This window comes from Blastococcus sp. HT6-30, from assembly GCF_039729015.1.
Taxonomy (GTDB): Bacteria; Actinomycetota; Actinomycetes; order Mycobacteriales; family Geodermatophilaceae; genus Blastococcus.
On the sequence record NZ_CP155792.1, the window covers coordinates 1,481,781 to 1,597,123 of the forward strand.

A 115,343-nucleotide genomic window follows, 5' to 3' on the forward strand; every position below is an offset into this window, starting at 1 on the left:
CGACGCCAGGCCCGTCCCCGAGGAGCCCACCCCCGTGCCCGTCGTCGTCACCGGCTCCATCGCCACTGACCACCTGATGACCTTCCCCGGTCGCTTCACCGAGCAGTTCGTCGAGGGCCAGATGGAGAACGTCTCGCTCTCCTTCCTCGTCGACGACCTGGTGCAGCACCGCGGTGGCGCCGGGGCGAACATGGCCTACGGGCTGGGCCTGCTGGGCCTGTCACCGGTGCTGGTGGGCGCCGTCGGCAGCGACTTCGCCGACTACGACGCCTGGTTGTCCCGCCACGGGGTCGACACCCGCAGCGTGCGCTGGTCGGAGCTCAAGCACACCGCCCGGTTCGTCTGCACCACCGACGAGGCGAACAACCAGATCGCGTCGTTCTACTCGGGCGCGATGGCCGAGGCCTCGCAGATCGAGCTGGCGCCGGTCGCCGAGCGCATCGGCAGCCTCGACCTCGTCGTCGTCGGGCCCAACGACCCGACCGCGATGGTCCGCCACACGCAGGAGTGCCGGGACCGCGGCTACCCGTTCGCCGCCGACCCGAGCCAGCAGCTGGCCTGGGCCGACGGCGAGATGATCCGCGACCTCGTCAGCGGCGCGGAGCTGCTGTTCACCAACGAGTACGAGTCGGCGCTGCTGCTGCAGAAGACCGGCTGGACGGCCGACGAGGTCCTCGCCCGGGTCGGCACCTGGGTGACCACCCGCGCCGCCGACGGCGTGCTCGTGCGCCGGGCCGGTGAGGAACCGCTGTCGGTCGTCGCCGTGCCGGAGACCAAGCCGGTCGAGCCCACCGGTGGCGGCGACGCGCTGCGTGCCGGGTTCATCGCCGGCCGCATGTGGGGCCTGGGCCTGGAGCGCTCCACCCAGCTCGGGTCGGCCGTGGCCACCGCCGCCGTCGAGGTCATCGGCACGCAGGAGTACGACCTGCCGCGGGACAGCTTCCTCGCCCGCTTCGCCGACGCCTTCGGGGCCGACGCCGCCGACGAGGTCGCCGCCCACCTGCTCCGCTGATCAGCCCCCGCGGAGGCGGTCGCCGATGCCCGGGTCCTCGCTCCAGCTGCGGTAGGGGATCCGGCGGATCTCCTTGACGTCCCCGATCGTCGACCACTCGTTGCCGCCGAGGCGGGCCAGGGGCTGCAGCTCCTCGATCCGCGGCCGGCCGTCCCGGACGACGCTCTCCCACGCCGAGACGTGCACGACCCGGCCGAACACCACGGTGCTGTCGCCCAGCCGCAGCGTCGCGTGCAGCGTGCACTCCAGGGTCACCGGCGACTGGGCCACCCGCATCGTGGCGACCCGGTCGCTGGGCTCCAGGGTGACCCCGGTGTGCTCGGCCTCGCTCTGGTCCGGCGGGAAGTCGGTCGCGGTGGCGTTGACCTGCTCGAACAGCGACTCCGGGGTGAGGCTGACGGTGAACTCACCGCTGTCCTCGACGTTGCGCAGCGAGTCCTTGCGGCCCACCGAGGTGAACTGGATGACCGGCGGGTCGACGCAGGCGACGGTGTAGAAGCTGTGCGGGGCCAGGTTGTGCACCCCGGCGGCCGAGCGGCTGCAGACCCAGGCGATCGGCCGGGGGACGACGACGGAGTTGAGCACCCGGTAGAACGCGCCGACGTCCATCGCGGTGGGGTCGAACGAGGTGCGCGGCCGGAACTGGTCGGGTGAGGTCACCGGTCCATCGTCGCCGATGCGCCCGCGTTCCTCGCGTCCACCGTCCGGCCGCGCCAGCGCAGGCTGCCGCGCCGCCGCCCCAGCACCGAACGCACCATGAGCGCGTCGAGCACCAGGATCGAGACGGGGTGGGCGAGGGCGTCCGGCCAGGCCCGGCTGCCGCTGGACAGCGCGGCGGCGACGCGCCCGGCCACCCCGGCCGCGTACCCGACCAGCCCGGCGCGGGAGCCGCCCAGCGCCGCGAGGGGCGGGACGACGTAGACGGCGGTGAGCGCGGCCGCCGCAGCGAGCCCGCCGGTCGGCGCGCCGCCGACCGACGCCCACAGCGACTTGGCGTAGCCGTCCCGGAGCGCGGGCCAGTCCTCGTACATGCGGCAGGCGGCCAGCCGGGAGCCGTCGACCGGCCCGCCGCGGCCGCCGGACCGCTTCACCGCCCGGAGCAGCGCGATGTCCTCCAGCACCTCGCCGCGGACGGCGGCGTGGCCGCCCGCCCGCAGGTAGGCGCTCCGCCGTACGACGAGGAACTGGCCGTTGGCGGCGGCCAGCGACGGGCGGGGCGAGCGCTCGGCCAGGCGCAGCGGCAGCGTGGTCGTCCAGAGCCACGGCGCCAGCGGCTGCACGAGGCGCTCGGCCACGCCCACCGCCAGCGGGCGGGGCCACGGTGAGACCAGGTCCAGCCCGGAGGCGTCGAGGAGCGCGACGGCGGCGGCGATCGCGTCGGGGAAGAGGCGGACGTCGGCGTCGACGAACACCAGGACGTCGTCGTCGGCGCCGTCCTCGTCCTGCGCTGCTGCCGCCCCGACCGCGCAGGCGTGCGGCTTGCCCAGCCACCCCGGCGGCGGCGCGGGAGCGGAGACCAGCCGGAGCCGGCGGTCGTGCACCGCGCGCACCACGTCGGCGGTGCCGTCGGTGGAGCCGTCGTCGACCACGACGACCCGCAGCCGCTCCAGCCCCCGCTGGTCGAGGAGCGCGGCCAGGCAGCCGCCGACCTGCCCGGCCTCGTCGCGGACCGGCAGCACGACGGTGACCCGGCGGTCCACCGGCGGCGGGTCCGCACGGGGACGGCGCAGCAGCGCGGTGTTGACGACGGCGTGCAGCGCTCCGGCGACCGAGACCCCGGCCAGGAGGCGCAGCAGCCGGCCGCTCACCGCCGCCCCGCGCGCCGGTGCTGCACCGCGAGGACGACGAGGACGCAGGCGCCGAGCCCCGCCCCCCAGGCCGCCGAGCCGGGCAGGCCGAGCCAGCCGGCGTGCGCGAGGGCGCCGCCGAGGGTCATCCAGGCCAGCGCGAACAGGGGGGCGCCCGGACCGGTGCGGGGCCCGCTCGCGGTACGGGCGACGAGCGCGTCCAGCAGGGTCATGAGGACCAGCCCGGCGAGCAGCCAGCCGGCCAGGTTGGTCAGCGGCACGGTGTCGATGCCGGGCAGGCCGGGGGACGGATCGGCCCACGTCCAGTAGCCGGCCTGCACCAGCTGCGGGTCGAGGACGACGTCCCACGCGGCGAAGACCGCCGCCGCCCAGCCGATGCGGGCCGGCCGGCGGCGGGAGGCGCGGACCGGCCGCGCCAGCACGTCGCCGAGCAGCCAGCTCGGCCAGGCCATCATCAGCCAGGCGAGCGGGACGAGGAACGGCACGCCGAGCAGCGTGGGGCCGAGGGTGTCGCTGTAGGTGTAGCTGCCGTAGGGGTAGCCGGTGGCCAGGCCGACCGACTCGAAGCCGATGGCCACGAGCGCGACGAGCACCAGCACCCCCAGCCCGGTGCGCACCCCCCGGCTCAGGCCCGCGTGCACCACCGACAGCGCGGAGCCGAGCAGCACGATGGTCCAGGAGACGACGTCGCGCAGGCCGCCCGAGGTCAGCGGGTAGGCGATGGCCGTGGCGACGAGCGCGCCGGCCAGCGCCAGAGGGACGACGCGGCGCACGGCCGACGCCGGCGCGGAGGCGGTCGCGGCCGTCACACCTCCGCCGCTCCGGCCCGCAGCCGCCGCAGCGCCCGGCCGGCCGCCGCCCGGGCGCGGGGCAGCGCCCGGCGGTCGGCGAGGAGGGTGCGCGCCGCCGTCCGCCCGGAGTTGCCCGAGACGCCGCCGCCGGGGTGGGTGGAGGCGCCGGCCAGGTAGAGGCCGGGCAGGCCCGGCACCCGGTAGCCCGACAGCCCCGGCGCCGGGCGGAAGGCGAACATGCTGGCCAGGCCCATCTCCACGTGCATGACGTTGCCACGGGGGAGGGACAGCTCCCGCTCCAGGGCCAGCGGGGTCTGCACGTACACCTCCCGGACGGAGCCGGCGAACCCGGGGGCGTAGCGGTCGACGGCATCCACCAGGCGCCGGGCCTCGGTGTCGGCCAGCGCGTCCCAGTCGCCGCCGTCGGCGAGCGCATAGGGGTACCACTGCCCCCAGATGGTGACGACGTGCTGCCCCGGCGGGGTCAGGGTGTCGTCGCTCGCGGAGAACGACATGGCCAGCGGCACCGGATCGCGGGGCACCCGGCCGGCACCCCAGTCACCGTGCGCGGCGGCCAGCTGACCGCGGTCGGTGCAGAGCAGCTGGAGGCCCTGCAGGGCGTCGGTGGCCGAGACGCCCGGGTACGACGGCGGGGCGTCGGTCAGCGCGCGCACGACCAGGCCGAAGCCGTTGCCGATCGGCGGCGCGGCCTCGGCGAGCACGGGGGGTGCGGCCTCCCCGGCCAGCTCGCGGGTCACGCCGATGTGGCAGGCGGCCACCACCGAGGGCGCTCGCACGAGCCGGCCGGATCGCGTCTCGACCCCGGCGACCCGGCCGTCCTCCACCAGCAACCGCGCGGCGCCGTCGCCGAGCACCACCCGGCCGCCGTCGGACTCCAGCCGCCGGCGCAGCGCCTGCGTCAGGCCGCCGGAGCCCCCGACCGGGTGGCCGGGCGGGACGTCGTGCAGCAGCGCCACCCAGCCGACCATGGCCGCAGTGCCGGGCTCGGACATCGGCGGGCCCGACTGGGCGCCGAACCAGGCCAGCGCCGCCTTGAGCCGCTCGCTGGTGAACCACCGGTCCAGCAGGGCGTCGCCGGAGCCGAGGAAGTCGACGGCCAGCTCCCCGCCGGGAGTGCGCACCCGGCCCTCGGCGGGCGCGCCGAGCGGCCAGAACGAGCGGACCAGGCCCCCGGGGGAGGGCGCGCGGCCGAAGGCGGCGACCACCGCTCGGCTGCGCGGGGCCCAGACCGCCACGAAGCGCCGGTAGGCCGCGGCGTCCGCCGGGCCGCAGGCAGCCTCGATGGAGGCGCACGTGGCGTCCAGGTCGACGGAGAGGACCAGCGGCCGGCCGTCCGGGCCGGGGTTCCCGGGCGCGGGAGCCGGCGCGAAGCCCCACGGGTCGCAGTCGATGTAGCGCAGCCCGTGCGCGGCCAGGTCCAGCTCCTCGACGATGCCGCTGTGTCGGATGATCACGTGCGCGCTGGAGCCCCGGTCGACCTGCACCCCGGGCCAGCGCTCGACGGTGGACACCGCACCGCCCAGGACGTCGTCGGACTCGACGACCTCCACCCGCAGGCCCTCGCGGGCCAGGTAGCAGGCGGCGACCAGGCCGTTGTGGCCGGAGCCGACGACGACGACGTCCACGGGAGCGGGGGGAGCGGTCACGCCCGGGAGTTCGGCGCGGAGGGGGTCGGCGGATGCAGCGGCAGCCGCGCGCCGAGGATGGCGAAGGGCCGGGAGTCGCCGGGGAAGTGGTAGCCGCGGGCGAGGTCGACGAAGCCGTCGGCGCGGTACAGCCGGAAGGCCTTGGTGTCGGCGTCGGGCGTGGAGAGCAGGGCGACCGGGTGCGGCAGGCCCTCGACCAGCGCGTGCAGCAGCTGCCGGCCCAGCCCCTGGCTCTGCGCGTCGGGGTGGACGTGCAGCTCGCAGACCTCGAAGGCGCCGGGCAGCCACTTTCTGGCCGTCCGGCGGTCCAGCGCCGCGCGCACCTGGTCGTGCCACCACTGCCCGGGGGCGATGAGGTAGCCGTAGCCGAAGCCGACGAGCCGCTCGCCCTCCGGGGTCTGCGCGAAGGCGCCCACGGCACGGAAGCCGGGCCGCTCGGTGTGCTGGATGGCGTAGCCGTACCGCCCGGCGACGACGCCGGAGTCGTAGCCCATCGCCAGGCCGTAGACGGTCAGCACCTCGTGCATGTGCTCCCGCATCCACGGGGGCGGCAGCTCGACGATGCGGGTGGCCGGTCGGGTGCCGGTCACGGGGCGGCCTGCGGGGCGGAATCGGCCGCGACCTCGACCGGGGTGCCCTCGGTGAGGCGGAGGAGCTCGTCGTAGCTGGTGGGGAAGACCGTGTGCGGGTGCCCGGCGGCTGCCCACACCACGTCGAAGCGGGCCAGCTCGACGTCGACGAGCGTGCCGATCGGCTCGGGGTGTCCGATCGGCGCGACGCCGCCGATGGGCTGGCCGGTGTGCCGCCGCACGAACTCCGGGTCGGCCCGGGTGAGCTGCGGGACGCCGAGGAACTCGGCGACCCGTGCCTCGTCGACCCGGTGGGCGCCGCTGGTCAGGATCAGCACGGGAGCACCGCCGACGTCGAACACCAGGCTGTTGGCGATGGCGCCGACCGGGACGCCGAGCCCTGCTGCGGCTGCAGCGGCGGTCCGGGCGGTGTCGGGCAGGTGGCGCACCTCGCCGGTGGCACCGGCCGCGCGGAGCAGCCGCGCGACCTCGGTGACCCGTGGGTGGTCCGGCAAGGGCATGGGTCGATCCTGCCACCGGCCCGAGCCGGGCGCGTGCCCCGCTCGGTCGCGCGGACGGTCGGCGCACGCCGGCCAGCAGCGAGGTCGGCGGTCTCCGGTGCATCCTCGACCGGCGCGCGCCGGCACCGCCTCGTCGAAGACCATGCCGGGCCCCGGCCGACCGCTGGAGCCGTTACCGGGCCGTGGGGCTCGAGCGGACGGAGGTGGCGCCATCCAGCGGTTCGACCAGCAGGAACTGTCGTACCCGCTGCCTACCGTGCAGCCATGGAGGACGACGGGGAGCCCCACGCGCCCGACGACGGTGAGCCGATGCCGTTGCTCCCTGGCGAGGTGGTGTCGCCGGCGGCGGCGGAGCTGGAGCTGGTGTGCGACCTCTGGTCCGCCGACGCGCACATGGCCCGCGAATACGCCCGGCAGGCGGCCGTCATCGCGGAACTGGCGCGCCGGCGCTCGGCCGAGCGGGATGCCGACTACGGCCGCCGCGGCGGGCCGGGTCCGGACTCCCGGGCGATCCGCCCGGCGGCGCTGGCCGACGTCTCCGACGACTTCGTCTCCGAGCTCGCACTCATCCGCAACTGCTCGGAGGCCGAGGCCGGGCGGCTGGCCGCCGAGTCGATCCTGCTCACCACGAAGCTGGCGGCCACGTGGGGGGAGCTGTTCGCCGGGCGGCTCACGCTGCACAAGGCGCGCATCCTGCTCGACCTGCTCGGCGACGCCTCCGGCGCCGTCGCCGCCGAGGTGCAGTCGCGGGTGCTGCCCTGGTGCCGAGCACTGTCCGCCGTCCCGGCTGGGCGACCGGGCCCGCTACCACCTGTACCGGGTCGACGCGGCAGCCAGGGAACGCCGGCGCAAGGAGGCCCAGCGCCGGGCCGACGTGCACGTCGAGCGCACCGCCGACGACCTGGGCCGGCTCGTCGTCGAAGGCCCTCTGCCCGCCGTCCACGCCGCCCGCGACGCGGTCGACCAGTACGCCCGGTGGATGCGCGCCGACGGCGACGACCGGCCGATCGGCCTGCTGCGCGCCACCGCCGCGCTCGACCTGGTGCTGCGGCCGTGGGGCACCAGCCGCCCACCGGTGACCGCTCACCTGGTCGTCCACGCTGCGGCGGCCTCACTGCGGTCTGACGCACCAGCGGGGGCGCCCCCGGCGGAGCTGGACGGCCAGTTGATCTCCGCCGCCCAGTGCCGTGAGCTGCTCGCCTCCCTCGACCTGCTCGGCTCCGCGCCGGCGGGCGGCTCGGTCTGCGTCGCCGTCGATGCCCCGGGTACCGGGGAGACCGTCGCGGTGGCCACCCGGGCCGAGCTCCGCCGCGCTGCCGGCCGGGGCCGCCGCGTCCGCCGACGCAACGCCCCGCGTGACGCCCACTCGTCCGGTGGGCCCGACGGGCCCGGTCACCCCGACGGGCCCGGTCACCCCGACGAGCCCGGTGGGCCCGACGGGCCCGGTCAGCCCGACGGGCCCGGTCGCCCCGACGGGCCCGGTCACCCCGACGAGCCCGGTGGGCCCGACGGGCCCGGTCAGCCCGACGGGCCCGGTCGCCCCGACGGGCCCGGCCTCCGGCCGCCACCTCCGACCTGCGGGTACCGGCCCACCGCTGCGCAGCACCGCCTCGTCACCGTGCGCGACCGGCACTGCCGCATGCCCGGCTGCCGCCGCCGCCCCGGCCGGTGCGACATCGACCACGGGCAGGCGTTCGCCGACGGTGGGCCCACCGCCTGCTGGAATCTGTGCTGTCTATGCCGGCGGCACCACCGGATCAAGACCTTCGCTCGCGGCTGGTGCTTCAGCCTGCATCCCGACGGCCGGCTCGTCGTGCGCACCCCCTCGGGTGTCTCCCGGACCACCCGCCCGCCCGGGTGGTGCCACGACCCCGAGCCCGACCCGCCCTGGCTCGACGACCTCGAGCCGCCCGATCCGCTCCGCACGTGAGACCAGCCGGTCCCCGGCACGTCGCCCGGTAACCGCGGTGGCGCTCCGCCGTCGGGAGCGTCCGGGGAGGTCGTCGGCCCGTTGGTCGGGGCTGGATCGCGGGGGTCCGCAGCTTTGGCGCTGGGTTCGGCGGGGGCAGGCGCACGTCCGCGACACGGCCGCCGCACGGCTTGACGGAGGCAGGCGGCTCCGGTCTACTGGACGTGTTCGAACACACGTTCGAATGGCGCTCGTTTCCGCTCCCCGGCCTTCCCCGCCGGTGGGGTGCTGGGACGGTGTGCGCGCGGGGTGAGACGTGGGGAGTCGGGCATGAGCCGGGTGCTGGGTGAGGTCGTCGGTCGGACCGGCGAAGAGGTGCAGGTCGAACGTGGCCCCTTGGGCCCGGTGCAGTTCTGGCGCGGGCAGTCCCGGTACCTCGTGGGCGAGCTGCTCGACTCCTGGGTCGAGACCGCACCGTGGTGGCTGCGGGACGCCGGCACGGGCGGCGCGTCCGCCGACCTGGTGGCGCCGCGGGAGGTCTGGCGGGTGGAGGCGGTCCGGGCCGGGCGCTCCCGGCTGAGCTTCGCCGGGGTCTACGACCTGTCGTGGGACGCGTCCGGCAACCGCTGGTGGCTCGTGCGGGTGCACGACTGATGGGCGCCGCACGGGCCGTGCCGGCCGAGCAGCTGCCGCTTCCCCCAGCCCTGCCCGCCGCCGCTGCGGCGCTGCTGGGCCAGGCGCACCGGGGGCTGGCCGCGGCCGCCGCGGCCACCGACCAGCGGGAGCGGTACGCCACCGCCCACCTCGCCGCACTCCGCGCCGCCGCCGCGGTGCTGGCCGCCCGCACCCGTCCGGAGGGCGGGCGGCGCCGCCCGCGCAGCGCCTGGGTGCTGCTCGGGCAGGTGGCGCCGGAGCTGGGGGAGTGGGCCACCTTCTTCGCCGCCGGAGCGGGCAAGCGCGCCGCCGCCGAGGCGGGGCTGTCCCGCGCGGTCACCGAGCGGGAGGCCGACGACCTGGTGCGCGACGTCCGCGCCTTCCTCGCCGTGGTCGAGACGGCGCTCGGCAGCACGCGGATGCCGGAGCCGCCTCGCTACCCGAGGCCGCGCGTGGTCGGCGGGTCGGCATCCGGATCCGCGGGCTCCCGGCCCGCCGGGCCCTGGACGTGAGCGACCCCTTCGTCCACCTGCACGTCGCCTCCGGCTACTCCATGCGGTACGGGGCCAACCACCCCGCCGACCTGGTGGCCCGCGCCGCCGAGCACGGGATGCCGGCGCTGGCCCTGACCGATCGGGACGGCCTCTACGGCGCGGTGAAGTTCGCGCTGGCCTGCCGGTCGGCCGGGGTGCGGCCGATCTTCGGCGTGGACCTCGCGGTGGCGCCGTCGCTGGGCACCAGCGTGCCGCCGGCGCTCGCGCACGTGCTGGGGGAGAACCCTGCCGCGGCACGCCCCCCGCGGTCACGGGCCGCGACGGCCGCCCGGCGGGCGCCGGCCCGCGGTGGGGCGAGCGTCGACCCGCGACTGCCCCGGGTCACCTTCCTGGCGCGGGACGGCGCCGGCTGGCGGTCGCTGTGCCGGGTCACCAGCGCCACCCACCTGCGCGGCACCCGTGGCGAGCCGGTGAGCTCGCTGGCGATCGCCGCCGAGCACGCGACCGGGCTGGTCCCGCTGCTCGGTCCCGACTCCCCGGTGGGGCGGGCGCTGCTGGCCGGCCGGGCCGATCTGGCCGCCGACCAGCTGGACGCCTGGCGTGCAGTCTTCGGCCCCGGGCTGGCGCTGGAGCTGGTGCACCACCGCGGGCGGGGCGACCGCTCCCGGGCCCAGGCGATGCTGCGGTTCGCCACCGAGCAGGGCGTGCCGGTGGTGCTCAGCAACGCCGTCCGCTACGTCGACGCCCTGGACGCGCCGACCGCCGACGTGCTCGACGCCGCCCGGCGGCTGGTCCCGCTCGGTGCCCGGCACGTCGACCGCACCACGGCCGAGGGTTACCTGAAGTCGGGCAAGGAGATGGCCGAGGTCGCCGAGGACGTCGTCGGCCCCGACCGGGACGCCGCCCTGCGGCTGCTCGAGCGCACCGCCCGGCTGGCCGAGCAGTGCGCCGTCGACCCGGGCGCCGACCTGGGCATCGGCAGCGTCCGGTACCCCGAGCTCGACGTCGTCACCACGCCGGCCGAGCGGGGCATGGGCCCGGCGCAGGTGCTGCGCGCCCGGTGCGAGGCCGGGCTGGGCCGGCGTGGCATGGCGCCCACGACCCGGGTCCGCCAGCGGCTGGACGAGGAGCTGGCGGTGATCGACCAGCTCGGCTACCCCTCCTACTTCCTCACCGTGGCCGACGTGGTCGACCTCATCAAGAGCTTGAGGGTTCGGGCGGCTGCGCGCGGCTCGGGCGCCGGCAGCCTGGTCACCTACCTGCTGGGCATCTCCGACGTCGACCCGCTGCGCTACGGGCTGCTGATGGAGCGGTTCCTCTCGCCGCTGCGCCACCAGCTGCCCGACATCGACATCGACGTGGAGTCCGCCCGCCGGATGGAGGTCTACGACGCGGTCATCGACCGCTTCGGCGCCGACCGGGTCAGCTGCATCTCGATGATGGACACCTACCGGGTGCGGCACGCCATCCGCGACGTCGGCGCCGCGCTCGGGCTGCCGTCGGCGGAGGTCGACGCCGTCGCCAAGGCGTTCCCGCACATCCGCGCCAACCAGGTGCACGCCGCGCTGCGCGACCTGCCGGAGCTGCGGGCCAGCCGGCTGGGCTCGCGACGATCCGGCGGTAGCGGGGATCTGGACCTGCTGTTCGACCTCGTCGCCCGGCTCGACGGGCTGCCCCGGCACATCGCGCTGCACCCGTGCGGGGTGCTGCTCTCCGACGCCACGCTGCTGGACCGGACCCCGGTGGAGAGCAGCTACCTGGGCTATCCGATGAGCCAGTTCGACAAGGACGACGTCGAGGAGCTGGGGCTGCTCAAGCTCGACCTGCTCGGCATCCGGATGCAGTCGGCCATCGCGCACGCCCTCGACGAGATCGAGCGGGTCGACGAGGAGGCGGTCGACATCGACGCCGTCCCGCGGGACGACCCGACGACCTTCGAGCTGATCCGCAGCACCCGCACGCTCGGGATGTTCCAGATCGAGTCGCCGGGACAGCGGGAGCTGGTCGGCAAGTTCGGGCCGCAGACCTTCGAGGACATCATCATCGACATCTCGCTGTTCCGGCCCGGGCCGGTGAAGAGCGACATGGTCACCCCGTTCCTCATGGCCCGGAACGGCTGGCGGGAGGCGCAGTACCCGCACCCCGACCTGGAGTTCGCGCTCGCGGAGACCGCCGGGGTGGTGGTCTTCCACGAGCAGGTGCTGCAGGTGGTCGCCCGGATGGCCGGCTGCACGCTGGCCGAGGCCGACGAGGTGCGCCGCGCCCTGGGGGAGAAGGACGCCCACCCGGAGGTGCGGGCCTGGTTCGTGCCCCGGGCGCTGGCCGCCGGCTACCCGGTGCAGGTGGCCGAGCAGGTGTGGGAGGTGCTGGCCGCCTTCGGGTCGTTCGGCTTCTGCAAGGCCCACGCCGCAGCGTTCGCGCTGCCCACCTATCAGTCGGCCTGGCTGAAGGCCCATCACCCGGCGGCCTTCCTGGCCGGAGTTCTCACCCACGACCCCGGCATGTACCCGAAGCGGCTGATCCTCGACGACGCCCGCAACTTCGGCATCCGGGTGCTCGGCCTGGACGTCAACGCCTCGACCGGCAGCTACCGCGTCGAACGGCTGGTTACTGCCGACGACGGGGACGACGACTCTGACCGTGAAGTGGAGGATGAGGTCCGGGGTTGGCGGCGTCCGGAGTGGATGCCCGCGGCGATGCCCGACCCGACGCACTACGGCATCCGGCTGTCGCTGGCCGACGTGAAGGGCATCTCCGACGACGAGGTGGCGCGGGTCGTCGCCGGGCAGCCCTATCGGTCACTGACGGATTTCTGGTCGCGCGCGTCGGTGTCCCGGCCGGTGGTCGAGCGGCTGGTGCTGGCCGGCGGGTTCGACTCGCTCTACGGCTTCGGGATGCGCGACCGCGAGGCCGGCCGGCCGACCCGGCGGCGGCGCCAGGTCACCCGGCGGGACCTGCTGCTGCAGATCAGCGAGCTGGACCGGTGGAGCCGCAGCGGCGCCCGGGCCACCTCAGACGGGCAGCTGAGCCTGGACCTGATGGGGCTGGAGGAGGAGTCGGCGGAGTCCGACGGGGCGACCGCCCCCAGCTGGGCCGAGAGCAGCGGGCTGCCCGAGTTCACCGACGCCGAACTGGTGCGGGCGGAGCTCGAGGTGCTCGGACTGGACGCCAGCAGGCACGTCGTCGACTTCTACCGGCCGTTCCTGTCGGCGCTCGGCGCGGTGCCCGCCGGAGAGCTCCTCGGCTGCCGGAGCGGCGCGGAGGTGCTGGTCGCCGGGGTCAAGGTGGCCACCCAGACGCCGCCGATCCGGTCCGGGCGCCGGGTGGTGTTCGTGACCCTCGACGACGGCACCGGCTGCACCGACTCGACCTTCTTCGAGGACGCGCAGGGCCCCTACGCCGCGACGGTCTTCCACTCGTGGCTGCTGGTGATCCGTGGGGTGCTGCGGCGCACCGGCCCGCGGGGGATGTCGCTGCGGGCCACCGGGGCCTGGGAGCTGCCGGCGCTGCACGAGGCCTGGGAAGCCGGCGGGCTCGAGTCCGTCGCCGAGCTGATGACCGCGGGGTGGGTGGGGGACGGCGATGAGTACACCGAGCAGGCGATCGCCGGGGCGGCGGCCTCGCACGGCTCCCGGCCGGTCGTGGTGCGGCCGGTCCTGGTCCACCCGACCGGGTTCCGGATGTCGCCCTACGCCGACATCAAGCCGGCCGGTGACGAGACCAAGGTGGCGGCGCGCCGGGCAGCGGCCGGGCCGCCCCGCAAGCTCTGGCACTCCAGCCCGGGCAGCTCCGGTCACTAGAAGGAACCCGCTGTCCCCACCGCTCGCAGGCTCGCGGCGGGGCCGGCAGCGGGGCCGCCGCTGGCCCCGCTCGCGGGCCCGCGGCGGGAACCCGCAACGGGCCGCCCTCCTCCCTCGGCTCGCCCGGGAGGAGGGCCCCGGTGTCGGTTGTGGTGGCTCACCCGTTGCCGTCGGTGGCGTCCTCGACCTCCTGCTCGAGCTGGTCGACGCCCTCCTCGACGTTCTGCTCGACGCCGTCGTCGACGACGTCATCCCCGCAGGCGGCGGTGGTGAGGGAGGCGGCGGCGATGGCGAACGCTGCCGCGGTCGTGCGGACCAGGCGGGGGCGCACGGAGCGGGTCATGGGAACTCCTCAGTCGTCGACGGTGCTGACATCGAGGCAGTGCCCGGGCCCGGCGGACCGGTAAACGATCATCCGGCGACGGGCAGGGGCGGGCAACCGGCGGAGGTCGGGCGGCGAGCGACCGATGAGTTCCCCGGTCCGGCCCGGTCTACCTCCCGACGCCGGCGCCCGGCCGGCGCGTGCGAAGGAGGACCAACGATGCCCCAGCAGATCCCGTGCCTGTGGTTCGACGGCCAGGCCGAGCAGGCCGCGGCCCACTACACCTCGATCTTCCCGAACTCCTCGATCGGCGAGGTGACCCGCTACGGCCCCGACATGCCCATGCCGGAGGGCACGGCCATGACGGTGAGCTTCACCCTCGACGGGCAGGCGTACGTCGCGCTCAACGGCGGCCCGCAGTTCCCGCACAGCGAGGCCATCTCCTTTCAGATCATGTGCGCCGACCAGGAGGAGGCGGACCACTACTGGACCCGGCTCACCGACGGCGGCGAGGAGAGCATGTGCGGCTGGCTCAAGGACCGGTTCGGCGTCTCCTGGCAGGTCACCCCCACCGAGCTGATGGCCCTGCTGAGCGATCCCGACCCCGGCCGGGTCCGGCGCGCGACCGACGCGATGATGCAACTGCGCCGCATCGATCTCGACGTTCTCCGGCGGGCCGCCGACGGCGTCCCCGCCTGAGAGAGGCCCCGCCCTCTCCGCACGCCCGCTCGGGGCGGCGCCCTGGACGGCGCCGGAGGACCGGCAGGGGTCCCTGCGGAGGCGGCAGCGGCCGCTGCCGACCGCCACTAGGCTCCGGTGGGTGCCGATCGAACCTGCCTCGCCGACCGCGGAGCAGCTGCCCGCCCGGACCGCTGCTGTCTGGGCCGCGCTCGACCCGCTGGTCAGCGCGGGCGGGCACCTGCGGGTGCTGGACGTCGGGGGCGGGAGCGGCATGTTCGCCGTCCCCCTGGCCCGTCTGGGGCACGGCGTCACGGTCGTCGACCCCAGCGCCGACGCCCTGGCCACCCTGCACCGCCGCGCCGAGACGGCGGGCGTGGCCGAGCGGGTACGCGGCGTGCAGGGCGACGGCGACCTGCTGCACGAGGTCCTCGCCGCCGACGAGGGCGGGTACGACCTCGCTCTGTGCCACTCCGTCCTCGAGGTCGTCGACGACCCGGCGGTCACCCTCCGGGAGATCTCCGGTGCCCTCTGCCCGGGCGGCCGGGTGAGCCTCGCCGTCGCCAACCGTGCCGGTGCCGTGCTCGCCCGCGCGGTGGCCGGCCACCCCGTCGAGGCGCTCGCGCTGCTCGGCGACGAGCGGGTCCCCGGGCGGCCGGTCCGGCGGAGGTTCGCCCCCGAGGACCTCCTCGCGCTCGTCGACGGGGCGGGCCTGACCCCGGGCAGCTGGCGCGGCGTCTCCGTCGTCGCCGACCTGCTCGAGGCCGCCTCCGGCGCCGACCCGGCCGCCGTCCGGAACCTGGAGCTGGCGCTCGCCGAGGCCTCGCCCTACCGCGAGGTGGCCGCCGGCCTCCACCTGCTGGCCACCCGCGCGTGAGCGCGGCGGTCGACGACGGCGGGCTCCCGCCCGACCTCCACCGGCCGGCCTACGGCGTCGCCACCCTGGCCGACGTGCTGCCCAGCGTCGCGGCGACCCTGGGTGCGCCGGTCGCGCGGGGGGACCTGCCTGCCGATCCGCTCGGCCTGGCCGCGGCGCTGCACGGCGCGCGCCGCGTGGCGGTCCTGCTCGTCGACGGCCTGGGCGCCGACCTGGTCCGCGCCCACGCCGGGCTCGCTCCTACCCTCGCCGCGCTGACCAGTCCGGCCGGGGACCTGCAGGCGCCCTGCCCCAGTACCACCCCGGTCAGCCTCACCACGATCGGTACGGGCCTGCCCCCGGGTAGCCACGGCGTCCTGGGCTTCGTCACCGAGGTGCCGGGGGAGGGGCGCACCCTCAACCACACCCAGTGGGCCGACGACCCCGACCCCGCCGACTGGCAGGCGCGGCCCACCGTCTTCGAGCGCGTCGCCGCCGACGGCGTCGCGGTCACCGCCGTCGGCCCGTGGGCCTACGCGGGCTCGGGTCTCACCGCGGCAGCCTACCGGGGTGCGGACTACACCGGGGCGGTGGGACCCGGCGACCTCACCGCGCTCATGCGGTCGGCCCTGGACGCCGGCCCGCGGGCCCTGGTCTACGGCTACATGGCCGAGCTGGACCTCACCGGCCACGTCCGCGGTGTCGACTCACCCAGCTGGCGGGGCCAGCTCACCCTGGTCGACCGCGTCGTCGAGCAGCTCGTCGACGGGCTGCCGGACGACGCCGCCCTGCTGGTCACCGCCGACCACGGCATGCTCGACGTCTCCGCGCACACCCGCCTGGACCTGGACGACGAGCCCGATCTCGCCGACGGCGTACGGCTGCTCGCCGGCGAGCCGCGCGCCCGCTACGTGCACACCGAGCCCGGGGCCGAGGCCGACGTCCTGGATCGCTGGCGCGGCGTCCTGGGCGACCGCGCCTGGGTCGTGGGGCGCGAGGAGGCCGTCGCCAGCGGCATCTTCGGCCCGGTGGACGATGCGCTCGCCGCCCGCATCGGCGACGTCGTGGCGCTGGCGCGGGGGAGCTGGGTGCTGGTCAGCTCCCGCCTGGAACCCGGCCCGAGCCGGCTGGCCGCCTACCACGGCTCGCTCACCGCGACGGAGCTCGCGATCCCGCTCCTCGCCGCCCGGGGCCGCGCCCTCGGCTGAGCGCCCGGTCAGCTGTCGGCCGGGACCGCCGGCCGGGTCGTGAGCGATAGGTGGTGCCACGTCCGCACCCGGTCGGGCGCCGGAGCCTGGCAGGTGAGGTGCACGGCCTCCGGAGACGGGCGGCTCTCCACCGTGACGACCACCGATGCCACCGGACCGGCGAGGGTGACCTCCCAGCGCTCCGCCGCCGGATCGGCCGACTTCCGCGGGGTGACGCCGAGGGGTGCGAGGTCGTCGACGCCGAGGAGGCCGAGCTCCTCGCGGGCGTAGTGCTGGGCCGCTTGCACCGGCGCCGCGAGCCCCGCCCGCCCGCGCAGCCACGGCAGCGCGACCTGGCCGCGGTCGTGCGCGGCGACGACCAGCCCGCCGTCGCCGGGGACCTGCCCGTAGTAGAAGCCGTGCGGCAGCACGAGCACGTTGGCGGCGAAGCGGTCACCGCCGAGGTGGCTGCACTCCCAGACGTCGGCCGGCCCGGGCGCGGGCAGCGCGCGGGCCAGGGGCCGGCCGCGCAGCGCGCAGCAGGCGTCGTGCCCGCCGTGGGTGCACACCAGGTACGTCCGCCCCTGCGCCGGCTCGCCGACCGATCCGTCCCAGGGCGCGGTGAGCAGGTCGGCGTCGGTCGAGCGCACCGACCACCAGAGGCCTTCCCGGCCGAGCCGGCTGTCGGCGTAGGCCCAGCGACGGCCGGAGTCGGACAGTCGGTCACCGGGGCGGCGGACCAGCAGCACCCGCACCCCCTCCCGCTGCGCGCGCTCGGCCAGCAGCGGGGCCACGCGGGCGTCGAACCGCGACTGGACCAGCGCCTGCCGCCCCCACGGGCCCGGCTGCTCGATCAGCAGCCAGCGCGAGACCGGGGACGCCGTCGCGACGCCCGAGTCGGCGCGCTCCAGCGCCTGCACCGAGCAGCGGCTCCCGTCGAGCCGGCCCAGGGGGCGGGCGGGGACGCCGCTGCGGCAGAAGTCGTCGCCACCGGCGGAGCCGGCTCCGGTCACTCCCGCCACGGCGTCACCGGCCGGACCCGGTCGCGTCCTCGCGCGCGGCCGCAGGCCCGGTGGCCGGCAGCGCGGCGTCGGGCACGGTGGCGATCGACTCGGTCACCAGCCGGCGCGCCAGTGTGAGGCGGTCCGCCGGGTCCAGCCCGGGCAGATCGCCGACCTTGAGCTCACCGACGGCCAGGAGCTCGGCGAGGGCCGGGCGCACGTCGGAGGGGAAGGTGTGCGTGCGGCGCCCGGCGATCAGCGCCACCCGCCCGTCGTCGGCGTCGCGCAGGGTGCAGCGCAGCCGGCTGCGCAGCCGCACCGCCGTCTCCGCCGTCACGGCTGCCGCCGCGGTGGCCTGCGCGAGGGGGGCCACGGGCTCCGGCTGCACCTGCGCCCACGTGCGGGCCCGGAGGCGGTCGGCCACCTCGGCCGGCTCGACCCGGCCCAGCCACGCGCGCAGACCCTCGACGACGGTCGCGACGTCGTCGGTGAGGACGTCGGGGTCGGAGAGGTCGATGCCCAGGGGCAGTGATCCCCGCAGCGTGCGGTCCTCGGCCGCCAGCGTGCGCACCAGGTCCAGCACCTGCTCCGCGGCGGCCCAGCGGGTCACCGAGTGGATGCCGACGGTCAGGTGCGCGCTGATCTCGCCGAGCGCCTTCGCCGAGTGCAGGTAGCCGCGGGGCAGGTAGAGGGCGTCACCGGGGCGCAGCACCGCGTCGATGACCGGCTCGCGCCCGGCCGCCGCGGCGACCTGGTCGGCGCGGTCGGTCCAGACCTGGGTGCGCAGCGGGTCGGGGAGCACCGGCTCGTGGATGGTCCAGTGCTTCTCACCGGCGACCTGCAGCACGAACACGTCGTGGACGTCGTAGTGCGGGCTGAAGCCCTGCGAGGAGGGCGGGGTCACGTAGGCGTTCACCTGCGTGGGGTGGCCGAGGTCGGCGGCCAGCTGGTCGGCGAACTCGATCAGCGGCGGCCACAGCCGGTGCAGGCCCTGCAGGACGACGGTGCTCCCGTCGGCGAACAGCCGCAGCACCGCGTCGGAGGAGACCTGGTCGGCGATCTCCGCGCCCGCCCCTCCGGAGGTGGTGAACCGCTTCGCGTCGACGACGGCGCCGTCCTTGGCGATCCGCAGGAACGGCGTGCGCAGGCCGCGCCGGGAGAGCAGCTCGTCGACGGCGGGGAGGTCGAGCAGGTCGGTGAAGGAGTTCCCGGTGTCCTCGGCCCGCGTGAGCAGCGGGCGCCGCGCCCAGTACTGCTCGGCGAAGAGCTCGGGCGCCATGTCCGTGCACCGCCGCAGGGCCGGGCGGAGCTGCTCCGTCCGGCCCCGCGGGGTCGGGTTCTCGGTCAGGCCGAACCGTCCGCGCCACCGTCGGCGCCGCCGTCCGCGCCGCCGTCCGCGCCGCCGTCGGCGCCGCCGTCGGCGCCGCCGTCCGCGCCGCCGTCGGCGCCACCGTCGGCACCGCTGTCCGCACCACCGTCGGCACCGCCGTCGGCACCGCCGTCCGCACCACCGTCGGCGCCACCGTCGTGCGTACCCGGGGTGCCGGATGCACCGCCGTCGGCCGGGCCCTCCGTGCTGGTCATGTCCTCGTCGTCGAGCGCCACTGGCTCCTCCGATCCCATCGACCGGGCCACCGGACGGCGACCCTGCGGAGGCTGCTGTACCTCGTGCGCTCATGCTCCACACATGCGCCGTGACCTCGGTGTTCGTGCCGGAGGGGGCGCGGCGGGACCGCCGTCGGGACGAGCGGCGCACATCTCGATCGCGTTACGGCTCGCCGCCCCGGGTGGTCGGCCCGGCAGACCGGGCATCCCTGTCCCGAACGACAGCCACGACGAACGAGAAGGAGAGGGTCATGACCGAAGGTCGTGCACGAATCGATTCCGGCATCGGGGCGGACGTCCGCCGCGGGGAGGCCACGACGCCCGTGGGGACGACGGAGGGCGCCACGCGGGTGGCGGCGGCCCCACGGGTCGACCACGACGACGAGCACCTCGGGCGGCCCACGCAGATCTCCCTGGCGCCGCCGCGGCGGGACCGCGTCCGGTGGGGCCCGGTGTGGGCCGGGTTGATCGTCGCGGTGCCCACCTTCCTGCTCCTGCAGCTGGCCACGCTGGCGCTGGGCTGGTGGGACGTCGGCTCGGGGGCCGGGAACGACGCCGACCTGATCAGCGGGATCAACGGGTTGATCGCGCTGTTCCTCGGTGGTCTCACCGCCGGGGCGAGCGCGCTGTGGCGCGGGTTCAGCGAGGGGCTCCTGCACGGCATCCTCGTGTGGGCGCTGGCCGTCGTGACGATCGTGCTGCTCACCCTGTTCGGCGGCGGCGCGCTCCTCGGCTCGCTCGCCGGCGTGGTCACCGACGTGGCCGGCATCCAGCAGGCCGACATCCCTGACATCCAGGCAGGCCAGGCCGCCGATGCGGCCCGCTCCGCCGCCAGCTGGGCGGTGCTCGGACTGGGGCTGTCGATCGCCGCGGCGGCGCTCGGTGGCGTGCTCGGTGCCAAGATGTGGCCCGGCAAGCACGACCGCGAGGACGAGCGGGTCGCCGCCCGCTGATCGCACGCTCCGGGGCAGGCCGCTCGGCCGGCCCCGCCCCGGGCCGCTAACATCCCCGTGGATCGAACGCATGTTCGATCCACGGGGGTCGGTGCGGGAGGTGGGCGTGGGGGAGAGCGTGCGTGCAGCCGGCTGCACCGTGCTGCACGTCGACATGGACGCGTTCTTCGCCAGCGTCGAGGTGCGCCGGCACCCGGAGCTGGCCGGCACGCCGGTCATCGTCGGCGGGGTCGGCAACCGGGGCGTGGTCACCTCGGCCACCTACGAGGCCCGGCGCTACGGCGTGCACGCGGCCATGCCCACCGCACGGGCGCTGCGGCTGTGCCCGACGGCGACGGTCCTGCCGGGGGACATGGCGCTGTACTCCGAGGTGTCCCGGGCGGTCATGGCACTGTTCCGGTCGATCACCCCGCTGGTCGAGCCGCTGGGCCTGGACGAGGCCTTCCTCGACGTCGCAGGCGCCGGCCGCCGGCTGGGCGACGCCGCGCAGATCGGCGAGTACATCCGCGCCCGCGTCGTCGACGAGCAGGGCATCACCTGCTCGGTCGGCGTCGCCGGCACCAAGTTCGTGGCGAAGCTGGCCTCCACCCGGGCCAAGCCCGACGGGATGCTGGTCGTCCGCCCCCCGGAGGTCATGGGTTTCCTGCACCCGCTGCCGGTGAGCGCGCTCTGGGGCGTGGGGCCGAAGACGGAGGAGACGCTCCTGCGGCTGGGGCTGCGCACGGTCGGTGACCTGGCGCACGTCCCGGCGCAAACCCTGCAGCGAGCCCTCGGCGCGGCGGCGGGCACCCACCTGCACGAGCTGGCCTGGGGGCGCGACCCCCGGCGGGTCGTGCCCGACGAGCCCGAGCGCTCCACCGGCGCGGAGGAGACCTTCGCCACCGACGTGGACGACCCCGTGGTCGTCCACCGGGAACTCCTGCGCCTGGCGGAGCGGACGGCGGGACGGCTGCGCTCGACCGGCAGCCTGGCCCGCACGGTGAGCATCAAGGTGCGCTTCGCCGATTTCGCGACGATCACCCGCAGCCGCACCCTCGGGGCGCCCACCGACGTGGGGCAGGAGCTCTACGACACCGCCCGTGCTCTCTACGACGCCCTAGGGCTGGATCGGGCCCGGATCCGGCTCGTCGGTGTGCGGGCCGAACGGCTCGTCGAGGCCGGGTCGGCGCCCCGTCAGCTGGAGCTCGGGGCGCGCGAGCACGGCCGGCGGGAGGCCGAGCTGGCCGCCGACCGCGCCGCCCGCCGCTTCGGTGCCGGTGCGGTCCGCCCGGCGACGCTGCTGCGCCGTGCCGGCTCCCCCGGACCGGCCGGGCGCTGACCAGGCGGTTCGCGCCGGAGCGGCCACCCGGAGGAGTGATCGGCCGACCCGCCCGGCGGGTCGCGGTGGCGTCGCCTTTCGCGCCTTGCAATCGGCTCGTATCCTCGGAGACACCCGTCGGCGGGAGCCTCCGACGGAACTGGCTCCGCCCATTTGGAGGTCGACGTGCCGCTCTCCGAGCACGAGCAGCGTCTGCTGGAGCAGATCGAGCGCGCCCTCGTCGATGACGATCCCAAGTTCGCTTCCTCGGTCCGCACCGGCGATCGCCGTCTGAAGGCCCGCCGCAAGCTACAGCTCGGCGCACTGCTGGTCCTGGTCGGCCTCGCCGTCCTGGTCGGCGGAGCGGTCGCCGAGTCCGTGCCGCTCGGCGTGCTGGGATTCCTGGTGGCCTTCGGGGGTGCCGCCCTCGGCGTGCTGCACTACCGCGCGGCCACCGGCGCCGTCGAGGTCACCGACGCCCCCGCCGGACCGCGCGGTTCGACGGCCGCCGGCCGTGGCGGTGGCCGCACCCGCCGGCAGCCGATGAAGAGCCGCCTGGAGGAGCGCTTCCGCCGCCGCTACGACCAGTAGCCCCTTACACCGCCCGCCCGGCCGTCGTCCTCCCCGGACGACGGCCGGTGGCGTTCCGCCACCGCTGCGGGAGTGCGGCCCGGACGTCGTCCACCAGCGAGGCCGGCCACAGCAGCGCCCGCAGCCGCACCGGCAGGGGCCGGGCGCCGGCCAGCCCCCGGCGGGCCGTCCGCAGCGCCGCCCGCAGCTCGGGGCCGGGCCGCCCGTTCCCCGGCCGCCCGTAGGTGGCCGCCTCCTCCGCCCGGGCCAGCTCGTGCACCGCGGCCACGGACGCGGCCACCGACGGCCCACCCGGCCCGCGGATCACGGCCGTCGCCAGCGCGTCGGCCACCCGGCGCGGGGTCCAGGACGGGTGGAGGTGCACGCCCAGGTCCACGGCGCCGGCGGTCAGCTCGTCCCAGAGGCCGTCGGCTCCCTCCCCGGCCAGCCGGCGCCGGCGCTGCAGGGCGCGCACCCCGGCCGGCGTCGCCAGCAGCAGCGCGCCGACGGCCACCAGCCCGGCGGTGAGCAGCAGCGGCTGCAGCGACGTCCCGGCCTGCTGCCGGGCGCCGGCCTGCGGAACCCCCTCGGGAACGCGGTCCGCGCGGGGCGCCACCGGCGCCGGGGCCGCGGTCGGGGCAGGCGCGGCCGGGGCCGCGTCCTCCCGATCCTCCTCCGAGGCGCGCGGCGCCCACGGGAGGGCCACCTGCCGGGCGGCTCCCAGCGGGGTCGGGTCGAACGGCACCCAGCCGTAGCCCTGGAAGAAGACCTCCACCCAGGCGTGCGCGTCATCGCTGGTGATCAGCCGGGTGCCGCCCCGCTGGGCGTCGCCGGGGGTGTAGCCCAGCGCCACCCGCGCGGGCATCCCCGCCTGGCGGACCAGCACGGCCATGGCACCGGCGTACTGCTCGCAGTAGCCGCGCTTGAGGCGGAGGAAGTCCACCAGGTCGTCGCCGCTGGTCCCGGGGGCCGTGGAGAGGCTGTAGGTGAACCCGTTGGACCGGTCGCTCAGGTAGGCCTGGATGCGCCGCACCCGCTCGTAGCCCGTGGTCGCGCCGTCGGTCAGCAGGGTGGTCAGCTCCCCGATGGCGGGGTCGAGCTCGGGGAGCGCGGTGAAGCGCTCCTGCAGCACCGACCCCGGGGGCAGCGGCTCGGCGCCCGACAGCATCTCCGCCGTCGGCCGGGGCTCGGTGGCGCTCACCCGGTAGGAGAGCCCCGCGCTGGTCGCGTCGCGGCCGAACACCGTTCCGGTCGATGCGTCGAACCGCCACGCCTCGGCGTCGTCGTCCACGCGCACCGCCTGCGGCACGGAGGGGACGGGCAGGAACCGGTCGTCGTGCTCCAGCACCTCGACCGAGGCGGTCACCGGCCGGACCGGCTGCCGGTCCGGCAGCGGAGCGAGCTCCTGGTCGTCGGCCACGGAGATCTCGCCGTCGAGGTTGCTCAGCGACCAACCGCCGGCCGGGTCGTACTCGTCGAGGGCCACGGCCCGCAGATAGCCCGGGTCCTCGACGGAGGCCTCCACGCGGAGCAGATCGATCGGCTCGGGCAGGGTCAGCTGACCCCGGAGCTCCGCCGCCGGGTCGAGCGAGGTCCCGGTGGCCGAGCCGGTGCCGCCGCCGAGCCCGGTGGCGAACGAGCCCTCCGGGAGGGTGGGCACCACGGTGCCGAGGCCGACGCCCGCCGCCACGGCGACCACGCCGATGCGCACGGCGGTGCCGGTGCCGCCGGTGACGGGCTCACCGGCGGAACCGTCGAGCTCGCGGCGCTGGTCGGCCCAGAGCAGGAGGGTGAAGCCGGCGGCGGGTCCGGCCAGCGCCACCAGGCCGACCCCGCCGGTCACCGTGCCCACCGGCACGCAGAAGAGGACCAGCAGCCCCACCCCGGCCAGGGTCGCCTGCCGCCCGGCGGTCGCGACCAGGTCGACGAGGACGGCGACCAGCCCGACGAACAGGGTGGTGAGCGCGAGCAGGCCGGTGAGCGGCAGGGCGGGCGTCGCCTGCTCGCGGATCTCGGCCCCGCCGTTCCCGAAGACCTCCACGAGCCGGCCGAGGCTGGTCGGGGTGGGCACCACACCGGCCACCGCGCCCTCGGAGGCGAAGACGGCGGTGAGCACGCAGGCGACCAGCGCCAGCTGTCCGGCCGGCACGACCACGGTGCCCAGCGACTCCAGCGGCCCGGGGTCGGCGGCCCGCGTGGCCAGCCGGGCCGAGGCGGCCCGCAGCAGCAGCCCACCGGCGAGCACGGCGGCGATCACCAGGAACACCGGCGGGACCCAGGCCCGGCTGGTGAAGACGGGGGTGAGGGCGAGCGCCCCCAGCAGGGTGGCGACCGCGGCGGCCACGGAGGAGCGGGCGTCGGCCGGTCTCATGCCCGCGCTCCCGCGGGAACGGCGCCCAGGGCGGCCCACACCTCGGCGACGTCCTGACCGGCCGTCGCGGTGGTCACCCGCCAGCCGGCGCCGGCCAGCACCGCCGCGGCCTCCTCCCGCTGGGCGGCCAGCGCATCGAGGGCGGCGCCCGCGATCCCGCGCCGGCGGCTCGGCACCGGATCGCCCCACCCGGTGATGTCCACGAGCACCGCCAGGCCGGTGGCCGGGCCGGGGCGCAGCCGCACGAGGTCGGCGACGTCGTCGGGCCCGACGGCGCCCAGCAGGCAGATCAGGGGGCCGTCGCCGGCCGCCCGGCACGCCGCCGACACCGCGGCCGACAGGTCGGTCCCCCGCGAGGGCCCGACGACGGCCAGCCGGTCCAGGAGCTCCTCGGCCCCGAGACCGCCGCGGCCGGGGGTCGACGAGAGCTCACCGGTCGCGGTGACCACCCGCAGCTCCGCGCCCCGCTGCACCAGGGCCATGCCGATGCTGGCCGCGGCCTCGACGAGCCACTCGAGGCTGTCCGTGGGCGGGCAGTCGTCGCCGGGCGGTCGGGGGACGTCGGGGGCGGTGCGCCCCGCCGGGGCGACCAGGTGGGCCCGGGCCCGCGTGTCCAGCAGCAGCGTGCCCTGCGCGCGCCAGGGCCGTTCCTCCAGCCGGACCATCAACTCGCCGGTGCGCGCGGTGGCCCGCCAGTGCACCTTGCGCATGTCGTCGCCTCGCCGGTACTCCCGCACGCTGACGTCGTCGTCGCCGTGGACGGCCAGCGCGCGGGGGACCCCGTCGCCTCCGCTGCCGTGCTCCCCACCCGGCCCCCCGCGACCGAGGGGGCGCACCCGGGGCACCACCGCCAGCGGCGCGGTGCCGGTGCCGGTGCCGGTCCGCTCCACCAGGCCGAAGGGGTCGACGATCCGCAGCTGCAGGGGGCCCAGCTGGTAGCGGCCCCGGTGCCGCCCGAGCAACCGGTACCGGACGGTGGTGGCGGCGCCGGCGGCCAGACCGGCCACCGAGAACCGGTGCGGGCGGCCCAGCGCGGGGGGCACGTGCTCGGTGAGCAGCCACAGCCCGCCGCGGCGGGTGCCGGAGTTGACCAGCTCCAGGACCACCTCGGCCGGTGCACCGCGCGGCACCCGCGACGGGGTGACGCTGCGCCGGGTGGTCATCCGGAGCCGTCTCCGCCCGACGGTGAGCGCGGCGAGCAGCGGCAGGGCGAGGACGAAGCCGGCCAGCTCCACCAGCGAGCGCTCGCCCAGCACCGCGCCGGTGAGGCCGAGGGCCAGGCCGCCGCCGACCAGGCAGCGGCCGCGGAGCGTGAGGACCGAGCGGGCCCGTCCGGATCCTGCGGCCACGGATCAGCGCCCGCGGAGGACCGGCACGGAGGCGAGCAGCGAGGTGACCACCTGCTCCGGGGTGCGCCGGCTGACCGAGGCCTCGCTGCTGAGCAGGAGGCGGTGCGCCAGGACCGGCACGGCGAGGGACTGGACGTCATCGGGCAGCACGTGGTCTCGGCCGTCGAGGGCGGCGGAGGCGCGGGCGGCGCGCAGCAGCTGCAGCCCGGCCCGCGGCGAGGCGCCCAGGCGCAGCTCCGAGGAGCGGCGGGTGGCCTCCACCAGGGCGACGACGTACCTGCGCACCGCCTCGGAGACGTGCAGCCGGCCCACGGCGGCGACCAGCGACCGGACGAGGGCGGCGTCGGCGACCGGGCGCAGCGTGCCCAGGGGGTCGGTGGCGGCGCGGTCGTCGAGCATCGCCAGCTCGGCGGCCGGGTCGGGGTAGCCCATCGACACCCGGGCGGTGAACCGGTCACGCTGCGCCTCGGGGAGGGGGTAGGTGCCTTCCATCTCCAGCGGGTTCTGGGTGGCCATCACCAGGAACGGGCGGGCCAGCTCGTAGCTGACCCCGTCGACGGTGACCTGCCGCTCCTCCATGCACTCCAGCAGCGCCGACTGCGTCTTGGGAGAGGCCCGGTTGATCTCGTCGGCGACCACGAGGTTGGCGAAGATCGCTCCGGGCTTGAACTCGAACGCCCGGGACTCCTGGTCGTAGACGGCCACGCCGGTCACGTCGCTCGGCAGCAGGTCGGGCGTGAACTGGATGCGCCGCACGCTGGCGTCGATGGACCCGGCCAGCGCCTTGGCCAGCGTCGTCTTGCCGACGCCGGGCACGTCCTCGATCAGCAGGTGCCCCTCGGCCAGCAGCACGATCAGCGCCAGCCGGACGACGCCGTCCTTGCCCTGGACGACGCGCCCCACGCTCGCCGCGATGCGTGCTCCCTCGGCGGCGACGTCGACCGACGCGTCGGCCGTTCCGTCGGCGGCCCGTGTCGCCTCCGTCACCGCCCCACCGTACGTGCCGCGCGAGGCCCCGCGCCGGTGCTCGATCGCGCCACCGCCCGGGCCACCGATCGCGCCACCGCTCGGGCCTCTCCGAGGGCTCCCCGGCGGTGCCGGGGCGGCGGTGGAGGCGGTGGGTCACGACACGGCCTCGAGTGGTGTCTAGTGGGGGCCAGTGGGTTACTGTGTCGCCGGGTGGAGAGGCAGGATTCGGCCTGGGGGCCTGCAGAGCCGTGGGAGGACCGATGCGGGAGGTGATCCGGTGTTCGTCGGCAGCTACCAGTTGCGCCTCGACGAGAAGGGCCGGCTCGCCCTGCCTGTCCGGTTCCGCGAGCAGGTGGCCGACGGCATGGTGATCAAGAAGGGCCAGGACCGCTGCATCTACGGGCTGACCATGGCCCGGGTCGCCGAGCAGAGCGCTGCGATGGCCGCGATGGCCCCCTCCGACACCGCCGCAGCCCGCATGCGGGCGCGCATGAGCTTCGGGTCGATGGTCGAGCTGGAGCCGGACAAGACCGGGCGCATCACCATCCCCGCGACGCTGCGCGAGTACGCCCACCTGGACCGCGACGTCGTCGTGGTCGGGGTCGACACCCGCTTCGAGATCTGGGACTCCGCCACCTGGGACGCCTACGTGGCCGAGCAGGAGGCAGCCTTCGCCGACATGGAGAGCGAGGGGATGCCGACGCTGTCGTGATCCCGGGATGCCGCACCCGCCCCCACCGGCCTCCGCGCCGCAGCCGTTCGAGCCGCCTTCCCCGCGGCTCGACCGGGCCGGGCCCCAGCCGCCTTCCCCGCGGCTCGGTCCCACAGCGGAGGACCGCGCGGACCGGCGGGCGCCGCCGGCCCTCGGCCGGCACGGGTGACCCACCGGCCCCGCGAGGCGCCACCTGACGCTCTTCCCCGACGCCAGGCGGAGCCCGCGGGGCCGGGCGCCACCCCGGTCCGAGGTCCCGCCGCCCCACTCGGCTCCACCGGTCCCACCGCGCCCCACCGCGCGATCGCCACCCCACCTCCCCCCTGGGCCCCACCCGCACGATCCCGCACACCGCCCGCCGCTGCGTCCCCCCGCGGCCGAGCGGGGCGCGGCACCATCGCCGCACCATCCCGGACCCATCGAGAGGCAGCAGACGATGAGCAGCACTGGAGGTGCCGCGGCGCCGGGCCACTCGCGGTCTCCGGTGCACGTGCCGGTCCTCCTCGACCGGGTCGTCGAGCTGCTCGGCCCCGCCTGCGCCGCCGAGGACGCCGTCCTGGTCGACGCCACCCTCGGCCTGGCCGGCCACACCCTGGCGCTGCTGGACGCCCACCCCGGGCTGCGCGTCGTCGGGCTCGACCGCGACCCGGACGCCCGCGCCGAGGCCACCCGCCGGATCGAGGCCGCCGGTCACGCCGACCGCGTCACGGTCGTGCCGGCTGTCTTCGACGAGCTCCCCGGGGTCCTCGACCGCCTGGGGATCGAGGAGGTCGAGGGCGTGCTGTTCGACCTCGGTGTCTCCTCGCTCCAGCTGGACCGCCCCGACCGCGGGTTCAGCTACTCCACCGACGCACCCCTCGACATGCGCATGGACCCCGGCGCGCCACGGACGGCCGCCGACGTCGTGAACACCTATCCACCCAAGGACCTCGCGCGCGTGCTGCGGGTCTACGGCGAGGAGCGCTTCGCCTCCCGCATCGCGGCCGCGATCGACCGGGAGCGGGCCCATGAGCCGTTCACCGGCACCGCGCGGCTGGCCGAGCTGGTCCGTGAGTCCATCCCCGCCGCGACCCGCCGCACGGGCGGCCACCCCGCGAAGCGGACGTTCCAGGCGCTCCGCATCGAGGTCAACGACGAGCTCGGCGCGCTGGAGCGCGCCCTCCCCGCCGCGATCGACGCCCTGGCCGTGGGCGGCCGGGTCGCGGTCATCACCTTCCACTCCTTGGAGGACCGGATCGTGAAGCAGACGTTCGCCGCGGGAGCGGTGGACCGCACCCCGCCGGAGCTGCCGGTGTCGCTGCCGGAGCACGGGCCCGTGCTGCGGCTGCTCACCCGCGGGGGAGAGGCCCCCGCGCCCGCGGAGACCGCGAGCAACCCGCGCGCCGCCTCGGCCCGGGTGCGGGCCGCCGAGCGCATCCGGCGGGCGGCGTGACCCGCGCTGCCGTAGTGCGGACCGTCGTCCCGCGCAGCAGCGCCCCGCGCACCGGTTCCACCCGCGCCACCGGCTCCCGGGCCACTGGCTCGACGTGGGCCACCGGCCCGGCTCCGCGCACCTCGCCGTCCGGGGCCCGCGGCAGCGGTCGTGCCGTTCCTCGCCCCGAGCTGCGCCTGGTGCCCACCGGCGCCGCCGTCCGCCCCCGCCGTCGCGCCCGCGGTTCGCTGCGCTCCCGCAAGGCGCCCTTCGTCCTGCTGGCCGTGGCGCTCCTGGGTCTCACCACGCTCGGTCTGCTGGTGCTCAACACGGCGATCGCCGTCGACTCGCTCAAGGCCAGCCAGCTGCGGGCGGAGAACGCCGCCCGCGCCCAGGAGGTCCAGCGCCTCGAGCAGCTCGTCGTCTCGGGCAACACGCCGGCCGACGTCGCCGGCGACGCCGTCGCCGCCGGCCTCGTGCCCGCAGGCAGCCCCGGCTACCTCGTGCTCGGGCCCGACGGGACGACGACCATGCGCGGCACGCCGGAGCCCGCGCCTGCTCCCGCGCCGCCGGAGCCCGCCGCCGTCCCCGCGCCGCCGGAGCCCGCCGCCGAACCCACTCCCGCCCCCGCGGACAGCGCGCCGGACGGGAACTGACCCGTGCCGAGCAGCGTCCGCGGACCCGGCGCCGGCCCCCGCACGGTGCGCGCGTCCTCGCCCGGCCGCGGGGGAACCGGTCCCTTCGTGTCCCGCCGGGCCCCCGGCACCCGCCGCAGCGGAGGAGCCGGCCTGTCCGTCGACCAGCGCGGCCGGCGCAACCGGTGGGGCCTGGTCGTCCTGATCTCCCTGCTCCTGCTCGTCGTCGGGCGGCTGGTGGTGCTCCAGGGCATCGACGGCGCGGCGTACGCGAGCGCCGCGGAGCAGGACCGGCTGCGCACCTACCCGATCGCGGCCCTCCGCGGCCAGGTCCTCGACCGTGACGGCAACCCGCTCGCCTACACCGTCGACGCCTCCCGGGTGGTGGCCGACCCGACGGTCGTCCGCGATCCGGCCCGTACCGCGCTAGCGCTCACCACGCTGCTCGACGTCCCGGTGCCCGAGCTCACCGAGAAGCTGTCGGCGGACGGCCGGTACGTCGTCCTGGCCGCTCAGGTCGCCCCCGAGACCACCAACGCGATCGACGAACTGGGGCTCGCCGGCGTCTTCCTCGAGGACGATCCGGTGCGGCTGTACCCGGCGGGCTCCGTCGGCGGCCAGGTCGTCGGCTTCGTCGGGCGGGAGGGCGCCGGCCTGGCCGGCATCGAGCAGACCTTCGAGGACCAGCTGTCCGGCACGCCGGGGCAGCGCACGGTGGAGGTGGGCAGCGGCGGCCACCCGATTCCGTCGGGCATCGACGAGGCGACGCCGGCGACCGACGGGCGGGACGTCACGCTCACCCTCGACCAGGACCTGCAGTTCGTCACCGAGCAGCGGCTGGCCGAGGCGTGCGCGGACGGCGCGACGACCCGCGCCTCCGCGGTGGTGCTGGAGGTGGCGACCGGCCGGGTGGCGGCGATGGGCTCCTGCCCGGGCTACGACCCCGGGAAGTACAGCGAGACCGATCCCGACCGGCTGGGCAACCCGCTGGTCTCCGACGTCTTCGAGCCCGGATCGGTTCTGAAGGCGGTGACGCTGGCGGCCGCCGTCGAGGAGGGCGTCGCGACGCCGGACCGGGTCCTGTCGGTCAACGGCCACATCGAGGCCGGCGACCGCGTGGTCACCGACGCCCACGACCACGCGCCGGTCGACTGGACCGTCACCGGCATCCTCGCCAAGTCCAGCAACGTCGGCACGATCATGCTGGCCCGCGAGGTCGGCGACGCGAAGCTCGAGGAGTACATGCGGGCGTTCGGCATCGGGGAGAAGACCGGCATCGAGCTGCCCGGCGAGAGCCGCGGCATCCTCCAGGACTCGGCGGAGTGGAGCGGGGTGCGGGCCGCCAACGTGGCCATCGGTCAGGGCGTCTCGGTCACCACGCTGCAGATGGCGTCGGTCTACCAGGCGATCGCCAACGACGGCGTGCGGATCGAGCCGCGGATCGTGCAGTCGGTGACCGGTGCCGACGGTCGTCCCGAGCCCACCGCCGAGCCGGCGCGGACGCGGGTCGTCAGCGAGTCGACCGCCGAGCAGATGGCCTACATGCTGGAGGCCGTCGTGGGCAAGGGCGGCACCGCCCCGTTGGCGCAGATCGAGGGCTTCCGGGTGGCCGGCAAGACCGGCACCGCGCAGCGGGCCAACCCCGAGTGCAACTGCTACGCCGGTGGTGGCTACGTGACGACGTTCGCCGGGTTCGCCCCGGCGGACGACCCCCAGTACGTCGTCGCCGTGGACCTCGAGCGTCCCACCAGCTCCGCGGAGGGCGGCCAGGTCGCCGCTCCGGTCTTCGCCGAGGTCATGCGGGCCGCGCTGACCGCCGACGACGTGGTGCCCTCGGGCACCCCCCGCCCCGAGTTCGAGCTGACCGGCACCGCCTGAGCCAGGCCGCCGCCGACGCCGCTCCCCGCACGGGGCGGCGCGGCCGGCGGCGTTCCGCGCACGTGCGCCGGTCGGGTGGGCCCCCGCCGGTAGATTGGAGCCCCGTGACCCCGACCGACCCCGGGACGACCCCGCGGCCCGCGGGGAACCACGCGTTGCCCCTGGCCGCGCTGGCCGATCTCATCGGCATGCCGGAGGGGGAGGGCACCGGCGTCGAGGTCACCGGTGCCACCCTCGCCTCCACCGAGGTCGCCCCCGGTTTCCTCTACGCCGCGCTGCCCGGCGCCCGGACCCACGGCGCCCGCTTCGCCGCCGATGCCGCCGCCCGGGGCGCCGTGGCGCTGCTCACCGACCCCACCGGCCGGAGCCAGGCGGTGGCGACCGGGCTGCCGGTGTGCGTCGTCGAGGACCCCCGCGCCGTGCTCGGTGCGGTCGCCGACCGGATCTACGGGGAGCCCAGCCGCCGGCTTGCCGTCGTGGGCATCACCGGCACCAACGGCAAGACGACGACGAGCTACCTGGTCGAGGCCGGGTTGGCCGCCGCCGGCCGGTCCAGCGGGCTGATCGGCACCGTGCAGGCCCGGACGCGCGGGCGGGCCGCCGACGGCACCCCGACGACCACCGCGCTGCCCAGCATCCGCACCACCCCGGAGGCGCCCGCGCTGCACGCGCTGCTGTCCGGCATGGCGGATGCGGGCGTCTCCGCGGTCGTCATGGAGGTCTCCAGCCACGCGCTGGTGCAGGGACGGGTCGGCGGGGTGCGGTTCGCCGCCGCCGGCTTCACCAACCTGGGCCGCGACCACCTCGACTTCCACCGGGACATGGAGGACTACTTCCGGGCCAAGGCGCTGCTGTTCGACGGCCGCGCGGCGGTGGAGGTGGTCGACGTCGACGACCCGTACGGCCGCCGCCTCGTGGCGCGCCCCGGCCGTCCGCGGCCGGTGACGGTCGCCAGCGGCGAGGACGCGCGGGCCGACTGGACCGCCTCCGGCGTCGCGACGGCGCCCGGCGGCGGCTCGACGTTCACGCTGCACGGTCCGGGCGGGCGCAGCTGGCCGGTCCGCCTGCGGCTGCCCGGCCGGTTCAACGTGGCCAACGCGGTCCTCGCCGTGGCGCTCCTGGACGGCATCGGCATCGCCGTGGAGGACGCGCTGGCGGGTCTGGCCGACACGGTCGTCCCCGGGCGCATGGAGCCGGTCGACGCCGGCCAGCCGTTCGTCGCGGTGGTCGACTACGCGCACACACCCGACGCCGTCCGCACCGCCCTGACGGCGCTGCGCGGGGCCACCGCGGGACGGCTGATCACCGTCCTGGGCTGCGGTGGCGACCGGGACCCCGGCAAGCGCCCCGAGATGGGCCGGGCGGCCGCGGAGGGCAGCGACGTCCTGGTGGTCACCGACGACAACCCGCGCTCGGAGGAGCCCGCCGCGATCCGCGCCGCGATGCTCGCCGGGGCCGCGGAGGTCCCCGCCGACCGGCGCGCCGAGGTGCTGGAGGTCGGCGACCGCCGGGCCGCCCTCGCCGCGGCCGTGCGGCTGGCCCGTGCGGGCGACACGCTGCTGGTGGCCGGCAAGGGCCACGAGACCGGGCAGGAGATCGCCGGCACCGTGCACCCCTTCGACGACCGCACGGCGCTGCGCGAGGTCCTGAGCGGAGGAACGTCGTGATCGAGCTGTCCCTGGCGGAGGTGGCGGAGCTGACCGGCGGACGCCTGGAGGGCGCCGCGGACGCGACCGTCACCGGGACGGTCACCCTCGACTCGCGCGCGGTCGCCGCCGGCGACCTGTTCGTCGCGGTGGCGGGGGAGCGGGCCGACGGCCACGACTTCCTGGGCGCGGCGGCCGCCGCCGGTGCCGTGGCCGCGTTGGCCGCCCGGCCGGACGGGGCGCTGCCGTGCGTCGTGGTCGACGACCCGGTGGCCGCGCTGGGCCGGCTGGCGGCCGGCGTCCACGAGCGCCTCGCCGCCGCCGGCGTGCGCACGCTGGGCATCACCGGCTCGTCGGGCAAGACCTCGACCAAGGACCTGCTGGGCCAGGTGCTCGCCGGCGCCGGCCCCACGGTCAGCCCGCCGGGGTCGTACAACAACGACATCGGCCTGCCCCTCACGGTGCTCTCGGCCGACCGCGAGACCCGCTTCCTCGTGCTCGAGATGGGGGCGCGGGGCCCCGGGCACATCGCCCGCCTGTGCCGGGTGGCCGGGCCGCAGGTCGGCGTCGTGCTCAACGTCGGCTCGGCCCACCTCGGGGAGTTCGGCAGCGCCGAGGTCATCGCCCAGGCGAAGGGGGAGCTCGTCGAGGCGCTGCCCGCCGACGGCACCGCGGTGCTCAACGCCGACGACCCCCGCGTCCTCGGCATGGCCCCCCGCACGCAGGCCCGCGTGCTGACCACCGGCCGGTCCGCCGACGCCGCCGTCCGCGCGCTCGACGTCGCGCTGGACGACTCGGCCCGCGCCCGGTTCACGCTGGTGGCCGCCGGGGAGCGCCACCCGGTCGCGCTGCGCGTGGTGGGGGAGCACCAGGTCGCCAACGCGCTGTCGGCGGCCGGTGCGGCGCTGGCTGTCGGCATGGCTCCCGCCGACGTCGCCACCGCGCTGTCGGCGGCGGGGCCCCGCAGCCGCTGGCGCATGGAGGTCGATCGGCGCGCCGACGGCGTCACCGTCGTCAACGACGCCTACAACGCGAACCCGGAGTCGATGCGCGCCGCCCTGGCGGCGATGGCCGGGCTGCCGGGGAAGCGGCGGATCGCCGTCCTGGGCGGCATGGCCGAGCTCGGCCCGGACGCCGCCGCCGAGCACGAGCGGCTGGGCCGCGACGCGGCTGCGGCGGGGGTCGACCTGGTCGTCGCGGTGGGCGCCGATGCGGTAGGCATAGCGGAGGGCGCGGCCGCCGGAGGGCGGCGCGCGAGAGAGGAGTCGGTGCACGTGCCGGACCGGGGCGCTGCCCTAGCGTGGCTGACGGAGGTGCTGCGCCCGGGGGACGTCGTCCTCGTGAAGGCCAGCCGCTCCTACGGGCTGGAGCTCCTCGCCGCCGACCTGCTGGGCGGTGCGGGGCGATGAGGAGCGTCCTCATCGCGGCGGCCGTCGGCCTGATCGTCTCGATCCTGATGACGCCGCTGGCCATCCGGGCCTTCCGGCGGCAGGGGCTCGGGCAGGAGATCCGCGACGACGGTCCCGAGAGCCACCTGTCGAAGAAGGGCACGCCCACGATGGGCGGGACCGTCATCGTGGGCGCCACCGTGCTCGGCTACCTCGTCGCCCACCTGGCGTTCGTCGGGGAGTCCGGCTGGGGGTTCAGCGCCACCGGCCTGCTGCTGCTGTTCCTCATGGTCGGCATGGGCACCGTCGGCTTCCTCGACGACTACCTGAAGATCCGCCACCGGCGCAGCCTCGGGCTGAACAAGACGGCGAAGCTCGTGGGTCAGCTCGTCGTCGGCGTCACCTTCGCGGTCCTGGCGATCAACTTCCCGAACGGCGACGACGTCACCCCGGCGTCCACCGTCGTGTCCTACGTCCGGGACATCGCGCCGCTGGCCCTCGGGCCGATCGCGTTCGTGATCCTGGCCTACCTGTTCATCGCCGGCTTCTCCAACGCCGTCAACCTCACCGACGGCCTGGACGGCCTCGCCGCCGGCTCCTCGGCGATGGTGTTCGCGTCCTACATCTTCATCTCCTTCTGGCAGTTCACCCACGACTGCGCCAACGAGCTCATCGAGGGTTGCTACACGGTGCGCGACCCGCTGGACGTCACGCTGGTGGCCGCCGCCGGCATGGGCGCCTGCCTGGGCTTCCTGTGGTGGAACACCAGCCCGGCGCGCATCTTCATGGGCGACACCGGCTCCCTGGCCCTCGGTGGGCTGCTCTCCGGCCTGGCGATCGTCACCCGCACCGAGCTGCTGCTCGTCATCCTCGGCGGCCTGTTCGTCGCGGTCACGCTGTCGGTGATCATCCAGGTGGCCTTCTTCCGGGCCACCCGGCGGCGGGTCTTCCGCATGGCACCCCTGCACCACCACTTCGAGCTCGCCGGCTGGACCGAGAACACCGTGATCGTGCGGTTCTGGTTGGTCACCGGCATGGCGGTCGCGTTCGGTCTCGGCCTGTTCTACGCCGACTGGCTGAGCTTCGTGGGCCTGTGAGCGTCGAGGGCTTCCCGGTCGCCGGCCGCACGGTCCTGGTGGCCGGCCTCGGGGTCTCGGGGGTGGCGGCCGCCCGGGTGCTGCTGGACGCCGGGGCGCGTGTGCTGCTCACCGACGCCGCCCGCCGCCCGGCCGTCGACGAGCTGACCGGACGGGGCGCCGGGTGGCTGGGCGCGAGGGAGGTCCTGCCCGAGGACGTCGACCTGGTCGTCACCTCACCGGGCTGGCGGCCCGACGCGCCGCTGCTCGTCGATGCCGCCGCCCGCGGCGTCGAGGTGGTCGGCGAGCCGGAGCTGGCCTGGCGGCTGCGCGTCGCCGGCCCCCACGGCACGCGCGCCCCGTGGCTGGCGGTCACCGGCACCAACGGCAAGACGACGACGGTCACCATGCTCGAGGCGATCCTCACCGCCGCCGGGCACCGGGCCGTGGCCGCCGGGAACGTGGGCCGGCCCTTGGTCGAGGTGGTCACCGCCCGGGGTGCCGACGGGCTCCCGGCGCACGACGCGATCGCGGTGGAGCTCTCCAGCTTCCAGCTGCACTGGTCCTCGTCGCTGGCCCCGGCCGCGGCCGTGGTCCTCAACGTGGCCGACGACCACACCGACTGGCACGGCTCCTTCGCCGCCTACCGTGACGCCAAGGCGCGCATCCTCGAGCGCGCACCGGTCGCCGTCGCCGATGCGGGGGACCCCGTCGCCGCCGCTCTCGTCGCCGGCCACCCACGACCGGTCACCGTCACCCTCGCCGAGCCCGCCCCCGGGCAGCTGGGCGTGCGGGCCGGGGCGCTGGTCGACCGCGCCTTCGCCGCCGACCCGGCGGGGGAGCCGATCATGGAGCGCGCCGACCTTCCCGTCCCCGGGTCGCACAACACCGTCAACGCCCTCGCCGCCGCGGCCCTCGCCCGCGCGGCCGGGGTGCCGCTGGAGGCCGTCGCGCGCGGGCTGGCCGGGTTCCGCGGCGGCGCCCACCGCAACGTCCTCGTCGCCACGGTCGACGGCGTGCACTACGTCGACGACAGCAAGGCGACCAACCCGCACGCCGCCGCGGCCTCGCTCGCCGCCTACCCGCGGGTCGTCTGGGTCGCCGGGGGCCTGCTCAAGGGCGCCGACGTCGATCCGCTCGTCGCCGCCGTCGCCCCCCGGCTGGCCGGGGTGGTGCTGCTCGGCCGGGACCGGGAGCTGATCGCCGCCTCGCTGGCGCGACACGCCCCGTCGGTCCCCGTGGTGGCGGTGCCCAGCGGCGACGATGACGGGATGGACGGGACCGGTGCGACGGGGGAGGCGACGATGGCCGCGGTCGTGGCCGCCGCCGCCCGGCTGGCCGCCCCGGGCGACACGGTGCTGCTGGCGCCCGCGGCGGCCTCGATGGACGTCTTCCGCGACTACGGGCACCGGGGCCGTGCCTTCGCCGACGCCGTCGCGGCGCTGGCCCGATGACCGCCACGACCGCCCGGCCGGGCCGCGCGGCCGGGACCGAGCGCCGATCCCCGGGCACGCGGCTCCGGCACCAGCGCGCGCCGCGGTTCCGCGGACCCGCCTGGACGGACGGCCCGATGACCAGCTGCCACCTGGTGCTCGGGGCCGCCGGGCTGCTGCTGCTGATCGGCCTGGTCATGGTCTTCTCCGCCTCCTCGATCGAGGCGGCGCTGGCCGACGAGCCGGCGTGGGCGCCCGGCGTGAAGCAGCTGGTGCTGGCCTGCATCGGGCTCGGCGCGATGGTCGTCGCCATGCGGCTGCCGGTGGGGCTGGTGCGCCGGTGGGCGCCGATCGGGCTGATCGTCGTCGTCGTCCTGCTGGTCCTCGTGCTGATCCCCGGCATCGGCCAGGAGCGCAACGGCGCCCGGCAGTGGATCTCCCTGGGCGTCACCGACTTCCAGCCCTCCGAGCTGGGCAAGCTGGTCTTCGCGCTGTGGGGCGCGCACGTCATCGCCCTGCGCGAGCGGTACCTCACGACGACGTCGCTGCTCGTGCCGGTGGTCCCGGTCTTCGCCCTCCTCTCGCTGCTGCTCATCCTCGAGCCCGACTTCGGTGGCGTGGTCAGCCTCGGCCTGGTACTCGTCGGCCTGCTCTGGGCCGGCGGGATGCCGCTGCGCTGGTTCGGCGCCTTCGCCGGGGTGGCCGCCGTCGCGATCGTGGTCATGGTGCAGGCGGCGCCGTACCGGATGGAGCGGATCACCGCGTTCCTCGATCCGTTCGCGGACCCGACCGACACCGGCTTCCAGGCGATCCGGGGCATGTACGCGCTGGCCACCGGGGGGCTGTGGGGCGTGGGCCTGGGCAACAGCGCGATGAAGTGGAACATCCTCCCGGAGGCCGAGTCCGACTACATCTTCGCGATCCTCGGCGAGGAGCTGGGCTTCCTCGGCTGCCTGGTCGTCGTCACGCTGTACGGGGTCCTCGCCTACGCCGGCTTCCGCATCGCCCGGCGCTCGGCCGACCGCTTCGTCCAGCTGGCCTGCGTCGCCATCACCGTGTGGCTCACCGGCCAGGCGACCATGAACATGGGCTACGTGGTCGGACTGCTGCCGGTGACCGGGGTGACGCTCCCGCTGATCTCGGCGGGCGGCACCTCGCTGATCCTGACCCTGTTCATCGTCGGCCTGCTCGCCCGGTTCGCCCGCTCGGAGCCGGCCGCCGTCGAGCACCTGCGCACGGCCGAGCGGAGCCGGCTGGCGCGGCTGCTCATGCCGGCCCCCAGCACGGCCGTCGACCAGGTGCGTCCCCGCCGATTCCCCGCGGACGCCGTTCCGGAGCGGCCGGTGGTGGGCACCCCACGCACCGTCTCGCACGCGCGGGGCGGCGCATCCCGCCGCTCCCCGGTACGCACGGAGGCCCCGTCGGGGGCCGGGGGCGCGATCCGGCCCCGGGGCGCGTCGGCGCGCACCCCGCCGGGGGCCCCGGCGCCGCGGCAGCGCCCCGTCGCCCCGCGCGGTCGCCCCGGCGGTGACCGGTGAGCGCCCTGCGGTCGGTCGTCCTCGCCGGTGGGGGCACCGGCGGGCACATCGAGCCGATGCTCTCCCTCGCCGACGCCCTCCGCCGGCGCGACGGCGACCTGCGCATCACCTGCCTGGGCACGGCGCGCGGCATGGAGACGCGGCTGGTGCCCGCCCGCGGCTACGACCTGCGGCTCATCCCGCCGGTCCCGCTGCCGCGCAAGCCCACGCCCGACCTGCTGCGCGTGCCCGGCCGGGTGCGCCGGTCGGTCGCCGAGACCCGCGCCCTGCTGGACGAGCTGGCCGCCGACGTGGTGGTCGGCTTCGGTGGCTACGTGGCGCTGCCGGCCTACCTCGCCGCCCGCCGCGCCTCCGTGCCGGTGGTGGTGCACGAGCAGAACGCCCTGCCGGGGCTGGCCAACCGCATCGGCGCCCGGCTGGCCGCCCGCGTCGCGGTCACCGTGCCCGGCACGCCGCTGCACCGCGGCGAGCACGTCGGCATGCCGCTGCGTCGGGCGATCTCCTCGCTGGACCGGGCCGCCCGGCGGGCCGAGGCGCGGGCGCAGTTCGGCCTGCACGCCGATCGCCCGACGCTGCTGGTGTTCGGCGGGTCGCAGGGTGCGGCGTCGCTCAACCGTGCCGCCGTCGCCGCGGCCGACGCCCTGACCGCCGCGGGGGTGCAGGTGCTGCACGCCCGGGGGCCCAAGAACACCGACGTGGTGGTCCCCGAGCCGCCGGCGGGCAGCGCGCCCTACGTCGTCGTGGACTACCTGGAGCGGATGGACCTCGCCTACGCCGCGGCGGACCTCGCGCTCTGCCGCTCCGGCGCGGTCACCGTCGCCGAGCTCTCCGCCGTGGGCCTGCCCGCAGCCTTCGTCCCGCTGCCGATCGGCAACGGCGAGCAGCGGCGCAACGCCCTGCCGGTGATCGAGGCCGGCGGTGGGCTGCTCGTCGAGGACGCCGACCTCGACCCGGCCTGGATCACCGGCACCCTGGTTCCGCTGCTGACCGACCCGGCGGCGCTGGCCGGCCTCGCCCGGCACGCGGCCGCCGCCGGCGTCCCCGACGCCGACGAGAAGCTGGCCGACATCGTCTGCGAGGTAGCAGCACAGTGAGCACCGAGCGATGAGCGCCGACGACGTGGCGGCCTGGACCGGCCCGGTGCCGTCCCTGCCGGAGCTGGGTGCGGTGCACTTCATCGGGATCGGCGGCGCCGGGATGAGCGGCATCGCACGGATCCTCCTCGCCCGGGGCGTCCGCGTCTCGGGCACCGACCGGCGGGACAGCCCGACGCTGCTGGCGCTGCGTGCCCTCGGCGCGCGGGTGGAGCTCGGCCACGACGGCGCGCACGTCGGCGACGCCGACACCGTGGTCGTGTCGACGGCGATCCGGGCGGACAACCCCGAGCTCGTCGCCGCCCGCGACCGCGGCCTGCGGGTGCTGCCCCGCGCGGTGGCCCTGGCCGCCGTCATGGCGGGGCGGCGCAGCGTCGCCGTCGCCGGCACGCACGGCAAGACCTCGACCACCTCGATGCTCACCGTCGCGGTGCAGGCCTGCGGCGTCGACGCGTCGTTCGCGATCGGCGGCAACCTCAACGAGTCCGGCAGCAACGCGCACGCGGGGGAGGGCGACGTCTTCGTCGCCGAGGCGGACGAGAGCGACCGCTCCTTCCTGCTGCTGTCGCCGTTCGCGGGGATCGTCACCAACGTCGAAGCCGACCACCTGGACAACTACGGCGACCTCGCGGCCGTGGAGCAGGCCTTCGACCGGTTCCTGCAGACCGTGCACCCCGAAGGGTTCGTCGTCCTCTGCGCCGACGACCCGGGGGCGGCCCGGCTGCGGACGGTGCCCGGACCGGCCCGCGTGCGCACCTACGGCACCGCCGCGGACGCCGACCTCCGGCTGGTCGACCTGGTCGTCGGCCGGGAGCACACCAGCTACACCGCGCTGCTGGACGGCGCGGAGCTCGGCCGGGTCGCGATCCAGCTGCCGGGTGAGCACATGGCGCGCAACAGCGCCGCGGCGCTGCTCGCCGGTCTGGAGCTCGGGCTGCCCGCCGGCGGCCTGATCGAGGGGCTCGCCCGCTTCGGCGGCGTGCACCGGCGCTTCGAGCTCAAGGGCGTCGCCGGGGGCGTGCGGGTCTACGACGACTACGCCCACCACCCGACCGAGGTCGAGGCCCAGCTCCGGGCCGCCCGCGCGGTGGCGGGGGAGGGCCGGCTCGTCGTCGCCTTCCAGCCGCACCTGTACAGCCGCACCCGGGAGTTCGCCGAGGGCTTCGGCGCCGCGCTCGGCCTGGCCGACGAGGTCGTCGTCATGGACGTCTACGGCGCCCGCGAGGACCCGGTTCCGGGGGTGACCGGCGCGATGGTCGCCGACGCCGTGCCGCTGCCGGCCGAGCAGGTGCTCTTCGAGCCGTCGTGGTCGGCGGCCGGCCCGGCGCTGGCCGCCCGCGCCCGTCCGGGCGACCTGGTCATGACGATGGGTGCCGGTGACGTCTCGATGGTCGGGCCCGAGGTGCTCGACGCCCTGCGCGCCACGGAGGGGCCGGCCGGGAAGGACGACGCGCCGGACGCCGGCCGGTGAACCGGACCGGCAGCACCACCCGCGACCGCACGCGGAGCGGACGCCGGACCGCCGATCGCCGCAGCGCCCGCGTCACCCCGCTGCCCGACCGGCGCGCGCCCCGGCGCCGCTCCCGGCAGCGGCGGTCGATCCAGCTGGCCGTGGGCGCGACCCTCGTGGCCGTGGTCGGCTGGCTGCTCTGGATGTCCCCGCTGCTGGCGGTCCGGACGGTCCAGGTGGACGGGACGACGACGCTCCCGGCCGACCGGGTGCGGGAGGCCGCGCAGGTGCCCGACGGCGTGCCGCTCCTGCGCGTCGACCTCGATGTGGTCGAGGATCGCGTCGCCCGGCTTCCGCAGGTCCGCGAGGTGCAGGCCGCGCGCGGCTGGCCCGACCGCATCGTGGTCACCGTTGCCGAGCGGGTGCCGGTGGCGGTGGTCGGTCAGCCGGGCCGGCGGTCGCTGGTGGACGCCGACGGCATCCTGTTCGACACCGTGACCGGGAACCCGCCTCCCGCTGTGGTGCCGCTCGTCGTGGACGACGCGCAGGCGGGCGACCCGGAGACGCTGGCCGGGATCGCGGCGATCCGCGCCCTCCCCACCGACCTCCGACGCGAGCTGGCCGAGGTCACCGTCCCCGGCGTCGAGGACATCGGCCTCACCTTGAGCGACGGCACCGTCGTGGTGTGGGGCGACGCCGCGGAGTCCGCCACCAAGGCGCAGGTCCTGGGCGCGCTGCTCGACCGGATCGCCGCCGGTGAGCTCGAGCCGGCCGCCGAGATCGACGTCAGCACCCCCGACGCGGTCGTCCTGCGCTAGGGCCGGGCCGCGCGCCCCGGGTCGAGCCGGGGCGGTGGCGGAGGGTGTCCGCTCGCCTGCGTACCGGCGGCGACCAGCAGATCGGCCGACACGCCGGAGGCTCCGACACGCCGGACACGCGAAATCCTCGCCGAAGTTTCTGGTCGCGCGCGCGGTCGGTCCCTGGATCACGGGATGAGACATCCACGGCGCGAGTCGTCACGCCCAGTGGGGCAGATGTGACCAGTGGGTCGCCGGGGTTCGGTGCGATCCGGGTCCACCGACACGCCGACCCGGGGAGGGTGCTTGTAGCGCCTCTCGGACCACACCTAACTTCATCCACGTCGACCGAGTTGACATAACTGTAAGGCTGAACTTGAGGATGAGGGTCCAGTTGGGGAGCGCCGCATGACACCTCCGCACAACTATCTAGCGGTCATCAAGGTCGTCGGCATCGGCGGCGGCGGGGTGAACGCGGTCAACCGCATGATCGAAGTCGGCCTCAAGGGGGTCGAGTTCATCGCGATCAACACCGATGCCCAGGCGCTGCTGATGAGCGACGCCGACGTCAAGCTCGACGTCGGCCGGGAGCTCACCCGCGGGCTCGGGGCCGGTGCGCAGCCCGACGTCGGCCGGCAGGCCGCCGAGGACCACCGCGAGGAGATCGAGGAGGTGCTCAAGGGCGCCGACATGGTCTTCGTGACCGCTGGTGAGGGTGGTGGCACCGGTACCGGTGGCGCGCCCGTCGTCGCCTCGATCGCCCGCAAGCTCGGCGCGCTGACCATCGGTGTGGTCACCCGCCCGTTCGCCTTCGAGGGCAAGCGGCGCGCGGTGCAGGCCGAGTCGGGCATCGAGGAGCTGCGCAACGAGTGCGACACGCTCATCGTCATCCCGAACGACCGGCTGCTGCAGCTGGGTGACCGGAACGTCAGCGTCATGGACGCCTTCCGCACCGCGGACCAGGTGCTGCTCTCCGGTGTCCAGGGCATCACCGACCTGATCACGACCCCCGGTCTGATCAACCTGGACTTCGCCGACGTCAAGTCGGTCATGTCCGGCGCCGGGTCGGCGCTGATGGGCATCGGCAGCGCGCGCGGTGACAACCGGGCGCTGCTGGCCGCCGAGCAGGCGATCGCCAGTCCGCTGCTGGAGGCCTCGATGGAGGGCGCCCACGGCGTGCTGCTGTCGATCTCGGGCGGGTCGGACCTCGGCCTGTTCGAGATCAACGAGGCAGCCTCGCTGGTCTCCGACGCCGCGCACGCCGACGCCAACATCATCTTCGGTGCGGTGATCGACGACGCCCTCGGCGACGAGGTGCGGGTGACGGTCATCGCGGCGGGGTTCGACGGTGGCCGTCCCAGCTCGCGCAAGGAGACCTCGGCGGCGACGTCGGGTCCGACCTCCGGGCCGCTGTCCACCGGCGGCGCCTCGCCGTTCGCGTCGCAGCGTCGTCCCGTCGCCGCGCCGCCGGTCGCGGCGGCTCCGCCGGCGGCCCAGCCGGCGCCGGCGGCCCAGCCGGCGACTGGGGAGCGGCTCGCCCAGCCGGCGCCGGCCGCGTCGGCCGGCCGGCCGGCCGGCGGTGGCGGGCTGACCGTCCCCCCGCTCCCGCCGATCCCCGGTCCGGTCGCCAACGGCCGCCGGCCGCTGTCGAACGAGGACTTCGAGGAGGAGCTCGACATCCCGGAGTTCCTCAAGGGCTGAGAGCGGACCCTCTCCTCCTCACCTCCCGCACGTTCGGGCGAGCCACTGGAGGGGGCCGTAAGGTCAGCAGTGATGAGCACTGAACCGGCCGCCCCGTCGGCGGTGCGACCCCGCCGGGTCGTCACCGACCGGCGGGGCGGCCGTTCGCGTCCTCCCTACGACTCCTTCAACCTCGGCACGCACGTCGGCGACGACCCAGCCGACGTCGGGGCCAATCGCGCGCGCGTCGCGCGCGAGCTCGGGGTGGCCGGGGACCGGCTGGTCTGGATGGACCAGGTCCACGGCACCGGCGTCGCGATCGTCGACGGCCCCCGGGCGGAGCCGGTCGCCGCGACCGACGGGCTGGTCACCGCGACGCCCGGGCTGGTGCTGACGGTGCTCGCGGCCGACTGCGTCCCCGTCCTGCTGGCCGACTCCGAGACCGGTGTCGTCGCAGCTGTGCACGCCGGGCGCGAAGGGCTGCGGCAGGGCGTCCTCCCGGCCGCGCTGTCGGCCATGGCCAGCCTGGGTGCCCGCGCGCGCCACGTGACGGCCCTGCTGGGTCCCGCGGTGTGCGGCGCCTGCTACGAGGTGCCCGCGGCGATGCAGGCCGACGTCGCGCGGGTCGCCCCCGACGCAGCGGTGCGCACCCGGGCCGGCACGGCGGGGCTGGACCTGCGGGCCGGGGTCGAGCAGGTCCTCCGCCGGGCCGGTATCCCCGAGGTCGTCCAGGACCCGCGCTGCACGGTCGAGGACCCCTCCCTCTTCTCCCACCGGCGCGACGGCGTCACCGGTCGCCAAGCCGGCCTGGTCTGGCTCGGCTGATCGAGGGCCCCCGTGCCCCCCGCCGCCCGCAGGCTCGCGGCGGGCCCCTGCGCGGGGGCCGGTTCCTCCTTGGACAATCGGCCACGTGAACTCGCTCCAGGAGAACCTGCGCGCGGTCCGCGCCCGGATCGACGCGGCCGCCCGCGCTGCCGGCCGCGACCCGGCCGACGTCGCGCTCCTCGCGGTCAGCAAGACCTGGCCCGCCGCCGACGTCCGGGCGCTCGCCGGGCTGGGGCAGCGGGACTTCGGCGAGAACCGCGTGCAGGAGCTCCTGGAGAAGGCCGACGAGCTCGCGGGCGCGGACCTGCGGTGGCACTTCGTGGGCCAGCTCCAGCGCAACAAGGCCGCGGCCGTGGCGCGGACCGGCGCGGTCGTCCACTCGCTCGACCGGGCCTCCCTGGCCGCGACCCTGGACCGGGCCGGGCAGCAGGCCGGGCGCCCGGTCGAGGTGCTGATCCAGGTGGACCTCGGCGGTCCCGAGGGGCAGGCCGCCGCGCGGGGCGGCGCGTCGCCCGATGGCGTCCCCGCACTCGCCGACGCCGTGGCGACGGCGCCCGGGCTGCGGTTGCGCGGGCTCATGGCGGTCGCTCCCCGCGGAGAGCGACCGGCACCGGCCTTCGCGCGGCTGGCCGCCCTCGCCGAGCGCCTCCGGGCCGACCACCCGGAGGCGGTGGAGATCTCTGCGGGCATGAGCGGCGACCTGGACGAGGCGGTCACGGCCGGCGCGACGATCGTGCGTGTCGGAACCGCGTTGTTCGGAGCGCGGCCCCTACCCTGCGGTGAGGTCGAGGAACACCAGCCACGCGAGTCACAGCAGTCGCACGAGCCGCAGGCTCACCGGGCTCCTGGGGCGGATGTGACGACGACGGTGCAGATGCGACGCTGAGGACACCGGCAGAGGGGAAGGTCCGATGGCTGGAGCCATGCGGAAGATGGGGATCTACCTGGGGCTCGTCGAGGACGACGACACCCGCGGCTACGGCCGGTACGACTCCCGCACGTCCGACGAGCTGGAGCACGATCGCCGCTACGGCCGGTACGGCGAGGACCGCTACGCCGACGAGTTCGCCGACCGGCCCTACGCCGACGACGACTACACCGGTGGGTACGCCGACGACGAGCCGGCGGTCGCCGAGGTGCCCGCCGCCCGCGACCCCGAGCCGCTGTCGGTGCGGCGCGTCCAGGCCCGCCCGCTCGGCCTCGCGCCGGCCGGTGCCACCGCCGCCGGTTCCGGGCCCGGGCCGGTCGGTGCCCGGCTCGGCGGCATGAACAGTGGTCCCGTCGCCGCCGCGGGCCTCGCCGTCCGCGAGCCGGTGGTGGCCCCCGCTCCCGAGCCCGAGGCGGCACCTGCTCCCGTGTCCAAGACCTACCGGATCACCACGCTGCACCCGCGCACCTACAACGAGGCCCGCACCATCGGTGAGCGCTTCCGCGACGGCATGCCGGTCATCATGAACCTCACCGAGATGGACGACGCCGACGCGAAGCGACTCGTCGACTTCGCTGCGGGACTGAGCTTCGGCCTGCGCGGTAGTATCGAGCGGGTCACGGCGAAGGTGTTCCTGCTCAGCCCGCAGGACGTCGCCGTCACCCCTGAGGACAAGGCGAAGATCCGCGAGGGCGGGTTCTCCGACAAGTCCTGAGCGGCGAAGTGGAGTCGGCACCGGCGGGTGCCCTGAACGAGCGGGGCCCGTGTCTCTTATCTGGCAGATCCTCTCATCGGTGCTGCTCGTCTTCCTCGTCCTGCTCTTCGCGCGGTTCGTCGTCGACTGGGTGATGGTGCTGGCCCGCAGCTGGCGTCCCACCGGCCTGGTCGCGGCCGGCCTCGAGGTCGTCTACTCCACCACCGACCCGCCGCTGAAGGCGGTGCGCAAGGTCATCCCGCCCCTGAACCTGGGGTCCATCCGACTGGACCTCGGGTTTATGGTGCTGCTGATCGCCGTGGTGGTCCTCCGGAACGTCACGCTCGCACTCGCATGACCGCTGAATCCACCGGGATCAGAACCGCGGGCCGGCCGCGCTCCGGCGCCCGTCGCGCCACGCCCTGCTCCCGCCGTCCGACCCGAGGTGACCTGCGATGCCACTGACGCCTGCCGACGTGCACAACGTCGTCTTCAAGAAGCCGCCGATCGGCAAGCGGGGCTACGACGAGGACGAGGTCGACGCCTTCCTCGACGTCGTGGAGGCCGAGCTGGCCCGCTTGATCGAGGAGAACAACGAGCTGCGTTCCAGCGCGGTTCGCGCCGGTGCACGCGCCGAGGAGCGGCCCGAGCCGTCTGCGCCGGCCCCGGTCGCGGCGGCGCCCGTCGCGGCGGCCCCGCCGCCCCGGGAGGACGACAGCGCGCGGGCCTCGCGGATGCTGGCCCTGGCCACCGAGACCGCTGACCGCTACGTCAACGAGGCCAAGACGCAGTCCGAGGAGATGCTCAGCGGCGCCAAGACCAACAGCGAGCGCATGATGAGCGAGGCGCGGGCCAAGAGCGAGCAGATGGTCACCGAGGCCAAGCACCGCGCGGACTCGATGATCGGCGACGCCCGCACCCGCGCCGAGACGTTGGAGCGGGACGCCCGCGCCAAGGCCGCCGCCCTCGACGAGGACGCCGAGCGGCGGCACGTCGAGGCCATGGGCAGCCTCGAGGAGAAGCGCAGCAGCCTGGAGCGCAAGATCGAGGAGCTGCGGACCTTCGAGCGCGAGTACCGCACCCGGCTGCGGTCCTACCTCGAGTCGCACCTGCGCGACCTGGACAGCCGAGGCTCGGCCGAGCCCGCGACAGCGGGCCGGCAGAACCAGCACGCCAGCGCCTGAGCGCTGTACCCCTCCCCGTGCCTGGAGAACGGCACGACGAGCAGGGCTCCCGGACTCCGGTCCGGGAGCCCTGCTGCTTTCTCCGGCTGCTCCCGGCTCTGAGCGAGGCCCGTGTCTGCCTGCGAGGTGTGGGTGGGGGAGGGGCCTTCTAGAGTCCAGGCGTGATCGTGACCGCCGGGCTGCTCGTGCTCCTGGGCTTCGGGCTCTTCGTGGGCGGGCTGCTGACCGGTGTCACCGCGCTGTACTGGAGTTGCGTGGCCGCCTGCGTCGTGGCCGCGGGGGTGCTGATCGCCGCCCGCCGGAAGATGGCGGCTCGATCAGCCTCCGCGACGACGCCCCCCGCCACCGCTCCGGCCGTCCCCCCGGCAGCGGCCGGGCCGGACCTGGCGACCGGCGCCACCGCCGCGCCGCCCACCGCCGCGCCCACCCCGGCGACGGTGCAGGAGACGCCTCCGGATACCCACCCGGAGCCGGGAACCGCCCCCGTCGCCGGACCGGCTGCCGGCGCGACCGCCGCCTCCGTGGCGGCCGCGCAGGGCCCCGAGGCTCCGGTCGAGCTGCCCGATCCTCCGGTGGAGGAGGTCGAGGTGACCGACCTGCTGATCATCGTCGACCTCACCGACGAGGTGCTCGTCGTCGACGAGCACCCCCGGTACCACGTGCCCGGGTGCGTGCACCTCCAGGGGCACAGTCCCATCCCGCTGCCACTGGACGAGGCGCGCACCGACGGGTTCACCCCCTGCGGCGTGTGCCGGCCCGACCGGACCCTGGCGAAGCGGGCGCGCGCCCGCCGCTAGCAGGCCCGGTCCCGCTCCTCCCTTCCCGCTGGCGGCGAGCGGGGAGGGGGAGGTGCTCAGGCCTTGGCCACCCAGAACCGGGAGCCCTCGGGCCCCTCGACGCCCTCGCCCGGGCCCGCCGTGCCGGCGTGCACCGCGCTGGCCAGCACCTCGCCGGCCAGCTGCTCGGCGTGCTCGGTCAGGGCCTGCGCCATGGCGCCGTCGGCGGTCCACGACAGCTCGATCCGGTCGCTGACCTCCAGGCCGCTGGTCTTGCGCGCCTCCTGCACGAGCCGGACCACCTCGCGCACCAGGCCCGCGCGCTCCAGCTCGGGGGTGAGGGTGAGGTCCAGGGCCACGGTCAGGCCACCGGCGCTGGCCACGGTCCAGCCCTCGCGCGGGGTCTCGGTGACCACCAGGTCGCCGTCCTCGAGCGGCACGGGAGAGCCCTCGACGTCCACGCTCGCCGTGCCGGCGCGGTAGGCCGCGACGAGAGCCGGCGCGTCGGCCGCGGCGACGGCCCTGGCCACCGCCTGCACCTGCTTGCCCAGACGGCGGCCCACCGCGCGGAAGTCCACCTTCACGCTGACGTCGACCAGGTCGCCCCCCACGGCGGCCAGCTCCATGAGCTCGGCGACGTTGAGCTCGTCGGCGACCTCGGCGACCAGGTCGCGGGGGAGGGCCGACCAGCCGGGCGCGGCGACGACCGCGCGGGCCAGCGGCTGCCGGGTGCGCATCTTGGCCGAGGTCCGGGCCGAGCGGCCCAGCTCGACCAGGCGGCGCACCAGCGCCATCTGCTCGACCAGGGTGTCGTCGAGCGCGGTCTCGTCCACCTGGGGCCAGGAAGCGAGGTGCACGCTGTCCACCGGCGCCTGGCCCCCCGGCCCGGCCAGGCCCGGCACCACGGCGCGCGACCAGACCTCGTCGGTCACGAACGGCGTGAACGGCGCCATGAGCCGGGTCAGCCCGTCGAGGACCTCGTGCAGGGTGCCCAGCGCCGAGGGGTCGCCGTCCCAGAAGCGGCGCCGGGACCGGCGCACGTACCAGTTGGAGAGGTCGTCGACGAACTGGGCCAGGAGCCGGCCGGCACCCTGGGTGTCGAAGTCCTCCAGCGCCGCGGTGACGTCGCGGGTCACGGCGGCGAGCTCGGCGAGCGCCCAGCGGTCCAGCAGCGGGCGCTCGGCGCGTGGGGGCGCCGGGCTCGCGACCGGGTCCCAGCCGTTGGTCTCGGCGTACAGGGTGAAGAAGCTGGCGGTGTTCCAGTAGGTGAGCAGCACCTTCCGGACGACCTCGGACAGCGTCTCGTGCCCGACCCGCCGGGCCGACCACGGCGAGCCCCCGGCGAGCATGAACCAGCGGACGGCGTCGGCGCCGTGCCGGTCCATGAGCGGGATGGGCTCCAGGATGTTGCCCAGGTGCTTGCTCATCTTCCGGCCGTCCTCGGCCAGGATGTGGCCCAGGCAGAGCACGTTCTCGTAGGAGCTCTTCTCGAACACCAGGGTGCCGACGGCCATCAGCGTGTAGAACCAGCCGCGGGTCTGGTCGATCGCCTCGCAGATGAACTGCGCCGGGTAGGCCGCCTGGAACTGCTCGGAGTTGCGGTGCGGCGCGCCCCACTGCGCGAACGGCATCGAGCCGGAGTCGTACCAGGCGTCGATGACCTGCCGGACGCGCCGGTAGGTGCCCTCCTCGCCGGGCCGCGTGAAGGTGACGTCGTCGATGAACGGCCGGTGCGGGTCCAGGTCGGAGAGGTCGCGGCCGGTCAGCTCCGACAGCTCGGCCAGCGAGCCGACGGCCACCATCCGGCTCGGATCGGCGTCGTTGCGCCAGATCGGCAGCGGCGTGCCCCAGTAGCGGTCGCGGGAGAGAGCCCAGTCGACGTTGTTGTTCAGCCAGTCGCCGTACCGGCCGGTCTTGATGCTCTCCGGGTACCAGTTGGTCTTCTCGTTCTCCGCGAGGAGCTGGTCCTTGATCTGGCTGGTGCGGATGTACCAGGACGGCTGCGCGTAGTACATCAGCGGCGTGTGGCAGCGCCAGCAGTGCGGATAGCTGTGCTCGTACCGGATCTCGCGGAACAGCACGCCGCGGTTCTCCAGGTCCTCGACCAGCTGCGGGTCGGCGGCCTTGAAGAAGTGCCCGCCCACCAGCCGGACCCCGGGCAGGAAGTGCCCGGTCGGGTCGATGGGGTTGACCACGGGCAGCCCGTAGCCGCGGCAGACCGCCAGGTCGTCGGCGCCGAAGGCGGGGGACTGGTGGACCAGGCCGGTCCCGTCGTCGGTGGTGACGTACTCGGCGAGGACGACGAAGTGGGCGTCCTCACCGGCCGGGAACTCGACCAGGTCGAACGGCCGCCGGTAGTGGGTGCGCTCCCAGTCGCGGCCGGGAGCGCGGCCGAGCACCTCGGCGTCCTCCCCGAGGACGGCGGCCAGCAGCGGTTCCGCCACCACGACCGGGACGTCGTCGGAGCCGGCCGCCCGGGCGACGACGTAGGGGACGTCGGGGTGCACGGCGACGGCGGTGTTGCTGGGCAGCGTCCACGGCGTCGTCGTCCAGACCAGCAGGTCGGCCTTGCCGGCCCACTCGCCGTCGGTGATCGGCAGCCGCACGTACACCGACGGGTCGGTGATCGTCTCGTACCCCTGGGCGACCTCGTGGTCGGACAGCCCGGTGCCGCAGCGCGGGCAGTAGGGCGCCACCCGGTGGTCCTCGACCAGCAGCCCCTTCTCGAAGACCTGCTTCAGCGACCACCAGACGCTCTCGATGTAGGCCGGGTCCATCGTCCAGTAGGCGGTGGACATGTCGACCCAGTAGCCCATCCGGTGGGTCAGCTCGGTGAACGCGTCGACGTGGCGCTCCACCGACGCCCGGCAGCGGGCGTTGAACTCGGCGATGCCGAACCGCTCGATGTCCGGTTTGCCGGCGAAGCCGAGCTCCTGCTCGACGGCGATCTCCACCGGCAGGCCGTGGCAGTCCCACCCGGCCCGGCGGGGCACGGAGAAGCCCTGCATCGTCTTGAACCGGGGGAAGACGTCCTTGAACGCCCGCGCCTCGATGTGGTGGGTGCCCGGCCGGCCGTTGGCCGTGGGCGGGCCCTCGTAGAAGGTCCACTGCGGGCGGCCGGCCGACTCCTGCAGCGACCGGTCGAAGACCTTCTCGTTCTCCCAGCGCTCCAGGATGCCGCGCTCCAGGGCGGGGAGGTCGACCTGCGGGGGCAGCGCGGAGAAGGGGCCGGGTGAGCTCACGGGCACCATCATCCCCGACCCGGGTGGCGCACCGGTGGGCCGGGCCACCACCGGGGGAGCCCGCCCGCCGTACGGGAGACTGACCGCATGCGGAGCGGCCGAGGGTGAACACGACCGTCACCGTCGCACTGGCCCTCGGGGCGCTGGTCGTGCTGGTCGCCGCGGTCGCGCTCCGGCTGGCCGATCGCGTGGGCCTGCCGAGCCTGCTGCTGTACCTGGCCCTCGGCCTGGCGATCGGTGAGGGCGGGCTGGGCGTGCGTTTCGACGACGCCGAGCTGACCCAGACCCTCGGGGTGGCCGCGCTGGTCGTCATCCTCGCCGAGGGTGGGCTGACCACCCGCTGGGCCGACATGCGGCGGGCGGTCGGGCCGGGGCTTTCCCTCGCCACCGTCGGGGTGGCGGTGAGCGTCGGCATCACCGCGGCCTTCGCCGTCTGGCTTCTCGACGCCTCGTGGGGCTTCGCCCTGCTGCTGGCCGCGGTGGTCGGGTCCACCGACGCGGCGGCGGTCTTCGGGGCCCTGCGGAGGCTGCCCCTGCCCCGTCGGCTGGCGGCCTCCATCGAGGCGGAGAGCGGGCTCAACGACGCCCCGGCGATCCTCCTGGTCACCACCCTCGCCGCCTACCTCACCGGCGCCGGCCCGGGAGCGTGGTGGCTCATCGTGCTGCAGGTCGTCGGCCAGCTGATCGGCGGCGCCCTGATCGGCGTGGCGCTCGGGGTCGGCGGGGCGGCGCTGCTGCGCCGGGTCGCCCTCCCGCTGGCCGGCTTCTACCCGCTGGCGATGCTGGCGCTGTGCGTGCTCGCCTTCGCGACGGCCACGCTCGCGGCCACCTCGGGCATCGTCGCGGTGTACCTGTGCGGGCTGGTGCTGGGCAACGCGGCCCTCCCGCACCGCGCCGCGAGCATCGGCTTCGCCGAGGGCATGGCCACCCTCGCCCAGATCGGGTTGTTCGTCCTGCTCGGGTTGCTCGCCTCGCCGTCCCGGCTGGCCGATGCCCTGCTCCCGGCGCTCGTGGTCGGCGGGGCGCTGCTGCTGGTCGCCCGGCCGGTGTCCGTGGTGCTGAGCCTGGTGTGGTTCCGGATGCCGTGGCGGCAGCAGGCCTTCGTCTCCTGGGCGGGCCTGCGCGGAGCCGTTCCCATCGTGCTCGCCACCTTCCCCGTGACCGCCGGGGTCACCGGCGCGGCCGGCATCTTCGACACCGTCTTCGTGCTGGTCGTCGTCTTCACCGTCGTGCAGGGCTGGTCCCTGCCCTGGGTGGCGCGACGGCTGCGGATCGCGGCCCCGGTCACGCCGCGCGACGTGGAGGTGGAGGCCGCCCCGCTGGAGACGCTGGACGCCGACCTGGTGCAGCTGACCGTGCCGGACGGGTCGCGCCTGCACGGTGTCTACCTGCCGGAGCTGCGGCTGCCCGAGGACGCCGCCGTGGTGCTCATCGTGCGCGAGGGCCGGGCGTTCGTGCCCGACCGGACCACCCGGCTGATGCGGGGCGACCAGGCGCTGCTGGTGTCGGCGCGCGGCTCCCGGGCGGAGGCGGAGCGGCGGCTGCGCGCGGTCAGCCGCGCCGGCCGGCTCGCCATGTGGCGGGGCGAGACCGGCCGCGCCGGCGAGGCCGACTGAGGGGCCGTCCTCGTCCGCGCGCTCGGCGCGGGCCGCGTGACGGTGGACGCTCTGCTGCGGACGTCGGCGTTCCGTGACATCGTGATCCCACCGGCACCGGGCGGCGGTCGCCGTGCCGGGATCCCACGGAGCACGTCATGCGGTATCTCTTCCGGCCACCGGCTACCGACGCGACCGGGCTGCTGTCGCTGCCGTGGCACCAGCCGCTGGAGGAGTGGGACGACGCCCTGCTCCTCGACGTCCCCTCGCGCGGCATCTCGCGGCACGTGGTGCGCTTCGTCGCGCTCGAGGGCCGGGTCTACGCGCTGAAGGAGATCGACGAGCGGCTGGCCCGGCACGAGTACGCGCTGCTGGCCCAGTTCGAGGGCGAGGGCCTGCCGGCGGTCTCGGTGCTCGGCATCTGCGTCGACCGGCCCGACGAGCAGCCGGCGGTGCTGGTCACCCGCTACCTCGAGTACTCGATGTCCTACCGCTGGTTGTTCTCCCGGCCACGCGGCGCCCAGTCGGCCGAGCAGCTGCTCGACACCATGGTCGTGCTGCTCGTGCGGCTGCACCTCGCCGGCGTCTTCTGGGGCGACTGCTCGCTGTCCAACACCCTCTTCCGGCTGGATGCCGGCACCTTCGCCGCCTACCTGGTCGACGCCGAGACCGTCGAGCGCCACCCGCGGCTGTCGCCCGGCCAGCGCCGCTACGACGTCGACCTGGCCCGCGAGCGGGTCGGCGCGGAGCTTCTGGACCTGCGGTACGGCGGTCTGCTGCCCGAGGGCATCGACCCGATCGAGGTGGCCGACAGCCTGCCCCGGCGCTATGAGTCGCTGTGGGAGGAGGTCACCCGCGAGGAGGTCTTCCGCACCGACGAGCAGCGCTACCGGGTGGCCGAACGGCTGCGGCGGCTCAACGAGCTCGGTTTCGACGTGGGCGAGGTCGAGCTGCGCACGACCGACGAGGGCACCCGGCTGCGGGTGGAGACCCGGGTCGCCGAGCCGGGGCACAACCGCCGGGAGCTGTTCCGGCTGACCGGGCTGGAGGTGCGGGAGCGCCAGGCCCAGCGGTTGCTCAACGACGTCCGGGCCTTCCGGGCCTACCTGGAGCAGAAGTCCGGCCGGCCGGTGCCCGAGACGATCGCCGGCCACCGGTGGCTGGGGGAGGTCTACCAGCCCGTGGTCGACGCCATCCCCGAGCACCTGCGCGGCCGGCTGGAGCCGGCGGAGGTCTTCCACGAGGTGCTCGAGCACCGGTGGTTCCTGTCCGAGAAGGCCGGGCGGGACGTCGGCACGACGCAGGCCGCGCGCTCCTACTTCGAGACCGTGCTCCCCAGCACCCCGCAGGAGCTGACGACGCCGTCGGCCATCGTCGGCCGCGGCTGAACCGCAGGTAACCGGCCGGTCGGACCGGCGTCACGCGGATGTCTCGTTCGGTTTGACAGCCCCTGACGGCAGTACGACGCTCCAAGGACCCCCGAGATCATCGGGCTGCACCGGACGCCAACGGAGGCGATGCGCGTGTCAGAGATTCCCGATCTCCACCTGCCGCGTGCTCGGGCGGGGGTGTCGCTCCCCGGTCGCTCCCGACGGCCGCGCCATCTGGCCGGTGCCGCCGCGGGTGTCGTCCTCGCCTCGGCCCTGGCCGCCTGCGGCGGTGACTCCGCCGGGCCGCCGACCCTCACCTGGTACATCAACCCGGACAACGGCGGTCAGGCCGAGCTCGCCAGCCGCTGCACCGAGGCCGCCGAGGGCCGCTACCGGATCGAGACGGCCCTTCTCCCGCGCGACGCCGCCTCCCAGCGCGAGCAGCTGGTGCGCCGGCTCGCGGCGAAGGACGCGTCGATCGACCTGATGAGCCTCGACCCCATCTACGTGCCCGAGTTCTCCCAGGCCGGCTTCCTGGCAGACGTCCCCGACGACGTCACCGAGCGCGTCACCGAGGGCGTGGTGCAGAGCGCCATCGCGGGCGCCACCTGGAACGAGGAGCTCGTCGCCGTCCCCTTCTGGGCCAACACGCAGCTCCTCTGGTACCGCCAGTCGGTCGCCGAGGCCGCCGGCCTGGACATGAGTCAGCCGGTCACCTGGGAGCAGATCGTCACCGCGGCGCAGGAGCAGGACGTGGAGCTGGGGGTCCAGGGTGCCCGTGCGGAGTCCCTCACGGTCTGGCTGAACTCGCTCATCGAGTCCGCCGGCGGGTCCGTCATCGAGGACAACGCCGACGACCCGGAGAACATCGAGCTGGGGCTGGCCAGCGAGGCCGGTGTCCGGGCCGCCGAGGTCATGCGCATGGTCGCCGACTCCGGGCAGGCTGGCGCCGCCTTCTCCACCGAGAACGAGTCGGCCTCGGCCGCCGAGTTCGAGGGGGAGAACGGTGGCTTCATGGTCAACTGGCCGTTCGTCTACGCCCAGGCCCTCGCCGGCGTGGAGGGCGGCACGCTCGACCCGTCGGTGCCGCAGGACTACGGCTGGGCCCTGTGGCCCCGGGTCGACGAGGACACCCCGAGCGCCCCGCCGCTCGGCGGCATCGACCTCGGGGTGGGCGCCTTCAGCGAGAACGCCGACCTCGCGTTCGAGGCGGCGGAGTGCATCACCACCGACGAGAACCAGGCCTACTACATGATCAACGAGGGGAACCCGGCCTCGTCGGCCGCGGTGTTCGACGACCCCGAGGTCCTCGAGCAGTTCCCGATGGCCCCCACCATCCGGGAGTCGCTGGAGCAGGCCGCACCGCGCCCGCAGACCGCTTACTACAACGAGGTCTCCGGCGGGCTGCAGCGGATGTACCACCCGCCGGGTTCGGTGGAACCCGGTGAGACCGGTGAAGAGGCCGGGGAGCTCATCACCGCCGTCCTCCGAGGGGAGCAGCTGCTGTGACGCAAACCGTTCTCCCACCGACCAAGAAGACGGCGCCCGTCTCGGCGCCCGACGGCACGGTCAGCGACCGGTCCCGCGGCGAGCGGAGGCTCGGCTGGCTGCTCGCCGGCCCGGCGTTCGTGGTCATGCTCGCGGTCACCGCGTACCCGATCCTGCAGGCCACCTACGAGTCGCTGTTCTCGTACCGCCTCACCGACCCGGGCAACCGGGAGTTCGTCGGCCTCGGCAACTACGGGGTGATCCTCAGCGACCCGCTCTGGTGGCAGTCGCTGTGGGTCACCGTGCTCATCACCCTCATCACCGTCGCGGTGGAGCTGGTCCTCGGCTTCGCGCTGGCGATGGTCATGGCGAAGGCGCTCGCCTCGATCCGCCCGGTCGTCCGGGCCGCGATCCTCATCCCGTACGCGGTGATCACCGTCGTCTCCGCGTTCGCCTGGCAGTTCGCCTTCGACATCAACACCGGGTTCGTGAACTCGTGGTTCGCCTGGCTCCCCGGAGTGGCCGCGGACACCGACTGGTTCGGTGACTTCTGGACGTCGATCTTCGTCATCTGCCTGGCCGAGATCTGGAAGACCACCCCGTTCATCTCGCTGCTGCTGCTCGCCGGCCTGGCCCAGGTGCCCGAGGTGCTGCAGGAGGCGGCCCAGGTCGACGGCGCCACCCGGTGGCAGCGGCTGTGGCGGGTGACCATCCCGAACATGAAGGCGGCGATCATGGTCGCCCTGCTGTTCCGCACGCTGGACGCGTTCCGGATCTTCGACAGCATCTTCGTCATGACCGCCGGTGCGAACGGCACCGAGTCGGTGTCCTTCCTGGCCTACCGGCAGACGATCTCCCGGCTGGAGATCGGGCTCGGTTCGGCGGTGTCAGTGCTGCTGTTCATCGCGGTGATGCTCATCGCCGCGCTGGCCGTCAAGGGGTTCAAGGTGGATCTGGGCGCGGCGAGAGGGGAGCAGTGATGTCCGGGCGGAAGCGGGCGCTGTGGCTCGTCGGCGGTGCGCTGATCATCGTGTACTGCCTGTTCCCGATCGCGTGGATCATCTCGCTGTCGTTCAAGTCGACCAACGACCTGACCACCGGCGGGTTCCTCCCCACCGAGTTCTCGCTGGAGAACTACGAGCTCATCCTCACCGGCGGGGCGAGCGGCCTGTTCCTGCCGGCGCTGCGGAACAGCTTCGGCATCTGCCTGATCGCCACCGCGATCTCGTGCCTGCTGTCGATGTTCGCCGCCTACGCGATCGCCCGGTTGGACTTCCCCGGCAAGAAGCTGATCCTCTCCACCGCGCTGGTCGTGGCGATCTTCCCGATCATCTCGATCGTCACCCCGCTGTTCAACCTGTGGCGGAACATCGGTCTCTACGACACCTGGCCGGGCCTGATCATCCCCTACCTGTCGCTGACCCTGCCGATCTCCATCTGGACCATGTCGGCGTTCTTCCGGGAGATCCCCTGGGAGATGGAGCAGGCGGCGCAGGTCGACGGCGCCACCAGCTGGCAGGCGTTCCGGCGGGTCATCGTCCCGTTGGCGGCCCCGGGTGTCTTCACCACCGCGATCATCGCCTTCTTCATCGCGTGGAACGACTTCCTCTACGGCATCTCGCTGACCTCCACCAGCGCGGCGCGGCCGGTGCCGGCCGCCCTGGGCCTGTTCTCCGGCGAGTCGCAGTTCGTGGAGCCGACCGGCTCGATCGCCGCGGCCGCGGTCATCGTGACCATCCCGGTCGTCGTCCTCGTCCTGCTCTTCCAGCGGCGCATCGTCGCCGGCCTCACCAACGGCGCGGTCAAGGGCTGAGCGCCATGACCGACCACAGCCGCACCTTCCCGACCCAGCGAGGGGACGAATCCTGATGGCCTCCATCGAGATGAAGAACATCGTCAAGCAGTACGGCGACGGGTTCCAGGCCGTGAACGACGTCAGCCTCGACATCGCCGACGGCGAGTTCATGATCCTGGTGGGCCCGTCGGGCTGCGGGAAGTCCACGCTGCTGCGGATGATCGTCGGGCTGGAGGACATCACCAGCGGGGACATGATCATCGGCGGCAAGCGGGTCAACGACCTGGCGCCGCGCGACCGGAACCTCTCCATGGTCTTCCAGAACTACGCCCTGTACCCGCACATGACGGTGTTCGAGAACATCGCCTTCCCGCTGCGGCTGGCCAAGACCCCCGACGACGAGGTCCGCCGCAAGGTGAACGAGGCCGCGGAGGTGCTCGAGCTCAAGGAGCACCTCGACCGCAAGCCGGCCAACCTCTCCGGCGGTCAGCGCCAGCGGGTCGCCATGGGCCGGGCCATCGTCCGTGACGCCGAGGCGTTCCTGTTCGACGAGCCGCTGTCCAACCTCGACGCCAAGCTGCGCGGGCAGATGCGCACCGAGATCTCCCGGCTGCAGCGCCGGCTCGGCATCACCACCGTCTACGTCACCCACGACCAGACCGAGGCGATGACCCTCGGCGACCGGGTCTGCGTCCTGCGCAAGGGCGAGATCCAGCAGGTCGCCTCACCTCGCGAGCTGTACGAGCAGCCGGTCAACCTCTTCGTCGCCGGGTTCATCGGCTCGCCCCCGATGAACTTCCTGCCGGCGACGCCGGAGGGCAACCGGCTGAAGACCCCCTTCGGCGAGATCGTGCTGGAGGAGAAGCGGGCGAAGGCGGTCGCCGGGCACGACCTGCTGCTGGTCGGCATCCGCCCCGAGTACTTCGAGGACGCCTCCCTGGTCGACGAGGCCAAGCGCCCGGTGGGCTCGACGTTCCGGGCGCGGGTGGACGTCACCGAGTGGCTCGGCGACTCCCAGTACGCCTACATCCCCTACGACGCCCCCGACTCGATCCGGGCGCAGCTGCGCGACCTCTCCAAGGAGCTGGACTCCGAGGAGCTGCGCACCCAGGCCATCGTCTCCATCGACGCGACGAGCCGGATCCGGGAGGGCCGGGAGGCGGAGTTCTGGCTGGACAGCCGCAAGGTGCACGTCTTCGACCCGGAGTCGGGGGAGAACCTGACCCGTGACGCCGAGGCCGGAGCCGAGCTGACCCGGCTGGCCACCCAGGACCGGATGGAGCAGGTGGAGGAGTCGCAGCCCCGCTCGCTCTCCGACGACGGGCACGCGCGGGTGGGCGGGGCTACGGCCGTCGGCTCGTAGGAGCAGCGGGGCGGCTGAGGCGGCGCGGCTATCGTCTTCGGCGATGGCCGCGCGGCCACGTCGCGATCCCGCCGAGCCGAGGAGCCCCCCTGTCCGAGCACGTCGACCCGGCGGACGACGCGCCCCGGGGCTCCTCCGCCGTCGCGCCCACCGGCCGCACGCGCACCCGGCTCCTGCTGGGCCTCGCCGCCGTCGTCCTGGTGCTCGACCTGGCCACCAAGCTGGTCGTGGTGGCGACCATCGAGCCGGGCGAGGACATCCGCACCCTCGGCGGGGCGCTGTACCTGACCCAGCTGCGCAACACCGGGGCGGCGTTCTCCTTCGCCGAGGGCTTCACCGTGCTGTTCACCCTGGTGGCCGTGGCGGTGGCCGTGGTCATCGTGCGGACCGCCCGCCGGCTGCGGTCGACCGGCTGGGCGGTGGCCCTGGGCCTGGTGCTCGGCGGGGCGCTGGGCAACCTGGTCGACCGGATCTTCCGCGACCCGGGCTTCCTGCGCGGCGGCGTCGTCGACTTCCTCTCGGTGTTCGGCCCCGACGGCAGCGTGTGGCCGGTGTTCAACGTCGCCGACTCGGCCATCGTCTGCGGCGGCCTCCTCGGGGTGCTGCTGGCGCTGCGGGGCATCGAGTTCGACGGCACCCGCAGCGGCGCGGACGACCAGGCCGACACGGCCTGAGCAAGGATCCCAGCCCACACCCCGCTCGCAGGCTCGCGGCGGGGCCCTGCCGGAGGGCCGTTCCAGTGCTGCACCGAGGCCGGCAGTCACAATGGAGCCCGTGACCAGCGCTCCCGGCCTCCACCGGGCCCTCCCGGTGCCCGACGGGCTGGAGGGCCAGCGGGTCGACCAGGCCCTGTCCCGGCTCTTCGGCCTGTCCCGCACCGCCGCGGCCGAGGTGGCCGACGCCGGCCACGTCGTCGTCGACGGCCGCGTCCGGGGCAAGGGCGACCGGCTCAGCGGCGGCAGCTGGCTGGAGGTGGAGCTGCCGCCACCGCCGGGGGAGCCGGCGCCGCCCCGGCCGGTCGAGGGCATGACGATCCTGTTCGACGACGACGACCTGGTCGTGGTCGACAAGCCGGTCGGCGTCGCGGCGCACCCCAGCCCCGGCTGGGACGGACCCACGGTCATCGGCGGTCTCGCGGCGGCCGGCTACCGGATCTCGACGTCGGGGGCGGCCGAACGGCAGGGCGTGGTGCACCGCCTGGACGCCGCCACCACCGGGGTCATGGTCGTCGCCAAGAGCGAGCGGGCCTACAGCGCGCTGAAGGCCGCCTTCAAGGAGCGCTCGGTCGAGAAGGGCTACCACGCCCTCGTGCAGGGTCACCCCGATCCGTCCCGCGGCACGATCGACGCACCGATCGACCGGCACCCGCGGCACGACTGGAGGTTCGCCGTCGTCAGCGGCGGACGCCCCTCGGTGACGCACTACGAGGTCACGGAGGCCTTCGCCGCCGCCAGCCTCGTCGACATCCGGCTGGAGACCGGCCGCACGCACCAGATCCGCGTGCACTTCTCCGCGCTGCGCCACCCCTGCGTCGGTGACACGACCTACGGCGCCGACCCGACGCTCGCGGCACGGCTCGGGGTCTCCCGTCAGTGGCTGCACGCGGTGCGGCTGGGCTTCCCCCACCCGGCCGACGGGCGGTGGGTCGAGTTCACCAGCGAGTACCCGTCCGACCTCGCCGGCGCGCTGGCCGTGCTGCGCGCCGAGGCCTGACGCTCCTCCGGTGACGGCCCTGCCGGACTCCCTCGCCGAATTCGGCCCGGCGGCGCTCGCCGCGGTCGTGGTGGCCGTCTACCTGGTGGTGGGGGAGCCGGTGGTCGGGCACGTGCTGCACGGGCGTTTCGAGGGCCGGCTGCGCACCGACGCCGGAGCCCGCCGCTCGTTCTACCGGCGGCTGCTGGTGCTCGAGTGGGGGCTGTCGGTGGTCGCGCTGGTCGTCTGGCTCGCGACGCCGGGGGTCGACGCCGCGGCGGTGGGGCTGGCCTGGCCGCGCGCGTGGCCCGGGCCGCTGACCGCGGTCGTCGTCGTCGTGGTGCTGCTGCTCGTCGTCGCCTCGACCCGCCAGCTGCGCGCCGGGGCCCTGCTGGAGACGACCCGACCGGCGCGCCGGTCGGGCCACTCCCCGCCCGCCCATGGCCGGCACGCCGAGCCACCGGGGCAGTCGACGCTGGCCCTGCTCCCGCGCACGGCCGACGAGCGGCGGCTGTTCACCGTCGTCGGGGTCACCGCCGGCGTCTGCGAGGAGTGGCTCTACCGCGGGTTCTTCCTCGCGGTGGTGGCGGCCGTGACCGGCGGGGCGCCGGAGGTCGTCCTGGTGGTCGTCGCCGCCGTCGCCTTCGGGCTGGCGCACGCCTACCAGGGCCGCGCGGGCATCGTCCTCACCGGCGTCCTGGGCGGAGTGATGGCGGTGCTCTACCTGGACACCGGCTCGCTGCTGCTGCCCGTGCTGCTGCACGCGCTGATCGACCTGCGTTTCCTGCTCGTGCCGGCCAGCGCGCTGCCCGCCCCGGGCGCCGGCCCGCAGGGGGATGCGGCCGGCTGAGCACACGGTCACCAGAATGGGGCCGTGCCGAGCCCCACCGCGCAGGTCGCCACTCCCGCCGACTGGCCGGAGGTCGCGGACCTGCGCACCCGTGTGTTCGTCGTCGAGCAGGGCGTTCCGCCGGAGATCGAGCGGGACGACGCCGACGCCACGGCGGTGCACGTGCTCAGCCGCGACGACGCCGGGCGGGTGGTGGCGACCGGGCGGCTGGTGGTCGACGGCGGGACGGCCCGGATCGGCCGGATGGCCGCCGTCGCCGAGGCGCGGGGGAGGGGCCACGGAGCCGCGGTGCTCGCAGAGCTGCACCGCCAGGCGGCCGGGTGCGGCGCCACCGAGGTCGAGCTGCACGCCCAGCTGCCGGCCCGGCGGTTCTACGAGCGCGCCGGGTACACCGCCGTGGGCGAGATCTACGAGGAGGCCGGGATCGCCCACGTCACCATGCGCCGGCGGCTCGGGAAGGGGCCGGCGGGGAGCGTGTGACGGAGTGGTCCGGATCGCCGGGACACGAACTGTCGGTGGTCGCCGGTAGACCTGTCCAGGTGCGAGGATCGACAGGTACCGGTCCCCGCCCGAGCGTCACCGCCGAACGGCCTTCCCCGCCGGTCATGAGAACCACCCCGTCGACCCGCCCCGCCCCGCGCGGCCGGGCCGTCGAGACCCGTGAGGAGCACCCCGCACCGTGAGCAGCCCGTCCCGTGACGAGAACTTCGTGCACCTGCACGTGCACACCGAGTACTCGATGCTGGACGGGGCGGCGAAGCTGCCGGAGGTCACCGCGGCCGCCGCCGCCCAGGGCATGCCGGCGCTGGCGATGACCGACCACGGCAACGTCTTCGGCGCCTACGACTTCTACAAGCAGGCCAAGGGCGCCGGCGTGAAGCCGATCATCGGCATGGAGGGCTACTACACGCCCGGCTCCCGGTTCGACCGAGCCCCGTTCGACTTCGGCGACAAGCTGATCGACGAGGAGGGTGACGGCGGGTCCAACCGCGGCAAGGCCGCGTACACCCACATGACCCTGCTCGCCCGCACCACCGAGGGCATGCACAACCTGTTCCGCATCTCCTCGCTGGCCAGCCTGGAGGGGCAGTACCGCAAGCCGCGGTTCGACCGCGACCTGCTGGAGCGCTACGGCAAGGGCCTGATCGCCACCACCGGGTGCCCCTCGGGCGAGGTGAACATGTGGCTGCGCGCCGGCAAGGAGGACAAGGCGCGCCAGGCGGCCGCGGACTTCCAGGACATCTTCGGGCGGGAGAACTTCTACGCCGAGCTGATGGACCACGGGCTGTCCATCGAGAAGAAGACGCGCCCCGCGCTGCTGGCCATCGCCAAGGACCTGGGCATCCCGCTGCTGGCCACCAACGACCTGCACTACACGCACAAGGAGGACGCCGACGCCCACGACGCCCTGCTGTGCATCCAGACCGGCTCCCGGCTCAACGAGGCCAACCGCTTCAAGTTCAACGGCGACGGCTACTACCTGAAGTCCGCGGCCGAGATGCGCGAGCTGTTCCCCGGTGACCTGCGCGAGGCCTGCGACAACACGCTCCTCGTCGCCGAGCAGTGTGAGGTGTCCTTCACCGAGGGCGCCGACCTGATGCCGCGCTTTCCGCTGCCGCCGGGGGAGGACGAGACCTCCTGGTTCGTCAAGGAGGTCGAGCGTGGCCTGCACAAGCGCTGGCCGAACGGCATCCCCGACCACGTGCGGAAGCAGGCCGACTACGAGGTCGGGATCATCACGCAGATGGGCTTCCCGGGGTACTTCCTCGTGGTCGCCGACTTCATCAACTGGGCGAAGGACAACGGCATCCGCGTGGGCCCGGGCCGTGGCTCGGCGGCGGGCTCGCTGGCCGCGTACGCCATGGGCATCACCGACCTCGACCCGCTGGCCCACGGCCTGATCTTCGAGCGGTTCCTCAACCCCGAGCGCGTCTCGATGCCCGACGTCGACATCGACTTCGACGACCGCCGCCGCGGCGAGGTCATCCAGTACGTCTCGCAGAAGTACGGCGAGGAGCGGGTCAGCCAGATCGTCACCTACGGCACGATCAAGGCCAAGGCCGCGATCAAGGACGCCGCCCGGGTGCTCGACCGGCCCTACTCGGTGGGCGACGAGCTGACCAAGCTGATGCCCCCGGACGTGATGGGCAAGGGCATCCCGCTGTCGGGGGTCTTCGACCCGGCGCACCCGCGCTACAAGGAGGCCGCAGAGTTCCGCGCCCGCTACGAGTCCGACCCCGGGGCGGCCGAGGTCGTCGACCAGGCCCGCAAGCTCGAGGGGCTGAAGCGCCAGTGGGGCGTGCACGCCGCCGGCGTCATCATCGGCCGGTTCCCGCTGATCGACTCGATCCCCATCATGCGGCGCGAGGCCGACGGCGCGGTCATCACGCAGTTCGACTACCCGACCTGCGAGACGCTCGGCCTGCTCAAGATGGACTTCCTGGGCCTGCGCAACCTCACGGTGATCGACGACGCGCTGCGCAACATCGTGTCCAACGGCAAGGAGCCGGTCGACCTCGACGAGATCAGCAAGGACCTCACCGACCCGGCCACCTACGCCCTGCTCTCCCGCGGCGACACCCTCGGCGTCTTCCAGTTCGACGGCGGCCCGATGCGCTCGCTGCTGCGGCTCATGCGGCCGGACAACTTCGAGGACATCTCCGCGGTCGGCGCGCTCTACCGGCCCGGGCCGATGGGCGCGAACTCGCACACCAACTACGCGTTGCGCAAGAACGGCCAGCAGGAGATCACGCCGATCCACCCCGAGCTGGCCGAGCCGCTCGAGGAGATCCTCGGCGGCACCTACGGCCTGATCGTGTACCAGGAGCAGGTCATGGCGATCGCGCAGAAGGTCGCCGGGTACACCCTCGGCAAGGCCGACCTGCTGCGCCGCGCGATGGGCAAGAAGAAGAAGTCGGTTCTGGACGCCGAGTTCGTGGGCTTCGAGGCCGGGATGAAGGCCAACGGGTTCTCCGGCGCCGCGATCAAGACGCTCTGGGACATCCTCGTCCCGTTCGCCGACTACGCGTTCAACAAGGCCCACTCCGCCGCCTACGGGCTCGTCTCGTACTGGACGGCCTACCTCAAGGCCAACTACCCGGCCGAGTACATGGCCGGGCTGCTCACCAGCGTCCAGGACGACAAGGATCGCCGGCCGATCTACCTGGCCGAGTGCCGCCGCATGGGCATCAAGGTGCTGCCGCCCGACGTGAACGAGTCCTCGTGGGACTTCACCGCCGTCGGCACCGACATCCGTTTCGGCCTCGCCTCGGTGCGCAACGTGGGGCACAACGTCGTCGAGTCGATCGTGCGGGCGCGGGAGGAGAAGGGCGCGTTCAAGGACTTCGCCGACTTCATGCGCAAGATCGACACGGTGGCCTGCAACAAGAAGGTCATCGAGTCCCTGGCCAAGGCGGGGGCCTTCGACTCCCTCGGCCACTCCCGGCAGGGCATCGCCGCAGTCCACGCGCAGGCCGTCGACTCCGCGATGAGCCTCAAGCGCAAGGAGGCCGAGGGCCAGTTCGACCTCTTCGGCAGCTTCGGCGACGAGGGCGGGGAGGACGACCCGTTCGGCGGCGCGCTCGACATCACCGTCCCCACCGCCGACTGGTCGAAGAGCGAGCGGCTGATGTTCGAGCGAGACATGCTCGGCCTCTACGTCTCCGACCACCCGCTGCACGGGGTCGAGCACGTGCTCACCTCGCACGCCGACACCCCGATCGCCGAGATCAACGCCGGAGGGATCGAGGACGGCGCGAACGTCACGATCGCCGGGATCCTCACCGCGGTCTCGCCGCGCACGAACAAGCAGGGCGCCCCGTGGGCGATCGCCACGCTCGAGGACCTCGAGTCGGGCATCGAGGTGCTCTTCTTCCCCAAGACCTGGGCCGAGGTCTCCGAGAAGGTCGTCCGCGACCAGATCGTCGTCGTCAAGGGCCGGATCAGCCGGCGCGACGACCAGCCCTCTCTGTTCGGCTCCGAGGTGACCGTCCCCGAGCTCACCGAGGGTCCGCGCGGCCCGGTGCTGGTCTCGATGGCCGCGGCCCGCTGCACCCCGCCGGTGGTGGAGCGGCTCCGCGAGGTGCTGGGCAGCCACCCCGGCACCACCGAGGTCCAGCTCAAGCTGGTCAACGGCAGCCGGGAGACCGTGCTGCGGCTGGACCAGGGGCTGCGGGTGCGCCCCAGCACGGCGCTGATGGGCGACATCAAGGCGCTGCTGGGGCCCACCAGCGTGGCGATCCTCTGACAAGGGACCCCGTCCTCCCCGCCCTTCGCAGGCTCAGGACGGGGCCCGGGACGGCGCCGAGGGCGGTCCGTTGTTCACTGGACCGGTGAGCGCCCCACCGCCGTCCTTCCGACCGGTTCCCGGGGTGCCGCCCCATGCCTACTGGCGCGGGTGGCCGGAGGTCCGGCAGGACCTGCGCGCGGGGAGGCCGCTGCTGCTCGGCCTCCTGCTGGCGGGCGTCCCGGCCGGGCTCCTCTGGTGGGCCCTGGCCCCGCGCGCCGAGTTCCGCGTGACCGAGACCGGGCCGGTCGCCGTCGGCACGCCGTCGGGTGAGCTGCGGATCGGCGGCGACGCCGTGCTGGTGCTCGTGCTGGCCGGCCTCGGGCTGCTCGCCGGGGCGGTCGCCTGGCGGCTCCGGCGCGGCCGGGGCGTCGGGATGCTGGTGGTCCTCGCCGTGGGGACCTCGCTGGCGGCGCTCGTCGCCTGGCAGACCGGCGAACTGCTGCAGCCGGCGCCCAGCGAGGCTCAACTCGCCGAGGTCGGTGCCCGGGTGACCACGGGGCTGGTGCTGGGCTCGTCGCCCGGGCTGGCCGCCGCGCCGTTCGCCGCGCTGCTGGTCTACCTGGGCTGCGCGCTGGTGGCCGCCGACGACGGCCTCGGGCGGCACGGCCGCGACGACGCCGTCGGACCCCCGCCTCCTCCTCCCGGCACGGGTGCCACCGGCGACCCGCGGTCGCTCGGCCAGGTTCCCCCGCACCCGGGTCCCGCTCGCTGACTTCCCGGGCCGGGTGGCGGACCCGCCTGTGCACGCTGCACAACGAGGTCGGCGAAGTTCGTGCCCGGAGGCCGTGGGCCGGGCCTTCCGGCATCCCTAGTGTCCTGGGTCACAGGGCGCCGCCAGTGATGGGCGCCACATGATCCACCGAGCTAGGGGGCGCACGTCGTGTTGGGTCATCTGCCCTGGTACGCGGCCCAGACCGACCTCGCCCGGCCGTGCGTGCGGGACGACCGGGTCGAGCTGAGCTACGCCCAGTTCGACGTCCGCATCGCAGCCTTCGCCGAGCAGCTCGCCGAGACGGGTTTCGGCCGCGGGGACGTCCTGGCGGTCATGCTGCCCAATCGCGTCGAGCTCCTCGTCGCGCTGTACGCGGCCTGGCGGCTCGGCGGCGTCGCCACTCCCGTCAACCCGGTCTTCACGTCCACCGAGGCCGGGCACCAGATCGAAGACTCCGGTGCTGCGGTGGTGGTGAACAGCGGCCCCGAGGCGCCCACTGCGGGGCGCCCGGCGATCCACGTGCAGGACATGCGCGCCGTTCCGACCGGTGCGCCGGTGCCGCCGGCCGAGCTGCTGCCCGACGCCCTCGCGCTGCTGATCTACACGAGCGGGTCGACCGGCCGCCCCAAGGGCGTGATGCTCGACCACGCCAACGTCGACGCGATGTCGGCGACCATGGCTGAGCACTTCTTGCTGGACGAGCGGGACCACTGCCTCCTGGTCCTGCCGCTGTTCCACGCCAACGCGATCATGGTGAGCGCGCTGGCGATCTTCCGGTCGGGCGGGCAGCTCAGCATCGTCGGCAGCTTCTCCGCGAGCCGGTTCTTCGACCAGGTGGAGCGGCTGCGGCCGACCTACTTCTCGGCGGTCCCGACCATCTACGCGCTGCTCGCCTCCCTCCCCGAGGACGTCCAGCCGGACACGAGCTCCCTGCGCTTCGTCGTCTGCGGCGCCGCCCCGGTCTCCGCCGAGCTCCTCCACCGCAGCGAGCAGCGGTTCGGCTTCACGATGGTGGAGGGCTACGGGCTGACGGAGGGGACCTGCGCCTCGGCCTGCAACCCGGTCGAGGGCGTGCGCAAGCTGGGCACGGTCGGACCGGCCCTGCCCGGCCAGCGCATCGAGATCCGCGGCGAGGGCGGAGCGGCCCTGCCCGCCGGCGAGGTGGGCGAGGTGGTCATCGCCGGTCCCACGGTCATGCGCGGCTACCTCGGCAAGCCCGAGGCCACCGCGGAGACCCTGGTCGACGGGTGGCTGCGCACCGGCGACGTCGGCCGCCTCGACCAGGACGGCTACCTGACGATCGTCGACCGCGTGAAGGACATGATCATCCGGGGCGGGGAGAACATCTACCCCAAGGAGATCGAGGCGGCCCTCACCGCCGTCCCCGGAGTTCTCGAGGCCGCCGTCGTCGGGCGACCGGACGCCGTCCTCGGGGAGTCGCCCGTGGCCTACGTCAGCCTCTACCCCGACGCCCGGGTCGGCGAGCAGGACCTCCTCGAGCACTGCCGCCACCACCTCACCCGGGTGAAAGTCCCCGAGCGCATCGAGATCGTGGACGCCCTGCCCAAGAACCCGGTCGGCAAGACGGACAAACCCGCCCTCCGCCGGTCGCTGCAATCGCAGCCGGCCTGAGCCCACCGCACGCAACCGCACCCACCACATCGCAGTTCGCACCGCACGAGCGCCTCTCGTGCTGATCACCCCTGCCCGGACAAGGAGCACTTCGTGGGATTCAAGACAGCAGACATGCCGCCGGTGGACCCGGCCCAGTTCGAGTCGATGCCGTTCATGGAACGGATGCGCATGCTCGCCACCCACTGGTGCGAGTACGGCTTCGGCGGCCCGAAGACCAACCACATGCTCTACGTCTACAAGCTCGCCTTCTACGTGATCGGCGGGTTCGCGGTCGTCGGACTGACGACGCCGGGCCTGGGCTTCGCAGACCTCGGGGCGTGGTGGGGCGAGCCGATCGTCTACCAGAAGCTGATCGTGTGGACGGTCCTGTTCGAGATCACTGGCTGGGCGTCGTCCTCCGGCCCGCTGGCGTTCAAGTTCAAGCCGTTCATCGGCGGCTTCCTCTACTGGTCGAAGCGGGGCACCCTCCGGCTCCCACCGTGGCCCGGCAAGGTCCCGGGCACCGCGGGTGACCAGCGCACGGCCTTCGACGTGGGCCTGTACTTCCTCATCCTGGCCACGCTGGTGTTCCTGCTGATCGGCCCCGGGGTGCGCACCGACGCCCTGCCCGGCAGCGAGGCCGGCCTGCTGCCGCAGTGGGGGCTGCTGACCTTCGTGGGCCTGATCATCCTGATGGGCCTGCGCGACCGGGTCGTCTTCCTGGCGGCCCGTTCCGAACAGTACGTCGCGGTGCTGTTCTTCTTCGGCGTCCTCGGCAGCCACGTCGACATGATCATCGCGGCCAAGATCGCCATGGTCACCATCTGGTTGGGGGCCGGTGTCTCCAAGTTCGGCCACCACTTCACCAACGTCGTTCCGCCGATGGTGAGCAACACCCCGTGGATCACCTCGCTGCCCTTCAAGCGGGCGCTGTACCGCGACTTCCCGAACGACCTGCGGCCGTCGAAGGTGTCCTGGTCGTTCGCGCACATCGGCGGCACCGTGGTCGAGCTGGTCCTGCCGCTGGTGCTGCTGTTCTCGCCCAACCCGACCATCACCTGGCTGGCCATCGCCGGCATGATCGTCTTCCACATCTTCATCACCTCGACCTTCCCCCTGGCGGTGCCGCTGGAGTGGAACGTCTTCTTCATGTTCGCCACCGCGTGGCTGTTCGGCGGCTTCCCGGCCTGGGACGGCTACGCGGTCACCGACATCAGCTCGCCGTGGCTGCTCCTCCCGATCCTGGCGGCGTTCGTCACCTTCCCGATCCTGGGCAACCTGCGGCCGGACCTGGTGTCGTTCCTGCCGTCCATGCGGCAGTACGCCGGCAACTGGGCCTCGGCGACGTGGGCCTTCCGGGGCGACGAGGCCGAGGACAAGCTGAACAAGCACCTGGTCAAGTTCAACCCCAACCAGGTCGACCAGCTCTCCGGCGCGTTCGGCAAGGAGATCGCGGAGATTTTCATGCAGAAGGCGGTGGCCTGGCGGACGATGCACAGCCAGGGTCGGGGCCTGCTGTCGCTGATGATGCGGCACCTCGACCGGCTGGAGAACTACCGCATCCGCGAGGGGGAGTTCGTCTGCACCACGCTGGTCGGCTGGCAGTTCGGCGACGCCCACCTGCACAACGAGCAGACCATCACGGCCGTGCAGAAGCGCTGCGCCTTCGAGCCGGGGGAGTGCATCGTCGTCTGGGTCGAGTCGCAGCCGATCCACCGCTCGACCCAGCAGTACAAGGTCATCGACGCGGCGCTGGGCGTGGTGGAGCGGGGCTACTGGAAGGTGAGCGACGCGGTGAACGAGCAGCCCTGGCTGCCCAACGGGCCCATCCCGCACACCGTCACGTGGCGCAGCCCCGGCTACACGCCGGCCGGGGAGCACCCCCATCCGGCAGTCCGTGCCAGTGTGAGTGCATGACGGACGCAGTCGTGGTCGGCAGCGGGCCCAACGGGCTCGCTGCCGCCCTCACGCTGGCGGCCTCCGGCGTGCAGGTCACGGTGCTGGAAGCCGCCGACGCAGTCGGCGGCGGCGCCCGGAGCGGGGCGTTCACCCTGCCCGGGCTCACCCACGACGGGTGCTCGGGGTTCCACCCCTTGGCCGTCGACACCCCGTTATCCCGGGAGTTCGACCTCTCGGCGCACGGGCTGACCTGGCGATGGGCCGAGATCGAGTACGCCCATCCGCTGGACGGCGGCCGGGGAGCGGCGGCGTGGCGCTCCGTCGAGCGCACCGCCGAGGGTCTGGGCGCCGACGGCCGCAGCTGGCGTCGTCTCTTCGGGCCGCTCACCGAGGACTTCGGCGACATCGCCGAGGACTTCCTGCGCCCGATGCTGCACGTGCCGCGGCACCCGGTGAAGCTGGGCCGCTTTGGGGCCTACTCGATGCTCCCGGCGGCGGCCCTGGCGCGCCGGTGGTCGACCCCGGAGGCCCGGGCCCTGTTCGGCGGCGTCGCGACGCACGCCTTCCGGCCGCTGAGCTCGCCGGCGTCGTCGGCGATCGGTGTCGCCCTCGGGACCGCGGCGCACCGGTACGGCTGGCCGGTCGCCGAGCGCGGGTCGCAGTCGATCACCGACGCGGTCATGGCCCGCCTGACCGAGCACGGCGTCACGGTCCGGACGGGCGTCACCGTCGGATCGCTGGACGAGCTCGGCTCGCCGGACATCGTGATGCTGGACGTGGCGCCGGGGGCAGCCGTCCGCATCGTGGGCGATCGGATGCCCCGGCGGATCGCCCGCGCGCTGACGCGGTACCGCCACGGACCGGGATCGTTCAAGGTCGAGTTCGCCGTGCAGGGCGGGGTCCCCTGGGTGCACGAGGAGTCCAGGCGGGCCGGCACCGTCCACGTCGGCGGCACGTTCGAGGAGATCGCCGCCGCCGAGAAGGAGATCCAGCGGGGCCGCATGCCCGAGCGGCCGTTCGTGCTCGTGGGGCAGCAGTTCCTGGCCGACCCGACCAGGTCCTCCGGCGACGTGCACCCCCTCTACACCTACGCGCATGTGCCGGCGGGCTGGACCGGGGATGCGACCACCGCCATCGAGTCGCAGATCGAGCGGTTCGCGCCGGGCTTCCGTGACCGGATCCTCGCCCGGCATGTGTGGTCGACGACCGCCATGGAGGAGCACAACGCCAACTACGTGGGCGGGGACGTCGTGACCGGCGCCAACGACCCGCTGCAGCTGGTCTTCCGGCCCCGCATCGCCCTGGACCCCTACCGGCTGGGCGTCGACGGGGTCTACCTGTGCTCGGCGGCGACCCCGCCCGGTGCCGGCGCGCACGGGATGTGCGGCTACAACGCCGCACGTTCGGCGCTGGCAGGACTGGCCCGGTGACCGCCGTGCAGACGGAGCGGTGGGGCGCGGCGGGCACCGGCGGAAACGCTGAACGCCCGGCGCCGCCCCGGCTGAAGGAGCTCGTGGCGCAGGCCGCGATGCGGCTGGACCGCCGGCAGCCGAAGATCGCGCACGACATGAGCGATCTGATCGCCCGCGAGATCAGGTCGCTCGACGTCGATCAGGCCTTCCTGGACCTGCTCCGCGCGAGCGTCGACGCCAATACCAAGACGATCACGCACATCCTGATCAACGACATCCCGATCGAGCGGCTGCAGCCCACCACGGCGGCCGTCGAGTACGCGCTGCGGCTGGCGCAGCGGGACATCCCGGCCAACTCGCTCGTCCGCGCCTACAACGTCGGCAAGGACGACTTCATCGAGCAGATCTTCCCGGACGTGCAGGCCCTCGAGTGCTCGGCCGAGGAGAAGTTCGCCGTCCTGCAGCACATGTCGTCGGTGGTCGGGCGCTACATCGACTGGATCTCGCAGTACGTCTTCGAGGTGTACGAGGAGGAGCGCAACCGCTGGGTCGGCACGCAGGGCAACGTCCGGGCGACGCTGGTCCACGACGTGCTCAGCAGGCGCAACGTGCCCGTCCGGGAGTTCGAGCAGGAGACCGGGTACCGGCTCGACGGCCACCACATCGGCCTGATCATCTGGTCGGTCGACCCGGCTCCGGCCCCGGACGAGCTGCGCATGCTCACCCAGGTCGTGTGGAAGGTGGCCGCCGTCGCCGGCTGCACCGCTTCTCCGTTGATCACGGCGGTGGACCGGATGACCGCGTGGGCCTGGCTCCCGTTCGCGGCGAAGCCGCCGCCGGTCGACATGGAGCAGATCCGGCACGTGGTCGGCCAGGCGAGGACCTCGCGGCTGTGCCTCGGACTCGCCGACGCGGGGGTGCCGGGGTTCCGTCGGACGCACGAGCAGGCCCGGGCGGCTCGCCGGGTGGCGATCTCCCCGGCCGATGGCACGGCGGCCATCAGCTTCGGGGACGAGGGGGTGGCGATCGCCTCCCTGCTCGCCAACGACCTGGAGTCCACCAGCGCGTGGGTCGTCGAGGTTCTCGGAGGGCTGGCGGTCGACGCCGAGAACATGGACCTGCTGCGCGAGACGCTCCGCGTCTTCCTCTCGACCGGCGAGAGCTACACCGACACCGCCGCACTGATGAACCTGCACCGGAACACGGTCCGCTATCGCGTCTCGAAGGCGCTCGAGCAGGTGAGCACCGCGATCCGCACCAACCGTGTCGACCTCGCCGTGGCGCTCAACGTCTGCCGCTTCCTCGGTGCGAACGTGCTCACCCCGGCGGGCCGGAAGTGAGGACGGGGACCGGTCAGTTCACCGTCATCGGGGTGGCGAACTGCTGCAGCGGCGCCGGCACCGCGCCGAGGGTCTGCAGCAGCGTCAGCTCCCGCCGCAGCAGCCGGGACTCCGCGGCCAGCCGCCGGCGGGTGGCGGACTCCGCCAGGAGCGCCTGGCGGTCCTCCGTGGTCAGCAGCGCCGACGAGGCGACCAGCCAGGACAGGGCCGCCGGGTCGTCGGCCGCGGCGGCGAGCCGTACCGCCGCCTCGGCGCCGTCGCCGTGGGTACCGGCCCCGAGCGCCGACACCTCGGAGACGTAGCGGGTGAACAGGTCGCCCACCGCGTGGGCCAGCAGGTCCAGCGAGCCGCGGGCGACCGAGGTGGCGACCTCGTCGGCGGGCGGGACGAGCAGCCCGGGGCCGTCGGTCGCCGCTTCGGCGTCGCCGGCGGCCTCCTCGGCGGCCTCCTCCTCGGCGAGCCACTCCACCTCGGCCCGGAGGTAGGGCGGGTCGTCGCCGACGACGACGTCGAGCAACCGGAACCGCTCGCCGCCCACCGTCAGGATGCGGAAACCGCCGTCGGCCTGGGGCTGGACCCGCTGCAGCCGGGCGGTGCAGCCGATGTCGTAGAGCGCCGCGGCCGGCGCCACGTGCTCGACCTCCCAGCCCTGCCGGATCGCCACGACCCCGAAGAACCGCCGGTCCCCGTGCTCGGGCAGGTCCATCAGGTCGCGCATCAGGCGGCGGTACCGGGGCTCGAAGATCTGCAGGGGCAGCACGACACCGGGGAACAGTGGCCGTCCCAGCGGGAACAGCGGGATCAGCTCACCCATCCGGGCAAGCGTACGGCCCCCCGGCCCCCGGGCCGTCCGGGCGCCCCGGGGGTGGCGGGGGGCGCTGGCTACGCTGGAGGCCCCTGTCGCCACGCCTCGGCCGCTCCGGCGACCCGTCCGCGCCCACCATCCGGAGGCACCCGTGCTCGCCCGCATCGACCTGCGCGGATCCGCGCTGCCCGGCGTCCGCGAGCTCGCCGGCCTCCTCCCTCGGGCCGCCACCGACATCGACTCGGTGACGGCCACTGTCCGGCCGCTGTGCGAGGACGTGCGCATCCGCGGCGCCCAGGCGGTGCGGGAGATCACCGCCCGGCTCGACGGCGTGGACGCCGAGGACTTCGCCGTTCCGCAGGAGGCGCTGGACCGGGCACTGGCCGAGTGCGACCCGACGCTTCGGGAGGCCCTCGAGGAGGCGATCTCAAGGGTCCGGAAGGTGCACGCCGACCAGCGCCGCACCGACGTCACGACGCAGGTGGTGGGCGGCGGCAGCGTCACCGAGCGCTGGCTGCCGGTCCGCCGGGTGGGGCTGTACGTGCCGGGCGGGCTGGCGCCGCTGCTGTCCAGCGTGGTGATGAACGTGGTGCCGGCGCAGATCGCCGGTGTCGAGTCGATCGCCGTCGCCTCCCCACCCCAGCGGGACAACGGCGGCCTGCCCGACCCGGGCGTGCTCGCCGCTTGCGCCCTGCTGGGGGTGAGCGAGGTCTACGCCGTCGGCGGCGCGCAGGCCATCGCCGTCTTCGGGTACGGCGCGGGCACCTGCGAGCCGGTGGACATGGTCACCGGCCCCGGGAACGTCTACGTGACCGCGGCGAAGCGGTTGCTGCGCGGGCTGATCGGCATCGACTCCGAGGCGGGCCCCACCGAGGTGGCGATCCTCGCCGACGACACCGCCGACCCGGCGCACGTCGCGGCCGACCTGATCAGCCAGGCCGAGCACGACCCCCTCGCCGGCGCGGTCCTCGTCACGTCGAGTGAGGAGCTGGCCGACGCCGTCCTGGCGCTGGTCCCGGCGCAGGTCGAGGCGACCAAGCACGCCGACCGGATCCGCACCGCGCTCGACGGCAGCCAGTCCGGCGTCGTGCTGGTCGACGACCTCGACGCCGGCCTGCGGGTGGTCGACGCGTACGCCGCCGAGCACCTGGAGATCCAGACGCAGCACGCCCGAGAGGTGGCGCTGCGGGTGCGCAACGCCGGCGCGATCTTCGTCGGCGCCTGGTCGCCGGTCTCGCTGGGTGACTACATCGCCGGCTCCAACCACGTGCTGCCCACCGGCGGCTGCGCCCGGCACTCCAGCGGGCTGTCCGTGCAGTCGTTCCTGCGCGGCATCCACCTGGTCGAGTACGACGAGCAGGCACTGGCCGACGTCGCCGGGCACGTGGACGCCCTGGCCGGCGCGGAGGACCTCCCCGCGCACGCCGCCGCCGTCCGCATCCGGCAGACCGCGCGGTCGAGCGGTTGATGGCCGGCCTCGACGAGCTCCCGCTGCGGCCGGAGCTGCGCGGTCGCACCCCCTACGGCGCTCCGCAGCTGCCCGCCACGCATCGGCTCAACACCAACGAGAACCCGCACCCGCTGCCTGCCGAGCTGCTCGCCGACCTCGGGGCGGCGCTCGGCTCCGCGGCACTGGAGCTCAACCGCTACCCCGACCGCGACGCCGTCGCGCTGCGGACCGATCTCGCCGCCTACCTGACGCGCACCGGGGGACAGGCCGTGGCGCCGGCGCAGGTGTGGGCGGCCAACGGCTCCAACGAGGTGCTGCAGCAGATCCTGCAGGCATTCGGGGGAGCGGGGCGCACGGCGCTGGGCTTCACCCCGTCCTACTCGATGCACCCGATCATCGCGGCGGGCACCGGAACGGCCTGGGTCGACGGGCACCGGGCGGCCGACTTCACCATCGACACCGGCGCCGCCGTGGGGCAGGTGCGGGAGGTCCGGCCCGACGTCACCTTCGTCACCAGCCCGAACAACCCGACGGGCACCGCCGTCGCCCTCGACACGGTCGCCGCGCTGTACGAGGCGACCGAAGGGGTGGTCGTCGTCGACGAGGCGTACGCGGAGTTCGCCCGCACCGGCACGCCCTCGGCGCTCACCCTGCTGCCCGGCCGGCCGCGGCTGATCGTGAGCCGGACGATGAGCAAGGCCTTCGGCATGGCCGGGCTGCGGCTGGGCTACCTGGCCGCCGACGCCGCCGTCGTCGACGCCCTGCAGCTGGTGCGGCTGCCGTACCACCTGAGCTCGCTCACCCAGGCCGCCGCGCGGGCCGCGCTGGGGCACACCGACGCGCTGCTGGCGACCGTCGACGCGGTGAAGGCGCAGCGCGACCGGATCGTCGACGCGCTGCCCGGGCTCGGGCTGACCAGCGTGCCCAGCGACGCCAACTTCGTCCTGTTCGGGCACTTCGCCGACGCGCCCGCCGCGTGGCAGGCGCTGCTCGACCGGGGGGTGCTGGTGCGCGACGTCGGCCTGCCCGGCTGGCTGCGCGTCACCGCCGGTACCGCCGAGGAGACCGACGCCTTCCTCGCCGCGCTGGGTGAGGTCGCGCCGTCCCACCGCACGACTCTGGGAGACTGACGCCCATGACCCGCACCGCACGTGTCGAGCGACAGACCAACGAGACCAAGCTCGTGGTCGAGCTCGACCTCGACGGCACCGGCACCAGCTCGATCAGCACCGGCGTGGGCTTCTACGACCACATGCTGACGGCGCTGTCCAAGCACAGCGGCATCGACCTGACCGTCCGCGCCGACGGCGACCTGCACATCGACGCCCACCACACGGTGGAGGACGTCGCCATCGCCCTGGGCCAGGCGTTCGCCGAGGCACTGGGCGACAAGAAGGGCATCACCCGCTACGGCGACGCGACCATCCCCATGGACGAGGTGCTGGCGCAGGCCGCGGTCGACCTGTCGGGCCGGCCGTACTTCGTGCACGCCGAGCCCGAGAGCATGACCCCGATGATCGGGCCGGACTACCCGACCAGCCTGACCAAGCACGTCCTGGAGTCCTTCGCGTTCAACGCCCGGATCAGCCTGCACGTCCGGGTGCTCTACGCCGGCCGGGATGCCCACCACATCGTCGAGGGGCAGTTCAAGGCCCTGGCGCGAGCGCTGCGGACCGCGGTGGCGCTGGACCCGCGGGTCACCGACGTGCCCTCCACGAAGGGCGCCCTGTAGCCGGTGGACTTCGGCCTGATCCTCGTCGTGCTCGGTGGGTTTCTGCTGGGCGGCGCCTGGAGCATCTGGCGGGCCGACTCGGAGACCGCCGGGCGCACCGGGCCGCAGGTCGTCTTCGCCGTCATCCTGCTGCTGGCCGCGCTGCTGGCGACCGCGTCGGGCATCCTCCGGCTGGTGTGAGCGGCGGCGACGAGGAGCGCTTCCTCGAGCTGGTCACCGCCGACCCCACGGTGCGGGCGGTGCTCGATCGCGCCCCCGCTCCGGGCGTGGCCGACCGTATCCGCGACGAGGCGCGGGTGCACCCCTGGTACGAGCAGAGGTTCGGTGTGCCGGCCGACCCGTTCCGCGACTGCGCCGAGGCCATCGACCACTTCTCCGCCGTCTGCTGCTACCGGGTGGCCCGGCTGGACGACGCCGGCGCGGTCGCGGTGTACGCGCCGCACGGCTACGACGACCTGTTCGCGCTGGTCGTGCGGCCCAACCCGCGGGGCCGGCCCCCCGGCACGTTCACGAGACGGACACGGCGCGCGGGCAGCAGCAGTGGCCCGAGCTCACGATCCTGCCCTGGCCCGACCCGCTCGACGCCCCCGCTGAGCACCCGCCGACCCCTCCGCATCCTGCGGCGCCTCGCCCCTCCTCGCCCCGCCGGCGCACCGACGGCCCCGCCCAGGTCCCCGGGCGGGGTCGTCGTTCGTCGGTGGCTCAGCCGGTGCGTGAGCGTTCGGGTTCCCCGGTGAGGGGGAAGACGAGGATCTCGGTGCCGTCGGGCCGGTAGGTGTGCCATCGGCCCCGCGCATCTCGAACGACGGCGAACCCGTGGTGCACTTTCGTGTGGTGCCGTTCGCACAGCAACGCTGAGTTCTCCAGCGAGGTGGGGCCGTCGTCGATCCAGTGGATCAGGTGGTGGACGTCGCACCAGGAGGCCGGGGCGTCACAGCCGGTGAACACGCATCCGCGGTCGCGGTACTCCACGGCCCGGCGCAGCGCCGGCGGGGCGACCCGCTTCGCCTTGCCGTAGTCGAGGATCTCCCCGTCCGGGCCGATGACGATCCGGGAGACGTTGCCGTCACAGGCCAGCCAGCGGGCCCGGGCGGCGGAGATCATCGCCCCGAACCCGGTCTGCGCCGCACCCGGGCCGGTGGTGGGGTCGACGAGGTCGGCGATGTCGACTCGGACGACGACGTGCGGCTTCACCGTGCGCAGGGTCGGCAGGGACCCGGAGGCGAGGGTGTTGTCGGCGAGCTGGACCAGGGCGTCGGCGGACTGCTGGGCGCGGGTTCGGGTGTCCCCGGCCGGGCGGGACGCCTGCATGATGGATTCGACCGCGGTGAGCACCTTCTCCCCGCCCACGGCGTCCAGGTCGAACCGGCCGGTGACGCTGCCGTCGGCGTGCCGGACCACCACCAGCGACCGGTCTTCGGTCGGATCGGGCTCCGGGCCGTCGGGATCGAGCCGGGCCAGGTAGTGCTCCACCACCTGGCGCAGCTGCACGAAAGCGGAGCCGGCGGCGACCTCGGCCAGCGCCGCATCCACCCCGGCCAGTTCGACCTGCTGGGCGTCGGCGGCCGCCACGTTCCCGGGGTCGACGACGGGAGTGATGACCGCAACCTGCTCGGCGGTCACCTCGCCCCGGCGGAAGGCCTCGGTGACCGCCGGCAGCTCGGCCAGCGCCCGGCCGCTGCGCACCACCTTCGACGCCGCCGCCGGCGACAGCTTGGCGTGCCCGCGCAGCCAGGCCGCCATCGTCTTCAGTCCGTCCCGCTCCGGGGCCTGGGAGACCTCGCACTCCCGCACCGTGCGGGAGACCTGCGCCGCGAGCCGGTTCTGCGCGGTCAGCAGACCGGTGAGCCGGTCCAGCAGCTGCGGGCCGAACCAGCCGGAGAGGTCCTCGGCCGCCAGGTCGTCCAGCGCGGCGGACAACCGGTCCAGCGCACCACCCGCAGCGATCGAACGCATGTACGAAGGCTAGCGGATCCGACCGCACGTGGCAAGGTGAAACCGCAGGCCAGGAGGCTGTCTACCATCTTCGAGGAAGGCTTGACGGCGGCCGGGTGGTGGCCCCGAGATCAGGAACCCGAGGCTCCCAGCAACGTCTTCCTCGCCGCACGTTTCGGGTGGCGCGGCTGGACGGCGAGGCCGAGCGGCCGCAGGATGCGGGTAGTGAACGGATGCCGGCCGGTGTTGCGCATGCTGGCGATGACCGCGGTGCTCGCGGCCACGCCTGTGCTCGCCGCCTGCGGCTCCGACGGGCCGGGCAGCTCGCGCTACGTCGCGGAGTTCGCCCTCGGAGCCGATACGCCGGAGGCGCGGGAGTTCGTGTTTACGCCGAAGCCGGGACCTCGTGTTCAGCTGCTCCCGCAGCCGTCCCCTGCGCCGCGAATCACGCTGCCCGGCCCCGGGGAGGGCTTCGAGCTGGCCCCGCCCCAGCCGGCGCCTGCGCCGGACCCCGGTGGCCAGTCGGTCCTCGAGTCAGCCTTCCAGCCCTCGATCGCCTGGGTCGACGACGGGCAGTACCTCGCGGTCATCACCCACGGCAGTGGCAGCTGTCCCAGCGGGCCGGACGGCATCGAGGTCGTCGCCGAGCAGGAGGTCGACATTGGCCTGGGGCCCCTGTTCCCCGACCGGGACCCCTGCACCGCGGACATGAGCCCGCACGTCACGGTGGTGGAACTGCCGCAGGGGGTCACGCCGACGAAGCGGCTGGTGGCCCGCTTCGGTGCCCACGAGGTGGCCATCGAGGCCGTGAGCGGCTGACGCCCCCCCGGGAGCCGGTCGCAGGAACCCCGGCACGGTCACTGCGTCTGCGGTCGACGGGAACACTTCCGGCCGTTCCCGTGCTGGTCGGTAGCGTGGCAGGCGTGAAGAAGGTGGCGGTCCTCGACTACGGCTCGGGCAACCTGCGGTCGGCCGAGCGCGCGCTCCAACGGGTCGGGGCCGACGTGACGGTGACCGCCGACCTCCGGACCGCGCTGGACGCCGACGGGCTCGTCGTTCCCGGCGTCGGCGCGTTCGCCGCGTGCATGACCGGGCTGGACGCCGTCCAGGGCCGCCGGATCATCGGCCGCCGCCTGGCCGGGAGCCGCCCGGTGCTCGGCATCTGCGTGGGCATGCAGATCCTCTTCGAGCGCGGCGTCGAGCACGGCGTGGACGCCGAGGGCTGCGGCGAGTGGCCGGGGGTCGTCGAGCCGCTGGAGGCGCCCGTGCTCCCGCACATGGGCTGGAACACCGTGCAGGCGCCCCGGGAGAGCGTCCTGTTCGACGGCCTCGAGGGCGAGCGCTTCTACTTCGTGCACTCCTACGGGGTCCGGAACTTCCCGCTCGGCCAGGACGGCGGACCCTCGCGGCTCACGCCCCCGAAGGTCACCTGGGCCGAGCACGGGGACCGGTTCGTCGCCGGTGTGGAGAACGGCCCGCTGTCGGCGACGCAGTTCCACCCGGAGAAGAGCGGTGATGCCGGGGCCCAGCTGCTGACCAACTGGCTCGGCACGCTCGACTGAGCGGCCCGCTCAGCTGCGCAGGTAGCTGGCCCCGTTGACGTCGATGATCGTGCCGGTCGAGAAGCGCGCGTCCGGCGACGCCAGCCACAGCACCGCCGAGGCCACTTCCTCCGGGCGGGCGACCCGGCCGTAGGGCGACTGCGCCCGGACGGCATCCCCGCTCGGGCCGTCGAGGATCTCCCGCGCCATCTCCGTCTGCACGAAGCCCGGTGCGACGCTGCCCACCGTGATCCCGTGCGGCGCCAGCGCCTGGGCCATCGACTGCCCGAAGGCGTTGAGCCCGGCTTTCGCGGCGCCGTAGGCGGGGGTGTTCGGCTCGCCGCGGAAGGCGCCGCGGCTGGTCACGTTGACCACCGCGCCGCCGCCGGCCGCGACCAGGTGCGGCACGGCCCGGAAGGCGGCGTGCATGGCGCCGACCAGGTTCACCTGCAGGGTGCGCGACACGACCGCCTGCCAGTCGGCCCAGGACGTCTCCAGCGGCGGGTGCGCCGTGTAGACCCCGGCGTTGTTCACCAGCACCTGTAGCCCACCGAGTGCGGCCGCCGCCTCGTCGACCACCGCCCCGACGGCCTCGGCGTCGGCGACGTCGGCCTGCAGCACCACGTGGCCTTGACCGGGCAGCTCCGCGGCGACCCGCTCCGCCGCCTCCCGGGAGCTGCCGTAGTGCACCGCCACCCGGTCGCCGCGCTCGGCGAAGGCGTGGGCGATCGTCCGTCCGATGCCCCGGGAGGCGCCGGTGACGAGAACGGCGCGGGAGTCGCTGGAGTCGGCCACGCGGGCAGTCAATCAGCCGGTGTGCACCGGCGCCCGCCGATCCCGGGTCGCGCCTGCCGGACCGGGCCGCGCGAGCCGCCTAGGGTTCCGGCGTCCCGTCCCGGTGCTGCTCAGGAGGCCGGCGTGCCCGCGAGACCGACGTCCCGCCCCGCCCGGCGACCCGGCCGGCTCGCCGGCCTCGCCGTCCTCGCGCTGCTGCTGGCCCTCGCCGCCTGGTCGGTCACCGGGCTGCGGACCCCGGAGCCGCGGCCGGCCGACGCCCCCGCGACGGAGTTCAGCGCCGCCCGCGCCTTCGCCCACGTGGCGGAGATCGCCGCCGGCGTCCACGTCGCCGGCAGCGCGGAGAACGACCGGGTCGTCGACCGCCTGGTGACCACGTTGACCGGGCTCGGCCTCGACACCCGGGTGCAGAACGCCGTCGGGGCGCGCAGTGGCGGTGGGGGCGAGGCACGCATGGCCCGCGTGCGCAACGTCGTCGCGGTACTGCCCGGCACCGACTCCACCGGCCGGCTCCACCTGGTGGCCCACCACGACTCGGTGGCGGCCGGTCCCGGTGCCGCGGACGACGCGGCCGGGGTCGCGGCGGTGCTGGAGTCGGTGCGGGCGCTCACGGAGGGGCCGGCGCTGCGGAACGACGTCGTCGTCGTGCTCACCGACGCCGAGGAGGCCTGCCTGTGCGGCGCCGAGGCGTTCACCGCCTCCCATCCGCTGGCCGGCGGGGGAGTGGTGCTCAACCTCGAGGCCCGCGGAACGACCGGACCGCCGATCATGTTCGAGACGTCGCCGGGCAACGCGGGGCTGGCCGAGGCCTTCGCCGACGCCGCGGTGCACCCGGTGGCCAGCAGCTTCGCCGTGGAGGTCTACCGCGCGCTGCCCAACGACACCGACTTCAGCGTGCTGCTCGAGGACGGCGACTTCACGGGCATGAACACCGCGTTCGTCGACGGCGCCGCGGCCTACCACTCCCCGCAGGACACCCCGGAGCGGCTCGACCGCGGCAGCCTGCAGGCCCTCGGTGACAACACGCTGGCGCTGACCCGGGAGCTGGGGAACCGTGACCTGGGCGCCCTGGTCCGGCCGGCCGACGACGACGCGACGTACTTCCCGCTGCCGGGCCTGCTCGTGCGGTACCCCGGCCGGCTGGTGTGGCCGCTGGCCGGCGCGGCGCTGGTCGCCGTCGCGGGGTTCGTGTGGGCGCTGCAACGGCGCGGCGGAAGCCCGCTGCGGCGGACGGCGGCGGCGACAGGCCTCGCCTTGCTGCCCCTCGTGCTCGCGCCGCTGGCGGCCCAGGGCCTCTGGCGGGCCTTGGTCGCGGTGCGGCCGGAGTACGCCTCGATGCTGGACCCCTGGCGGCCGGGCTGGTTCCGGCTGGCCGCCGTCGCCGTCGTGCTGGCCGTCGTGCTGCTCTGGTACGCGCTGCTGCGCCGCCGGGTGGGCCCGGCGGCGCTGGCCGCCGGGGCGCTGGTCTGGGTCGCCGTCCTGGCGGCGGTGCTCGCCGCGGCTGCGCCCGGCGGGTCGTACCTGGCGGCGTGGCCGGCGCTGGCCGGTGCGCTCGCCGGCACGGTCGCCGTCCTGGCGCCCGGCCGGGTGGTGGCCGTCGGCGCCGCGCTGGTCCCCGGCGTGGCGGCGGTGCTCGTGCTGGTGCCCACCGCCGCGCTGTTCCTCCCCGCGCTGGGCATGTCAGCGGCGGCCGCGCCGTCGCTGGTGGTGGCGCTGGCCGCCGTCGTCCTGCTCCCGGCCTGGGAACTGCTGTTCCCCGGTCCCGGTCAGGAGCGGCGCCCGATCGCGTCGGCGGCGGTGCCGGTCACCGCGCTGGTGGCGGCCGGGGCGTGCGTGGCTACCGGGCTCGCCGTCGACCGGTTCGACGCCGACCACCCGGTGCCGACCCGGCTGGCCTACGTGCTGGACACCGATGCCGGCCGGGCCCGCTGGGTGAGCACCGAGACGTCGCCGGCGGAGTACACCGACCGCTTCGTGGACGGGCCCGGCGACCTGGGTGCCGACCTCCCCTACCTCGCCGGGCGGCCGGTGCTCACCGGGGCGGCCGAGCCCGCCGACCTGCCGGCGCCCGAGGTCGCCGTCGTCTCCGACGAGGTGCGCGGCGAGCGGCGGGAGCTCACGGTGCGGGTGACGCCGCGGCGCGGCTCCGTCCGGTTGGTGGACCTCGACCTGACCGTCGACTACGGCGTGGTGACCCGCGCCCGGATCTCCGGCCGGGCGGTTCCCGACGCGGCGCTGGGGAGCGACCGCCTGCGGGTCACCTTCCACGCGCCCCCGGCCGACGGGCTGCTGGTGAGCGCCACCGTGACCGGCGACGGCCCGGTGCGGTTGCGTGCCACCGACGGCAGCGACGGGCTCACCGGGCTGCCGGGGTTCGAGCCCCGACCCGAGGGGGTGGACGTCGCCGGCGCGCACGGCTCGGACCTGGTGCTGGTCACCGCCGTGTCCGACCTCGGCCGAGCGCGCCGCCCGTGACGCATGAGAGGCCTCTCATCGGGCTCTCACCACCCCGTCACCGCCAGGAGGGAGGCTCACCCCCGTGCCGCGCCGCTCCCTCCCCGTCGTCCTCGCCGGTGTCCTGGCCGTCCTGGTGGCGGCCGGGGCGGCGTGGGCGGTGCTCGATGCCACCGGCGGCGGCGGCGCCCGGCCGGTGCCGTCGCCGATCGACGTGCCCGCGCCCGTGGTGCCGGGCGATCCGGGCGCGTCCCCCTCGGCCGGACCCGATCCGGCGCCGGACGGACCGCCGCCCGCCGCGCCCGCACCTCCGCCTGCACCCGCGCCCCCGCCCGCTCAGCCGCGCCCGGACGTCGTGCCGCCGCCCCCGATCTCCGACGACGATGACGATGATGACGACGGGGACGACGACGGCCCGGACGACGACGGCGACGACTGAACGGTGACCACCCGACCGTGACGACCGAGGAAGCGGCCTCGCCCGGGTGGCGGCAGGACGCCCGGCGCCGGCTGGCGCCCCGGGCCGCCCGGACCCGGATCATCGGCTGGGTCCTGCTGCTGGTCCTGCTCGCCCTCGCCCTGGTCACGCTGGTGACCTGGCGGCTGCTGGTCCGTGCCACCGACCAGCGGATGGACGTGGCGCTGGAGGCCGAGGTCACGGAGTTCTCCCAGATCGTGGCGTCCGGCATCGACCCGGAGACCGGTGCACCGTTCGCCTCGGTGGCCGACGTCCTGCAGACCGCGATCACCTACAACCTCGCCCGGCCCAACGAGAAGTTCCTCGGCTACGTCGACGGCGAGTACCGCTTCCAGAGCCGCATCGAGGCCCCGGTCCTGCTCAGCGAGGACGCGGCCTTCACCGAGCTCGTCGGATCGGTGTCCGAGACCACGGCGGGGCGGTACGACAGCGGCGCCGGTGAGGTGCGCTACCTCGCCGTCCCGGTGACGCTGGAGGGCGATCCGGCGCACGGGGTGGCGGTCGTCGCCTACTTCGCCGACCAGGAACGCCAGGCCGCCGACGACACCGCCCAGCTCATGCTCGGCGTCGGCGCGGTCACGGTGCTCCTGGCCGCCGCGGGCGCGTGGGTCGTGGCCGGCCGCGTGCTCGCGCCGGTGCGGGCGGTAGCCGACACCGCTCAGGGCATCACCGAGACCGACCTCTCCGGCCGGATCCCCGTCGACGACCGCCCCGCGGACGAGCTCGGAGACCTCGCCGTGGCCGTCAACGCGATGCTCGACCGGGTGGAGACAGGCGTGGCCGCCCAGCGCCGGTTCCTCGACGACGCCGGTCACGAGCTGCGGACGCCGATCACGATCGTGCGGGGGCACCTCGACGTCCTCGATCCGTCCGACCCCGGCGACGTCCGGCAGACCGTGGCCCTCGTGGACGACGAGCTGGAGCGGATGAACCGCATGGTCTCCGAGCTGCTCCTGCTGGCCCGTGCCGAGCAGTCGCAGTTCGTGCGCGCGCAGGCGGTCGACGTCGCCGAGCTCACCGCGGAGGTGTTCGGGAACGTCCGGCAGCTGGGGGACCGCGACTGGCAGCTGGGCGCCGTCGCCCGTGCCGACCTGCTGCTGGACCCCCAGCGGCTGACGCAGGCGGTCGTCGCGCTGGCCGACAACGCCGTCCAGCACACCGCGGTCGGGGACCGGATCGTGCTGGGCAGCCGGCTCAGCGGGGACGAGCTCCTGGTGTGGGTCGACGACACCGGCCCGGGTGTGCCGCCGGAGGACCAGGCGCGGATCTTCGACCGGTTCGCCCGCGGCAGCTCCGGTGCCCGGCGCAGCGACGGGGCGGGCCTGGGGCTGTCGATCGTGCGGGCCATCGCGGCCGGTCACGGTGGCCGCGTCGAGCTGCACAGCCGCCCGGGGGAGGGCGCGACCTTCACCCTGGTCCTGCCCGCCCGGCCGGCGCCGCCGCGCGGACCGCACCCGGCCGACGCCCACCCCGGGGACCTGCGGGCCGCCACCACCAGCACCGTCGACGACGCGCTCGCCACCCCGCCGATGGGCACCACGCCCGCGGCGGCCGCACCCACCGAGGGAGGACCGCGGTGAGCCGAGTCCTGATCGCCGAGGACGAGCCGCGGATCGCCGCGTTCGTCGAGAAGGGCCTCCGGGCCAACGGCTTCGTCACCGCCGTGGTCGGCGACGGGCTGTCCGCGCTCGACCGCGCCCGCAGCGGCGACTTCGACCTGGTGGTGCTGGACATCGGGCTGCCCGTCCTCGACGGGTTCGCGGTGCTGCGGGCGCTGCGGGCCGAGCGCTGCGCCGTGCCGGTGATCGTGCTGACGGCGCGGGACAGCGTCCAGGACACCGTCGCCGGGCTGGAGGGCGGGGCCGACGACTACATGCCCAAGCCCTTCCGCTTCGAGGAGCTCCTCGCCCGCGTGCGGCTGCGGCTGGCCGGCGCCCGCGAGACCGAGGTGACCGTGCTGACCGTCGGGGAGCTCTCGCTCGACCTGCGGACCCGCCGGGCCGACGTCGCCGGGCGCACCGTCGACCTGTCCGCCCGGGAGTTCGCCCTGGCCGAGACCTTCCTGCGCCACCCGGGTCAGGTCCTGGCCCGCGAGCAGCTGCTCAGCCACGTGTGGGGCTACGACTTCGACCCGGGGTCCAACGTCGTCGACGTGTACGTGCGCTACCTCCGCAAGAAGCTCGGGGCCGACCGCATCGAGACCGTGCGCGGCATGGGGTACCGCCTGACGTCGGCCTGACCGGCCATCCCGCCCGCCGGCTGCCCGTCCGGCCGGGACGCGGTCGGAGGTGGACGGCCGACGGCCCGGGTCCCCGCGAGGGGGACCCGGGCCGTCGGGCGCCGGTGGATCAGTCGACGCTGTCGGCGCTGGGGGTGTCCGGGCTGTCGATGTCCGGGCTGTCGACGTCGGGGCTCTGGATGTCCGGGCTGTGGACGTCGGGGCTCTGGATGTCCGGGCTGTGGACGTCGGGGCTGTCGATGTCCGGGCTGTCGACGTCGGGGGTGTCGATGTCGGCGCTGTCCGCAGCGGGTGCCGCGCCGGCCGGGACGACGTCGGGGCTGTCGGTGGCGCTGCCGGCCGAGCTGTCCGCGGAGGCGTCGACGGCGGTGTCGGGCGAGGCGTCGGGGCTGTCGTCGGCGGCGACGGAGATGGCCGCCGGCGGCTGCGGGGCCGGCCCGCCGTCGGCGGCGGTGGCCACACCGATCCCGGCGGCGCCGAGTCCGGTGAGCGCGGTGCCGAAGGTGATGACCTTCCAGGTGGCGGGCGTGCGGGTCATGGCGGTTCCTCCAAGAAGTGTGTGGTGCGCTGTCGAGTTCCACGCTGCCCGGCCCCAGTGAGACCTCCGGGAGACCGCGATGAGCGCCCTCTCATGCCGGTGAGCGCCTTCTCACCTGAGCCCGGCCCACTCCTCCGCCAGCGCCACCCGCGCCTCGGTCGCGGCACCCCAGTCCGGCTGCTGCACGCGGAACGGCCCGGTCGCCAGCCCCACGAGGACCCCGGCCACCCGGGCCCGCAGCTCGCCGTCGGGCCAGCGCGCGCCGAGGAACGTGAGCACCCGTTCCCGGTAGGCCGCGACCGGCGCGGGGTCGGGCAGCAGCCCCTCCAGCAGGGCCAGGTGGGCGACGAGGGTCGCCCAGTCGTCGATCCGCGCCCCAGGCCCGGCGGTGTCCACGTCGAGCAGCCCCACCACCCGGCCCCCCTCGACGAGCAGCTGGGACTCGTAGAAGTCCCCGTGCACCGGGACGACGGGGTGGTCGCCGGCGCCCGCGGCCACCGCTGCCGTGAGCCGCTCCAGGCGCGGAGCCAGGACCGGGCACACCGCGCCCACCACGGTGGCGTGCGACCGCACCCGCGCCGACGGGTCGGAACCCCGCCGCCGGCCCGAGCCGTCCACCGCGGGAAGTCGGTCGAGCAGGGCGTCGAGGGCCGTCGGGTCGGGCAGCTGGGCCGGGTCCCCGGTCAGGGCCGTCCGCATCGGCGTGCCTGCAAGGCCGGGCAGCACGACGACGCCGTCGCCGGTGCTCGCCAGCACGGGCGGCACCGGCACCGCCGCCCCGAGGGTGGCGTGCCGGGCCACGAGGTCCGCGGCCGCCGTCGGGCGCACGACCTTCAGGAACCAGCGGCCGTGGGGCGAGCTCACCTCCACCACCGCGCGCCGGCCCGGCCGGTACGCGCGCAACCGCAGCTGCGGTGCGCCGACGTCGATGCCGATCGAGCCCAGCCGCTCCGCGACGCCGGCCGCCGAGGTGGCCCAGCCCAGCCCGGGCAGTGCCGGGTCCAGCGGCCAGCGCCAGAGCCCCACGGTGACCGGCGCGCCCTCGACCTCGCCCTCGACGACGGCGGCCCCCGGCGGGACGGCGGTCCCGGTGGTCGCCGCGAGGTGTTCGCGGGTGGCCCGCCCGTCGGCCCAGTCGACGACCGCGGTGTGGCGGACGGTCGCCGTGCCGTCCGGGCGCAGCGTCACCGTGGCCGGCGTGAGGCTGCGCAGCCGGCCGGAGAGCGGGCCGAGCACCGCGGACCAGAGCTCCGCGGCCGGCTCGCCGAGGAGGAGCTGCAGGGAAGGCGGCCACGACGGCGGCACCCGGGCCGGGCCGAGGGGGGCGGTCTCCACCTCACCAGCCTGGATGGCGGGGGTGAACCAGGCATGAGAGCCGGATGAGGGCGCGCTCACCGGACGCCCGGCCTCACCAGCGGCCGCGGTGCACCACCTCGTCGACGCCGCGCCGTCCCCGCCGCAGCGACGGCGACCGGCGGTCGTCGGCACCCGGGTAGCCGACCGACACGCAGCCGACCGGGCGGTACTCCCCGGGCACCCCGAAGGCCGCGCGGAAGTCGTCCACCCGCTCGGCGGGGACGCCGAAGAAACAGGCGCCCAGCCCCTCGTCCACCGCGGTGAGCAGCATCAGCAGGCTCGCCATCCCGGCGTCGACGTCCCAGTACGGCACCGGCCACCGGGCCTCGTCGCGGTCGGTCCAGCCCTTGTCCGGCTCGGCGTAGCGGTCGAGGTAGGCGCTCTTGTTGGCCAGCGGCACGATGAGCAGCGGCGCCCGGCGCATGCGGGTGAGCCACCGGTCGGGCGCACCGTCCCCGGTCGTGGCCGACCAGAAGCGGTCGCGCTCCTCGTCCGTCTCCAGCACCAGGAACGCCCAGCCCTGGCTGAAACCGGCCGACGGCGCCCGGACGGCGTGCTCGAGCAACCTGTCGCGCACCTCGGGCGGCACCGGCCGGTCGGGGTCGTAGTCGCGCACCATGCGGCGACGGCGGACGACGTCGGCGAACTCCACGCCCTCAGCTTGCCGCAGGGCCGCCGCGGGCGGTCAGGCCCGCCGGCCGAGCCGGGCCAGGATCCGCCTCGTCCGGTCGGCGTCCTCGGGCACGTCCAGGGCGGGGCGGCAGATCCCGTCCATGTGCAGCGCCGGACCGAAGACGTCCGCGCCGGCCTCGATCCGGTCCAGCTCCTCGTCGGTGAGGCCTGCGTCGGCGCCGACGGCGCGGGCGACGTCCCAGCGGTGCACGACCATGTCCCAGACGTAGAACTGCTCGAAGGCCGCGCCGACCGTGGTGGGGCCGAAGAAGCCGTCGAACGCGCGGGCGGCCACGGCCTCGTCGGACACCGCCTCGGCCACCCGCGTCGCGTGCTCCCGCCAGGCGGCGGCCGGATCGGCGGCGACGTCGGGTGCCTCGCCCAGGTCGACACCGTGCGTGGTGAGGAAGTCCCGCTGCGTCCCGATCATGTGCTCGACGACGTCGGCGGCGGTCCAGCCCTCGCACGGGGAGGGGCGGGTCCAGCCGGCCGGGGGCACGGCGTCGAGCAGCGCGGAGAGGGGGCGGTCGGCGGCCTCGTGGCTCCTGGCGGGAGAAATCATGCCCAGGAACGTAGGAGCGTGCGGCAGGCTCGGTCTTGATGAAACCCGACAGCCCCGGGGCGCCGGCCGCGATGGACCACGTCGAGCGCGCGCACCTCAAGGACCCCGGAGACGCCTCGCACGTCATCCACCGGTATGCCGCCGAGCCGGAGTTCGACGGGCTGCTGCAGCGGTTCTGGATCCCGGTCTGGTCGGTGCCTTCGGGCCGGGAGGCACCGCAGCGGGTCCTGCAGTACCCGGTGGCGCTGGTGGTGGTCGCCTCCGGCTACGCCCGGTTCTACGGCGTGGTCTCCGGGCTGTCCACGACGATGCTGAGCGGCACCGGGTGGGCCGTCGGGGTCATGTGCGCGCCGGCGGCGGGCGCGCTGCTCGCCGGCGGGCCGATGAGCGACTTCACCGACCGGCACGTGGACGTCGCCGACGTCCTGGGTGCCGCCGGCGAGGAGCTGACCGCACGGGTCCGCGCCGCGATGGCGCGGGATCCGAACTCCCGGGACGCGCACGCCGCGGCGATGGCCGCGTTCGGCGACGCGCTGCGGCCGTTCCTGCCGGTCGACGACGAGGGCCTGCTCGTCAACGAGGTGGTCGCCTTCGTGGAGGGCGACCGGGAGGTCGTCCGCGTCGCGCAGGTGTGCGAGCGCTTCGGGCTGTCGGAGCGGGTGCTGCAGCGGCTCGTGCACCGCCGCCTGGGGCTGACCCCGAAGTGGCTCATCCAGCGCCGCCGGCTGCAGGAGGCGGCCGAGCGGCTGCGCGGGAACCCGGCGAGCATCGGCCAGGTGGCGGCCGTGCTCGGCTACGCCGACCAGTCTCACTTCACCCGTGACTTCGCCCGCGTGACCGCGATGACCCCCGGCCGGTTCGCCGCCCGGCACGCGACCGGGAGCTGACGCCGGGTCCCGGATCGCCGGTCCCTAGGCTGCACCCCGTGCCGAAGCTGCAGCTGCTCCCCGCCGTCGACGTCGCCGACGGCCAGGCCGTCCGTCTCGTGCAGGGGGAGGCCGGGAGCGAGACCTCCTACGGCGACCCCCTCGAGGCCGCGATGCAGTGGCAGCGCGACGGCGCCGAGTGGGTGCACCTCGTCGACCTCGACGCCGCCTTCGGCCGCGGCAGCAACCGGGAGCTGCTCGCCCGCGTCGTCGGCGAGCTCGACGTCGACGTCGAGCTGTCCGGCGGCATCCGGGACGACGAGTCGCTGGCCGCCGCCCTGGCCACCGGCTGCCGCCGGGTGAACCTCGGCACCGCCGCGCTCGAGTCGCCGGAGTGGTGTGCCCGGGCCATCGCCGAGCACGGCGACCGGATCGCCGTCGGCCTCGACGTCCGCGGCACCCGGCTGGCCGCCCGCGGCTGGACCAAGGAGGGCGGTGAGCTCTACGAGACCCTCGCCCGCCTCGACGCGGAGGGCTGCGCCCGCTACGTGGTCACCGACATCACCAAGGACGGCACGCTCAAGGGCCCGAACCTCGACCTGCTGCGCGAGGTCTGCGCCGCCACCCCGCGCCCGGTCGTCGCCTCGGGCGGCGTGAGCTCCCTCGACGACATCCGCGCGCTCGCGGGCCTCGCCGCGATCGGGGTGGAGGGGGCCATCGTCGGCAAGGCGCTCTACGCCGGTCAGTTCACCCTGCCGGAGGCGCTGCGGCTCACGGAGGAACTGGCATGACGGTGCTCAACCTGGGTTCGGCCAACCCCTGGGAGCCGGTGGTCGGCTACAGCCGGATCGTCGTCCGCGGCGACACGGCCTGGGTCAGCGGCACCACGGCCACCGTCGACGGTTCCGTCGTGCACCCCGGCGACGCCGCCGCGCAGACCCGCCAGATCCTCACCACCATCGGGACGTCGCTTCAGCGGGCCGGGTTCAGCCTCGCCGACGTCGTCCGGACCCGGGTGTACGTCACCGACATCGGCCGCTGGGAGGAGGTCGGCCGGGCCCACGGCGAGGCCTTCGGCGACATCCGGCCGGCGGCGACGATGGTCGAGGTGTCGGCGCTGATCGACCCGGCGCTGCTGGTGGAGATCGAGGCGGACGCCGTGCGCGGGGTGCCGGCGTGAGCCTCGCGGTCCGCGTCATCCCGTGCCTGGACGTCGACGCCGGCCGGGTGGTGAAGGGCGTCAACTTCGTCGACCTCCGCGACGCCGGCGACCCGGTGGAGATGGCCCGGGTCTACGACGCCGAGGGGGCCGACGAGCTCACCTTCCTCGACATCACCGCCAGCTCCGGCGACCGCGCGACCACCTACGACGTGGTGAGCCGGACGGCGGAGAGCGTCTTCATCCCCCTGACCGTCGGCGGCGGCGTGCGCAGCCCCGACGACGTCGACCGGCTGCTGCGGGCGGGCGCGGACAAGGTCGCCGTCAACACCGCCGCGGTGGCCCGGCCGGAGCTGATCGCCGAGATCGCCGACCGGTTCGGCAACCAGGTGCTGGTGCTCTCTCTCGACGCCCGCCGCTGCCGGGACGGCGCGGAGACCGAGTCCGGCTTCGAGATCACCACGCACGGCGGGCGCCGCGGCACCGGCCAGGACGCCGTCGAGTGGTGCATCCGGGCTGCGCAGCTGGGGGCGGGGGAGATCCTGCTCAACTCCATGGACGCCGACGGCACCCGGGCGGGGTTCGACACCGACCTGATCTCCCAGGTGCGCCGCGAGGTCTCCGTGCCGCTGATCGCCAGCGGGGGAGCGGGCGCCTCCGAGCACTTCCCGCCCGCCGTCGAGGCCGGTGCCGACGCGGTGCTGGCCGCCAGCGTCTTCCACTTCGGCGTGCTGCGGATCGGCGACGTGAAGGGCGCGCTTGCCGCCGCCGGGCTACCGGTGCGCGCCGAGGCCGACCACCCGCTCGGCTAGCTCGCGAGGCCCGCGACCCAGGCCGCGGTCCCGCTGCCGCGCTCGGGGACGTAGGCGACGATGTGCAGGTCCGGGTGGTCCGAGGGCACCAGCCGGTGGTGCTCGAAGTCCAGCACGCCGGCCGTCGGGTGCACGAACCTGCGGCGGCGCGAGGTGAAGCCCTCGACGGTCAGGTCGGCCCACTGCTCGCGGAACTCCGCGCTGGCCTCGGCCAGGCGGGCGATCAGCGCCGAGTGGGCGCTCGACCCCAGCCGGGCGCCGGACTCGGCGCGGAACTCGGCCACGAAGTGCCGGCTGGCGTGCGCCCAGTCGGGCAGCATGTCGCGCAGGTGCGGATCGGTGAAGACCACCCACAGCAGGTTCCGGTCGGCCGGGTCCAGGGTGGTGATCCGCGAGTAGAGGGCGGCGTACGGGGCGTTCCAGCCGACGATGGTCCAGTCCGCGGCCACCGCGAAGGCGGGGAAGGCCAGGCTGTCGAGCAGCCGCTGGATGTGCGGCGGGGCGACGTCGTGAACGCGCGCGTCCTCGTCCGGCGGCCGGGATGCGTAGCCGCCGAGAGAAAGCAGGTAGGCCGTCTCCGACGCCGTCAGGCGCAGCACCCGGCCGAGCGCCTCGAGGACCTGCCGGGACGGGTTGATGTCCCGCCCCTGCTCCAGCCACGTGTACCAGGTGACGCTCACCCCGGCGAAGGCCGAGACCTCCTCCCGGCGCAGGCCCGTGCCCCGCGCCCGCGCCGGGCTCGGCAGCCCGAAGTCCTGCCGTGACAGGGCGAGCCGCCGGTTGCGCAGGAAGGTGCCGAGCTCCTTGCGCCGGGCCTCCCTCGTCATGCCCCGAACCTAGTAGTGGCACTACTGGTAGTGGCAGCGTCTACCGTCCCGGCGCCGGGACGTGGCCTCCTGGTCCCATGCCCCCGCTGCGCTCCCGGACGGTCACCTCCGGCAGGAACATGGCCGGTGCGCGCGCTCTGCTGCGCGCCGCGGGCGTCGACGGCGCCGACCTGGGCAAGCCGATCGTCGCCGTCGCCAACAGCTTCGCCGAGTTCGTCCCCGGCCACACCCACCTGCAACCGGTCGGCCGGATCGTGTCCGAGGCCGTCGCCGCGGCCGGCGGCGTGCCGCGGGAGTTCAACACCATCGCCGTCGACGACGGCATCGCGATGGGGCACGGCGGGATGCTCTACTCGCTGCCCTCCCGCGACCTGATCGCCGACTCGGTCGAGTACATGGTCCAGGCGCACTGCGCCGACGCGCTGGTCTGCATCTCCAACTGCGACAAGATCACGCCCGGCATGCTCATGGCCGCGCTGCGGCTGGACATCCCCACCGTCTTCGTCTCCGGCGGTCCGATGGAAGGCGGGACGGCGACGCTCGTCGACGGCACCGTGCGCACCGGCCTGAACCTCGTCTCGGCCATCGCCGACTCCGCCAGCGCGGCGGTCTCCGACGGGGACCTCGGCCGCATCGAGGAGGCCGCCTGCCCCACTTGTGGCTCCTGCTCGGGCATGTTCACCGCCAACTCGATGAACTGCCTCACCGAAGCGCTCGGCCTCGCCCTCCCCGGCAACGGGACCACGCTGGCCACGCACACCGCCCGCCGGGGGCTGTACGAGGCCGCGGGCACCACGGTCATGGAGCTCGTCCGCGCCCACTACGAGCGGGACGACGCCGCGGTGCTCCCGCGCGTGATCGCCGGAGCCGCCGCCTTCGAGAACGCCATGGCCATGGACATCGCCATGGGCGGCTCCTCCAACACGATCCTGCACCTGCTCGCCGCCGCCTCCGAGGCGGAGCATGACTTCACGCTCGACGACGTCGACCGGATCTCCCGCAGCACCCCGTGCCTGGCCAAGGTCGCGCCCAACGGCCCCCACCTGGTCGAGGACGTGCACCGCGCCGGCGGTGTCCCCGCGATCCTCGGTGAGCTCGACCGGGCCGGGCTGCTCCGCCGCGACGTCCGGACGGTGCACTCCCCGGACCTGCGCAGCTGGCTGGACGACTGGGACGTCCGCGGTGGGCGGGCGACCCGTGAGGCCGTCGAGCTGTTCCACGCCGCACCCGGCTGCCGGCGCTCCGCGACGGCGTTCTCCCAGTCGGAGCGCTGGGAGAGCCTCGACCTCGACGCGGAGCGTGGCTGCATCCGCTCGGCCGCCGCGGCCTACAGCACCGACGGCGGCCTGGCGGTCCTGCGCGGGAACCTCTCCGTCGACGGGTGCGTGGTGAAGACCGCCGGAGTGGACGAGTCGATCCTCCGGTTCAGCGGCCCGGCGGTGGTCGTCGAGTCCCAGGAGGAGGCCGTCGACGCCATCCTCACCGGCCGGGTGCGGGCCGGCGACGTCGTGGTCGTCCGCTACGAGGGCCCCCGCGGCGGACCCGGCATGCAGGAGATGCTCTACCCGACCTCGTTCCTCAAGGGCCGGGGCCTGGGGGCGGCCTGCGCGCTGGTGACCGACGGGCGCTTCTCCGGCGGCACCTCGGGCCTGTCGATCGGGCACGTCTCGCCCGAGGCGGCGGCCGGCGGCGTCGTCGCCCTGGTCGAGGACGGTGATCCCGTGACGATCGACATCCCGGACCGCAGCATCACCCTCGAGGTGGGCGAGGCCGAGCTGGCCGCCCGTCGGGCCGCCCTGGAGGCACAGAACGGATACCGCCCGCGGAATCGGCACCGGCCGGTCTCCACGGCGCTGCGTGCCTACGCCGCCTTCGCGCAGTCCGCGGACCGGGGCGCGGTCCGCTCCGTCCCGCTGGACGCGGCACCCAGCCGCTAGGAGATCTCCACCCGGGCGACGTCCCGGCGGCCGGAGGCCCACAGCATGAGCTCCAGGGGCTCCCCGGTGACCGTGCGCCCGCCGTCCCCCAGGCGCTTCTCCTCGCCGGGGACGTCGGCGCGGCGCAGCACCAGGCCGCGGCGCCCGGCGGCGCGCCGGGCGTAGAGGCCCAGCCCGCCCCACAGCTGGTCCTGGTCCTCGCGGGGCAGGACCCGCGGCTCCCAGCCGGGCCGGGCCCGGCGGACGTCCTCGTGGTGGATCGCGAACTCCGAGACGTTGAACGCCGCCGCGGCGGCCGGCAGGGCCATCGGCGACCACGGCGGCGGCCCGCTGCGCACCCGGTCGACCACCTCGCCGTAGGGCGTGGAGTCGCGCAGCCGGTCCTCGAGCCGGTGCGACCACCAGGCCAGGCGCTGCCCGCCGGGCAGCATCTCCAGGCCGTAGCCCGGGAGGGCGTCGGGGCGCCGGTCGCGGACGGCCAGGTGCGCGGCGAGGTGGGCGGTGGTCCACCCCTCGCAGCAGGTCGGCGCGTCGGGACCGAGCTCGTCCAGCAGGTCGGCGAGCGCTGCGCGCTCGCGGTCCGGAAGGGGGAGGGAAGAGGCGCTCACCTCGCGTAGTTACCGAGGGAGCCCGGATGGCGAAACCCGGCCGGGCGGACCAGCGGCATCGCTTAGCGCACCTAACGACTGGGTGGCATGCTGGTCGCAGCCACGACCCCGAGGAGCTCCGTGTCCCGCCGCCGAGACGCCGTCGTGCGCCGCGGGCTCCGCCACATCGGCCGGGCCGTCCGCGAGCAGCCGGGCATGTTCACCCTCGCGCTGCTCGCCAGCAGCCTCTACGGCGCGATGACGGTGGCCGGCGCGTACGTGATCGGCGAGATCACCGACCGGGTGCTGCTGCCCTCCTTCGAGGAGGGCGCCACCACCGCGACCGCGCTCACCCTGGCCGCCGTCGCCATCGTCGGGGTCGCGCTGCTGAAGATCCTCGGCATCCTCGGCCGCCGGCTGTTCGCCGGCGTCATGAGCTACCGGCTGCAGGCGGAGTACCGCCGCCGCGTCACCGGGCAGTACCTGCGCCTCCCGCTCTCCTGGCACCAGCGCCACCCCACCGGGCAGTTGCTCTCCAACGCCAACTCCGACGTCGAGTCGGCCTGGTTCTTCGTCGCGCCGCTGCCCTTCGCCTGCGGAGCGCTGGTGATGATCGCGACCACCAGCGTCGCGCTCCTGCTCACCGACCCGCTGCTCGCCCTCGTCGGTCTGGTCGTCTTCCCGCTGGTCTTCGCCGCCAACGTCGTCTACTCGCAGGTGATGAGCCCGCGGATGCAGCGGGCGCAGCAGCTGCGGGCCGAGGTCAGCGAGATCGCGCACGAGAGCTTCGACGCCGCGCTCGTGGTGAAGACGCTCGGCCGGGAGGACACCGAGACCGAGCGCTTCACCGCCCGGGCCGAGGAGCTGCGCGACGGGCTGATCGCCGTGGGCCGGGTGCGCGGGCTGTTCGACCCGCTGATGGAGGCGCTGCCGAACCTCGGCACGCTCGCCGTCCTGCTCATCGGGGCCGGCCGGGTCGCCGACGGCGCCACCGACGCCGGCGAGCTGGTCTCCATCGCCTACCTGTTCACCTCGCTGGCGCTGCCGATCCGTGCCATCGGCTGGGTGCTGGCCGATCTGCCCCGGGCCCTGGCCGGCTTCGACCGGGTCACCCCCGTGCTCGAGGCGACAGGGGAGACGGCCTACGGGCCGGACACCGCCGCCGCGGCGGCCGGCGGGGCCGGCGTCGGCGTGCGCGACGTCGGCTTCACCTTCGACGGGGTGTCCCGCCCGACCCTCCACGCGGTCACCTTCGACGTGCCGGCCGGGCGCACGGTTGCCGTGGTGGGGCCCACCGGATCGGGCAAGTCCACCCTGGCCGGCCTGCTCGTGCGTCTGGTCGACCCCGCCGACGGCGGCGTGCTGCTCGACGGGGTCGACCTGCGCCGGCTGCGCGAGGGCGAGGTGAGCGCGCAGGCGGCGTTCGTCGCCCAGAGCGCCTTCCTCTTCGACGACACCGTCCGCGGCAACGTCACCCTCGGCGCCCCCTTCTCCGACGACGAGGTGTGGACGGCGTTGCGCGTGGCCGCGGCCGACGAGTTCGTCGCATCGCTGCCCGAGGGCCTGGACACCCGGGTGGGGGAGCGCGGTGCCTCGCTGTCCGGCGGTCAGCGGCAGCGGCTGGCGCTGGCCCGCGCCGTGGTCCGCCGTCCCCGGCTGCTCGTGCTGGACGACGCCACGAGCGCCGTCGACCCCGCCGTCGAGGCCCGCATCCTCGACGCCCTGCGGGGCAACGAGACCCCGACCACGGTCGTGGTCGTGGCCTACCGGCAGGCGACCATCGCGCTCGCCGACGAGGTGGTGTGGCTCGCCGACGGGCGCGCCGTCGCCCGGGGCACCCACGAGGAGCTGCTCGCCGCGGTGCCTGGCTACGCGGCGCTGGTGCGCGCCTACTCCCAGGCCGAGGTGGCGGCGTGAGCGAGCCCGTGCAGCGCACCGAGGGCGCGCTGGGGACCCTCCGGCGCGGGCTGCGGATGATGCCCGAGTTCCGGCGCGGGCTCCCGGTGACCTTCGCCCTGGCCCTGGTCGCCACCGCCGGCCGGGTGGTCGTGCCCATCGCCGTCCAGCAGGTCATCGACCGCGGGCTGGCGGCCCCCGGCGGCGCGCACCTGGAGAGGGTCACCTGGCTGATCGCCGGCTGCGCGCTGGTCGTGCTGGTCACCGCCGTCGCGGTCTACCGGATGAACGTCCGGCTGTTCCGGACGACGGAGACCGCGCTGGCCAGCCTGCGCGCCCGCGCCTTCCGGCACGTGCACGACCTCTCGGTGCTGCACCAGCAGGGCGAGCGACGCGGCTCCCTGGTCTCCCGGGTGACCAGCGACGTCGACCAGCTGTCGGTGTTCATGCAGTGGGGCGGGGTGCTGGGCCTGGTCAGCATCGGGCAGCTCCTCGTCGCGACCGTCGTCATGGCCGTCTACTCCTGGCAGCTGACCGTGCTGGTGCTGGTCTGTTTCGTGCCGCTGGCGTTCGCCGTCCGCTGGTTCGCCCAGCGGCTGGTGCGGGTCTACGGCGTGGTCCGGGAGCGGGTCGGCGACGTGCTCGCCGCGGTCGCCGAGTCGGTGGTCGGCGCCCCCACGGTGCGCGCCTACGGGGTGCGGGCCCGCACCGCCGCCCGGCTCGACGCCGCCATCGACCGGCACTACCGCGCCCAGGTGGACGCGCAGAAGGTCACCGCCGCCGTCTTCGTCAGCGGCGAGTTCGTGGCCGCGCTGGCCAACGCCGCCGTGGTGGTCGTGGGGGTGCTGCTCGGCCTGGCCGGCGACATCACCGTCGGCACGCTGGTCGCGTTCCTCTTCCTCGTCACCCTGTTCGTCGCGCCGGTGCAGACCGCCAGCGAGGTGCTCAACGAGGCGCAGAACGCCGTCGCCGGCTTCCGCCGGGTCCTCGACGTGGTCGACACCGAGCCCGACGTCCGCGACCCCGCCGTCGCCGCCCCCGACCGGGTGCGCGCCCTTCCGGAGGGGCCGCTCGGCGTCCGCTTCGACTCCGTCACCTTCCGCTACGCACCGGGTGCCCGCCCGGCGCTGGACGACGTCGACCTCACCATCGCCCCACGCACGCGGGTGGCGGTCGTGGGCGAGACGGGTTCGGGGAAGACCACGTTCGCCAAGCTGGTCACCCGGCTCATGGACCCGGTCGCCGGCCGGGTGCTGCTCGGCTCCGACACGGGCGGGTGGGTGCCGCTGGCCGACATGGCGTTCGCGTCGCTGCGCGCGCGGGTGGTCATGGTGCCGCAGGACGGGTTCCTCTTCGACGCCACCGTCGCCGAGAACGTCCGCTACGGCCGCCCCGGCATGACCGACGCCGACGTCGTCGCCGCCTTCGACGACCTGGGGCTAAGCACCTGGCTCGCCGGGCTGCCCGACGGCGTCTCGACGGCGGTGGGCCAGCGCGGTGAGTCCCTGTCGGCCGGCGAGCGGCAGCTGGTCGCCGTCGCCCGGGCCTACGTCGCCGACCCCGACCTCCTGGTGCTCGACGAGGCCACCAGCGCCGTCGACCCCGCCACCGAGCAGCGGCTGACCCGGGCGCTGGACGCCCTGACCGCCGGCCGCACCACCCTCACCATCGCGCACCGGCTCTCGACGGCCGAGCGGTCCGACGAGGTGCTGGTCGTCGACGCCGGGCGCGTCGTCCAGCGCGGCACGCACGCGGAGCTGGTGGACGCCGAGGGTCCCTACGCCCGGCTGCACGCCTCGTGGCGGCGGTCGTCGGCCGGCGAGCCCGAGCCGGCGATCGGCTGACCGGCGGGTGCCGCGCCCGGGCAACTCGCCCGGCAGGGGGGCGCGTGGCGCCCGCGCTCCCCGCTAGCGTCCCCGGTGTGAGCGCGCGCACCGACAGCTTCGAGGCCGACGTCGTCGTGGTGGGAGCGGGGCTGGCCGGCCTGGTCGCCACCGCTGAACTGGCCGACGCCGGCAAGCGGGTGGTCCTGGTCGACCAGGAGCCCGCGGCGTCCCTGGGCGGGCAGGCGTGGTGGTCCTTCGGCGGGCTGTTCCTGGTCGACTCGCCGGAGCAACGGCGGCTGCGCGTGCACGACTCGCTGGAGCTCGCCCGGCAGGACTGGTTCGGCACCGCCGGCTTCGACCGGGACACCGACCACTGGCCGCGGCAGTGGGCCGAGGCCTATCTGCAGTTCGCCGCCGGCGAGAAGCGCGCCTGGCTCAAGGAGCAGGGCGTCGGGTTCTTCCCGGTCGTCGGCTGGGCCGAGCGCGGCGGCTACACCGCCACCGGCCCCGGCAACTCGGTGCCGCGCTTCCACATCGTGTGGGGCACCGGGCCGGGGATCGTCGCGCCGTTCGAGCGCCGGGTGCGGGCCGCGGCCCAGGCGGGCGTGGTGCAGCTGCGGTTCCGGCACCGGGTGTCGGAACTGGTGGTCCGCGGCGGGGCCGTGACCGGCGTGCGCGGCGCCGTCCTCGAGCCGAGCGACGTCGCCCGCGGTGAGGCGAGCTCCCGCACGGAGGTCGGGGAGTTCGAGTTCCTCGCGCAGGCCGTCGTCGTCACCTCCGGGGGGATCGGTGGCAACCACGACCTCGTCCGGGATAACTGGCCGGCCCGGCTGGGTCCCGCACCGCAGCGGCTGCTCTCCGGCGTTCCCGCGCACGTCGACGGGTGCATGCAGCAGGCCACCGTGGCCGCCGGCGCGAGCATGGTCAACGGCGACCGGATGTGGCACTACACCGAGGGCATCGCCAACCACTCGCCGGTCTGGGCGCGGCACGGCATCCGGATCCTCCCCGGCCCGTCGTCGCTGTGGCTCGACGCCACCGGGCAGCGGCTGCCCGTTCCGCTCTTCCCCGGGTTCGACACCCTCGGCACCCTCGCCCACATCGGGCAGACCGGGTACGAGCACACCTGGTTCGTCGCCACGCACAAGATCGTGGAGAAGGAGTTCGCGCTGTCGGGCTCCGAGCAGAACCCCGACCTCACCGGCAAGGACGTCAAGCTGCTGCTCGACCGGGTCAAGGCCGGCGTCTCCGGTCCGGTCCAGGCGTTCCTGGACAAGGGGGAGGACTTCGTCGTCGCCCGGACCCTGCCCGAGCTCGTCGCCGGCATGAACCGCGTCACCGGCGGGTCGCCCGAACTCGACCTCGCCCAGGTGGAGCGGGAGGTCGTGGCCCGCGACCGGGAGATCGCCCACCCCTTCACCAAGGACCTGCAGGTCACCGCCATCCGAGGTGCCCGCACCTACCTCGGGGACAAGCTCATCCGCGTCGCCCCGCCGCACCGGCTGCTCGACCCGGAGGCCGGCCCGCTGATCGCCGTCCGGCTCAACCTCATCACCCGCAAGAGCCTCGGCGGCCTGGAGACCGACCTGTCCGGCCGCGTGCTGCGGCCCGGCGGCGAGGTGTTCCCCGGGCTCCACGCGGCCGGCGAGGTCGCCGGGTTCGGCGGCGGCGGCGTGCACGGCTACCGCTCGCTCGAGGGCACCTTCCTCGGCGGCTGCCTCTTCTCCGGCCGGGTCGTGGGCCGGGCGCTCGCGGCCGCGCTGTGAGCGCGCCGCGCGATCCCTGGTCGGACCCGGCGACGCCGACCGAGCCGGGGCCCGCCTACACCGGGCCGCCGCCCACCACGTCGCCGTACGCCTACGGGACGCCGGCGCCGTACGGCGTGCCCCCGCCGTGGGGTTACGGGCCGCCGCCGCCCTACGGCTACCCGGGCGCGCCGTACCCGGGTGCGCCGTACCCGGGTGCGCCGTACCCGGGTGCGGCCTATCCCGGTGCGGCCTATCCCGGTGCGTCCCGGCCGGGCCGCCGGCCCGGCCAGGTGATCGGGGCGGCGGTGCTCACCTTCGTCCAGGCGCTGCTGGTGCTGATCGCCTCGCTGTACGTGTGGTTCTTCGCCTCGCTCGCGGAGCTCGCGATCGAGGAGAGCCCGACCGCCGCCCCTGCCCAGGCCTACGAGTTCGCCCGCGAGGGCGACGTGCTCTCGATCGTCCAGCTCGCATCGGTGGCGCTGCTCGTGGTCGCCGGCATCCTGGCGCTGGTCCGGCGCACCCGCGTCGCCTGGCTGGTGCTGCTCGCGGCGCACGGCGTGCAACTCCTGCTCACCGTGTACTGGTGGGCACAGCTGGGCGACCTGCTGGGACCGGCGGCGGCAGGCCAGGACCTCGGCGGCGTGGTGGCCGCGTTCAGCCTCTTCTTCGCGGCCGCCCCGCTGGTCACCCTCGGTCTGGTCCTCTTCGGCGGCGGACGGCACTGGTTCACCGCCCCGCAGACCTGACCCGCCCGCACGGCACACTGGAGGCATGTCCGCGAGCGTGCCCACCGAACGAGCGCTGGCCCCCGAGGTCGCCGCGCTGCTGCGCCGCGACCCCGCCGGGCTGGTCGCCGCAGTCGTCCAGCAGCACGACACCCGCGAGGTGCTCATGCTCGCCTGGATGGACGACGAGGCGCTCCGGCGCACCCTGACCTCCGGCCGGGCCACGTACTGGTCGCGCAGCCGGGAGGAGTACTGGGTGAAGGGCGAGACCTCGGGCCACCGCCAGTGGGTCCGCGACGTCCGCGTCGACTGCGACGGCGACGCGCTGCTGGTGCTGGTCGACCAGGAGGGCGCCGCCTGCCACACCGGTGAGCGCAGCTGCTTCCACCGGCCGCTGACCGTGGTGCAGGGGGCCGCCACGTGAGGTTCGGCATCACCTCCCCCTCGCGCGAGGAGTTCGCGGCGCTGGGCCGGGTCGGTGGGCGGGGGATGGTGCCGGTCACCCGCCGGCTGCTGGCCGACGGCGAGACCGCCGTCGGGGTCTACCGGAAGCTGGCCGGCAACCGTTCCGGGACGCTCCTGCTGGAGTCGGCCGAGCAGGGCAAGCGGTGGGCGCGGTACAGCTTCGTGGGCGTGCGCGCCGCCGGCGTGCTGACCGAGCGCGACGGCCGCACCCAGTGGCTGGGCGAGGAGGTCCCCGGGCTCACCGACGACCTCCCGGCCGATCCGCTGGAGGCCGTCCGCGTGCTCGCGCGCCGGCTGCGGTCGCCCCGCGCCCCGGAGCTGCCGCCGCTGACCGGTGGCCTGGTGGGCTACCTCGGCTACGACGTCGTCCGTCGCCTCGAGCGGCTGCCGCAGACCAGCGACGACGACCTGGGCATGCCCGAGCTCGCGCTGATGCTGGTCACCGACCTGGCCGTGCTCGACCACACCGACGGGTCGGTGCTGCTCATCGCCAACGCCCTCGGGAGCGCGGGGACCGAGGCGGGCGGGTACGACGACGCCGTCGCCCGTCTGGACGCCATGGCCGAAGCGCTGGTCGCCCCGGCCGCCCCGGCGGTCGCCGTGTTCGAGCCCGCGGACGTTCCACCGGCCGTGCGCAGCAACCTGGCGCCCGGCGTCTTCCAGGACGGCGTGGAGCGGGTGCGCGAGCACATCCGGGCCGGCGACGCCTTCCAGGTGGTGCTGGCCCAGCGGTTCGAGCTGGAGACCGACGTCGACGCGCTCGACCTCTACCGGGTGCTGCGGGTGACCAACCCGTCGCCGTACATGTACCTGCTGCGCTTCGCCGGCCGGGAGACCGCGTTCGAGGTCGTCGGCTCGTCGCCCGAGGCGCTGGTGACGGTGACCGGGTCCTCGGCGGTCGTGCACCCGCCGGCCGGCACCCGGCCGCGCGGCGCGACCGCGGAGGAGGACGCACGCCTGGCCGAGGGGCTGCTCGCCGACCCCAAGGAGCGGGCCGAGCACGTCATGCTCGTCGACCTCGCACGCAACGACCTGGGGCGGGTCTGCGTCCCCGGCAGCGTGGAGGTGCCGGACTTCATGCGCGTGGAGCACTACAGCCACGTCATGCACCTGGTGTCCACCGTCACCGGCGAGGTCAGCCCCGGCCGCGACGCCCTGGACGTCTTCGACGCCACGTTCCCCGCCGGCACGGTCTCCGGCGCCCCCAAGCCGAGCGCGATGACGATCATCGAGAGCCTCGAGCCGACCCGGCGGGCGCTGTACGCGGGCACCGTCGGCTACGTCGACGCCAGCGGCGACATGGACATGGCGATCGCCATCCGCACCGCCGTCCTCCACCAGGGGCGGGCCTACGTCCAGGCCGGCGCGGGCATCGTCGCCGACAGCGACCCGGCGGCCGAGGAGGCCGAGACCCGGCACAAGGCCCGCGCGGTGCTGTCGGCCATCGCGACGGCGGAAGGTCTGCGGGAGCTGTCCGCGGGGGCGGGGTGACGGCTCCCGAGGGCGTACGGGACCCGGCCGGCGGCGCCCGGCGGGAGCTCGCGAGCGTCGTCGTGGGCGCGGTCCTGGCCGGTGCGCTCGCGCTGTCGGCGGCCGGCCAGCGCTGGGCCGACGTGACCGCGGAGCGCCGCGCGCCCCTGCCACCGGTGTCCGGAACGCTGTCCGGGGGCGACGCAGCCCCGCTGGTGACCGCCGCCGGCCTGGTCCTGCTGGCCGCGGCGGTGGCCCTGCTGGCGGTGCGCGGCAGCGGCCGGGTGGTCGTCGGCCTGCTGATGGCGGCCGCAGGTGGCGCCCTGCTGTGGTCGGGCGTCCGGGTGCTCACCGGAGGAGTGGCCGACGCCGCGGCGGACCTGCCCGGCGTGGGCGGCACCAGCGTGACCGGCACGACCGTGGACGTCTCGGTGGGCTGGCCGGTGCTGGCCGGGGTCGCCGGTGTCCTGGCCGTCGCCGCCGGGCTGCTGGCCGCGCTGCGCGGGGGCACCTGGCCGGCGATGGGCCGGCGCTACGAGCGCACCGCCGGGGCGGCGACGGCGCGGTCGACCGAGGAGCGCGCCGACGACGTCTGGAAGGCGCTCGACCGCGGCGAGGACCCGACCGAGCCACCGCCGGCACCCCGGACCGGCCCCGGCGTATAGCGGAACCGACCGGATCCGTGCCGCCCGCCCCCGGGCCGGGAGGCATCCGGCCCGCCTCTAGAGTGGGTCCACCCATCCGCCCGGGATCGACGTACGAGAGGCAGTGGCGCCGGTGAACCAGCACCTGACCTCGGCCGAGGCTGCGACCACGCCGTGAACGTGCTCGAGGAGATCGTCGCCGGTGTCCGTGCCGACCTCGCCGTCCGCCAGGCCGCCACGCCGCTGGACGAGGTGAAGGCCGCCGCCCAGGCGGCCCGGCCGGCGCGCGACGCGCTGGCGGTCCTGCGGGCCCCCGGCGTCGGCGTCATCGCCGAGGTGAAGCGGCGCAGCCCGAGCAAGGGCGACCTGGCCGACATCGCCGACCCCGCGCGGCTGGCCCAGCAGTACGCCGCCGGTGGGGCCCGGGTCATCTCCGTGCTCACCGAGCGGCGGCGCTTCGGCGGCTCGCACGCCGACCTCGCCGCCGTGCGCACGGTGGTCGACGTGCCGGTGCTGTGCAAGGACTTCATCGTCAGCAGCTACCAGGTGCACGAGGCCCGTGCCCACGGGGCCGACGTCGTCCTGCTGATCGTGGCCGCCCTCGAGCAGAACGTCCTGGTGGGCCTGCTCGAGCGGGTGGAGTCCCTGGGCATGACGGCGCTGGTCGAGGTGCACACCGAGTCCGAGGCCGACCGCGCCATGGCGGCCGGGGCGTCGGTCATCGGCGTGAACGCCCGCGACCTCACCACCCTCCAGGTCGACCGCTCGACCTTCGAGAAGATCGCACCGGGGTTGCCGTCGGAGGTCGTCAAGGTCGCCGAGTCGGGTGTCCGCGGTCCGCACGACCTGATCGGGTACGCCGCTGCCGGGGCCGACGCCGTCCTCGTCGGCGAGGGCCTGGTCACCGCGGGCGATCCGCGGCAGGCGGTCGCCGACCTGGTCACGGCCGGCGCGCACCCGGCCACCCCCCGCACCACCCGCTGAAAGAGGCCCTCCTGGCCACCGCTCGCACGCTCGCGGCGGGCCCCTGCAGGAGGGCCACTGCGGCGCGGGACACTGGGCACATGACCACCAGTTCGCTGCAGCCGCCCGGAGCGCTCCCCCTGCCGGCGCGGCCGGGCTGGCCCGACCCGACGGGGCACTTCGGGGTCTTCGGCGGCCGGTTCGTCCCCGAGGCGCTGATCGCCGCGCTCGACGAGTTGACCGAGGCCTACGAGGCCATGCGCGTCGACCCGGCCTTCCTCGCCGAGTTCGCCCGGCTGCAGCGGGACTACACCGGCCGGCCCAGCCCGGTCACCGAGGTGCCCACGTTCGCCGAGCACTGCGGCGGGGCACGGGTCCTGCTCAAGCGGGAGGACCTCAACCACACCGGCTCGCACAAGATCAACAATGTGCTCGGTCAGGCGCTGCTGACCAAGCGGATCGGCAAGCAGCGGGTCATCGCCGAGACCGGCGCCGGCCAGCACGGCGTGGCGACGGCGACCGCCGCGGCGCTTCTGGGCCTGTCCTGCACCGTCTACATGGGCGAGGAGGACACCCGGCGCCAGGCGCTCAACGTGGCGCGCATGCGGCTGCTCGGCGCCGAGGTCATCCCCGTCACCACCGGCTCGCGCACCCTCAAGGACGCCATCAACGAAGCCTTCCGCGACTGGGTCACCAACGTCGGGACGACCAACTACGTCTTCGGCACAGTGGCGGGGCCGCACCCCTTCCCGGCGATGGTCCGCGACTTCCAGCGGGTCATCGGCGACGAGGCCCGCGGCCAGGTGCTCGAGCGGGAGGACCGGCTGCCCGACGCCGTCCTGGCCTGCGTGGGTGGCGGCTCCAACGCGATCGGCATCTTCACCGCGTTCGTGCCCGACGACGGCGTCCGGCTGATCGGCCTGGAGGCCGGCGGCGACGGCGTCGGCACCGGGCGGCACGCGGCCACCATCACCGCAGGCACCCCGGGCGTGCTGCACGGCGCCCGCTCGTACCTGCTGCAGGACGAGAACGGGCAGACGATCGAGTCGCACTCCATCAGCGCCGGGCTGGACTACCCCGGCGTGGGGCCCGAGCACTCCTACCTGCACGACATCGGGCGGGCCGAGTACCGGGCGGTCACCGACGCCGAGGCCATGGAGGCCTTCGCCCTGCTCTGCCGCACCGAGGGCATCATCCCGGCGATCGAGTCCGCGCACGCCCTGGCCGGGGCGATGGAGCTCGGCCGGGAACTGGGCCCGGGCGCGCTCCTCCTGGTCAACCTCTCCGGGCGCGGCGACAAGGACGTCGAGACCGCGTCGCGGTGGTTCGGGCTGGGCGACCGCGAGGAGGTCGACCCCGGGCCGGGGCTCGACACCGACCAGCAGCCCACCGAGGGCGCGGTCAGCAACGACGAGGCCGTGGCCGGCCCGGACACCGGAGAGCAGGCATGAGCGCTACCGGGAACGACGGAGGAGCGGAGCAAGCCCGGAGTCGAGGCAGTCGACTGCAGGACCGCATCGGCACCGCCACGGCGGAGGGGCGCGCCGCGTTGATCGCCTACGTGCCGGTCGGCTTCCCGTCGGTCGAGGGGTCGATCGCGGCGATGGTGGCCGCCGTGCGCGACGGCGCCGACGTCGTGGAGATCGGCGTCCCGTACAGCGATCCCGGGATGGACGGCCCGGTCATCCAGCAGGCCGTGGACGTCGCCGTCCGCGCTGGTGTGGGGATGCCGGCCGTGCTCCGCGCGGCCGAGGCGGTGGCCGCGGCCGGCGCCGTCCCCGTCGTGATGAGCTACTGGAACCCGATCGAGCGCTACGGCGTCGAGCGCTTCGCCACCGACCTGGCCGCCGCCGGGGGAGCGGGGGCCATCACCCCCGATCTCATCCCCGAGGAGGCGGGCGCCTGGATCGCCGCCGCCGAGGCGGCCGACCTCGACCGGGTGTTCCTCGTCGCGCCCTCCTCGACCGATGCGCGGCTGCGGTCCACCACCGCCGCCTGCCGCGGGTTCGTCTACGCCGCCTCCACCATGGGGGTCACCGGCGCCCGTGCCACCGTGGGCGACGCCGCCGAGCGGCTGGTGGCCCGCACCCGGGAGGCCGCGCCCGACCTCGCCGTCTGCGTCGGCCTGGGCGTCTCGAACGGGGAGCAGGCCGCGGAGGTCGCCGGGTTCGCCGACGGCGTCATCGTCGGCTCGGCCTTCGTCCGCGCCCTGCTCGACGCGCCGGACGAGCGGGCCGGTGCCGAGGCGGTCGGGCGGCTCGCCGCCGACCTGGCCCGCGGTGTCCGTGCGAAGGTGCCGACATGACCGTGCTCGCCGCCATCCCGAGCCCGACCCAGGGGGTCTGGGAGCTCGGCCCCTTCCCGGTCCGGGCGTACGCGCTGTGCATCGTGGCCGGCATCGTGGCCGCGGTGCTCCTCACCGAGCGGCGCTGGGTGGCCCGGGGTGGTGCGCCGGGCGACGTCCTCGACATCGCGGTCTGGGCGGTGCCCTTCGGCATCGTCGGGGGCCGGCTCTACCACGTGGTCTCCAGCCCCCGGCCGTACTTCGGCGAGGGCGGCGACCCGCTGCGCGCGTTCGCCATCTGGGAGGGCGGCCTGGGCATCTGGGGCGCCATCGCGCTGGGGGCCGTCGGGGCCTGGATCGCCTGCCGGCGCCGGGGCATCCCGCTGCCCGCCTTCGGCGACGCGCTGGCTCCCGGGTTGCTGGTGGCCCAGGCGATCGGCCGGCTGGGCAACTGGTTCAACAACGAGCTCTACGGCGGCCCCACCGACCTGCCGTGGGCGCTCACGATCTACGAGTGGAGCGGCGGGCGGGCGGTCACCGGGGCCGATGGGGAGCCCGTCGTGCTCGGCACGTTCCACCCGACGTTCCTCTACGAGCTGCTGTGGAACCTGGCCGCGGCCGCGCTGGTCGTCTGGGCCGACCGCCGGTTCCGGCTCGGGCACGGCCGGGCGTTCGCGCTGTACGTCGCCGCCTACTGCGCGGGCCGGCTGTGGATCGAGCTGCTGCGCACCGATCCGGCCGAGACCTTCTTCGGCGTCCGGCTCAACGTCTTCACCTCGATCATCGTCGGTCTGCTGGCGCTGGCCTACTTCTTCTGGCAGCGCGGCCGCCGGCGCGAGGTGATCACCCGAGGTGAGGACATCGCGACGACCAGCGCGGACCGGTCCGCAGCCGGGCCGGACACCCCTGCCGAGGCGCCCGTTCCCCGCGTGCGTGAGGACGATCACCATCCGCCGTCCACGGCCTGAGAACCGGGGAAACCGCGCAGGTCCGGCCAGGGTTCACCGATATCCCGCCGCGGCGTCACGGATCGGCTTCGGCCGTGTCAGACCGGTGTTACGGCTGTGTACCCTTCGGGCTGACTCGCCAGCGATCCTGGACGGGTCGTAGTGTCTGAACCGGGCCAGCGCTGCCCCGCGGACGACGGCTCACCGGTACCAACCGGTGGGCTCGCGCGCCACAGCCGGTCGGGGGACCTGTTCCGACCTGCTCCACGTGCGCCGCACGTGCCGCCATCTCCGCCGCCCTTGACCTCCGGCCCGGGCCCCCGCCCTCCGTCCGACCCTCGCCCGAGGGACGACGGTGCGCCGACGACGGGAGTGACATGACCGACCTTCCCGCCCCCGCCACCGCGGCAGTTCCCTTCTCCGCCGTGCCGCCGGCCCAGGGTCTGTACGACCCGGTGAACGACAAGGACGCCTGTGGCGTCGCCTTCGTGGCGGACACCCGCGGCCGGCGCAGCCGCCGCATCGTGCAGGCCGGTCTGACCGCCCTGCACAACCTCGACCACCGGGGCGCCGCGGGCGCCGAGCCGAACTCCGGTGACGGCGCCGGCATCCTCACCCAGATCCCCGACGCCCTGCTGCGCGCCAGCGTCGGCTTCGACCTGCCGCCGCTGGGCGAGTACTCGGTCGGCATCGCCTTCCTGCCGGTGGACGAGGCCGAGCGCGCCGCCCGCGTCGAGGACGTCGCCCGCCTCGCCGCCGAGGAGGGGCTGACCGTCCTCGGCTGGCGCGAGGTGCCCGTCGACCCCGAGGGCGCCGACCTCGGCCCCACGGCCCGCGCGGTCATGCCGTACGTCGCCCAGCTGTTCGTCGCCGAGACGATGGCCGGCCGCGCCGACGCCGCGGCCTTCGGCGGGAACGTGGCGCACCACGGCGTCACCCGCCTCGAGCGGCGCTCGTTCGTGCTCCGCAAGCGGGCCGAGCGTGCCGCCGTGGACGCCGGCAGCTCGCTCTACATCACCTCGCTGTCGTCGCGGACGGTCACCTACAAGGGCATGCTGACCACCGACCAGCTGCCGCTGTTCTTCCCCGACCTGCGCGACGAGCGCTACGAGTCGGCGATCGCGCTGGTGCACAGCCGGTTCTCCACCAACACCTTCCCGAGCTGGCCGCTGGCCCACCCGTTCCGCTTCATCGCGCACAACGGCGAGATCAACACGATCAAGGGCAACCGCAACCGCATGCGCGCCCGCGAGGCCAAGCTCGAGACGCAGCTGTTCGACGGCCCGGCCGGTCCGGCGTCCGAGCTCGGGCTGGAGCGGATCTTCCCGGTCACCGCCAGCGACTTCAGCGACTCGGCCACCTTCGACGAGGTGCTCGAGCTGCTGCACCTCTCGGGCCGCTCGCTGCCCCACGCGGTGCTCATGATGATCCCGGAGGCGTGGGAGAACCACGACGAGATGGACCCGGCCCGCCGGGCCTTCTACCGGTTCCACTCCTCGATCATGGAGCCGTGGGACGGGCCGGCCGCCGTCTGCTTCACCGACGGCACGCTGATCGGGGCCGTCCTCGACCGCAACGGTCTTCGCCCGGGCCGCTGGTGGCACACCAAGGACGACCTGGTCGTCATGGCCAGCGAGGTCGGCGTGCTCGACATCCCGGCCGGCGACGTCGTCGCCAAGGGCCGGCTGCAGCCGGGCCGCATGTTCCTCGTCGACACCGCCTCCGGGCGGATCGTCTCCGACGAGGAGGTCAAGGGCGCTCTCGCCTCCGCCGAGCCGTACGGGGACTGGCTGCACGCCGGCCTGGTGCACCTGCCCGCGCTGCCCGAGCGCCGCCGCTCGCGGCCCAGCCACGAGTCGGTCATCCGCCGGCAGATGCTCTTCGGCTACACCGAGGAGGAGCTGCGCATGCTGGTGACGCCGATGGCGGCCAGCGGCGCCGAGCCGATCGGGTCGATGGGCACCGACACCCCGATCGCCTCGCTGTCGGACCGCTCGCGGCTGCTCTACGACTACTTCGGGCAGCTGTTCGCCCAGGTGACCAACCCGCCGCTGGATGCCATCCGCGAGGAGCTGGTGACCAGCCTCGGCCGAACCTTCGGCCCGGAGCAGAACCTGCTCGCGGCGTCCCCGGCGTCCTGCCGGCAGGTGCACCTGCCGTTCCCGGTGATCGACAACGACGAGCTGGCCAAGATCCTGCACATCGACGACGACGGCGACCTGCCCGGTTACGCCGCCGTCCGGATCACCGGCCACTTCGACGTGAACGGCGGCGGGACCGCGCTGGCCGAGGCGGTCGAGCAGCTGCGCACCAAGGTCTCCAAGGCCATCTCCGCCGGTGCCCGGATCATCGTGCTCTCCGACCGGGACTGCGACGAGAAGCGCGCGCCCATCCCGTCGCTGTTGATGACCGCGGCTGTGCATCACCACCTGGTGCGGGAGAAGACCCGCATGGAGGTCGGCCTCGTCGTCGAGTCCGGCGACTGCCGCGAGGTCCACCACGTGGCCCTGCTGCTCGGCTACGGCGCCGCCGCGGTCAACCCGTACCTGGCGTTCGAGTCGATCGAGGACCTCATCCGCGACGGCGTCCTGACCGGCGTGGAGCCGGCCCAGGCGGTGCGCAACGTGGTCAAGGCGCTCGGCAAGGGCGTCCTGAAGGTCATGAGCAAGATGGGCATTAGCACCGTCGGCTCGTACACGATGGCGCAGATCTTCGAAGCCGTCGGTCTCTCGCAGGAGCTGGTCGACGAGTACTTCACCGGCACCTCCTGCCCGCTGGGCGGCGTGGGCATCGACGTCCTGGCCGAGGAGGTGGCCATGCGCCACCGCCGGGCCTACCCGGAGAACCCCACCGAGCGGGCGCACCGCCGGCTGGAGACCGGTGGCGAGTACCAGTGGCGCCGCGAGGGCGAGGTGCACCTGTTCAACCCCGAGACGGTGTTCCTGCTCCAGCACGCCACCCGGTCGCGGCAGTACGATGTCTTCGAGAAGTACACCGAGACCGTCGACAAGATGTCCGAGGACGCCGCCACGCTCCGCGGTCTCTTCACGCTGAGGACCGGCGTGCGCCCGCCCGTGCCGATCGACGAGGTGGAGCCGGTCAGCGAGATCGTCAAGCGGTTCAACACCGGCGCCATGAGCTACGGGTCCATCTCGCAGGAGGCCCACGAGACGCTCGCCATCGCCATGAACCGCCTCGGCGGGCGCTCCAACACCGGCGAGGGCGGCGAGGACCCGGACCGCTTCACGCCGGACCCGAACGGCGACCTGCGCCGCTCGGCGATCAAGCAGGTGGCCTCGGGCCGGTTCGGCGTCACCAGCGAGTACCTGGTCAACGCCGACGACATCCAGATCAAGATGGCCCAGGGCGCCAAGCCCGGCGAGGGCGGCCAGCTCCCCGGCGGGAAGGTCTACCCGTGGGTGGCCCGCACCCGGCATTCGACGCCGGGCGTCGGGCTGATCAGCCCGCCGCCGCACCACGACATCTACTCGATCGAAGACCTCAAGCAGCTGATCCACGACCTGAAGAACGCCAACAACGAGGCCCGGGTCCACGTCAAGCTGGTCGCCGAGGTGGGCGTCGGGACGGTCGCGGCCGGGGTGAGCAAGGCGCACGCCGACGTCGTCCTCATCTCCGGGTTCGACGGCGGCACCGGTGCCGCGCCGCTCACCTCGCTCAAGCACGCGGGCTCCCCGTGGGAGCTCGGCCTGGCCGAGACCCAGCAGACGCTGCTGGCCAACGGCCTGCGCGACCGGATCGTGGTGCAGGTCGACGGCCAGATGAAGACCGGCCGCGACGTGATCGTGGCGGCGCTGCTGGGCGCCGAGGAGTTCGGCTTCGCGACGGCGCCGCTGGTGGTCTCCGGCTGCGTGATGATGCGGGTCTGCCACCTCGACACCTGCCCGGTCGGCGTGGCCACCCAGAACCCGGAGCTGCGCAAGCGGTTCACCGGCCGCCCGGAGTTCGTGGTCACGTTCTTCGAGTTCCTCGCCGAGCAGGTGCGGCACTACCTGGCGGAGCTGGGCTTCCGGTCGATCGACGAGGCCGTGGGCCACGCCGAGCTGCTCGACACCCGGCAGGCCGTCGGCCACTGGAAGGCCCAGGGCCTGGACCTCTCGCCGATGCTCGCCGTTCCGGAGCTGCCCGAGGGCGCCCCGCGACGTGCGGTCCGCGGCCAGGACCACGGCCTGGACGTCGCGCTGGACCAGACCCTGATCCAGCTGTGCGAGGGGGCGCTGCTCGACGCGCGGCCGGTCAGCCTCGAGCTGCCGGTGCGCAACGTCAACCGCACCGTCGGCACGATGCTGGGGTCGATGGTCACCCGCCGGTTCGGCGGCGAGGGCCTGCCCGACGGCACGATCGACCTCACCTTCGGCGGGTCGGCCGGGCAGTCGTTCGGCGCCTTCGTGCCGCGGGGCATCACCATGCGATTGTTCGGTGACGCCAACGACTACGTCGGCAAGGGCCTGTCGGGGGGGCGGATCGTCGTCCGTCCCTCCCGGGAGGCGTCCTTCGCCGCCGAGGACAACGTCATCGCCGGCAACGTCATCGGCTACGGCGCCACCGGCGGAGAGATCTTCCTGCGGGGCCGGGTCGGCGAGCGGTTCTGCGTCCGCAACTCCGGGGCGCTCGCCGTCGTCGAGGGCGTGGGCGACCACGCGCTGGAGTACATGACCGGTGGGCGTGCGGTGATCCTCGGCCCCACCGGCCGCAACATCGCGGCCGGCATGTCCGGCGGCGTCGGCTACGTCCTCGACCTCGCCCGGCACCGGGTGAACAGCGAGATGGTCGACGTCGAGCCGCTGGACGGGGAGTCCGCGCAGTGGCTGCGCGACGTGCTGGTGCGCTACGCCGCCGACACCGACTCGCCGGTGGCGCAGGCGCTGCTGGCCGACTGGGGTCGCTGGTCCGAGCAGTTCAGCGTGATCATGCCGCGCGACTACCGGCGGGCCCTGGAGGCCCGGCGTGCCGCCGAGGCGGCCGGCGTCGACGTCGACCGCGCGGTGATGGAGGCGGCACGTGGCTGAGCCGACCGCCCACCGGACCACCGAGCAGCAGAGGGAGGCAGCACGTGGCTGACCAGACCGGTTTCCTGAAGTACGAGCGCGGCCTTCCGCCGCGACGTCCCGTCGAGCTCCGCATCATGGACTGGAAGGACGTCTACAGCCGGCGCCAGAACGGCGAGGACCCGCTCTTCCCGACGGCCGAGGTGCGCAAGCAGGCCGCCCGCTGCATGGACTGCGGGATCCCGTTCTGCCACCACGCCTGCCCGGTGGCGAACCTGATCCCGGAGTGGAACGACCTGGCCCGCCGCGACGACTGGCACGACGCGATCGAGAGGCTGCACGCGACGAACAACTTCCCGGAGTTCACCGGGAAGCTCTGCCCGGCGCCGTGCGAGGGCTCCTGCGTGCTGAACCTGCAGGAGTCGCCGGTCACCATCAAGCAGATCGAGTGGGAGATCATCGACCGGGCGTGGGACGAGGGCTGGGTGAGCCCCCTGACCCCGGCCGAGCGGACCGGCAAGAAGGTCGCCGTCATCGGGTCGGGCCCCGCCGGGCTGGCCGCCGCCCAGCAGCTGACCCGGGCCGGCCACGACGTGACCGTCTACGAGCGGGCCGACCGGGTCGGCGGACTGCTCCGCTACGGCATCCCCGAGTTCAAGATGGAGAAGTCCGTCCTGGACCGGCGGCTGGACCAGATGCGCGCCGAGGGCACCCGGTTCGTCACCGGGGTCGAGGTGGGCGGCAGCGGGGAGGGCGACCTGTCGGTCGAGCAGCTGCGCGCGGACTTCGACGCCGTCGTCCTGGCCGGTGGCGCGACCGTCGGCCGTGACCTGCCCGCCCCCGGCCGCGAGCTGGCCGGCATCCACCTGGCCATGGAGTACCTGCCGTACGGCAACCGCCAGGCGCTCGGGGAGCTCGACGACCCGCCGATCAACGCGCACGGCAAGCATGTCGTGATCATCGGTGGCGGTGATACCGGGGCGGACTGCCTCGGCACCGCACACCGCCAGGGGGCGGCCTCGGTCGCCCAGCTGGAGATCATGCCGGCGCCGCCCGAGCGCCGGGACATGGGCGCCAACCCGTGGCCCACGTACCCGATGATCATGCGCGTCTCCAGCGCGCACGAGGAGGGTGGCGAGCGGCTGTACTCGGTCAACACCGAGCGCTTCGTCGGCGACGAGAACGGCAACGTCCGTGCCCTGCTCCTCCACGAGGTGGAGCGGGTCGACGGCCGGTTCCAGAAGATCGAGGGAACCGAGCGCGAGCTCCCCGCCGACCTGGTCTTCCTCGCCATGGGCTTCACCGGGGCGCAGCGCGAGGGCCTGGTCGACACCCTCGGTGTCGAGGTCGACGGGCGCGGCAACGTGGCCCGTGACGACGCGTTCATGTCCACCGTGCCCGGGGTCTTCGTGGCCGGTGACATGGGCCGCGGCCAGTCGCTCATCGTCTGGGCGATCGCGGAGGGCCGCGCCGCGGCCGCCGCCGCCGACACGTGGCTGACGGGCGAGTCGATGCTGCCCCGCCCGGTCACCCCGACGGCGGTCGCGCTCCGCTAGGACACCGCGCCCTCCGGACCGGGACGGCGGCCGACGGCCGTCCCGGTCCGGAGGAGCGCCTCGGCCGCCTTGCGGCGGCGGGCCGCGGGCAGCATCACTTCGGTGGGGCACTAGCGTTGTCGCCATGTCCCGCCGCGCGAAGATCGTCTGCACCCTGGGCCCGGCCACGAACTCCGCCGAACAGATCACTGCCCTGGTCGAGTCGGGGATGGACGTGGCCCGCCTCAACTTCAGCCACGGGTCGCACGAGGACCACGCGTCGGCCTACGCCCGGGTGCGCGAGGCCTCCGACCGCATCGGTCGCGCGGTGGCGATCCTCGCCGACCTGCAGGGCCCGAAGATCCGTCTGGGCACGTTCGCCGACGGCCCGGTGCGCTGGGAGACCGGCAGCCAGATCTGCATCACCGTCGAGGACGTCGCCGGCACCGCCGAGCGGGTGTCGACCACCTACAGGAACCTGGCCAACGACGTCCGGGTCGGTGACCGGTTGCTGGTCGACGACGGCAACCTCTCGCTCAGCGTGGTGGGGGTGGAGGGCCCGGACGTCTTCTGCCTCGTCGTCGAGGGCGGGCAGGTCTCCGACAACAAGGGCCTCTCGTTGCCCGGCGTCGCGGTGAGCGTGCCCCCGCTGTCGGACAAGGACGAGCGGGACCTGCGCTTCGCTCTGCACCTGGGCGTGGACTTCATCGCGCTGTCGTTCGTACGCTCGCCGACCGACGTCACGCTGGTCCGCGACATCATGCATCAGGAGGACCTGTACGTCCCCGTCATCGCCAAGCTGGAGAAGCCGGAGGCGGTGCGGAACCTCGACGCGATCGTGGAGGCCTTCGACGGGATCATGGTCGCCCGCGGTGACCTGGGCGTCGAACTGCCCCTCGAG

Annotated in this window: 100 protein-coding genes (1 of these 100 only partly in view); 76 read left to right on the forward strand and 24 right to left on the reverse strand. The window is 74.7% G+C overall.

Annotated features, from left to right (window positions below):
• The first annotated feature begins 34 nt into the window (after positions 1-34).
• Complete coding sequence (locus ABC795_RS07180; RefSeq protein ID WP_347060262.1) at positions 35-1,012, forward strand: carbohydrate kinase family protein; 978 nt, start codon at positions 35-37, stop codon at positions 1,010-1,012.
• On the opposite strand, the gene ABC795_RS07185 is transcribed toward ABC795_RS07180, so the two are convergent.
• From ABC795_RS07185 to ABC795_RS07215, 7 genes are all read right to left on the reverse strand, one after another.
• Entirely contained in the window at positions 1,013-1,672 is a 660-nt protein-coding gene (locus tag ABC795_RS07185; RefSeq protein ID WP_347060264.1) for a flavin reductase family protein, read from the reverse strand.
• Complete coding sequence (locus ABC795_RS07190; protein WP_347060266.1) at positions 1,669-2,820, reverse strand: glycosyltransferase; 1,152 nt, start codon at positions 2,818-2,820, stop codon at positions 1,669-1,671. The genes ABC795_RS07185 and ABC795_RS07190 overlap by 4 nt, the downstream gene beginning before the upstream one ends.
• Positions 2,817-3,629, reverse strand: coding sequence for a carotenoid biosynthesis protein (locus tag ABC795_RS07195; protein ID WP_347060267.1), 813 nt, complete (start codon positions 3,627-3,629; stop codon positions 2,817-2,819). Before ABC795_RS07195 ends, ABC795_RS07190 begins: the two co-directional genes overlap by 4 nt.
• Positions 3,626-5,278: an NAD(P)/FAD-dependent oxidoreductase gene (locus ABC795_RS07200; RefSeq protein ID WP_347060269.1), complete on the reverse strand. Its 1,653-nt coding sequence runs from the start codon at positions 5,276-5,278 to the stop codon at positions 3,626-3,628. The genes ABC795_RS07195 and ABC795_RS07200 overlap by 4 nt, the downstream gene beginning before the upstream one ends.
• Positions 5,275-5,868: a GNAT family N-acetyltransferase gene (locus ABC795_RS07205; RefSeq protein WP_347060271.1), complete on the reverse strand. Its 594-nt coding sequence runs from the start codon at positions 5,866-5,868 to the stop codon at positions 5,275-5,277. Before ABC795_RS07205 ends, ABC795_RS07200 begins: the two co-directional genes overlap by 4 nt.
• Positions 5,865-6,368: a YbaK/EbsC family protein gene (locus ABC795_RS07210; RefSeq protein WP_347060273.1), complete on the reverse strand. Its 504-nt coding sequence runs from the start codon at positions 6,366-6,368 to the stop codon at positions 5,865-5,867. The genes ABC795_RS07205 and ABC795_RS07210 overlap by 4 nt, the downstream gene beginning before the upstream one ends.
• Positions 6,369-6,838: 470 nt before the next feature.
• A complete protein-coding gene (locus tag ABC795_RS07215) occupies positions 6,839-7,051 on the reverse strand; it encodes a hypothetical protein (protein ID WP_347060275.1) in 213 nt (70 codons plus the stop codon).
• Positions 7,052-7,242: 191 nt separating this feature from the next.
• Between ABC795_RS07215 and ABC795_RS07220 the strand changes: the two genes are divergently transcribed.
• From ABC795_RS07220 to ABC795_RS07235, 4 genes are all read left to right on the forward strand, one after another.
• Positions 7,243-8,298 carry an HNH endonuclease signature motif containing protein gene (locus ABC795_RS07220; protein ID WP_347060277.1) on the forward strand — a complete coding sequence of 352 codons (1,056 nt, stop codon included), beginning with the start codon at positions 7,243-7,245 and terminating at the stop codon, positions 8,296-8,298.
• Positions 8,299-8,607: 309 nt separating this feature from the next.
• The gene (locus tag ABC795_RS07225) at positions 8,608-8,931 is read left to right on the forward strand and encodes a DUF6504 family protein (protein WP_347060279.1); all 324 of its coding nucleotides are present in this window, start codon (positions 8,608-8,610) and stop codon (positions 8,929-8,931) included.
• Complete coding sequence (locus ABC795_RS07230; RefSeq protein WP_347060281.1) at positions 8,931-9,443, forward strand: SAV_6107 family HEPN domain-containing protein; 513 nt, start codon at positions 8,931-8,933, stop codon at positions 9,441-9,443. The genes ABC795_RS07225 and ABC795_RS07230 overlap by 1 nt, the downstream gene beginning before the upstream one ends.
• Positions 9,440-13,225, forward strand: a complete 3,786-nt coding sequence (locus ABC795_RS07235) for a DNA polymerase III subunit alpha (RefSeq protein WP_347060283.1) — start codon at positions 9,440-9,442, stop codon at positions 13,223-13,225. The genes ABC795_RS07230 and ABC795_RS07235 overlap by 4 nt, the downstream gene beginning before the upstream one ends.
• 157 nt (positions 13,226-13,382) lie before the next feature.
• On the opposite strand, the gene ABC795_RS07240 is transcribed toward ABC795_RS07235, so the two are convergent.
• On the reverse strand, positions 13,383-13,568 hold the full coding sequence (locus ABC795_RS07240; RefSeq protein ID WP_347060285.1) for a hypothetical protein: 186 nt from the start codon (positions 13,566-13,568) through the stop codon (positions 13,383-13,385).
• Positions 13,569-13,766: 198 nt separating this feature from the next.
• Here ABC795_RS07240 and ABC795_RS07245 point away from each other — a divergent pair, with 198 nt between their 5' ends.
• The 3 genes from ABC795_RS07245 to ABC795_RS07255 all read left to right on the forward strand — a co-directional run bounded on the left by ABC795_RS07245 (position 13,767) and on the right by ABC795_RS07255 (position 16,289).
• Entirely contained in the window at positions 13,767-14,246 is a 480-nt protein-coding gene (locus tag ABC795_RS07245) for a VOC family protein (protein ID WP_347060287.1), read from the forward strand.
• Positions 14,247-14,367: 121 nt separating this feature from the next.
• Positions 14,368-15,102, forward strand: a complete 735-nt coding sequence (locus tag ABC795_RS07250; protein WP_347060289.1) for a methyltransferase — start codon at positions 14,368-14,370, stop codon at positions 15,100-15,102.
• A complete protein-coding gene (locus tag ABC795_RS07255) occupies positions 15,099-16,289 on the forward strand; it encodes a nucleotide pyrophosphatase/phosphodiesterase family protein (protein ID WP_347060291.1) in 1,191 nt (396 codons plus the stop codon). The genes ABC795_RS07250 and ABC795_RS07255 overlap by 4 nt, the downstream gene beginning before the upstream one ends.
• A gap of 8 nt (positions 16,290-16,297) precedes the next feature.
• Here ABC795_RS07255 and ABC795_RS07260 read toward each other — a convergent pair whose 3' ends face one another.
• The 3 genes from ABC795_RS07260 to ABC795_RS07270 all read right to left on the reverse strand — a co-directional run bounded on the left by ABC795_RS07260 (position 16,298) and on the right by ABC795_RS07270 (position 18,874).
• Complete coding sequence (locus tag ABC795_RS07260) at positions 16,298-17,290, reverse strand: sucrase ferredoxin (RefSeq protein ID WP_347060293.1); 993 nt, start codon at positions 17,288-17,290, stop codon at positions 16,298-16,300.
• Between the two features lie 4 nt (positions 17,291-17,294).
• Positions 17,295-18,548, reverse strand: a complete 1,254-nt coding sequence (locus ABC795_RS07265) for a cupin domain-containing protein (protein ID WP_347060295.1) — start codon at positions 18,546-18,548, stop codon at positions 17,295-17,297.
• A 65-nt stretch (positions 18,549-18,613) separates the two neighbouring features.
• The gene (locus tag ABC795_RS07270; RefSeq protein WP_347060297.1) at positions 18,614-18,874 is read right to left on the reverse strand and encodes a BatC protein; all 261 of its coding nucleotides are present in this window, start codon (positions 18,872-18,874) and stop codon (positions 18,614-18,616) included.
• 251 nt (positions 18,875-19,125) lie between these two features.
• On the opposite strand from ABC795_RS07270, the gene ABC795_RS07275 reads away from it, so the two are divergent.
• The 3 genes from ABC795_RS07275 to ABC795_RS07285 all read left to right on the forward strand — a co-directional run bounded on the left by ABC795_RS07275 (position 19,126) and on the right by ABC795_RS07285 (position 21,715).
• Complete coding sequence (locus tag ABC795_RS07275; protein ID WP_347060298.1) at positions 19,126-19,827, forward strand: permease; 702 nt, start codon at positions 19,126-19,128, stop codon at positions 19,825-19,827.
• 70 nt (positions 19,828-19,897) lie between these two features.
• Positions 19,898-21,145, forward strand: coding sequence for a DNA polymerase IV (gene dinB / locus ABC795_RS07280; protein ID WP_347060299.1), 1,248 nt, complete (start codon positions 19,898-19,900; stop codon positions 21,143-21,145).
• A 165-nt stretch (positions 21,146-21,310) separates the two neighbouring features.
• Positions 21,311-21,715: a DUF3040 domain-containing protein gene (locus ABC795_RS07285; protein ID WP_347060300.1), complete on the forward strand. Its 405-nt coding sequence runs from the start codon at positions 21,311-21,313 to the stop codon at positions 21,713-21,715.
• A gap of 4 nt (positions 21,716-21,719) precedes the next feature.
• Here the strand turns inward: ABC795_RS07285 and ABC795_RS07290 are convergent, their stop codons facing one another.
• From ABC795_RS07290 to ABC795_RS07300, 3 genes are read right to left on the reverse strand one after another with little or no spacing between them, the layout of a single operon-like run.
• The gene (locus ABC795_RS07290; protein ID WP_347060302.1) at positions 21,720-24,065 is read right to left on the reverse strand and encodes a DUF3488 and transglutaminase-like domain-containing protein; all 2,346 of its coding nucleotides are present in this window, start codon (positions 24,063-24,065) and stop codon (positions 21,720-21,722) included.
• Positions 24,062-25,414: a DUF58 domain-containing protein gene (locus ABC795_RS07295; RefSeq protein ID WP_347060304.1), complete on the reverse strand. Its 1,353-nt coding sequence runs from the start codon at positions 25,412-25,414 to the stop codon at positions 24,062-24,064. Before ABC795_RS07295 ends, ABC795_RS07290 begins: the two co-directional genes overlap by 4 nt.
• 3 nt (positions 25,415-25,417) lie before the next feature.
• On the reverse strand, positions 25,418-26,401 hold the full coding sequence (locus ABC795_RS07300) for an AAA family ATPase (protein WP_347060306.1): 984 nt from the start codon (positions 26,399-26,401) through the stop codon (positions 25,418-25,420).
• A gap of 259 nt (positions 26,402-26,660) precedes the next feature.
• On the opposite strand from ABC795_RS07300, the gene mraZ reads away from it, so the two are divergent.
• The 19 genes from mraZ to ABC795_RS07395 all read left to right on the forward strand — a co-directional run bounded on the left by mraZ (position 26,661) and on the right by ABC795_RS07395 (position 47,549).
• Positions 26,661-27,095, forward strand: coding sequence for a division/cell wall cluster transcriptional repressor MraZ (gene mraZ / locus ABC795_RS07305; protein ID WP_347060307.1), 435 nt, complete (start codon positions 26,661-26,663; stop codon positions 27,093-27,095).
• A 436-nt stretch (positions 27,096-27,531) separates the two neighbouring features.
• Complete coding sequence (rsmH, locus tag ABC795_RS07310) at positions 27,532-28,527, forward strand: 16S rRNA (cytosine(1402)-N(4))-methyltransferase RsmH (protein WP_347060309.1); 996 nt, start codon at positions 27,532-27,534, stop codon at positions 28,525-28,527.
• Between the two features lie 14 nt (positions 28,528-28,541).
• Entirely contained in the window at positions 28,542-29,162 is a 621-nt protein-coding gene (locus ABC795_RS07315; protein WP_347060310.1) for a hypothetical protein, read from the forward strand.
• A 3-nt stretch (positions 29,163-29,165) separates the two neighbouring features.
• Positions 29,166-31,019 (forward strand): penicillin-binding protein 2, encoded by a 1,854-nt coding sequence (locus ABC795_RS07320; RefSeq protein WP_347060311.1) that lies wholly within the window; start codon positions 29,166-29,168, stop codon positions 31,017-31,019.
• 104 nt (positions 31,020-31,123) lie between these two features.
• Positions 31,124-32,686, forward strand: coding sequence for a UDP-N-acetylmuramoyl-L-alanyl-D-glutamate--2,6-diaminopimelate ligase (locus tag ABC795_RS07325; protein ID WP_347060313.1), 1,563 nt, complete (start codon positions 31,124-31,126; stop codon positions 32,684-32,686).
• A complete protein-coding gene (gene murF / locus ABC795_RS07330; protein ID WP_347060314.1) occupies positions 32,683-34,074 on the forward strand; it encodes a UDP-N-acetylmuramoyl-tripeptide--D-alanyl-D-alanine ligase in 1,392 nt (463 codons plus the stop codon). Before ABC795_RS07325 ends, murF begins: the two co-directional genes overlap by 4 nt.
• Positions 34,071-35,150, forward strand: a complete 1,080-nt coding sequence (gene mraY, locus ABC795_RS07335; RefSeq protein WP_347060316.1) for a phospho-N-acetylmuramoyl-pentapeptide-transferase — start codon at positions 34,071-34,073, stop codon at positions 35,148-35,150. The genes murF and mraY overlap by 4 nt, the downstream gene beginning before the upstream one ends.
• Entirely contained in the window at positions 35,147-36,583 is a 1,437-nt protein-coding gene (gene murD / locus ABC795_RS07340; protein WP_347060317.1) for a UDP-N-acetylmuramoyl-L-alanine--D-glutamate ligase, read from the forward strand. The genes mraY and murD overlap by 4 nt, the downstream gene beginning before the upstream one ends.
• A 116-nt stretch (positions 36,584-36,699) precedes the next feature.
• Positions 36,700-38,100 carry a putative lipid II flippase FtsW gene (gene ftsW / locus ABC795_RS07345; protein ID WP_347060318.1) on the forward strand — a complete coding sequence of 467 codons (1,401 nt, stop codon included), beginning with the start codon at positions 36,700-36,702 and terminating at the stop codon, positions 38,098-38,100.
• On the forward strand, positions 38,097-39,194 hold the full coding sequence (gene murG, locus ABC795_RS07350; RefSeq protein WP_347060319.1) for an undecaprenyldiphospho-muramoylpentapeptide beta-N-acetylglucosaminyltransferase: 1,098 nt from the start codon (positions 38,097-38,099) through the stop codon (positions 39,192-39,194). Before ftsW ends, murG begins: the two co-directional genes overlap by 4 nt.
• A 10-nt stretch (positions 39,195-39,204) precedes the next feature.
• Entirely contained in the window at positions 39,205-40,665 is a 1,461-nt protein-coding gene (murC, locus tag ABC795_RS07355; RefSeq protein ID WP_347060321.1) for a UDP-N-acetylmuramate--L-alanine ligase, read from the forward strand.
• Positions 40,662-41,462 (forward strand): FtsQ-type POTRA domain-containing protein, encoded by an 801-nt coding sequence (locus ABC795_RS07360; RefSeq protein WP_347060322.1) that lies wholly within the window; start codon positions 40,662-40,664, stop codon positions 41,460-41,462. The genes murC and ABC795_RS07360 overlap by 4 nt, the downstream gene beginning before the upstream one ends.
• Positions 41,463-41,849: 387 nt before the next feature.
• A complete protein-coding gene (ftsZ, locus tag ABC795_RS07365; protein WP_347060323.1) occupies positions 41,850-43,142 on the forward strand; it encodes a cell division protein FtsZ in 1,293 nt (430 codons plus the stop codon).
• Positions 43,143-43,214: 72 nt separating this feature from the next.
• Positions 43,215-43,946: a peptidoglycan editing factor PgeF gene (gene pgeF, locus ABC795_RS07370; protein WP_347060324.1), complete on the forward strand. Its 732-nt coding sequence runs from the start codon at positions 43,215-43,217 to the stop codon at positions 43,944-43,946.
• Positions 43,947-44,031: 85 nt separating this feature from the next.
• Positions 44,032-44,832, forward strand: a complete 801-nt coding sequence (locus tag ABC795_RS07375; protein ID WP_347060325.1) for a YggS family pyridoxal phosphate-dependent enzyme — start codon at positions 44,032-44,034, stop codon at positions 44,830-44,832.
• A gap of 25 nt (positions 44,833-44,857) precedes the next feature.
• Positions 44,858-45,589 carry a cell division protein SepF gene (sepF, locus tag ABC795_RS07380; RefSeq protein WP_347060326.1) on the forward strand — a complete coding sequence of 244 codons (732 nt, stop codon included), beginning with the start codon at positions 44,858-44,860 and terminating at the stop codon, positions 45,587-45,589.
• Positions 45,590-45,638: 49 nt separating this feature from the next.
• Positions 45,639-45,926 (forward strand): YggT family protein, encoded by a 288-nt coding sequence (locus ABC795_RS07385; protein ID WP_347060327.1) that lies wholly within the window; start codon positions 45,639-45,641, stop codon positions 45,924-45,926.
• Between the two features lie 97 nt (positions 45,927-46,023).
• Positions 46,024-46,752, forward strand: coding sequence for a DivIVA domain-containing protein (locus ABC795_RS07390; RefSeq protein WP_347060328.1), 729 nt, complete (start codon positions 46,024-46,026; stop codon positions 46,750-46,752).
• Positions 46,753-46,913: 161 nt separating this feature from the next.
• A complete protein-coding gene (locus ABC795_RS07395; protein ID WP_347060329.1) occupies positions 46,914-47,549 on the forward strand; it encodes a hypothetical protein in 636 nt (211 codons plus the stop codon).
• Between the two features lie 56 nt (positions 47,550-47,605).
• Here ABC795_RS07395 and ileS read toward each other — a convergent pair whose 3' ends face one another.
• A complete protein-coding gene (gene ileS / locus ABC795_RS07400; protein ID WP_347060693.1) occupies positions 47,606-50,779 on the reverse strand; it encodes an isoleucine--tRNA ligase in 3,174 nt (1,057 codons plus the stop codon).
• A gap of 95 nt (positions 50,780-50,874) precedes the next feature.
• On the opposite strand from ileS, the gene ABC795_RS07405 reads away from it, so the two are divergent.
• The 16 genes from ABC795_RS07405 to ABC795_RS07480 all read left to right on the forward strand — a co-directional run bounded on the left by ABC795_RS07405 (position 50,875) and on the right by ABC795_RS07480 (position 72,188).
• Positions 50,875-52,386, forward strand: coding sequence for a potassium/proton antiporter (locus tag ABC795_RS07405; protein ID WP_347060330.1), 1,512 nt, complete (start codon positions 50,875-50,877; stop codon positions 52,384-52,386).
• A 137-nt stretch (positions 52,387-52,523) separates the two neighbouring features.
• Positions 52,524-53,753 carry a DUF4032 domain-containing protein gene (locus ABC795_RS07410; RefSeq protein WP_347060331.1) on the forward strand — a complete coding sequence of 410 codons (1,230 nt, stop codon included), beginning with the start codon at positions 52,524-52,526 and terminating at the stop codon, positions 53,751-53,753.
• Between the two features lie 180 nt (positions 53,754-53,933).
• Entirely contained in the window at positions 53,934-55,244 is a 1,311-nt protein-coding gene (locus tag ABC795_RS07415; RefSeq protein WP_347060332.1) for an extracellular solute-binding protein, read from the forward strand.
• Positions 55,241-56,203 carry a sugar ABC transporter permease gene (locus ABC795_RS07420; protein WP_347060333.1) on the forward strand — a complete coding sequence of 321 codons (963 nt, stop codon included), beginning with the start codon at positions 55,241-55,243 and terminating at the stop codon, positions 56,201-56,203. Before ABC795_RS07415 ends, ABC795_RS07420 begins: the two co-directional genes overlap by 4 nt.
• Entirely contained in the window at positions 56,203-57,036 is an 834-nt protein-coding gene (locus ABC795_RS07425) for a carbohydrate ABC transporter permease (protein ID WP_347060334.1), read from the forward strand. The genes ABC795_RS07420 and ABC795_RS07425 overlap by 1 nt, the downstream gene beginning before the upstream one ends.
• Before the next feature lie 55 nt (positions 57,037-57,091).
• Positions 57,092-58,381, forward strand: coding sequence for a sn-glycerol-3-phosphate ABC transporter ATP-binding protein UgpC (gene ugpC / locus ABC795_RS07430; protein WP_347060335.1), 1,290 nt, complete (start codon positions 57,092-57,094; stop codon positions 58,379-58,381).
• A 176-nt stretch (positions 58,382-58,557) separates the two neighbouring features.
• A complete protein-coding gene (gene lspA, locus ABC795_RS07435; RefSeq protein WP_347060695.1) occupies positions 58,558-59,055 on the forward strand; it encodes a signal peptidase II in 498 nt (165 codons plus the stop codon).
• Positions 59,056-59,146: 91 nt separating this feature from the next.
• On the forward strand, positions 59,147-60,094 hold the full coding sequence (locus ABC795_RS07440) for an RluA family pseudouridine synthase (protein ID WP_347060336.1): 948 nt from the start codon (positions 59,147-59,149) through the stop codon (positions 60,092-60,094).
• A 10-nt stretch (positions 60,095-60,104) separates the two neighbouring features.
• Positions 60,105-60,923: a CPBP family intramembrane glutamic endopeptidase gene (locus ABC795_RS07445; protein WP_347060337.1), complete on the forward strand. Its 819-nt coding sequence runs from the start codon at positions 60,105-60,107 to the stop codon at positions 60,921-60,923.
• 24 nt (positions 60,924-60,947) lie between these two features.
• Positions 60,948-61,403, forward strand: coding sequence for a GNAT family N-acetyltransferase (locus tag ABC795_RS07450; protein ID WP_347060338.1), 456 nt, complete (start codon positions 60,948-60,950; stop codon positions 61,401-61,403).
• Positions 61,404-61,602: 199 nt separating this feature from the next.
• On the forward strand, positions 61,603-65,169 hold the full coding sequence (gene dnaE / locus ABC795_RS07455) for a DNA polymerase III subunit alpha (RefSeq protein WP_347060339.1): 3,567 nt from the start codon (positions 61,603-61,605) through the stop codon (positions 65,167-65,169).
• Positions 65,170-65,254: 85 nt separating this feature from the next.
• Complete coding sequence (locus tag ABC795_RS07460) at positions 65,255-65,923, forward strand: hypothetical protein (protein ID WP_347060340.1); 669 nt, start codon at positions 65,255-65,257, stop codon at positions 65,921-65,923.
• 168 nt (positions 65,924-66,091) lie between these two features.
• On the forward strand, positions 66,092-67,555 hold the full coding sequence (locus tag ABC795_RS07465; RefSeq protein ID WP_347060341.1) for an AMP-binding protein: 1,464 nt from the start codon (positions 66,092-66,094) through the stop codon (positions 67,553-67,555).
• Between the two features lie 93 nt (positions 67,556-67,648).
• Positions 67,649-69,454 (forward strand): DUF3556 domain-containing protein, encoded by a 1,806-nt coding sequence (locus ABC795_RS07470; RefSeq protein ID WP_347060342.1) that lies wholly within the window; start codon positions 67,649-67,651, stop codon positions 69,452-69,454.
• Positions 69,451-70,866, forward strand: coding sequence for an NAD(P)/FAD-dependent oxidoreductase (locus ABC795_RS07475; protein WP_347060343.1), 1,416 nt, complete (start codon positions 69,451-69,453; stop codon positions 70,864-70,866). Before ABC795_RS07470 ends, ABC795_RS07475 begins: the two co-directional genes overlap by 4 nt.
• Positions 70,863-72,188: a helix-turn-helix domain-containing protein gene (locus tag ABC795_RS07480; RefSeq protein WP_347060344.1), complete on the forward strand. Its 1,326-nt coding sequence runs from the start codon at positions 70,863-70,865 to the stop codon at positions 72,186-72,188. Before ABC795_RS07475 ends, ABC795_RS07480 begins: the two co-directional genes overlap by 4 nt.
• Positions 72,189-72,201: 13 nt before the next feature.
• Here ABC795_RS07480 and ABC795_RS07485 read toward each other — a convergent pair whose 3' ends face one another.
• The gene (locus ABC795_RS07485; RefSeq protein WP_347060345.1) at positions 72,202-73,002 is read right to left on the reverse strand and encodes an LON peptidase substrate-binding domain-containing protein; all 801 of its coding nucleotides are present in this window, start codon (positions 73,000-73,002) and stop codon (positions 72,202-72,204) included.
• Positions 73,003-73,144: 142 nt separating this feature from the next.
• Here ABC795_RS07485 and hisD point away from each other — a divergent pair, with 142 nt between their 5' ends.
• From hisD to ABC795_RS07510, 5 genes are read left to right on the forward strand one after another with little or no spacing between them, the layout of a single operon-like run.
• Positions 73,145-74,461: a histidinol dehydrogenase gene (gene hisD / locus ABC795_RS07490; RefSeq protein ID WP_347060346.1), complete on the forward strand. Its 1,317-nt coding sequence runs from the start codon at positions 73,145-73,147 to the stop codon at positions 74,459-74,461.
• Complete coding sequence (locus ABC795_RS07495; protein WP_347060347.1) at positions 74,461-75,573, forward strand: histidinol-phosphate transaminase; 1,113 nt, start codon at positions 74,461-74,463, stop codon at positions 75,571-75,573. Before hisD ends, ABC795_RS07495 begins: the two co-directional genes overlap by 1 nt.
• A 5-nt stretch (positions 75,574-75,578) precedes the next feature.
• Positions 75,579-76,175, forward strand: coding sequence for an imidazoleglycerol-phosphate dehydratase HisB (hisB, locus tag ABC795_RS07500; RefSeq protein ID WP_347060348.1), 597 nt, complete (start codon positions 75,579-75,581; stop codon positions 76,173-76,175).
• A gap of 3 nt (positions 76,176-76,178) precedes the next feature.
• Positions 76,179-76,355 (forward strand): hypothetical protein, encoded by a 177-nt coding sequence (locus tag ABC795_RS07505; RefSeq protein WP_347060349.1) that lies wholly within the window; start codon positions 76,179-76,181, stop codon positions 76,353-76,355.
• Positions 76,352-76,912 carry a nucleotidyltransferase family protein gene (locus tag ABC795_RS07510; RefSeq protein WP_347060350.1) on the forward strand — a complete coding sequence of 187 codons (561 nt, stop codon included), beginning with the start codon at positions 76,352-76,354 and terminating at the stop codon, positions 76,910-76,912. The genes ABC795_RS07505 and ABC795_RS07510 overlap by 4 nt, the downstream gene beginning before the upstream one ends.
• Here the strand turns inward: ABC795_RS07510 and ABC795_RS07515 are convergent.
• Positions 76,878-78,131 carry a DUF222 domain-containing protein gene (locus ABC795_RS07515; protein ID WP_347060351.1) on the reverse strand — a complete coding sequence of 418 codons (1,254 nt, stop codon included), beginning with the start codon at positions 78,129-78,131 and terminating at the stop codon, positions 76,878-76,880. The two genes, ABC795_RS07510 and ABC795_RS07515, sit on opposite strands and share 35 nt — an antisense overlap.
• Positions 78,132-78,353: 222 nt before the next feature.
• Here ABC795_RS07515 and ABC795_RS07520 point away from each other — a divergent pair, with 222 nt between their 5' ends.
• Together ABC795_RS07520 and hisH are read left to right on the forward strand one after the other, a co-directional pair.
• Positions 78,354-78,929, forward strand: a complete 576-nt coding sequence (locus ABC795_RS07520) for a hypothetical protein (RefSeq protein ID WP_347060352.1) — start codon at positions 78,354-78,356, stop codon at positions 78,927-78,929.
• Between the two features lie 104 nt (positions 78,930-79,033).
• Complete coding sequence (hisH, locus tag ABC795_RS07525) at positions 79,034-79,672, forward strand: imidazole glycerol phosphate synthase subunit HisH (RefSeq protein ID WP_347060353.1); 639 nt, start codon at positions 79,034-79,036, stop codon at positions 79,670-79,672.
• 9 nt (positions 79,673-79,681) lie between these two features.
• On the opposite strand, the gene ABC795_RS07530 is transcribed toward hisH, so the two are convergent.
• Positions 79,682-80,446 (reverse strand): SDR family oxidoreductase, encoded by a 765-nt coding sequence (locus ABC795_RS07530; protein ID WP_347060354.1) that lies wholly within the window; start codon positions 80,444-80,446, stop codon positions 79,682-79,684.
• Between the two features lie 123 nt (positions 80,447-80,569).
• Here ABC795_RS07530 and ABC795_RS07535 point away from each other — a divergent pair, with 123 nt between their 5' ends.
• The 4 genes from ABC795_RS07535 (at position 80,570) to ABC795_RS07550 (ending at position 85,617) form a co-directional block, all read left to right on the forward strand.
• A complete protein-coding gene (locus ABC795_RS07535) occupies positions 80,570-82,921 on the forward strand; it encodes a M20/M25/M40 family metallo-hydrolase (protein ID WP_347060355.1) in 2,352 nt (783 codons plus the stop codon).
• Between the two features lie 64 nt (positions 82,922-82,985).
• Entirely contained in the window at positions 82,986-83,339 is a 354-nt protein-coding gene (locus ABC795_RS07540) for a hypothetical protein (RefSeq protein ID WP_347060356.1), read from the forward strand.
• 17 nt (positions 83,340-83,356) lie between these two features.
• Positions 83,357-84,958 carry a HAMP domain-containing sensor histidine kinase gene (locus tag ABC795_RS07545; protein WP_347060357.1) on the forward strand — a complete coding sequence of 534 codons (1,602 nt, stop codon included), beginning with the start codon at positions 83,357-83,359 and terminating at the stop codon, positions 84,956-84,958.
• Positions 84,955-85,617: a response regulator transcription factor gene (locus ABC795_RS07550; RefSeq protein WP_347060358.1), complete on the forward strand. Its 663-nt coding sequence runs from the start codon at positions 84,955-84,957 to the stop codon at positions 85,615-85,617. The genes ABC795_RS07545 and ABC795_RS07550 overlap by 4 nt, the downstream gene beginning before the upstream one ends.
• Before the next feature lie 109 nt (positions 85,618-85,726).
• On the opposite strand, the gene ABC795_RS07555 is transcribed toward ABC795_RS07550, so the two are convergent.
• The 4 genes from ABC795_RS07555 to ABC795_RS07570 all read right to left on the reverse strand — a co-directional run bounded on the left by ABC795_RS07555 (position 85,727) and on the right by ABC795_RS07570 (position 88,745).
• Positions 85,727-86,155: a hypothetical protein gene (locus ABC795_RS07555; RefSeq protein ID WP_347060360.1), complete on the reverse strand. Its 429-nt coding sequence runs from the start codon at positions 86,153-86,155 to the stop codon at positions 85,727-85,729.
• Between the two features lie 111 nt (positions 86,156-86,266).
• Positions 86,267-87,490, reverse strand: coding sequence for a phosphotransferase (locus ABC795_RS07560; RefSeq protein ID WP_347060361.1), 1,224 nt, complete (start codon positions 87,488-87,490; stop codon positions 86,267-86,269).
• A 73-nt stretch (positions 87,491-87,563) separates the two neighbouring features.
• Positions 87,564-88,163, reverse strand: a complete 600-nt coding sequence (locus ABC795_RS07565; protein WP_347060362.1) for a nitroreductase family protein — start codon at positions 88,161-88,163, stop codon at positions 87,564-87,566.
• A gap of 33 nt (positions 88,164-88,196) precedes the next feature.
• Entirely contained in the window at positions 88,197-88,745 is a 549-nt protein-coding gene (locus ABC795_RS07570) for a TIGR03086 family metal-binding protein (RefSeq protein WP_347060363.1), read from the reverse strand.
• A gap of 38 nt (positions 88,746-88,783) precedes the next feature.
• On the opposite strand from ABC795_RS07570, the gene ABC795_RS07575 reads away from it, so the two are divergent.
• The 4 genes from ABC795_RS07575 to hisF are packed head-to-tail and all read left to right on the forward strand — an operon-like array spanning position 88,784 to position 91,582.
• Positions 88,784-89,632 (forward strand): helix-turn-helix domain-containing protein, encoded by an 849-nt coding sequence (locus ABC795_RS07575; protein ID WP_347060364.1) that lies wholly within the window; start codon positions 88,784-88,786, stop codon positions 89,630-89,632.
• A 38-nt stretch (positions 89,633-89,670) separates the two neighbouring features.
• Entirely contained in the window at positions 89,671-90,402 is a 732-nt protein-coding gene (gene priA, locus ABC795_RS07580) for a bifunctional 1-(5-phosphoribosyl)-5-((5-phosphoribosylamino)methylideneamino)imidazole-4-carboxamide isomerase/phosphoribosylanthranilate isomerase PriA (protein WP_347060365.1), read from the forward strand.
• On the forward strand, positions 90,399-90,791 hold the full coding sequence (locus ABC795_RS07585) for a RidA family protein (RefSeq protein WP_347060366.1): 393 nt from the start codon (positions 90,399-90,401) through the stop codon (positions 90,789-90,791). Before priA ends, ABC795_RS07585 begins: the two co-directional genes overlap by 4 nt.
• On the forward strand, positions 90,788-91,582 hold the full coding sequence (gene hisF / locus ABC795_RS07590) for an imidazole glycerol phosphate synthase subunit HisF (protein WP_347060367.1): 795 nt from the start codon (positions 90,788-90,790) through the stop codon (positions 91,580-91,582). Before ABC795_RS07585 ends, hisF begins: the two co-directional genes overlap by 4 nt.
• Here the strand turns inward: hisF and ABC795_RS07595 are convergent.
• Entirely contained in the window at positions 91,579-92,409 is an 831-nt protein-coding gene (locus tag ABC795_RS07595) for a helix-turn-helix transcriptional regulator (protein ID WP_347060368.1), read from the reverse strand. The two genes, hisF and ABC795_RS07595, sit on opposite strands and share 4 nt — an antisense overlap.
• 77 nt (positions 92,410-92,486) lie before the next feature.
• On the opposite strand from ABC795_RS07595, the gene ilvD reads away from it, so the two are divergent.
• The gene (gene ilvD / locus ABC795_RS07600) at positions 92,487-94,346 is read left to right on the forward strand and encodes a dihydroxy-acid dehydratase (protein ID WP_347060370.1); all 1,860 of its coding nucleotides are present in this window, start codon (positions 92,487-92,489) and stop codon (positions 94,344-94,346) included.
• Here the strand turns inward: ilvD and ABC795_RS07605 are convergent.
• Entirely contained in the window at positions 94,343-94,954 is a 612-nt protein-coding gene (locus tag ABC795_RS07605; protein ID WP_347060372.1) for a TIGR03085 family metal-binding protein, read from the reverse strand. The genes ilvD and ABC795_RS07605 overlap by 4 nt on opposite strands.
• Positions 94,955-95,074: 120 nt before the next feature.
• Here ABC795_RS07605 and ABC795_RS07610 point away from each other — a divergent pair, with 120 nt between their 5' ends.
• From ABC795_RS07610 to pyk, 14 genes are all read left to right on the forward strand, one after another.
• Positions 95,075-96,850, forward strand: coding sequence for an ABC transporter ATP-binding protein (locus ABC795_RS07610; RefSeq protein WP_347060374.1), 1,776 nt, complete (start codon positions 95,075-95,077; stop codon positions 96,848-96,850).
• Positions 96,847-98,673, forward strand: a complete 1,827-nt coding sequence (locus ABC795_RS07615) for an ABC transporter ATP-binding protein (protein WP_347060375.1) — start codon at positions 96,847-96,849, stop codon at positions 98,671-98,673. Before ABC795_RS07610 ends, ABC795_RS07615 begins: the two co-directional genes overlap by 4 nt.
• Before the next feature lie 77 nt (positions 98,674-98,750).
• Positions 98,751-100,421 carry an FAD-binding dehydrogenase gene (locus tag ABC795_RS07620; RefSeq protein ID WP_347060376.1) on the forward strand — a complete coding sequence of 557 codons (1,671 nt, stop codon included), beginning with the start codon at positions 98,751-98,753 and terminating at the stop codon, positions 100,419-100,421.
• Positions 100,418-101,149 (forward strand): hypothetical protein, encoded by a 732-nt coding sequence (locus ABC795_RS07625; RefSeq protein WP_347060377.1) that lies wholly within the window; start codon positions 100,418-100,420, stop codon positions 101,147-101,149. Before ABC795_RS07620 ends, ABC795_RS07625 begins: the two co-directional genes overlap by 4 nt.
• Before the next feature lie 25 nt (positions 101,150-101,174).
• Complete coding sequence (hisI, locus tag ABC795_RS07630) at positions 101,175-101,552, forward strand: phosphoribosyl-AMP cyclohydrolase (RefSeq protein ID WP_347060378.1); 378 nt, start codon at positions 101,175-101,177, stop codon at positions 101,550-101,552.
• Positions 101,549-103,084 carry an anthranilate synthase component I gene (locus tag ABC795_RS07635; RefSeq protein ID WP_347060379.1) on the forward strand — a complete coding sequence of 512 codons (1,536 nt, stop codon included), beginning with the start codon at positions 101,549-101,551 and terminating at the stop codon, positions 103,082-103,084. Before hisI ends, ABC795_RS07635 begins: the two co-directional genes overlap by 4 nt.
• Positions 103,081-103,728, forward strand: a complete 648-nt coding sequence (locus ABC795_RS07640) for a Trp biosynthesis-associated membrane protein (RefSeq protein ID WP_347060380.1) — start codon at positions 103,081-103,083, stop codon at positions 103,726-103,728. Before ABC795_RS07635 ends, ABC795_RS07640 begins: the two co-directional genes overlap by 4 nt.
• A gap of 153 nt (positions 103,729-103,881) precedes the next feature.
• Positions 103,882-104,691 (forward strand): indole-3-glycerol phosphate synthase TrpC, encoded by an 810-nt coding sequence (trpC, locus tag ABC795_RS07645; RefSeq protein WP_347060381.1) that lies wholly within the window; start codon positions 103,882-103,884, stop codon positions 104,689-104,691.
• A gap of 80 nt (positions 104,692-104,771) precedes the next feature.
• The gene (trpB, locus tag ABC795_RS07650; protein ID WP_347060382.1) at positions 104,772-106,121 is read left to right on the forward strand and encodes a tryptophan synthase subunit beta; all 1,350 of its coding nucleotides are present in this window, start codon (positions 104,772-104,774) and stop codon (positions 106,119-106,121) included.
• Positions 106,118-106,975, forward strand: coding sequence for a tryptophan synthase subunit alpha (gene trpA / locus ABC795_RS07655; protein ID WP_347060383.1), 858 nt, complete (start codon positions 106,118-106,120; stop codon positions 106,973-106,975). Before trpB ends, trpA begins: the two co-directional genes overlap by 4 nt.
• Positions 106,972-107,922 carry a prolipoprotein diacylglyceryl transferase gene (gene lgt / locus ABC795_RS07660; RefSeq protein ID WP_347060384.1) on the forward strand — a complete coding sequence of 317 codons (951 nt, stop codon included), beginning with the start codon at positions 106,972-106,974 and terminating at the stop codon, positions 107,920-107,922. Before trpA ends, lgt begins: the two co-directional genes overlap by 4 nt.
• A gap of 356 nt (positions 107,923-108,278) precedes the next feature.
• Positions 108,279-112,928 carry a glutamate synthase large subunit gene (gene gltB / locus ABC795_RS07665; RefSeq protein WP_347060385.1) on the forward strand — a complete coding sequence of 1,550 codons (4,650 nt, stop codon included), beginning with the start codon at positions 108,279-108,281 and terminating at the stop codon, positions 112,926-112,928.
• Positions 112,929-112,972: 44 nt separating this feature from the next.
• A complete protein-coding gene (locus ABC795_RS07670) occupies positions 112,973-114,463 on the forward strand; it encodes a glutamate synthase subunit beta (RefSeq protein WP_347060386.1) in 1,491 nt (496 codons plus the stop codon).
• A 124-nt stretch (positions 114,464-114,587) separates the two neighbouring features.
• Positions 114,588-115,343: the 5' portion of a pyruvate kinase gene (gene pyk / locus ABC795_RS07675; RefSeq protein WP_347060388.1), read on the forward strand. Its footprint extends 660 nt past the window's final position; 756 of the gene's 1,416 nt are visible here — the first part of the coding sequence; the start codon lies at positions 114,588-114,590; its stop codon lies off the right edge, out of view.

Coding starts and splice junctions, on each gene's coding strand:
- ABC795_RS07440 (WP_347060336.1), top strand. CDS start 59,147: ATGGAGCCCGTGACCAGCGCTCCCGGCCTCCACCGGGCCCTCCCGGTG.
- ABC795_RS07240 (WP_347060285.1), bottom strand. CDS start 13,568: ATGACCCGCTCCGTGCGCCCCCGCCTGGTCCGCACGACCGCGGCAGCG.
- dinB (WP_347060299.1), top strand. CDS start 19,898: ATGTTCGATCCACGGGGGTCGGTGCGGGAGGTGGGCGTGGGGGAGAGC.
- ABC795_RS07290 (WP_347060302.1), bottom strand. CDS start 24,065: ATGAGACCGGCCGACGCCCGCTCCTCCGTGGCCGCCGCGGTCGCCACC.
- gltB (WP_347060385.1), top strand. CDS start 108,279: ATGACCGACCTTCCCGCCCCCGCCACCGCGGCAGTTCCCTTCTCCGCC.
- ugpC (WP_347060335.1), top strand. CDS start 57,092: ATGGCCTCCATCGAGATGAAGAACATCGTCAAGCAGTACGGCGACGGG.
- trpB (WP_347060382.1), top strand. CDS start 104,772: ATGACCACCAGTTCGCTGCAGCCGCCCGGAGCGCTCCCCCTGCCGGCG.
- mraY (WP_347060316.1), top strand. CDS start 34,071: ATGAGGAGCGTCCTCATCGCGGCGGCCGTCGGCCTGATCGTCTCGATC.
- ABC795_RS07210 (WP_347060273.1), bottom strand. CDS start 6,368: ATGCCCTTGCCGGACCACCCACGGGTCACCGAGGTCGCGCGGCTGCTC.
- sepF (WP_347060326.1), top strand. CDS start 44,858: ATGGCTGGAGCCATGCGGAAGATGGGGATCTACCTGGGGCTCGTCGAG.
- ABC795_RS07425 (WP_347060334.1), top strand. CDS start 56,203: ATGTCCGGGCGGAAGCGGGCGCTGTGGCTCGTCGGCGGTGCGCTGATC.
- murC (WP_347060321.1), top strand. CDS start 39,205: ATGAGCGCCGACGACGTGGCGGCCTGGACCGGCCCGGTGCCGTCCCTG.
- ABC795_RS07245 (WP_347060287.1), top strand. CDS start 13,767: ATGCCCCAGCAGATCCCGTGCCTGTGGTTCGACGGCCAGGCCGAGCAG.
- ABC795_RS07225 (WP_347060279.1), top strand. CDS start 8,608: ATGAGCCGGGTGCTGGGTGAGGTCGTCGGTCGGACCGGCGAAGAGGTG.
- ABC795_RS07555 (WP_347060360.1), bottom strand. CDS start 86,155: ATGACCCGCACGCCCGCCACCTGGAAGGTCATCACCTTCGGCACCGCG.
- ftsW (WP_347060318.1), top strand. CDS start 36,700: ATGACCAGCTGCCACCTGGTGCTCGGGGCCGCCGGGCTGCTGCTGCTG.
- ABC795_RS07390 (WP_347060328.1), top strand. CDS start 46,024: ATGCCACTGACGCCTGCCGACGTGCACAACGTCGTCTTCAAGAAGCCG.
- ilvD (WP_347060370.1), top strand. CDS start 92,487: ATGCCCCCGCTGCGCTCCCGGACGGTCACCTCCGGCAGGAACATGGCC.
- hisI (WP_347060378.1), top strand. CDS start 101,175: ATGTCCGCGAGCGTGCCCACCGAACGAGCGCTGGCCCCCGAGGTCGCC.
- pgeF (WP_347060324.1), top strand. CDS start 43,215: ATGAGCACTGAACCGGCCGCCCCGTCGGCGGTGCGACCCCGCCGGGTC.
- ABC795_RS07585 (WP_347060366.1), top strand. CDS start 90,399: ATGACGGTGCTCAACCTGGGTTCGGCCAACCCCTGGGAGCCGGTGGTC.
- ABC795_RS07485 (WP_347060345.1), bottom strand. CDS start 73,002: ATGGGTGAGCTGATCCCGCTGTTCCCGCTGGGACGGCCACTGTTCCCC.
- ileS (WP_347060693.1), bottom strand. CDS start 50,779: ATGGTGCCCGTGAGCTCACCCGGCCCCTTCTCCGCGCTGCCCCCGCAG.
- lgt (WP_347060384.1), top strand. CDS start 106,972: ATGACCGTGCTCGCCGCCATCCCGAGCCCGACCCAGGGGGTCTGGGAG.
- ftsZ (WP_347060323.1), top strand. CDS start 41,850: ATGACACCTCCGCACAACTATCTAGCGGTCATCAAGGTCGTCGGCATC.
- ABC795_RS07495 (WP_347060347.1), top strand. CDS start 74,461: ATGGCCGGCCTCGACGAGCTCCCGCTGCGGCCGGAGCTGCGCGGTCGC.
- ABC795_RS07475 (WP_347060343.1), top strand. CDS start 69,451: ATGACGGACGCAGTCGTGGTCGGCAGCGGGCCCAACGGGCTCGCTGCC.
- ABC795_RS07515 (WP_347060351.1), bottom strand. CDS start 78,131: ATGCGTTCGATCGCTGCGGGTGGTGCGCTGGACCGGTTGTCCGCCGCG.
- ABC795_RS07570 (WP_347060363.1), bottom strand. CDS start 88,745: ATGATTTCTCCCGCCAGGAGCCACGAGGCCGCCGACCGCCCCCTCTCC.
- ABC795_RS07230 (WP_347060281.1), top strand. CDS start 8,931: ATGGGCGCCGCACGGGCCGTGCCGGCCGAGCAGCTGCCGCTTCCCCCA.
- ABC795_RS07410 (WP_347060331.1), top strand. CDS start 52,524: ATGCGGTATCTCTTCCGGCCACCGGCTACCGACGCGACCGGGCTGCTG.
- ABC795_RS07275 (WP_347060298.1), top strand. CDS start 19,126: ATGACCGAAGGTCGTGCACGAATCGATTCCGGCATCGGGGCGGACGTC.
- hisB (WP_347060348.1), top strand. CDS start 75,579: ATGACCCGCACCGCACGTGTCGAGCGACAGACCAACGAGACCAAGCTC.
- ABC795_RS07595 (WP_347060368.1), bottom strand. CDS start 92,409: ATGACGAGGGAGGCCCGGCGCAAGGAGCTCGGCACCTTCCTGCGCAAC.
- ABC795_RS07265 (WP_347060295.1), bottom strand. CDS start 18,548: ATGGCGCCCGAGCTCTTCGCCGAGCAGTACTGGGCGCGGCGCCCGCTG.
- ABC795_RS07575 (WP_347060364.1), top strand. CDS start 88,784: ATGAAACCCGACAGCCCCGGGGCGCCGGCCGCGATGGACCACGTCGAG.
- trpA (WP_347060383.1), top strand. CDS start 106,118: ATGAGCGCTACCGGGAACGACGGAGGAGCGGAGCAAGCCCGGAGTCGA.
- rsmH (WP_347060309.1), top strand. CDS start 27,532: ATGAGCAGCACTGGAGGTGCCGCGGCGCCGGGCCACTCGCGGTCTCCG.